This is a genomic window from Pseudidiomarina woesei, from assembly GCF_001418345.1.
Taxonomy (GTDB): Bacteria; Pseudomonadota; Gammaproteobacteria; order Enterobacterales; family Alteromonadaceae; genus Pseudidiomarina; species Pseudidiomarina woesei.
The window spans coordinates 1-92244 of record NZ_LIPW01000007.1 but is presented as its reverse complement, the minus strand read 5'-3'; the positions used below and the strand labels follow the sequence as shown (position 1 = coordinate 92244).

The following is a 92244-nucleotide window of genomic DNA, read 5'->3' as shown; positions in this document are numbered from 1 at the left end:
GAAAGTGTTTAGGGCTAATGTAGCCCGGCGTTTGACGCCGGGGACGCAAGTTCGAGCTTTTATTAAAATGGATGCTACGTCAGACGTAGCCCGGCGTTACAGACCGGGGAGCGATGCTCCAATCATGTAGAGTGGTCATCATTACCTTATACAAAGCAATCAGCCTTCATATTGTTTAACAGTTTATGCCTGGCGGCCATAGCGAAGTGGAACCACCTGATCCATTCCGAACTCAGCAGTGAAACGCTTCAGCGCCGATGGTAGTGTGGGAGTTCCCATGTGAGAGTAGGACACCGCCAGGCTTTTAATAACGATGAGACCCCGAGCTAACGCTCGGGGTTTTTTCGTTTCTGAAGCCTGGTTCGTACGCTGCGCTGTTAGTCACGCCCTCCGCCCCACTAATATCTAATATCCAACAGCTAATATCGCTTTTGCTCTTCAATACCGCTCTTGCTTATTTGATCTAAGCTATAACTAATTCGTGTATATAAATTGGGCCTAAGCCAAGTACTATGACTTATACAATCCAGAACGAATAAGAGGTGTGACATGAAACGTTCAACTTTAAGTTTAGCTTTAGCGACAGTTGTAATACCGAGTTTCTCATTAATATCTAATCAAGCCGCAGCGCAGGAAGAGAACACAGCGTCGGTGGATGAAACTATTAACGTAATCGGGTCTCGTCTATCGTTACGTACTGCAACGGATGGTACGGCGCCGGTTGATATTATTACCGAAGAAGAGCTTACTGCGGGTGGGTTTACTGAAACGGCACAGGCGTTACAGTACGCCGTACCAAGCTTTAACTTTCCACGCTCATCAATCACTGATGGGTCAGACGCAGTGCGTCCGGCTTCGTTACGAGGCCTTTCGCCTGACCATACGCTAGTACTTATTAATGGTAAACGTCGTCACAGTAGCGCCCTTGTACACCTTAATGGTACTACTGGCCGCGGTAGTTCAAATGCGGACTTGAATGCTATTCCCGTCTCCTCGATTAAGCGTATTGAAGTGTTGCGTGATGGTGCTGCTGCACTCTATGGGTCGGATGCAATTGCTGGTGTAATTAATATCGTTTTAAAAGACCAAAGTGAAGGCGGTTCGATAACGGCCAATGCGGGGCAAACGTTCGAAGGTGACGGTGAGCAGTACAAACTTCATGGCAATATCGGCTTTGGTTTAGGCGATGGCGGAAGTTTCACGTTGTCGGCTGAATATCACCATAAAAACAAAACAAATCGTGCCGGCTTGGATCCACGGCAACAATACCCGTTGGTTAACGGTGAGCCTGATCCACGCGAGGCCACGTTTAATAGATTAAATCACCACGTTGGTGACGCGTCGTTTGAGAACAAAGCAGTTTTCTTTAACGCAAGTCTACCAGTCGGCCAGAATGGTGAGCTCTATGCCTTCGGCGGAATGAGCGATCGTACTTCACAGTCTGGAGCATTTTACCGCCGTGCATTAGACAATCGGAACATTATTGAGGTTTATCCAGACGGATTTTTGCCTTTATTAAGCCCTGAGACTTCGGATGCAAGTTTGTTAGGTGGCTATAAATTTGTCTTAGGTAATTGGGATGTTGATGCGAGTGCTAGTTTTGGAAAAAGCGAGTTTCAGTACCGGTTAGAGAACTCCCTTAACGCCTCGTTTGGGCCAAGCACGCCGACAAGCTTTAATGCAGGCACGCTAACCACGGATGAACTGAATGCAAATATCGACGTTTCGCGATTTATTCCGTTCGTTAATAACTCAGACCTCGCTGTTGCCTTTGGTCTTAGCTATCGTGAAAACTCTTACCAAATAGAAGCAGGAGATCCAGCTTCGTATGAAGATGGTGGTTACGAAGGTCGTCCCGCTGGTAGCCAAGGTTTTACAGGATTTAAGCCTGAGTCGGAAGTAGACGACTCGCGTGATAACGTTGGCGTCTATGTTGAATTAGAAAACCGTTTGACGTCGCAATTCCAATGGGGTGCTGCACTGCGTTATGAAGACTATTCAGATTTTGGTGACAATACCAGCTGGAAGTTGTCAGGCCGTTATGATGTGACTGATAACTTTGCAATTCGTGCGACCGCTAATACTGGCTTCCGCGCGCCAAGTGTGCAGCAAATTTACTTCACCAATATTTCGACTTTGTTTGTAAACCGCAACGGCGAGCTAGTGCCTGAACAATCAGGAACATTTAATAACGTAAGTACGGTCGCTCGTGAACTCCAGTTAGGCGCATTGCAGCCGGAAGAATCGCAAAACTTAAGCTTGGGCTTAGTCTGGAGTGGCAATAACGGTCTGTCATTAACGGTCGATGCGTTTCAAATTAAAATTGATGATCGTGTAATTTTATCAAGCTCACTGGTTCCTAGTGACTCACAAGCTGTTGCTGATGCACTCGCAGCGGCCGGTGCCGACAATGCACGGTTTTTCATCAATGCCGTTGATACGACAACTAAAGGTTTAGATGTCGTATTAACTAAAGATTTTGCGGTCGGCGCTGGTGATCTTACAGCGCAGCTTGCTTATGGCTATAACGAAACTGAAATCGATGGTGTAAATTTGCCAACCATCATTGGTGATTTAGAAGCCAAATTGTTCGATAGTGTGGAACGTACACGGATGACCCGTTCGGTGCCACGCCATAGTGGAAACATTTCCTTTACGCACAAGCTGGATCGATTAACGAGCCGTATTGCCTTCAATTATTTCGGCGATTATGTACTTGAGAACAATGCAGGGTTGCAAACCGAATTTGGCGGCAAGTGGATAACTGATATTTCAGCTGGATATCAAGTGTCGGACAGCTTGAAAGTAAATGCCGGCGTGCAAAACCTATTTGACGAATATCCGGATAAGCAAGATCCGTCGAACCAATTTAACGGTATCTTTATTTATCCAAACACCAATGCACCATTCGGCTTCAACGGTGGTTATTACTACGCTGAATTAACGTATTCATTTTAATTGAAAGACTTTTCAATTTGACCAAAAAGTCATTAAAACCCCCATTACGGATATCCGTTATGGGGGTTTTGTTTTATAAAACACTTACAAATCAATCACAAGCGATTAGGCATGACTTTTGCATATCTACTAGACATCGAACATATAAGTTGAACAAACCAAGCGTGTGTTACTGGGAGATATATCATGAAATCAAATCGAAACTGGTTGTGGATTGTTGCCGGCCTAATTGCCGTCGTGTTTTTTGCTGATGAAATATTTGCAATTATTGGTGCGGTGTTAGGCTTAATATTTAGTGTCGGATTTACCGGGTTACTTATTCTGGCAATTGCGGCGGTCGGATTCTTTGTTGCCATGGCGATCGGGTTAAGTGTGGGGGCTGCGGTTCTTGTTAGTTTAGGGGTGCTCGTTTTTGCGCTATTCGGTTGGTTATGGCCTTATATTTTAGTTGGGGTAATCATTTATTTGTTAGTGCGAGATCGCCCAAAAACCGTGTAGACTGAACGCACAAACTCAGCTTAATGAGATTTCTTTGAGGGGATTAAAGTGCGTACCATTATTATTTTATTAATGGCAGTTTTTACATACTCGTATGGTGTTTATGCTTCCAGCGCTGTAGCTGCGGAGATTGAAGTGTCTGCAGCTTGGGTAAAAGAGTCGATACCTGGAACCAAGAATGGCGCTGGCTATTTCACGATCACAAATGTCGGTACGAATGAAATTACGCTTATTGGCGCGTCCACGAATTCGGCGCGAGCTACGGAAGTTCATCAGCATATTTTGCGTGATGGTATGATGCGAATGAAGAGGGTACCGGAATTAGCCATAGCGCCCAGTGAAACGTTAGTATTTCAGCCCGGCGGCTATCATTTGATGCTATTTGGTGTAAAAAAACCGTTTAGAGCGGGTGACCAAGTTGAATTTACGCTTAAATTCAGCGATGGTTACCAGAGAACCTTCACAGCAGAAGTTAAACCCATTCGTTAGGAATTATATTCATGAAGAAAATTGCTGTAGCGATTATCGCTCCAACGTTATTAATTGCTGGTACTGCACAAGCAGATACTATTTTAGGCGTTTATGCTGGAGGCCAAATTTGGGATACTTCAAATTCAGGTAACTTCGGTTCGGGTAATGGTAGCCAAGAATTCAGCTTTGACGATGAAAAGCAACAAAGTTTTTATGTAGCCCTTGAGCATCCCATTCCTATTTTGCCGAACATCAAAATTCGTGAAAATGAATTGACCAGCCAGGGCTTAGTGACTTTAACACAAGACTTTATATATAACGGACAGGGCTACGCCGCGGGTACAACACTGGGAAGTACCGTTGACCTAAGCCACACTGATTTTACGCTGTATTACGAAATTTTCGACAATGATTTGTTGACCGTCGACCTTGGCCTTACTGCTAAAAAAGTTGACGGTTTGCTAGCAGTACGTGATGCACAAAACGAAAATCGTTTACAAAGTGATGGCTGGATTCCAACGGGGTATGCGCAGGTTAGGGTGGGTATTCCGGCTACCGATTTAACCGTTTATGGCTTGGCCAATGCTATTACTGTTGATGACAGCAGCATTCGTGATGTGGAAGCTGGTATTGAGTACCGTATGGTTGAAAACCTAGCGATAGATTTGAATTTGCAGCTAGGTTATCGCGATGTAAAAATTGAACTTGATGACCTTGATGGAATATATTCCGACTTACAATTTAAGGGGCCATACTTAGGCTTAGAAATCCATTTCTAAGCAACGCGTTAATTTCTTAGTAAAATGATTTAACAGTGGCGGCTGTCAATCGATAGCCGACCACTGCCACATCACCTTCCACCCGTTCGACGTTTATCACGCCCTCAACCCATACCGCATCAAAGGTGTCCTCATATTTTACGCCCTGCGGAAAATCGACCAACACAATTTGGTTTGGTGGTGGCGGTGGCACATGCACACAGGCGCCATAGTATGGCACGAGTAAAAATTGTGTGACTTTATCCGCATCACCTTCAAGCTGTACCACATAACCAGGAATTCTGATTTTCTTGCCATCGAGTGACTCAACCATAGGGGCGTCAAGTTCTGGCTGGTTGGCTAACTCCGGGTTAGCTTCATAGAAAGCTTGGCTACGCACCGGCGGTGGCTTGTAACCTTCCGGAACCAGCTCTTTCCATTGTGTTTCTACATATTCGTCTGCTTGAACGGGCATGGTAACCAACATTGCACTGATAGCCCAAACAAGTGCATTAAACCATTTACTCATACGCGTATTGTTAACCCATCTGCTAAAGCATTGCGGTAAGCCCGCCATGCTGGAATAAAACTTAAAACCAATGCTGCTAGAATAATGGCAGCCAGAAATGACCACTCAGTCGTCGTCAATGGTGTTGCTCGCAGCAAAATGCCGGTATTCGCCAGCAGGGCCTCTCCGCCAACGCCGATGATAAGGTAGAGCATACCTATTCCGATGCCAACACCAACTATGGCCAAAATAAGTGCTTCACTGACGAGTAGGCCAAATATCGTGATTGGCCCAGCACCAACAGCTCGTAGGACAGCCATTTCGCGGCGTCGTTCCCTTAAGCTAGATAGCAAAGCCGTTAACATGCCAAGCAAACCGGTAGCAACAACTAAAGTCGATACGGCAAGCAACGCCTTTTCGAACAGGTTCAATGTTCGCCACAGTTCGGTCAGTGCCATGCCGGGCATAATTGCAGTTAGAGGTTCACCCTGGTAAGTATTAATATCGCGCTGCATACGCAAGGCCAATGGTCGGCTGCTTAAACCAAGTAATACCGCGCTAAGGGTGTAAACCGGCGGTTCATGGCTGTGTTCATGTGTATGGTCGTGCTCACCTTCGTGAGTGGTGTCACTAGATGACTCACCGTGCACTAGTCCTAGCCCCGATAAAGGCATGTAAACGGCTTGATCGACGGGAGTACCTGTACGCTCTAAAATACCGTTTACCGTAAATGGATGCGCATCATGATCACTAAAGCTAATACCACCACTACCATGTGAAATAGTGAATTTGTCTCCAAGTTTCAGCTGTCGTCGTTTGGCAACTTCCGCGCCTAATACGGCACTTTGAGCATCGTTAAATTTATCACCTTGGGTAAATACTAAAGCCTGTCTATCGGCATAGCGAAAGTGCTCAAAGAAATCAGTGGAGGTTGCGACAACGGGGAACTCGCCGAAGCTATCCCCGAGTGCGATTGGAATGTGCCACGCAACACCTCGAAGCGTTTGCAAATGCTGATAACTTTGCCAAGAGAGTGTATTGCTCAGCGCGCCGATGTGGAACACACTACTTAACAGTAACTGAGTATTGCCAGTGCGTGCGCCAACAATAAGGTCTGTGCCGGAAATAGTATTGGCAAAATTCTCTTGAGTTTGGTGCCGAACTCGTTCTACTCCTAGCAACAACAGTGTACTTACAGCAATAGCTAGAATGGTTAACCAAGCGCTCGCTTTGCGGTTCAATAGGCTTGCTACTGCTAAACGAATCATAATCGCCCCGATGTCGCTTGGTTGATTTCGTTTAATTCAATGCTGCGCTGAAAGTGGTGCGCCAAACTGCCATCGTGAGTCACAAACAGCAAGGTTGTATTGTATTGCTGGCACGCATTGAATAATACTTGGATAAAGTTATCTCGATGATCGGCATCTAGAGCAGAGGTAGGTTCATCAGCAATAATCAAAGCCGGAGAGCCATACAAAGCCCGCGCTGCGGCAACACGTTGCTGTTGCCCGACACTTAGTTGATGAGCCGGCCGAAACAGATCGCTTTCGTTTAGCCCAAGTTGTAAAAGTAGTTCTTTGGCGCGTTCATTGTGATTGCGCGATGTTTCATTGACTCTGCGACGACGCGCTGGTGAAAACTTTTCAGCAAGCGACACGTTTGCTACTGCAGAAAGATATGGAAGTAGATTGAACTGCTGAAAAATATATCCAATTTCGTTGGCTCGGAGTTTGTCGCGTTGACGTTGTGACAGTTTCCCCATGTCATGGCCGAGCACATGTAATTGGTTTTTTGCCGGAGCATGGATGCCAGCAATAAGGCTAAGTAAAGTGGACTTACCCGAGCCGCTGGCACCACGGAGCAACACACGTTCCCCTTGTTGAACACTAAACTGCGGAATGCTCAGCAGGGGGCGTGTGGCACCTGGCCACTGAAACTCAAGATTGTTGAGTTCAATACAGGTGCTGGTCATAGTACTTATTTCTGTTTGGCGCGTTCGAATGAAGACATGATTTCTTCTTTGGCCGCTTCGATATCACCCCAACCGTCAACTTTTACCCATTTGCCTTTCTCAAGCTCTTTATAGCGCTCAAAGAAGTGCGCGATTTGTGCTTTAAGTAACTCCGGCAAATCATCGACATTGTTAATGTGATCGTATTCTTTGGTAAGTTTGCTAACAGGAACTGCAATAACTTTTGCATCTTCACCCGCTTCGTCAGTCATTTTTAAAACGCCAACAGGACGGCATTTAATGACTGAACCGGCTTGTAATGGGTAAGGTGTTGGTACCAACACGTCCACAGGGTCGCCATCTAAAGAAAGTGTGTCGTTAACAAAACCATAGTTGCACGGATAAAACATTGGCGTTGACATAAAACGGTCAACCCACAAGGTGCCAGTGTCTTTGTCGACTTCGTATTTAATTGGGTCAGCGTTCGCTGGAATTTCAATGATAACGTTGACTTCTTCTGGCAGGTTTTTACCTGCGCTAACGTGACTTAAGCTCATGTGTATTCCTGTTAAAGACTAAGTTAAAAATATTGGCGCGTATTATACGGTCTTGTCGCCCGATTGCGAACCCTCTAGATAACGCAAGCACGCTTCTACTTCATGCTTGGCGCCAAGTATAATGCCGACGCGCTGATGAATATCAGTTGGCTGAATATCTAATATGCGTTCTTCGCCGCTGTGAGCCAAGCCGCCAGCTTGTTCAACCAACCATGCCATGGGGTTACCTTCATACATTAAGCGTAATTTATACGGTTTATTTGCTGAACGGGCATCCCATGGGTAAGCAAATAAACCACCACGGCATAAAATTCGATGCACATCGGCAACCATAGCTGCGACCCAACGCATGTTAAAGTTTTTCGCTCGAGGGCCACTGGTGCCGGCGAGCAAGTCATCCACATATAGCTGCATGCCCTCTTGCCAGTGTCGGAAATTTGACATGTTAATTGCAAATTCAGAGGTTTCGGCTTCTATCTGCAAGTCTTTTTTGGTAAGTAAGAACTCACCCACCGTTTGGTCAAGTGTGAACATACGCAAGCCATTGCCGGTAGTAAAAGCCAGCATGATAGACGGACCATAAAGAATGTAGCCAGCAGCAACTTGGTTACGGCCTGGCTGCAAAAACATATCGACATCGCCTGAATTGTTCTCAGGAACTGGCAAGACCGAGAAGATAGTCCCAACCATGCTGTTAATATCAATATTTGAACTGCCATCTAGTGGATCAAAAGCGACTAAGTACTTGCCGTTATCGTGCCCAAGTACAATACCCTCTTCTTCTTCAGAAGCGACCGCTCGTACGTGTTGGCACTCTAGCAAAATTTCTTTGATCAATTGATTTGATAGAATATCGAGTTTCTTCTGGGTTTCGCCTTGAATGTTTTCAGACAAAGTTGAACCGAGAACGCCCGCTAGCTCACCTTGGCCAACGCGGAATGAAATTTCCTTGGCGCAAATTTGTAGTGAATTGATAACGGAAATCAGAGCTTCGTCGACCTGATCGTTGCGTAAGGTCGGAATTAAGCGTTGCATGGAACCCTCGTGAAATTTGCTAGTGGTCGAATACGAGTTTTAAACGCGGCTAAGTTTACCGCAAATTTAAGCAAATTGCCTGCTCAGATTGTCGCGCAATGAAAGCTGCGTGATACACTGATGCACATTGTAATAATGTGAGTAAAACCATGCACATTCATATTCTTGGTATTTGTGGAACATTCATGGGTGGTATTGCCGCTTTGGCGAAGGGGCTTGGGCACCATGTAACAGGTAGTGACGCGCAAGTTTATCCGCCCATGAGTGACCAACTGCGAGCCATCGGTATTGAACTCATCGAGGGATATGATGCCGAGCAGCTTTCCCCGCGTCCTGACCTAGTGATTATTGGTAATGCCTTAAGCCGCGGCAATCCTGCGGTTGAAGCGGTGCTTAATCAGCGCATTCCCTACACATCGGGTGCGCAGTGGCTGCATGATGAACTGTTACAGCACAAATGGGTTCTTGCAGTAGCAGGAACGCACGGTAAAACAACAACATCGAGCATGCTCACTTGGCTACTTGAATTTGCCGGTTTGAAACCAGGATTTTTAGTCGGTGGCGTATTGGCCAACTTTCAGCAGTCAGCGCGCTTGGGCGAGAGTGACTTTTTTGTCATTGAAGCTGACGAATATGACACGGCATTTTTTGATAAACGTTCTAAGTTTGTTCATTATTGTCCAAGCACGTTAGTGCTGAACAATCTTGAGTTTGATCATGCCGATATTTTTGCCGATTTAGCAGCTATACAACGTCAATTTCATCATTTGGTGCGGGTAGTGCCAGGTTATGGGCGTATTTTTTATCCTCACCACGAAGTTGCTCTTGAACAAGTTATTCAGCAGGGGTGTTGGAGTGAAATTGTGACCACTGGGCCGCAGGGGGAATGGTCAACCCGCTTGGTAAAACAAGACGGCAGTGTATTTGATGTGTTGCACCGTGGTGAAACTAAGGGGCAAGTGCGCTGGGACCTAATTGGCGATCATAATGTAGCGAACGGCTTAATGGCGATTGCGGCAGCGCATCATGTGGGAGTTCCTGTTGATGTTAGCTGCGAGGCGCTATTGTCGTACCAGAACACCAAGCGCCGTTTAGAGTTGCGTGCCGATATTGCCGATATCGCCATTTACGATGATTTTGCGCATCATCCGACTGCGATAACAACCACGCTAAAAGGGATGCGTGCTAAGCAACCGAAAGCACGTATTGTTGCGGTGCTAGAACCGCGTTCCAATACCATGAAACTTGGCACTATGGCGGATGCGCTCGACACCGCATTGTCTGAGGCAAATGAGATTTTTATGCTACAGCCAGACGCGGTACAATGGCGAGTTACGGATAAAGTGCCACGCGCTCATGTGGGGGCGTCGGTAGATGAGCTACTTGTACTGTTAAGCCAGAAATTACAACCTGGAGATCAGGTTGTCATTATGAGTAATGGCGGATTTGGCAACATCCATAATCGCTTAATTGACGTATTACGTCGCCAGTACACAAACTAACAGTCATTCTTAGCAGACCCATACAGAGGACATAACATGACGCAGCCGAATCACATCACATTGGCGATTACCGGTGCTTCTGGCGCGCCATATGCGGTGCGGTTACTTGAATGCTTGCTAGCGCAACAGCAGCATGTGCATTTGTTACTGTCGAGTGCCGCACGAGTGGTGTTTGCCACAGAGCTTGATTGGCAATTACCAGCTGCACCGAAAGCCATGGCAGATATGCTGCGTGAGCACTTTGGTGCTGGTGAATCACAACTACAAGTTTACGGCAAAGAAGAATGGTTTTCTCCGGTCGCGTCAGGTTCTGCTGCGCCGAAAAAAATGATTATATGCCCGTGTTCTACCGGCACCTTATCAGCTATAGCTCATGGGGCGAGTGATAACTTGATTGAGCGTGCAGCAGACGTGGTGATCAAAGAGCGTGGGCAGTTAATTCTGGTGCCACGCGAAATGCCATTTTCGGCAATTCATTTAGAAAATATGCACAAATTGGCGCAACTCGGCGTGACTATTATGCCAGCTGCACCTGGGTTCTATCATAAACCACAGTCCATCGACGATTTGGTTGATTTCGTTGTTGCACGAATTCTTGACCATCTCGATTTAGACCAAACATTACAACCACGCTGGGGTTATGGCGAGGAGAAACGATAAATCATGAAAGCATTGTCTATTCGTGGCTTAAAGAAAACCTATAAGGGTGGACATGAAGCTCTTAAAGGTATTGATTTGGATGTTGAAGAAGGCGATTTCTTTGCCCTATTGGGGCCAAATGGCGCTGGTAAATCAACCACCATCGGTATTATTTCGTCATTGGTGAATAAAAGTTCAGGCACGGTTAATGTGTTTGGCTATGATTTAGATACCCAACTGGTCGACTTGAAACGCCAAATTGGTTTGGTGCCACAAGAGTTCAACTTCAATCAATTTGAAACCGTGCAACAAATTGTGGTTAACCAAGCTGGCTATTACGGCGTGCCACGTGAATTAGCCAAGCAACGTGCTGAAAAATACCTCAAGCAATTAAGTCTGTGGGATAAACGCGATAGCCCTGCACGTATGTTGTCAGGGGGCATGAAGCGCCGCCTGATGATTGCTCGCGCATTACTACACGAGCCGAAATTACTGATTTTAGATGAGCCAACCGCGGGTGTTGATATTGAACTGCGTCGCAGTATGTGGGATTACCTTGAAACCATTAACAAACAAGGTATTACCATTATTTTGACCACCCATTATTTGGAAGAAGCCGAAACTCTATGCCGCAACATTGGCATTATTGACCACGGCACCATTATCGAAAATACCTCGATTAAACGGCTGTTGGCGACATTAAATATGGAAACTTTTGTGTTCGATTTAGCCGTGAGCGAAGGGCAATCGAGCACGGCCAATTTAACCTTGGAAAGCTTCACCTGGCGTGCGTTAGATGACCACACCATAGAAGTTGATGTGGAAAAAAGCCAAGGCTTGAACCGCGTATTTGAACAGCTAAGCGCGCAACATGTAACGGTATTGTCTATGCGCAATAAAGCCAACCGTTTAGAAGAGTTATTCGTGAATTTGGTCGAGAAAGGCCGCAAACCAACAGCAGCAGAGGCTTAATACGATGTCATCCATTAGCTTTATTGCGCTAAAAACCATTTGGATAAAAGAGTGCACGCGTTTCTTGCGTATTTGGGTGCAAACCCTAGTGCCACCAGCTATCACTATGACGTTATATTTCGTGATTTTTGGTAGCATTGTTGGCGAGCGAATTGGTGATATGGGTGGTCGGCCTTATATGGAGTTTATTGTGCCGGGCCTGATTATGATGTCGATTATTACCAATTCGTATTCAAATGTCGCGTCATCGTTTTTTAGTGCCAAATTTCAGCGCAACATTGAAGAAATGCTGGTGGCGCCAGTGTCGCCGGCGGTTATTATTGGTGGTTATGTTGGCGGTGGTTTAGCGCGTGCATTAATTGTGGCCATTATTGTCACTTGTGTATCGTTCTTGTTTGTTGAAAACGTCAGTATTCATCATGCCGGCATTTTGGTTCTAACCGTTATTTTAACCTCTACGTTGTTTTCGCTTGGTGGTTTAATTAATGCCATACATGCGAAGACCTTTGATGACATTTCTATTGTGCCAACCTTTGTGCTAACGCCACTTACTTATTTGGGCGGGGTGTTTTTTAGTATTCAATTACTACCAGGTATTTGGGAGCAAGTGGCCCAAGCCAACCCCGTACTTTATATGGTGAACGCGTTTCGCTATGGCTTTTTAGGTGTGTCAGATGTCAATGTGGGGGTTGCGTTAGCCGTAATTATTGGTTTCAACCTTGTGCTATTTACTCTGGCTTTTACACTCCTTAAACGCGGCGCAGGTATTCGCTCGTGAACCATGAGTCTAGACCGGTAACGACGAACCAGCACGGTAATCATGATGATTTAACCACTGTCGTGATGCGCCATTTGCGCTCGCCATTTCGTAAGCCTATTCAGGCGCACAATCGCGAGGCTTTTGAGCAAGTACAAAAGCTTGTAGCTGACTGGCAAGGGCCAATTATTTTGGACTCTTGTTGCGGGGTTGGTGAGAGTACCGCGTGGATTGCCGAGCAGAATCCTGAGGCTTTAGTGATAGGTGTTGATAAATCTGCACATCGCTTAGCGCGCCATGCCCAATATGAAAAAGCTGAAGCCGGCCAACGCTATATTTTGGTACGCGCCGACCTTCATGACTTTTGGCGTTTAGCGGTTGAGGCGCACTGGCAACTACAGCAACATTATATTTTGTATCCCAACCCGTGGCCTAAAGCTGCACACCTTGGGCGTCGCTGGCATGGCAGCCCAGTGTGGCCTTATGTTCTGGGGTTGGGCGGTCAATTGGTGATGCGCTCAAACTGGGCTATTTATTTAACAGAAGTGGCCAGTAGCTTGGCCTTAGTAAACTGCAGTGCAACCATTTTCCCTTTGTTAGCACGCCACGAGCCAATGACCCCATTTGAGCGGAAATATCAGCGCAGTGGCCAGCAGTTATGGGAGTTGCGGGCAGATTTGCCGGAAGATGGTCGCTATTTTTCCGCGATCGAGGCAGAATAAGACATATATTTAGTCAAAGCATCACAAGGATATTTGCTTGAGCGACACAACTTTTGCTGAAGTTAGCCAAGAAGCGCTACTGAAAATTTTCACTATTCCGGAAGCGCCGGACTCAACTTTGGGTAAAATTGAAAAACACTTATCTGAAAACCTCATGGGTTTTCTGGGTGAACATATTGTCGCACGCGAAAAACCGTTGCACGAAATTGAGCAAAACTTTAGTGTCAGCGAAATTCCAGAAGAGCCGCGTTACGTCTCTGATCATACCGAGTTTCTGCTCAATAATTTAGTGGCCCACTCGGTTCATACGTCATCCCCTCGCTTTATTGGTCACATGACATCGGCGCTGCCTTATTTTTTGCTGCCGTTGGCAAAACTCATGGTGGGTTTGAATCAGAACCTGGTAAAAATTGAAACATCAAAAGCGTTTACCCCACTCGAGCGCAATGTCCTCGGTATGCTGCATCACTTGGTATATCAGCAAGATACAGCGTTCTATCAGCGTTGGATGCATAGCGCGCAGCACTCGCTTGGAGCCATGTGTTCAGGCGGTACAGTTGCCAATATTACGGCGCTATGGGTGGCACGAAACTTACTGCTGAAGCCCGATAGCGGTTTTGCAGGCATTGCTGCAGAAGGCCTTGCCGCGGGTTTAGCTCATTATGACTATAAACGGTTAACAATAATGGTCTCTGAGCGCGGTCATTATTCACTGAGTAAAGCGGCAGATGTACTTGGCATTGGTCGGCGCAATTTAATTGCAGTGCCAACCGATGACCACAATCGAATTCGAATTGATGCGCTGCGCGAAGCGTGTGCGAAAGTAGCTGATGAAGGCGGAAAAGTTCTGGCGCTAGTGGGAGTCGGTGGTACTACGGAAACCGGCCATATTGATCCACTGGATGAGATGGCTGACGTAGCCGAAGAAATAGGCGCACATTTTCATGTCGACGCGGCTTGGGGTGGCGCAACATTGCTGTCGAAGCGCTTTCGCCGTTTATTGCATGGTATTGAACGGGCAGACAGCGTGACTATTGATGCCCATAAACAAATGTACGTTCCTATGGGGGCTGGCATTGTTTTGTTCCGTGAGCCAAGTATGGTGCGTGCAATTGAGCATCATGCTGAATATATCATTCGACATGGCTCGAAAGACCTAGGTGCGCATACCATGGAAGGCTCACGGCCCGGCATGGCTATGCTGGTGTATTCAGCTATGCATGTGATGGGCCGCCGTGGTTATGAACTTTTAATCGATCAAAGTATTGAAAAAGCCCGTGAATTTGCACGTTTGATAGAAGCACAAGACGACTTTGAGTTGATAACAGAACCAGAGCTTTGTTTGCTAACGTACCGGTTTGTACCAGCGAAAGTAAAACCATTGTTGCAGCAAGCAAACGCAGAGCAAGTACGCCGCATTACGCCCCACTTAAATGCGTTAACGCGGTTTATTCAAAAACGTCAGCGTGAAACGGGGCGCTCGTTTGTGTCGCGTACTAAATTAACGCCGGCGCAATATCACCGAGAGCCAACCGTGGTGTTTCGTGTGGTGTTGGCAAATCCGTTAACCACGCGTGACATGCTCGAAGAAGTATTGCAGGAACAGCGCGAAATTGCCGCACAAGCAATGAGCTTGCGCGGTGCTTTATATACAGAGTTACGAGAGTTAGGGTTGGTGCGCGAAATAAACGGCCGTTAACGCTCAAACTGCAAGTTATCAATTAGCCGCGTTTTACCAATAAACGCGGCAACTAACACCACGAGTTCACGGTCTGACGCGGTTGCTGGCGCTAGGTCTTCACGGCGGCGCAGTTCAAGATAATCAATGCTGAACCCCGTTTTTTCAATGACTGATGCAGCAGTTTGCAGCACAGTTTCAGGCTTCATATCGGCTTTTATGTCATCAGCAATACGTTGCAATGTGCGATACAAAACCGGCGCAGCAGCTCGGTGTTCTTGGGTTAAATAACCGTTACGTGAGCTTAGCGCAAGGCCATCGTTGGCCCGTTCTGTTGGCATGCCAATCACGTCGACCGGCAAGCTCAAGTCGCGCGTCATTAAACGAATAACTTGCAACTGCTGAAAGTCTTTCTCACCAAATACGGCAACCTGAGGCTGCACCATGTTGAATAACTTGGCTACAATGGTGGCGACTCCACGAAAATGCCCAGGTCGGCTTGCACCACACAGAATTTCTGAAATGCCGGGTACTTCAATGTAAGTTTGCTGCTCTAAGCCTCGTGGATAGACATCGGCGACGGTCGGCGCAAATACCGCGTGAGCACCACGCTCGGCCAGCACAATACAATCGGCCTCAAAGGTGCGTGGGTAACTGGCTAAGTCTTCATTGGCGCCAAATTGCATGGGGTTCACAAAAATACTAACCACCACATGGTCGGCCAGCTGCTTGGCTCTATCAACCAATTTAAGGTGGCCTTCGTGCAGGTTTCCCATAGTAGGCACCAAAGCGACGGTGCCGGTCAATTGTGCTCGCCATGCGCGAAGCTCGTCTAAACTGGTCAGTTGTTGCATGCTGATAGTTCGCTACTCAAACGTATGTTCTGGGCCAGGAAAACTGCCGTCTTTTACTTGGCGAATATAAAGTTCTACAGCGCTTTGCAAGTCGTCAGCGTCGGCTAAAAAGTTCTTCACGAATTTTGGTAAGTAGTCGCTGTTTAAGCCAAACATGTCATGCATAACAAGAATCTGGCCATCGGTTTGAGCCCCAGCGCCAATACCTATAACCGGAATGTCTAATTTTTGACTAATTAACTGCCCAAGACTACTTGGCACGCATTCAAGCACCAACATTTGTGCCCCAGCTTGTTGCAGAGCAAGTGCTTGGCGTACGGTATTTTCGGCAGCACTTTGTTCACGGCCTTGAATTTTATAACCGCCCAGTACATTGACCGACTGTGGTAGCAAACCTAAATGCGCGCACACCGGCACGCTACGCTCAACCAAGGTGCGAATGGTATCTAACAACCAGTCACCGCCTTCAAGCTTAACCATATTGGCGCCTGCGCGCATTAGCTTGGCCGCCTCAACACAGGCTTGCTCCGGTGTCGCGTACGACATGAACGGCATATCAGCCATGATGAACGCATCAGGTGCACCGCGCCGCACGGCCTCGGTGTGGTAGGCTATTTGTTCCACGGTAACCGGCAAGGTACTCGATTGTCCCTGCACAACGTTGCCCAAAGAGTCGCCGACTAGCATGAAGTCGATACCGCATTGTGCAAACAATTTGGCAAATGAAGCATCATACGCTGTCACTGAGACAATTTTATCGCGCGAGGCTTTCATTTTGCTCAGTTTCGAAATAGTCATGCCCGCCATTGCGAACTCCTTTCTGTGAACGATATCAATAACCGATGGCGTTTGATTGTATCAGGTAATTTTTTGCAGGTCATGATGCGTCATTGCTTGGTAAAGGCTAGCAATATCACGACCATCAGGTAATTGGAGGTTAGGGCTTAACTCGCACAATGGCACAATCACAAAATCACGTTCGGCAAGGCCGGGGTGTGGAATGGTTAGCCGCTCTTCATGGATCACAGCTTGATCGTATAACAATATGTCCAAATCAAGCGTACGTGGGCCCCAATGCACAAGCCGTTGTCGACCAAACTGCTGCTCAATAGACTGCAGCAGATCGAGTAACTCAATGGGCGTCAATTGTGTTTCAGCGCAAGCAACGGCGTTTACGTAGTCAGGCTGTTCAACAGGCCCCATGGGCGAGCTTGCATAAAGAGAGCTGGCGCGCAGATGCGTAAGCTGGGGTAGTGCCGCTAGAGTATGCAGTGCGTCACGCAGAGTTTGCTGCGGATTCCCCAGATTCGCGCCAAGAGCAATGTAAACCAATGCCATTAGTTGATATTTCCGCTGGGTTTCGGCTTATTACTGCGACGGCGTTTGCCGCCACGTCGCCCACGGCGTTTTGGCGCGTGCTCTTTGTCCGCCACATGTGCCGGCAGTGAGGATATATCCGTCGTTTGTTGAAGCTTGGTCCAGAAATCGGCTCGTTGCTGTAATACTTTTTGTTCAAGAGGCGTGGCTGTTTTGGCACGCAATAACAAAAAGTCGTAGGCGGCCCTAAATTTAGGGTGTGTTAACAGCGTCTGCACGCGTTTGCCTTTGGCACGTTCCATGCGTTGTTGTAGCTGCCAAATTTCGCGAGCTGGAATACTAAAGCGTTTCGGTATGGCTATAGTTTGTACTTGGCGGCCAATAACATCCGCTGCAGCAATATTTAGTGCATCAACCGGCGGTAGACCACTTTCGACACTCAGTTGCTCCATGCGCGCTTGTAATGGCCACCACAAAAGAGCGGCGAACAAATACGCGGGCGTAATACGCTGGTCGTTACGCACCCGTGCATCGGTATCTGCAAAAGTTTGATGTATTAATTGATACGGGGCTTCTGTCGGTGACTTCAAATAAACTTTAAGCAATGGGAACAGCTGCTGAAACAAATGGTAATCGGCTAACATTTCGAAGTTAGCTAAGCCTTTGCCCGCGGTAAATAGCTTGAGTACTTCTTCAAACAAGCGCGCTGGTGGAATATTTTGCAGTAAAGGGGCAAGCTCACGAATTGGTTTAGCGACACTGTCGTCTAAACGCATATTTAGCTTGGTAGCAAAACGAACAGCACGAAGCATACGTACTGGATCTTCGCGGTAACGTATCTCGACATCGCCAATCATGCGTAATACGCCAGCTTCACAATCACGCACCCCATTAGCAAAGTCGACAATACTGAAGTCGGCAATGTTGTAGTACAGCGCATTTACTGTGAAATCACGGCGCTGGGCATCTTCGTCAATGGTGCCATAAACATTGTCGCGAACGAGCATGCCTTCGGCATTTTGTTTCGCCACTTTATCGGCGGTATCTTCATCATCATGGCTTTCGTGATGACCACGAAAGGTAGCAACTTCAATAATTTCTCGCCCAAATACAACATGTGCCAAACGAAAGCGGCGACCGACTAAACGGCAATTGCGGAATAACTTACGTACCTGCTCAGGCGTGGCATTGGTGGTAACGTCGAAGTCTTTTGGGTGCAAACCAAGTAACAGGTCGCGCACACAGCCGCCTACCAAATAGGCCTCATAACCGGCGTTATGTAACCGGTACAGCACCTTAAGAGCGGGTTCGGAAATATCTTTGCGCGAAATATTATGTTGATCGCGAGGAATGATCCGAGGCTTGGCAAGAATATTTTGCGGCAAGTTTTTTGCGTTTGGTGTGCGTTTTATAGCACGCTTTGCCAAGGCTTTAATGCGTTTGATAATAACGGGTTCTCCGACAATGTTTAAAACGGTTATATTGTATCCTGCTGAACGGTTTTGGGGAAGTCGCGCGTGCGCCATTGCATAACAGCATCGCTCAATAATTCAGCGGCATTGTCTGTTGGCTTCGGTTGCAGCTGTAAAAAGCGCATAGCGGCAGCTAACTGTTCAATAACCTGATCGTCGCGAAGTGCCGGTGCATGGTTCTGTTTACTAAGCTTGCGACCGCGTGAGTCAAGCGCAAGCGGGACGTGTTTGAAATGCGGTACACGCTTGGAGAAAAGTCGCCATAGGTTTATTTGCCAGCTTGTCGCGGTAAGTAAGTCCTCACCTCTAACGATATCTGTAATGCCTTGCTCAATGTCGTCAACCACCACTGCCAACTGGTATGTGAACAGCCCATCACGACGAAATAATACAAAATCTTCCGCCGCGAAGGCTGGATCAATAGCGACCTCACCTTGCAATTCATCGACAAAGCTAAGCACTGAGTGGTCGTTTCTAAAACGGATGGCCGTGTTTTCATCAACTAATTGTTTTTGACGACACACACCGGTGTAGTAGGGCCCGCGTGCTTTGATTTGTTTACGGCTACACTCACAACGATAGGTTAGCTGCTGTGCTTGCAACTGCTCCAATGCGCCTTGGTATACTTCCGTCCGCTGGCTTTGATAAATAATCTCACCGTCCCAGTGTAACTCATGCTGTTTAAGTTGCTCTAAGATGATTTTATCGGCGCCGGCTACGGCTCGAGGTTGGTCAATGTCTTCAATACGCACAAGCCATCGCCCATTATTTGCGCGGGCATCTAAATAACTCGCAAGTGCGGCAATTAATGAACCAAAATGAAGAGGCCCCGACGGGGTCGGGGCAAAGCGTCCGCAATAACCAGACGTAGCCACCATATTAGGCGCCAGTCATTTGCTTCTCTTTTATTTCAGCTAACGTTTTACAGTCTACGCAAAGGTCAGCTGTTGGGCGTGCTTCTAAGCGGCGAATACCGATCTCAATACCGCATTGATCACAAAAACCAAAATCATCCGCTTCAATTTTCTGTAGCGTTTTTTCGATTTTCTTAATCAGCTTACGCTCGCGGTCACGGGTACGTAACTCTAAGCTGAATTCTTCTTCCTGTGCAGCGCGGTCTACCGGATCGGGAAAGTTCGCTGCTTCATCTTTCATATGGTGTACGGTACGGTCAACTTCTTCGCGCAATTGCGCACGCCATACCTCTAATATTTTACGAAAATGCGCACGTTGCGCCTCATTCATATATTCTTCGTCTGGACCCAGCTCGTAAGGCTCCAAGCCAGCTTGTGCCAGAATGCCATGGGCTTTTTTCGGCGTTCCTTGAGGCATTATGGATCTCCTATATGAGACGTTGTTATTAAAAAGGTCGGTACATATACCAGAAAGCGATCAGCTGCGCAATTTTATTTCACGCAAATAATCGCGCTTGGTTTTATTTCCTCGGCCGATATTTGGCATTGAATGGCATTAAACTCAACCCCCGTTTGTTTGGCTATGTCGCATGCCTCGGCGTATTTAGCGTCGATATGCTTTGCAGCGCTAACTTGGTTAATTGCCGAATGCAAAACAATATATAACACCATGGCGCGATGACCCTCGTTTGCCATGGTTTGCAGACTCGCTAAATGCTGGCGCGCTCGTTCGCTAACGGTATCGGGGAAATACCCTTGTTGCTGTTCAGCTAAAGTAACGCTTTTTACTTCAATAAAGGTTAAGTTACCGTTAGCGTCGATGCCTTGCCAATCAATGCGGCGGTTATCATAGCCATAGTTTTGTTCTGCTGTAAGTTCTGTAAAGGGTTCTAACATACCTTGTTGCAGTAGCTCGCCAGCAATTTGGTTGGCGCGTTGGGTATTGACACAAATCATATCGCCTTCAGGTGTTTCTGCGAGCTCCCAAGTATAACGGTATTTACGTTTTGGGTTACCCGAGTCGCTAATCCATACTTTCATTCCGGGAAGCGCGCAGCCGGTCATTGCGCCGGTGTTTGGGCAATGAATGGTGATAACATCACCATTTGGTAATTGCACGTCGGCTAAAAAGCGTTTGTAGCGTTTTATTAGCACCGCTCGGCGCAAAGGGTTGAGAAACTTCATTGTAAGCCCCACATAGCTCGGATAGGATAGTCACATCAAGCCGAAAACATACTGGGAGCGTATTCGCATGTCTAGCACTGTATCTGTATTTATTGCTAATCAACCTGCTGAGCAGGCCGCTTGGAAAGCTAGTTCAGCCGCAATTATGAGCGAGCAAGGGGCGACAATTTATTTAGGCACGAACGAGGCCGATAATCTGCGCAAAGTACAAAAAGCGGGGCGGCAATTAGACACCATGGGTATTAAATCGGTGCAGCTAGCGGGCGAAGCTTGGGACTTAGAGCGCCAATGGGCGTTTTCTAATGGTTTTACTGACACGCTTACGAAAAATACCATTCACTGGGCTGACGATGCCGACAAACTAGCCCAGATGCGCGACACCGCAGCTTGGGTACGTGAACTCATCAACTTACCCCCCAATGAAATTTACCCAGAGTCACTGGCGCAGAAAGTGACTGATAAGCTAACTGCTGTGGCACCTAATGCCATCACAGTTACGCAAATTGTTGGTGATGAGCTAGTCAAGCACGGTCGTATGGGTATTCACACCGTGGGTCGCGCAAGCAAAAAGCCACCGGTAATGTTGGTGGTGGACTACAACCCTGGGCAAGATGTCAATGCCGCCGTTGATGCGGTGCTTATTGGTAAGGGAATTACCTTTGATAGCGGTGGCTATAGCATCAAGTCAAGCGAAGGTATGCTGGCCATGAAGTGTGACATGGGTGGTGCTGCGACTGTTGCCGGAGCACTGGTGCATGCAATACACCAGGGCCTCAGTAAACGCGTGCAATTAGTCTTGTGCTGCGCCGAAAACTTAATTGACGGTAGCGCTTATAAACTGGGTGACATTATTACCTACAAAAACGGGCAAACCGTTGAAATTGTGAATACCGACGCCGAAGGCCGTTTGGTATTGGCTGACGGTTTGATTTATGCCGGTGAAGTGAATGCCAAATTAATTATTGATGCGGCAACGCTCACAGGTGCGGCTCAAGTTGCAGTGGGTACTGACTACAATGCGCTATTTAGTGTTGATGATGAGCTCGCCCAAAAAACCTTGAACATTGCTCATGAGCAACGCGAATTATTGTGGCGCTTGCCGCTAAACAACTGGCATAAAGATAATTGTCCTTCGGCATTTGCCGACACCGCAAACAGTCGCCCGCAAAAAGGTGGCGGTTCGGGCGGAGCCAGTAATGCGGCTGGTTTCTTGTTACGTTTTGCACCGAATGAGGGTGCCGGCTGGTTACACTTTGATATTGCTGGGGCCTATCACGGCAGTGCCAATGCGTTATGGCCAACAGGCGCAACGGCGTTAGGTTTCCGTACCATTGCGGCAAGCCTATTAAAGTAACCCGATGACCACAGAGCAGGTGCTGCCGGTAACGGCGTTAATTGATGACGTTATTGCTTGGTTACCGCAAGCACCTGTTGTACTCGAGGCGCCGCCTGGCGCTGGCAAATCAACGGCTCTTCCGCTAGCACTGCTGCAGGCAAACATTTATGGCCAGCGCCGTATTTTGCTTTTGCAACCGCGCCGTTTGGCCGCTATTTCAATTGCGCATTACCTTGCGGAACAGTTAGGCCAGAAGGTAGGCGAAGACGTCGGCTACCACATTCGTGGCACAGCAAAGTTTCATGCCAAGACCAAACTGCTTATTCTTACCGAAGGTATGTTCACGCAATATATTCAGCGCGACCCTGAACTTGCCGATGTAGGTTTGGTTATTTTTGATGAGTTTCACGAGCGTAATTTAGCCAGTGACTTGGGGTTAGCGATGACCTTAGACGCCACAAGTTTGCGCAGTGATTTGGGCGTGTTGATTATGTCAGCAACCTTGCCAGCTCAGCAAATTGCTCAGTGGCTTGGCCATGCTAAGGTACTCACAAGCCAAGGTCGGCAGCACCCTGTTGAGGTGAGTTACCACCCTCCAAGTAGCGCCCAAACTTGGTTGCAAGAAATGCCAGGGGTTATTCGCCAAGCCATACAAAAAGCCGAGCAAGGTGTATTGGTCTTTGTACCCGGGCTACGAGAAATAAACGCGCTGATGGCGCAGTTTACGCAGTTAGATGGTTGGCAGGTAAGTGCGTTACATCGCAATGTACCCCAAGCCGAGCAGCGCGCTTTATTTACTTCCGATGCTAATTCCAACAAGCGTTTGGTGTTCGCCACGAACATTGCCGAAACCAGTGTCACAATTCCTAATATCGATGTGGTGGTTGATAGCGGCCGCGAGCGTCAAGCACAATTTTATCCCCAGCACGGTATTACGAGGCTCGTTACTCGGCGCATTACCAAAGCTTCGGCGACGCAACGGGCGGGGCGGGCTGGTCGATTAGGGCCTGGTACCTGCATGCGGGTGTGGTCACAAAACGACGACCATGGGCTGCGCGACTATCAGGTTCCAGAGCTAGAAACCGCCGATTTAACCGGCTTTTTGTTGGAGTGCCGTAAATGGGGGGCGGAGCCCCAACAAATGATGTTTTTAACGCCTCCGCAGCCCGCTCATCTGCGCGCTGCTCACGCCTTGCTGACCAAGCTCAATATTTGTCAGTCTAATGGCGTTTTGACTAGCCAAGGGCATGTTATCAGTCAGTACCCAACTGAGCCGCGATTAGCACGGATGCTGAATGCTGTTGCGAATGAATCAGCCGCGACAAAAGCGACTACGGCATGGTTAATGGCCCAAATTGAGCAACCAGCGGCAAGTGAACATTTTCCACAGCCGCTAGCGCGCTTATCGCCAGCGGCCAAACAGCGTTTTCAGTTTTGGTGCCGACAGTTAGCCGTCACTACCGCGACTATTCAACCGGAGCTAGCACCAACTTTGTTGCTCTGGGCATTTCCTGACCGTGTAGCTCAGCGTCGTGGGCAGAGTGACCGCTATTTATTAAGCTACGGCGGCGGGGCTATTTTTCATCGTGAAGACACACGGCCGCGGTGGCCTTGGTTGGTTGCGGTCGACTTAATGCTCAGTGAAACCCAAGCGGATGCTATGATTGGCGCAGCACTGCCGTTAACTGAGGCTGACCGTGAACATCCAGCGTTACACATTGAGCAGCGCACTGAAGTGCGTTGGCAGGGGCCGCAACAGCGGTTGCAAGCCGTGAATGTGACCGCGCTAGGCGCTATTCGGCTGCGCGAGACGCCCATAAGCAACGGCATCACCACCACACAGCGTTTGCACGCGCTAAGCCAGTATGTGGCAGAGCAAATCGCCACTGCTGGGCTGGCGTGGTTTACCTTGAATGAGCAAGCTAAGCAGTGGCTAGCGCGCTACCAACTGTATATAGATTGTGTACGTCCTGAAGCTTGGCCAAGCCTTGCTACCGATGAACTCGTAAATACCCTTAGTGAATGGGCACACCCCTATTGGCTGCACATCGACAATTTGCGTGAATTACAGCAATGGAACGTTGTTGAGGCGCTGCAAGGGCGATTAAGCTATGCCCAGCAACAAAGCTTAGCCCAAGCATGCCCAACACACATGGTGGCGCCTAGTGGCCGCAGTGTGGCGATTGACTACTGTGCTCAGCAGCCCACCATTGCCATTAAGCTGCAAGAGATGTTCGGCGAACCGGTATCGCCAACAATTTGCCATGGCCAAGTTATTCTTACCATAGATTTACTTTCTCCGGCCGGGCGATTATTGCAACGCACCGGAGATTTAGCTAGTTTCTGGGATAACGCGTACGAGCACGTCAAAAAGGAAATGAGAGGTCGCTACCCAAAGCACCCTTGGCCAGATGACCCGCGCCAAGCGCAGGCAACTCATAAAACAAAGAGACATTTAACATGAGTAAAAAGCAGTCGGCTAAGCAACAAAAGCCAAGTTGGTGGCGTCGCGCTATTGTTTTGAGCTTTAAACTAGCACTCATTGGGCTAATTGTTCTTGTTGGCTATGTCATTTATCTGGATGCCACCTTAACCGATCGCTTTAGCAGTAATCGCTATCAAGCACCGGCACTTATTTATGGCCGAAGTTTAGTCGTTGAGCCGCAAGCACCGCTCACCAAGACAACGCTTATCAATGAATTAAAACAGCTAAACTACGCCGCCGTGCAACGGGTGGATGACACTGGACAGTACCGAGTTACCCAATTTGGAGTTGAGTTCTATCGCCGGCCTTTCGACTTTGCAACCGGCCCACAAATGGCACAACGGGTGCAGGTTAACTTTGCCGGAGACCAAGTGCAGTCGGTGCAAAGCTTACCCGATGGTAGAGCGCTCAACCGCATTCAACTAGAACCACCTTATTTGGGCCGCCTATCGGGCGGTAGCCAAGAAGACCGATTGCTCATTGGTTTAGAGCGTGTTCCCAGCTTATTGATTGAAACGCTGATTCTGGTTGAAGATCGTGATTTTTATCATCATGCAGGCGTATCAGTTACGGCTATTGCGCGTGCGGCGCTGGCTAACCTGTCGGCCATGCGAACGGTGCAAGGGGGAAGCACCTTAACCCAGCAGCTTATTAAAAACTTGTACCTGACCCGTGATCGTTCATTGTGGCGCAAAGCTAACGAAGCTCTGATGGCTTTGGTTATTGACTACCGATTTAGTAAAAATGAAATTTTAGAAACCTATTTAAACGAAGTGTATTTTGGCCAAGATCGCGGTTCGGCTATTCATGGTGTTGGCCTTGCTAGTCGGCTCTACTTTGGTAAGCAAGTTGAAGAGTTAGAGCCGGCGGAAATTGCATTGCTAGTAGGCATTGTGAAAGGCCCTTCTTACTATGACCCACGCCGTTATCCAGAGCGCGCGCAACAGCGCCGTGACCTAATTTTGCAATTGATGTTAGCGCAGAACCTGATCAGTCAAAAGCAGTATGTGGCAGCTGTTGAAGCACCTGTTATGGGCAGCACGAGTGGGCGCCTTGTAAGCGACAACATGCCCCATTTTATGGAGTTGGTTAAATTTGAGCTTGGACAAATGCGTTTGCCTGAAAATTGGCAGCAAGACGGCTTAAGAGTGTTCACTTATTTCGACCCAGCTATGCAACGTGCAGCGGAAAGCGCCCTGACTAATGAGCTACCCAAGATTAGTAAGGATACCGAACTGCAAGCAGCCGTTGTGGTGGCCAACCATCAGCAGGCGGGCGTAACCGCTGTTATTGGTGATCGTAATCCGCGTCAAGTGGGTTTCAACCGTGCTGTTGCCGCTATGCGGCCAGTAGGTTCACTGATCAAACCACTGATCTACGCTGAAGCCTTTGAAGCAAACAACGACTATGAATTGGGCTCATTAGTTGTTGATGAACCTTTAACCGTAGAACAACCGGGACAGGCAGCGTGGCAACCACAGAATTTTGATAAAAAATACAACGGACCAATGCTAGCCTATGACGCGTTGGCACAATCGCGCAACGTTCCAGCAGTGCGTCTGGGTTTGCACGTTGGTATTGACCGCTTGGCGGCAGTGCTGCAACAAAGTGGGGTTGACACACCAATTCCAGAAGTGCCGGCAGTAACGCTTGGAGCCGTTGCATTGTCACCCGTTAATATTACCGAAATATATAGCATGCTGGCGCAACAAGGTACGTATCGACCGCTGCGTAGTATACGCGCGGTAACTAATCACCAAGGGCTAACCTTGTACCAACGTGAATTTAAATCCGATGTTGGTGTGTTTTCAAAAGGAGCGGCCTACTTAGTGAACTTCGGTTTGCGTGGTGTCATTAATGAAGGCACCGGCTCGCGCTTAGCTGACCGTTTTGGCGTCAATAAATTAGCCGGTAAAAGCGGTACGACTAATGATTATCGCGACAGTTGGTTTGTGGCTTATGACAATCAGCACGTGTTTACCGTTTGGCTTGGGCGCGACGATAATCAACCGGTACAGCTAACCGGTAGTAGCGGTGCATTGCGCGTGGTCGAACAAGTTTTGCAACGCACTCCAATTGCACCGCTGCAACTTATTGAGCCGGTGGGTATTGAGGCTGCAGGTTTTCATCCAAATAAAGGTGTACGCATTCCGGTTGACTGCCGAAATAGTCGTTTATTGCCTGCGCGCGAGAAAAAACTGCCCGAGAACCTTGGTTGCTCGGGCGATATTGAAGAGAAATCGTGGTGGCAGCGCTTATTTTAGCGCTGCAAATGCCACTTTCGCTGCAGCCAGAGTGGCGTCGATATCCGCGTCGGTGTGTGCCGCCGACATAAAACCAGCTTCAAATGCAGAAGGCGCTAAATAAATACCTTGTTTTAGCATGCTGTGGTAGAAGCTACGGAAATGCTCCATGTTGCACTGTGTGGCTTGTTGATAGCTGGTTACCGGGCCGTCGCCGGTAAAGAAAAAGCCAAACATAGAACCGGCACGGTTAGTGGTGAACGGAATACCGGCTTCATCTGCTAATGCTTGCAGGCCATCAACCAAGCGGTCAACTTTGGCATATAAATTGGGGTACAAGCCCTCGTCTTCTAACTGAGTTAAAGCAGCTAATCCAGCAGCCATGGCAACTGGGTTGCCCGACAAGGTACCCGCCTGATAAACAGGACCTACCGGCGCGATATAGTCCATAATTTCACGTTTACCGCCAAAGGCGCCTACCGGCATACCACCACCGATAACTTTACCTAAGGTGGTTAGGTCAGGAGTAACGTTAAATCGCTCTTGTGCACCGCCACGAGCCACGCGGAAGCCTGTCATCACCTCATCAAAAATGAGCACACTTCCGTATTCGTCACAGATATCGCGTAGGCCTTCTAAGAAGCCTGGAGCTGGCGGGATACAGTTCATGTTTCCAGCAACAGGTTCAACAATAATGGTGGCAATGTCGTTGCCGCACTCAGCGAATACCTGGCGCACTGAGTCGAGGTCATTAAAAGTCACTGTTAGCGTGTGTTTCGCGAAGTCTTCTGGAATACCTGGTGAATTTGGCACGCCCAAGGTCAATGCACCAGAACCGGCTTTCACTAACAACGCGTCTGCATGCCCATGGTAGCAACCTTCAAACTTCAAAATTTTGTCGCGACCGGTGTAGCCACGCGCCAAACGAATAGCTGTCATGGTTGCTTCGGTGCCAGAATTCACCATGCGTACTTTTTCAATTGAAGGTACCAGTGACTTAATTTTTTCTGCCATGGTAATTTCATTGGCGGTTGGCGTACCAAAGCTTAAACCACGATCAACCGCTTGGTGAGTGGCTTCGCGAATCACTGGATTATTATGACCAAGAATCATTGGACCCCATGAGCCGACATAGTCGATGTATCGCTGCCCATCGGCATCAAACATATAAGCGCCGTCAGCGCTTTCAATAAAAATAGGTGACCCCCCCACGCCGTTAAAAGCGCGTACAGGTGAGTTCACACCACCTGGAATACTGTGTTGTGCTTGGGCAAATAACTCGTCAGAACGTGACATGGTAATCCTCTAAAGTTTTATGCAATGAAGCAAAAAAAGGTACTAGCTTAGTAGCCAGAGGGCTTGCTGCTGTACCAATTCACATCGCATTCATATTTTTCAACTTGCTCGGCCACACCCAAAGTTAGGGCAAATAGTGCCATTCGTATTAACACGCCGTTGTCGGCTTGACGGAATATGGCCAAGTTCGGGTTTTGGTTCAAATCATTATCAAGTTCGTTGGCTTCTGCACGCGAATCGCGCGGCAACGGATGCATAATGACGGTATTGGGTTTGTAGTGCTTGGTATAAATTTCACTGTTTAAGCGGAATTTGCCACGATACAAATCAGCCTCTTGTGGCGTGGTAAAGCGCTCTTGTTGAATACGGGTTTGATACACAATGTCTGCATCAGAGCTGCCGCTTACTTGGTCAGTAATGGTGACGCGGTGCCCAGCATTCGCTAACACATCAAGCACGCTATCTGGCATGGCAAGTTCACGTGGCGAGATCAGCGTAAAGCGGATGTCTTTGTACATGGCTAATAAGCGCGACAGCGAGTGCACGGTGCGGCCAAACTTTAAGTCGCCCATCATGCAAATGTGCATGCCGTCTACACCATGGCCATGATAAGCCAGCTCTTTCTTTATGGTATACAAGTCAAGCAGGGCTTGGGTTGGATGCTCATTGGCCCCATCACCACCGTTGATAACCGGTACGCGGCTACCTTCGGCAAACTCAGCCACCGCACCCGACTTCGGGTGGCGCATGGCAATCACATCACTGTAGCTACTAAGTACGCGCGCGGTGTCGTACAACGACTCACCTTTGGCTAGTGCAGAGCTCTCCATTCCGGTGGTTTCGCGAACTTCGCCGCCGAGTAAATTAAACGCGGTACCAAAGCTCACACGAGTACGTGTTGAAGGCTCAAAAAATAAATTGCCTAAAATAGCACCGTCGAGCACTTTTGTGCGTTTTTGACGGCGAGCATAGGGTTGCATGCGATCGGCAATAGCAAATATTGTTTGAATACTGTCGATGTCGAACTGGTCGACCGAGAGAATGTTGGAACCGGTAAAATTCATCAGAAAAGGCCCTACAGTGATGGGAAACACTGGACCGATATTCTATCAGAATTTCACCATGAAAAGAATGCCGCTGCGACTAAAACGGTTTAACCACAGCTAAAATAATGATCGCAAACAACGCTAACACCGGCACTTCGTTAAACACTCGGTAAAACTTATGACTGCGTGTATTACGATTGTATTTAAAGTCCGCAAGCAGCTTGAAGCAATAGCCGTGATACACATAAAGCAAGGTCACTAGAACCAACTTTACATGCAACCAAACGCTCGCTTTAAGCCAGGCCGCACCATAAATCCACATAAGAGCTAAGCCAAATACCAATGTTAGCAGCGCAAACGGGGTTACAAAATACAGCAACCGGCGCTCCATAATCTTCAATTGCTCGCTGGTATTGTCGTCGCTAACTTGGGCGTGATAAACAAACAAGCGCGGCAAATAAAAAATACCGGCAAACCAAGCCACCATGAATATAATATGCAAAGCTTTTAACCACAGAATCATATTGCTGCCTTATTTGATTTATTGTTGCGCGCCGCGCCACGTCTGCGTAGCATGTCGCTAATTCAAGTTACGAAGTGAACCTATGACGCAGAAACAAAATATCATAATCAGCTTATTGGTACACCGTTTTGGTGGCTGGGGCCTGCTGTTACTTACGTTAATTATTGGTGTGCTCGGCGGATACTACGGCGGTCACTGGCATGTACTCAAGTTACAAGACGAGATATCACAGCAACAGGAAACTATTGAACAATTGTATCAGCGCGCTGAAACCTTCGATTACCAGCAACACATTGCTATGGTTGAGCTGGGTATTGAGCGTGCCGCTAGCAAAAACTTGCAGCAAGAACTACTTATTGCACAGGACGAAAACTTTGCGCTACGACGCGAAATAACTTTCTATCAGAAAATTATGGCGCCAGAAATGGAAGCGAGTGGCGTGGTTATCGACTCGCTTGAATTGCAGAAAAATATTACGCCGAACCATTTTCATTTTCGTTTGGCCATTGTGCAAATGGAGCGCGTGCGCAACTTAACAAAAGGCACATTGAGTATAACCTTACATGGCCGCAAAAATGATAAACCAGCAAGCTATGATTTGCTTGATTTAGCAAATATAGAAGCTAAAGATCGCCAATTCAGTATGCGTTACTTTACCGTGCAAGCAGGCGACTTTGTCTTGCCAGATGACTTTTTGCCAGAGCGACTTGATGTCGAAGTGAATATTAGTGGTTCTCGGCAGTCGCTGACGCGTAGTTTCTTTTGGAGTCAATTATTACAGCCAAGAGAAGTCGTGAACGAAGACGGCAATACTTGACCCTTTTAGTCAGGTAAGCGAAAATAGTGAATGAATTTTCAAGAGGTATTCAAATATTATGACCGACGCAGCCGCAATGCCTATTCAGTTTACTGAAGCCGCAGCCAATAAAGTGAAAAAATTGATTGCCGAGGAAGAAAATCCGGCGTTGAAACTGCGCGTGTACGTCACCGGTGGAGGCTGCTCTGGTTTTCAATATGGCTTTACGTTTGACGAAAAAGCCAACCCAGGCGACATGGAAATTGAAAAAAACGGTGTTACCCTGGTGGTTGACCCTATGAGTTTACAGTACTTAATGGGCGGCACAGTAAATTACGAAGAAGGCTTACAGGGCGCGCGTTTCTTCGTTGATAATCCAAATGCGACGACCACCTGTGGTTGTGGGTCAAGCTTCTCGATCTAAACGTGAGTTAAACCTCGCTTTCCGCTAGAATAGTTTCACATTTTCTAAGCGAGGTTTTTATGAGCGCATACGCAGATCATATCGCCACGGTGCGTGCTCGTTTCGACGCAGCACTTGCCGCTACCGGCTACGAGTCAGTTCTAATTTACGCAGGCCAGCCACGTGTGGCCTTTCTTGATGATAATCCCGCACCTTATAAAGTGAACCCGCTGTTCAAATACTGGGTTCCAGTTATTGAAAGTCCGAAAAGTGCCATCTTTTATCAACCAGGCGAAAAGCCGGTAGTATTTTTATTTCAGCCTCGTGATTTTTGGCATGCAGAAGTTAAAGTGCCCGAAGAAGAGTGGCAACAATATGTCGAGCTGGTTGTGATTGACGAGCAAGACAAAATGACCGCATGGCTAGGCGACAAAATTAAATCAGCTGCGTTTATTGGCGAAGACTTTGCTGAGCCTGTTGCAAGCTGGCCTGTTAAAGCGCGTAATCCGGCTAATTTAATCGACCATTTGCATTTTCACCGTGCCATTAAAACGGCGTGGGAAGTGGACAATATGCGTCACGCGAACCGCTTAGCGGCGAAAGCGCATTTGGCGGCGCGAGATGCCTTTATGGCCGGTGCGAGTGAGTTGGAAATTCACCATGCGTATTTGGCTGCAATAAACTTCCGTGAAAGCCAAGTTCCATATAACAGTATTGTGGCGCTTAACGAACATGGTGCCGTGCTGCATTATGATGTGTACGAAACCCAAGCGCCTGCGCAGTCGCGTTCATTTTTGATTGATGCTGGCGCGCTATATCGCGGCTATTGCGCTGATATTACCCGCACTTATGCACGTGAGTCTGGCTTTTTTGCTGAACTTATCGAGTCTATGGACCAAGCGCAGCAGGCCTTGCTTGCTGAAATTAAGCCCGGCATCAATTATTACGAACTGCACGTCAGCCAACACTTAAAAATTGCGCAGGTTTTGGCGGATTACGGCTTTGTGAAGGGCACCGCAGAAAGTATTTATGAGCAAGGCTATAGCAGCGCCTTCTTCCCGCACGGTTTAGGCCACTTTATTGGTCTGCAAGTACATGATGTAGGTGGTTTCTTGGCCAATGACCGCGGTGATACTATTGCGCGTGATCCTCGTCATCCGTTTTTACGCCTGTTGCGTGATATCGAAGTTGGCCAAGCCTTTACCATTGAGCCAGGCTTATACGTGGTTGACCAACTGCTTGAGGCGCATCAAGGCAATGCTGACTTTAATTGGGACCGCATTGCAGAACTACGCCCATACGGTGGCATTCGTATTGAAGACAGTATTGTGGTTGGTGAGAATGGCAACAATGAGAACCTTACCCGTGACGCATTTGCGACATTAGATTAGCGTTAATTAAGGTAAGAATAGCCCACCTAAAATAGTTGGCCGGCTAGCGCCGGTCACCGCTGGCAAGTTGCCTGGTTTGCGATGTATATAACTATATGCTAGCCAGGCAAACGCCATGGCCTCAACGTGTTGCGGCGCCACACCAAGTACCGATGTGGCATGCCACTGAACGTTTGGTAACGCGACTTTGAGGGCACTCATTAAAATGGGGTTATAAGCGCCGCCACCACAGACAAAAATGGTATCTGGCTGCTCTGGAAGCCATTGTTGAATTGCATCGGCGACGGTTCGCGCAGTGAAAGCGACCAGAGTTGCTTGAATATCTGCACGACTATATTTATCCAGATCACCTATCCGCTCACGCAACCAATCAAGATTAAATACATCACGGCCAGTGCTTTTAGGTGGCGGCCGGCTAAAGTATGAGTCTTCGAGGAGTTGCTCAAGCACCTCATGCTTCACTTCACCGTGAGCAGCAAACGCCCCATGGCGATCAAAGTCGTCAGCATGCTCGGGGTGGCAGGCTTTAAACCAACGGTCCATGAGTGTATTCGCGGGGCCCGTATCAAAGCCGGTAACGCCTGTTGGGTTTCCCGGTAGCCAGGTGATGTTGGCAATGCCGCCGAGGTTTAGAATAACACGAGACTCTTTTAAACTACTGAATACCGCATGGTGAAATGCGGGTACTAGCGGCGCGCCTTGCCCGCCTAGGGCGATGTCTTTACGGCGAAAATCAGCAACTACGGCAATGCCGGTAAGTGCAGCCAGAGTATTCGGGTCGCCTAGCTGTAGCGTGTAAGGGTAGTTCGCATCAGGTTGATGGCGTACGGTTTGACCATGACTGCCAATGGCGGTAATCGCCGTGGCAGACAAATTGCGTCGATTGAGGAATTCAAGTACACACTCGGCACAGAATATGGCGAACTCACGATCGAGTTCACCCCAATGGTGAAGTTCATTGGGGTGTTCATCGCACAAGGCGTGCAGTTTCTCTTGCAGAGCATCGGGAAGTTCAAACTGTTGGTGGCTAACCAACTCTGGCATGTCATCTGTAAACTCAACCAAGGCAATGTCTAGCCCGTCCATGCTGGTGCCAGACATCAGCCCGAGGTATAAGTCACGCTGTGCCATCAACGCATCGCCAAATAGAACCGTTTACTGTCATTCAATACGGCAAGACGCTGTTGAGCGGCTTCTTTGAACATGGGAAGTTCATTTTTTGCCAGTGATTCCGCTTGTGGAAACTTCACTGTGCGCGGATTGCGATGTACGCCATCCACCAAAAACTCATAGTGTAAGTGCGCACCGGTAACACGGCCAGTTGCGCCTACGCGACCAATTAGCTCGCCTTGTTTAACACGCTGGCCTTTTTTCACTAGACGCTTGCTCAAGTGCAGATATTTGGTTACGTATCTTTCGCCGTGTTGCACAAAAACGTAGTGACCATTGAGGTTGTTGTATGCGCTGGCAATAACCCGACCGGCTCCCGATGACATGACCGGTGTGCCAACACTCGCTGCATAATCAATACCGTTGTGCGGGCGTACTTGGCCGGTTACTGGGTGTAAACGTCGCGGGTTGAAGCTTGAGCTGATGTAAGTAAACTTCACTGGTGAGCGCAGGAATGACTTACGCATGGCGCGGCCTTCAGCGTTATAAAACTCACCGTTGTCGTGGAGAAAAGCCTGGTAGTGTTCACCGCGATTAACAAACTCAGCCGCTAACACACGACCAAAGCCTACAAACTCGCCGTCAGCGTATTTTTTCTCAAACATCACACTAAACTCATCACCCTCGCGAAGGTCGAGTGCAAAGTCGATATCCCAGCCGAAAATATCCGCTATGCTCATGATTTGGCCTTCGGTAAGCCCAGCATCAATGCCGGCATTCCAGAAGCTTGATTTCACGCGAGCATGGGCGGTTTCAGTGCGTACCTCAACCGCTTTGGCTTCAATTTCGCTGACATAACCGTTGTCGGTTTTACTTATAATTAGCGTTTGCGTCGGATCGAGTTGAAATGCCAATTGAATGAGCTCGTCATTCTCATCGCGAGCAAAGCGCAAGGTGTCGCCTGGGTGAATTTTACGTAGATACTTATCAGCTTGTTGGTCTTGAGTAACACGATAAAGCTGCTGAGGCGTTAACCCCATTTGGTCGAAGATACGAGCTAATGAGTCACCTGAGCGCACTTCATAGCCGCTCCAACGAATGGTTGGTTGCTGCGAAGTGCCTTGTTCGGTTGCTTCATTATGTAGACTAATGTCTAGCTCGTAACGTTGCCCGAGAATGAGTTCGGCGTTGCCGAGCTGTGGCTCGCTCACGTGCTTAGACGCAGTAGCTGGCTCTGATGGCAGCATCACAATAAGCAAAGTTGCCGCACAAACTGAGCTGAGCAGCACTTGATGTCGACGCGGTAAAGCCGCAACGAATTTTGTCATATATTTTGGAATCGACTTCATAACCTTCCGATAAGTTAGCGCAATATTATTATTCGCGTATCGTTGGATCTGATTGCAGAATAATACGAAGTGTGGCGATTTTCCAGTCAATTTACCGTTAAATGAACTTAAAAGCCTTCAAGAAATAGCATACAATGCAAGGCTTGTGGCCAAATTGATCGAATTCAGGAGACTGTTACATATGACATTATCAGCTACGGATGCGTTCGCCGAAATAGCGCGTGGTACCGAAGAAATTCTTTTAGCGCAAGAGCTTAAAGAAAAATTAGCGAGTGGCAAGCCGCTCGTGATAAAAGCTGGTTTTGATCCGACAGCACCAGATTTGCACCTTGGGCACACCGTATTGATTAATAAAATGCGGGTTTTTCAAGATTTAGGCCATGAAATTATTTTTTTAATTGGTGACTTTACCGGCATGATCGGCGACCCAACCGGTAAAAATGTCACGCGTAAGCCGCTATCGCGCGAAGACGTATTGGCCAACGCGCAGACCTATAAAGAGCAAGTATTCAAAATCCTTGATCCCGCAAAAACCAAAATTCGTTTTAACTCAGAGTGGATGAACGAGCTTGGTGCCGCTGGCATGATCAAATTAGCCGCACGTCAAACCGTTGCACGCATGCTTGAGCGTGACGATTTTAAAAAGCGCTATGGCAGTGGCCAGCCGATTGCGATTCATGAGTTTTTATACCCATTAGTGCAGGGTTGGGACTCGGTTGCATTGCAGGCAGATGTTGAATTGGGTGGTACCGATCAACGCTTTAATCTATTGATGGGGCGCGAACTGCAAAAGGACGAAGGCCAAAAACCGCAAACCGTGATCATGGTGCCATTGTTAGAAGGCCTTGATGGCGTGCAAAAAATGTCCAAGTCTTTAGGTAATTATATCGGCATTACAGAGCCTGCTAACGAGATGTTTGGTAAAGTTATGTCCATTTCTGATGACTTAATGTGGCGTTACTATGAACTGTTAAGCTTCCGGCCGCTTGAGGAAATCAACAGTTTCAAACAAGCCATTGCCGGTGGTGCTAACCCACGCGATTACAAAGTGTTGTTAGCTAAAGAAATTATTGCACGGTTTCACGATGAAGCCGCAGCAGATGCAGCAGAGCAGGATTTTATTCAGCGCTTTAGTAAGAATGCCATACCTGACGATTTGCCGGAGCTGACAATTGTCAGCGAGGGCGGTGAAATTGCTATCGGTAATTTGCTGCGAGAGGCCAATTTGGTTGCATCAACCTCTGAAGCAATGCGTATGATAAAGCAAAGCGCTGTGAAAATTGACGGTGAAAAGGTTAGCGATACGAAGTTAAGCATTGCTGCCGGAACGACTGCTGTCTTTCAAGTTGGCAAGCGAAAGTTTGCGAAAATTACTGTAAATTAAACTTTTGCGGCGACACTGCTGCGTTTGCCACTAGGGTAATGCAGCAGTGTTAGACGATTGCCCCATACACAGCCTGTATCTAAACCAATAACGTCTTCTCGGTGAGTTTTCCCCATTAGCGCGGCCCAGTGGCCAAATACTAAAGTTGTTTGGTCAATATCCCATAACTCAAACCACGGGACTAAATCAGTGTTGGCAGTTTGCTCTGTGGGTGACATCTTAGCAGAAAAATTCAAATGCCCCGCTTGATCACAATACCGCATGCGTGTGAATGCATTGATAATAAAGCGTATTCGTTCAGGTCCAGAGAGAGCATGTGACCATATAGTGGGCTCATTACCGTACATGTTTTGTAAAAACTCACCGAGAGTGTTCTGTTGCCATGCTTGTTGTATAGCTTGAGAAACCTCATTGGCATAAGTTTGAGCTTGTGCAACTGTCCACCATGGGTAAATACCCGCATGACTTATTACAACCTGGTCGTCAATTTTTCGCATTAATGGTTGTTGCACTAACCATGCAATTAGCTGCTGCTTGTCGTTCTCGGGAAGGGCGATTATGGCATCTAATTTGTCGCGTGGATCAGCTTTACGCACGTTAAGTAATACCGATATTAGATTGAGATCGTGGTTGCCTAGCACAATTTTGACAGCGTCACCTAGCCGCTGAAGAAACTGTAAAGTTGCCAATGAGTCTGGGCCGCGGCCAACTAAATCTCCAACGCACCACAGTTGGTCGAATTTAGGTTTGAAGTTAACTTTTGCCAGAAGCTGTTTTAACTCCAGTGCGCAACCTTGAATGTCACCAACTATGTAATGTGCCATTATTCACCCTGTGGTTACTTAGTGAATAATATTAGGAATAGCTAAGCGGAAAGACGGAATTTCAACATCGAAAGCGGTGCCATTGCCATCAACCATGGTGTAAAAGCCTTCCATGGTGCCAATTGGCGTCGCCAATACAGTGCCACTGGTATAACTGTAGCTTTCACCAGGCGCTATATGAGGTTGCTCACCGACCACGCCGTCGCCTGCCACACGTGTTATTTTATGGTCAGCGTCAGTAATTTTCCAAGCGCGCTTGAGTAGCTGTACTGGCGTTTCTGAACGATTAGTTATGGTAATCGTATAGGCAAATGTATATTCACCAGATGACGCATCTGAATGTGATGCAATGAAGTGTGTTTTAACCTCAATTTCAATGCTATGCATGTTCACCTTGCTGTTCGCTATACCAATCAGCGAGACGACAATAGTCGGCTACCGAAAGAGTTTCTGGGCGTGCATTTGGGTCAATACCCAAGGCTTCAATTTGTTCGTCAGACATCAGTTGCTTAAGATTATTACGAATTGTCTTGCGGCGCTGATTAAACGCAATCAAACATATTTTGTGCAAAGCCTCACGACTTTTAACAGGGTAGGGTGATTTTTTGTAAGGCACAAGTCGCACCACAGCAGAATCTACTTTTGGTGGTGGCGTAAAGGCGCCCGGCGGTACCATAAGTACGGGTTCAACTTGGCACGCCTGCTGAATTCCCACGCTAATTCGGCCATAGGCCTTGCTATTAGGCTCAGCGGCCAAGCGTTCGACCACTTCTTTTTGCAGCATAAAATGCATATCTTCAATCACCTCGAGATGCTCGAGAAGATGAAAAATAAGTGGCGTTGAAATGTTGTATGGAAGATTACCGAAAACTCGTATTGGTTGTTCTTTGGCAAACTGTCTAAAATCGGTTTTTAAAGCGTCAGCGCGAAACACCGTTAGCTTGCTGCTCAAAAACGGATGCTGCTCTAGGCGATCGGCTAAATCACGATCAAGTTCGACAACTGTTAATCGTTCTGCTCGGTCCGCAACTGGCTCGGTTAGGGCGGCAAGGCCCGGGCCTATTTCTATGAGATTTTGTCCAGGTTGTGGATTAATTGCGTCGACAATATCGTTAATGACAAATTCATCGTGAAGAAAATTCTGTCCAAAACGTTTTCGTGCGCGGTGGCCTAAGTGTGTTTTTGTCATTTATTTACCATGTCGATTGCAGTGCGTAACGCGAGTATAGCACTGCGGTCATCTACATTATTTGTTGCTGCTTTGTCTAAGGCCGTACCATGGTCAACAGAAGTGCGAATAAATGGTAAGCCCAGCGTAATGTTAATTGCGTTACCGAACCCCTTGTATTTTAACACAGGTAACCCTTGGTCGTGATACATCGCGACCACAGTGTCGGCATGTTCAAGGTAGTGCGGTTGGAAGACGGTATCAGCTGGATAAGGCCCACTGACATTAAGGCCGGCTTGCTGCAAGGCCTCAATTGCTGGAGTGATATGGTCTATCTCTTCACGACCAAGGTGCCCTTGTTCTCCGGCATGAGGGTTTAAACCGCACACCAAAATACGAGGTTGTGGAATGCCCCATTTTTGTTCAAGGTCGTGAGCGACAATTTGTAAAACACGAGTTACTCTCGCTTGAGTAATTGCTGCAGGCACTTCAGCCAAGGGTAAGTGAGTTGTTACTAACGCGACTCGCAAACCTTCCGTTGCAAGCATCATAACAACTTGTTCCGTGTTACTTATTTCGGCAAAAAATTCAGTATGACCGCTGAATTTGTGACCCGCTTCGTTAATGACACCTTTGTGCACCGGGCCTGTGACCACGCCAGCGAACTCGTGGGTTAAACAACCTTGCGCTGCACGCTGTAATGATTGCAGCACATAATCAGCATTGTTGGTGTTTAGTTGCTGCGGTACCACGCTCGCTCCAAGCGAGATCTCGCATACGGTTACTGACCCTGCTTGCTGAGCCTGTGCCGGCCGCTCGGGATGATAAGGAATAATCTCTAAAGGTAGCGAGAGCGCTTTTGCACGCTGCTGTAATAGCGCGCTGTTACCGATAACGACAAGTTCAACTGGCCAATCAAGTTGAGCAAGGCGCACAGCTAGGTCAGGACCAACACCGGCTGGTTCACCTGGGGTAAATGCTATGCGCGCTATACTCATCAGTATGACTCAGTTAATCGATGACTGTTTCAATATAAGCTTCATCACGTATTTCTTGTTGCCAATTTTCAAGTTCTTCTTGATATTTACGATTGAAAAGCAACTGATATGCGCGATTTTCTTGGCTACGTTTTGTTGCGTCCTGAACGCGGCGATCGAGCACTTGAGCAATGTGCCAACCGAACTGTGTTTTGAATGGTTGACTAATTTCACCAATTTCAGCTTTTTCTATGGTGTTTTTAAATTCAGGTGCATAAATTGATGGCTCAGCCCAACCTAATTCACCACCGTTTGCTGCAGAGCCCGTATCAGCAGAATGTTCACGAGCCGCATCGGCAAAATCAACCTCACCCGCAATAATGCTCGCTCGAATTTCTTCAAGTCGTTCTTTGGCTCGACGCTCTGACAAGATGACTGAAGGAGTCATGAGAATATGACGAGCTTTTACCTCGCTTATTTCAACTTGCTCAATTCCGCGTATTTCATTGACCTTCAGAATATGAAAACCAACGCCGCTACGTAGTGGACCAATGAGTTCGCCTTGGTTTTTGCCACGAACTGCGTCAGCGAATAATGTAGGCATGGAGTTAATATTCATCCATCCTAAATCGCCGCCATCCAGTGCACGAGAACCTGATGAGGAAGTAATCGCCGCTTTTTCAAAGTCAGCGCCATCGCGAAGCTTAGCTAAAAGTTGCTCAGCACGCTCACGAGTTTCTTGTACTTCATCAGCTGTTGCATTATCACGGAACCCCATGAGTATGTGGCCAAGTCGATACTCAACCTCTTGCTCAGTTGCTTGATTCATGGCTTCCACAAGGTTTGTTACTTCTTGCGGTGCGATATACACGCGGCGACGAACGGCTGCACGTTGTACTTCGCCAGTAATTATTTCGTTGCGAATTGACTCGCGGTAACTACTCCAGTTGTTGCCGCTTGCGTTGATGCTTGCGCGCAATTCGTCCACCGACATGTTTTGGTCGTTTGCAATACGCACCAAGGTTTGCTCAAGCTGCGCATCAGAAATGGTAATACCCATACGCTCGGCCATCTGCTTTTGTAGTTCAGTCAGAATTAGACGGTCCATTGCTTGAATGCGCAGTACCTTATCTGCAGGTAGCTCAGCGCCCGAGCGAGCTGCATTCGCCTTAACTTGTTTGAGCAATTGGTCAACTTCACTCTCAAGTACAACGCCTTCATTGACGATAACCGCAACGCGGTCGAGTACTTGCTGCCCCATAACAACGGAACTTAACAGCAGTGCCGAAATGGCGACAAAAAACTTTACGATATTACCCATGAATACTACCTAGTTGCTTAAATGGAACGGGTGGCGGTAACCAAATAAACTTTGCTCTAATAAATCGAGCAAGCCATTGTTGTCGCTTCCCAAGCCTTTTATTATAAATTGAACACTGACACCATTATCAAATTCAGGCGCACCAGCTTGCGGCACCCCTGTATTGAACTCAAGATTTCGATTAATTCGTCGATAGCCACTGATACGCATAGCCCAACAACAGTCGGTGTACTGTAACGCAATCAGCGCGTCGTTGGTACGACTGTTTGCCAAGTCATAGTACCAATTTGATGCTAGCTGCCAGCGCGGACTGATTTCTACGACACCCAACATACCAACTTGTTCCACGTTGTTTTCAAGTAAATTACTTGCCGTACGATGACTAAACTGAATGAGATTGAACTCATCTTTGCGGTACTCGAGGGTAGTTTGGCTTTTACGCGTTGTATTTTGCTCTAAGTTGTATTGTATTGAGCTATTAAAATACATGTTGTTACTAATACGAAAACGGGTTTCTAAGGCTAAGTCGGAACGGTTTTCTGACGTGGTATCCACCCCTTCAAATAATTGCGTGCGACTATTTTCAAAGTAATAAATTTGACCAAAGCTAAATCGTGCTAGCTCGCGCGCTTGTTGATCAAATAGGCTGGTAGAAGCACCGACCGTGACCTGATTGGTATCGGCTATACGGTCCAAGCCAGAAAAACGACGCGCTCTAAATAGGCCTTGATAGTCATCTTGCATTAAGGTTGAGTCGTAAATGCCAATACCCGACTGGTCTCGATAGGGGGTATACAGATATTGAATTTGCGGCTGCAATGTATGGGTATATATGCTGTCGTTTATATCAATAAGGCGTTCTAGATTAACGCGAGCGCGCCACCGGAAGCTAGGTAGCCCGCGCGTTGGGTTTTCCGCCAAATTGCGCTCGCTTGATGCATCCTGGTTATAGTGCGTGTAGGCATAACCTAATTCAGCTAGCCAATCATAACCAGGTCGCTCTAAATGGTAGGTAATTTGTGGCTGCAGGTGCAGGCGAGTTGCTTGGTCGCTACTATCGTCTTGGTTACTAAAATGGGAAAGCTCAGAAAATAATTTGAAATCCCAGTTTTCTAACGGACTAATTGAGTAGTGACTAATAATTTGCGGCGTTGTTCGATAAGGGGAACGATAGTTACCCAAAATTTCAAAATCTTCGGTTCGTAGCGTGACATTCCAGTTTTTGCTTAAGTAGTCAATTTGGGCATGGCGGTATAGCTGCGCGTCGGCGCGGCCGGCAAACTCACTACCAATATCATTTAAGTAATCATCGTCACTTATAAATGTCCCGTTAATGTAGCCGCGCCAGTTGTCGCTCCACGCATGACGCTGCTCTATTCGCCATAAAAAGCGAGAGTTGTCTGCGCTTGAGCTTTTATCGTCATTCAAATAGGCGAGGTTATATTGAGCTTGGGTAGTTTCGGTTAAAAACCGGTATTCGCCTTGCATTTGCAAACCCCGTTCAGCCATATAGCGGGGGGTAATAGTGGCATCCATGTTTGGCGCAATATTAATGTAATAGGGAACTTCAACTTCAAATCCGTTTTTTTGTGACGACCGAAATGTTGGAAATAAGAACCCCGATTTACGCTCTTCGGTGACAGGAAAATTAATGTAAGGAATATACAATACCGGCACGCCAAATAATTCGAATTTTGCATGCCATGCTTCGCCCCAAGCTTCATCTTCACTTAACGAAATTTCTTCAGCACTCATTTGCCAAGCTGGATTCTCGCTTGGGCAGGTGGTAAACGTTGAGCCTTCTAGTCGCACTTGCTGCGGCGAAATGGCGAGCATATCGGCTTTGCCATGCGCTCCTGATACAGCCAACTGATAACGTGCACCACTCAAAAAAGCTTGATTCTCGCCGGAGTTCAAACGGAAGTTTTCAGAAGCAACTTGTACATAACCATTGGTGAATCGAGTTTCACCGCTGGCATTAATATTACCTGTTAATTGATTGATTTGTGCTTGTTCGGTTCTTAATTGTTGTTCATCAAGTTGCACCTCAACCGCGCCGAAAAATGAAGCCACCTGAGTGGTTGAATCAATATCAGCACGATTAGCTCGCACGCCAATGGCGCCCGGGAGCAAATTGGGAAATGGGTTAATAGGTGCATTGAACAACGGCGCAGGTATCGGGCATACGGACATATCTGGCTGCACATTTTGTTGTGCTAAGGCCGTGTGCTGCCAAGCGCTAACGGCAAAAACACACACGGATGTCCAAAAAATTTTATGCATGAAACACGGTACCCAAGTTATCCTTCACAATGTGCAGGCTATGATAAAGCAATTTCTATTCTGCCGCCATTTGCTAAACTGGGCTTTTTTCACCAGTATGCAAACCAATAATGCCAAAAGTTAAGGTAAACAGGTTAATACGAGCAAGCCGTGAGGGCAACGTGAACGAACAACGAGAACTGCAACTACAAGCTTGGTGTGAAGCCATTACAGGTTATCGACAACAGCGCTTACATAGCGTGTCTGGTGACGCAAGCTTTCGCCGTTACTTCCGCACTAGCGATGGTCATCGCAGTCTTATTGCGGTTGATGCGCCGCCCCCGCAAGAGTCGCTGCAGCCTTTTATGGCGGTCGCTGAAGCTTATGCTGAAGCCGGCGTTAAGGTGCCGAAAATTATTGCCGCTGACGAAAAAAACGGTTTTATGTTGTTAACTGATCTTGGCTCTACTTTGTTGCTGAGCGAGCTAACCGAAAACACCATGTTGAATTGGTATCAACAGGCCTTGACTGACTTGCCGAAGCTAATGCAAGTAACAGCAACCAGCCAGGGGTCGCTTCCTGCGTATGACGAGGCTTTGTTGCGCCGCGAGTTGCACTTGTTTCACGAGTGGTTAGTTGCCAAGTATTTAAAGCTCGACATTAGTGAAGCTGAACAGGCCTTGTGGAATCAGGTTTGTGACACCTTGGTGCAGAATGCGTTAGAGCAGCCACAAGTAGGCGTTCATCGTGATTTTCATGCACGTAATATTATGGTGCTGGCTGATAGCCAACTGGCATACATAGATTTTCAAGATGCCGTCGTTGGGCCAATAACTTATGACGCGGTGAGCTTATTGAAAGACTGCTATGTACGTTGGCCGGAAGCTCAAGTTGAAGAGTTGGCGATTGGTTTTTTGAACGCTTTAAAACAGCAAAACTTGGTTTCTACACAAATCACAACTGAGCAATGGATGCGCTGGTTCGACTTAATGGGAATGCAGCGCCACACTAAAGCTGCAGGTATTTTTTCTCGTTTGTATTTGCGTGATGGGAAAGCAGGATATTTACAAGATATTCCGCGCACGCTTGGTTATTTATATGATGTTGCGGGGCGCTACCCGGAGTTCGAAGATTATCGAGTTTGGTTAGTAGAGCGCATTCAACCAGCGCTGCAGGGGCGTATGTAATGCGTGCAATGATTTTAGCCGCTGGCAGAGGTGAGCGCATGCGCCCGTTAACAGATGTGACCCCAAAGCCTCTGTTGAAGGTCAATGGCAAACCTTTGCTGCTGTACCATTTAGAAAAGCTAGCTCAACAAAAAGTATCGGAAGTTATTATTAATCACGCATGGTTAGGTGAACAAATTGAGGCAATGCTAGGTGACGGAAGTCAATTTGGATTGCGAATAAAATACTCAAGTGAACCTGCGGGTGGGCTGGAAACTGCTGGCGGCATTATCCGAGCTTTACCCTTGTTGGGGGAGGAGCCTTTTTGGGTTATCAACGGTGATATATTTACTAACTTGGACTTTTCTGATTTGCCTCAAGAACTTGCGCCGGGCAAGCTTGCACATTTGCTGATGACAGAAAATCCAGACCATAATCCAGCTGGAGACTTCGCCCTCAACAATGGTCAACTTATGCCTGCACAAAGTGGGCAAAAAACTTATACATACACAGGTATGGGGTTGTTTTCGCCTAAATTATTCTCCATGTATAAGCCAGGGCAGGAGCAATTTGTGCGTTTACGACCAATACTTGATGACGCCATTGCGCAAGAGCTAATTGCTGCGTCATTACTTACTGCTGCATGGACAGATGTTGGCACACCACAGCGCCTTCAACAATTACAGGAGCACCCATGATCTGGGGGAAAATTCTCGGTGGTTTTTTTGGCTTTTTATTCGCGCGTTTTGTCGGTCTATTTTTGGGCTTGATGATTGGCCATTGGTTTGACCGAGCACTTGGTCGTGCTATGCAGCAAGGTGCCGAGCAACCACAGCAATTTGTCAGCACGCTATTTGCGGTGCTTGGGCATTTAGCCAAGTCCAAGGGGCGCGTTACCGAACAAGACATTAATTATGTCACTCGCTTGATGGACCATTTGCGTTTAAGTGAGTCAGCGCGGGCTGAAGCACAAGAGAGTTTTCGGCAAGGCAAAGAAGCTAATTTTCCGTTGGTAGAAAAGGTACAAAAATTACGCTCCCAGCTGGCATGGCGCCGTGACTTATTGCAGTTTTTTCTTGAGCAAGTTCTTACCATTGCGCTTCATGACGGCCAAGTAGAGCAAAGCGAGTACGATGTTTTACTACGAGTAACAGAAGCGCTTGGATTTCGCCGAGCGCAACTTGATATTATGCTGCAAATGGCTCAAGCAAGTCAGCGATTTGGGGGAGGTTACTCTGCTGGCGGGCAGTCATCGGGTGGGCGACAAGCGCCACCGAGCAGAAACCAGCTTGATGACGCATACGCGGTATTGGGTGTAGCGCGTTCGGCTAGTTTTTCCGAGGTAAAAAAAGCATACCGCAAATTAATGAATAAACACCACCCAGACAAATTGGCAGCCCAAGGGCTACCGCCCGAAATGCGAGAGTCAGCTCAAGTGAAAGCTCAGCAAATTCAGGCTGCCTATGAACTGATTAAAAGTCAGCAGGGCAACTAAATGATAATGGCTGTTGGTTGATCGGCTGATTAAACGCAAGATATTCAGCATGCAGCAGTAGTCGCGGCGCCGCTGCAAAAGCAGCAGGCGACGCATAAAATTTATCGCCTAAAATAGCGCATCCGACAGCTTGCATGTGAACTCGTAGCTGATGTGAACGACCGGTGTAAGGTGTTAAAGCGACAATGGCGCCATGTTGGTGCTGTCCCGTAACCTCATACAAGGTTCGGGCTGCTTTCCCTAAGTTTAAATCCACCATTTGCCGTGGACGATTCGGCCAATCACAACGCAGCGCCAAGTTAATCTCACCCTTTGTTGATGGTGGTTGTCCCCACACATGGGCGCGATAACGTTTACCCACTAAACGCTGCTCAAATTGTCTTTGCAGTGCCGCTTGAGCTTGCTTGTGGCGGGCAAAAACCATGACCCCCGATGTCGCCATATCTAGCCGGTGCACCACCCGTAAGTCGGGTAGCACACGCTCTAATCGAGACCACGCAGAGTCTCTATGTTCGGGGGCTTTTCCCGGTACGCTTAACAAGCCGCTTTGCTTATTAATCACCACAATATCCGCGTCTGCGTAGATGATGCTAATAAAGGGCTGCAGCGGTGGTTCATAGCTTAATAGTGTCATGCTGGAATATTCACAATTAAGCGCACCGAATCTAACTGCAATAGAGGAGATTTAAACGCCTGTTGTAATTCAGCTTTACGTAATTCAATAGCATCAAGTTCGGTTTGCCGCACCATTGGGTTGCGCTGCTTCAATTTTACAAGGCGCGCGAACTGCTGATTAAGTTGTTGTTGCATTTTTTCTAGTGCTTGGTTAATTACCACTTGCTGCTGTTGTTCAGCTGAATGCCACGCTTGCTGGATAGCCTGCTGACACTCACGCCGCAGTTGCTTGACCAGTAGTCTGCCCTGTTTTTTGTCAATAAACTGCAACTGTGAATCGAGAGCGTTTGCGGCTACTTTATCGGTTAAGTCGCGACCTTGGCTATCAAGCAAAACCCGGAAGGTTTGGCGTGGATAAAATTCGTTAGCCACCAACTGTTTTGGGGCCATCACTAAGCTACTAAACGTTAATTCAATAAACCAAGCACCAGCAGGCAGCGCACGGTTTTTTAAAATACCTAGAGCGGTACAGCCGTAAGTGTCAAAACTAAGAAGTTCAAGCGCTTGTTGAACAAATGGATGATCCCAAGTTAGGTAGGCGACGTCTTCGTGAGTTAAAGCATGCTCACGAGAGAAAGTCACAGTAATACCTTCGTCAGCCAAACCTGCAACCGGTACACGCATTTGATCGGACGGCCTCAACCAACCGCTGTACTCATCAAGTCGATCGTAATCAACGCCAAATCTTGCCCAGAATGACTCCATGAAAGATTGTAACTCGTCAGCTTTTTCATTGAGTCGAATATGTTCCAACAAGGCTTCAATCTGATGTGGGCGAAATGCATTCAGCTCTTGCAGTCTATCGCGACCGGCTTCCACGCTATCTCTGAGCTCCGCCGCTGCTATTTCGGTGTCGCTAACTAACTGGGCTAATTCAAGCTCGTCAAGTTGGCCAATTTCGTTGACATCAATAAGCTCCTGCACGCGCTCGTCAAATTGCCGGAATATGCTCTCGCCAACAGCATTGGTCTGGGTAAATGCCTGCATCGCTTGATACCAAGCAAAAAGAACCTGTTCTGCGGTGTTTTCAACCACCGGAACATGGATGAAAATATCGGCTTGCTGTCCAATACGGTCTAGGCGACCAATGCGCTGCTCTAGTAAGTCAGGGTGGCGCGGCAGATCAAATAAAATAAGGTGTTGTGTAAACTGAAAATTACGGCCTTCACTACCAATTTCAGAACATAACAAAATTGGACAGCCATCTTCAGGACTCGCAAAGTAGGTCGCAGCACGGTCACGCTCTAAGAGGCTTAGCCCTTCATGAAAAACAGCCGCATGAATACCTTGTTGTACACGTAACATTTCGTGTAATGCGAGTACGGTTTCGGTATGGCGACAAATAAGCACAAATTTTTCATGTTTGTGTTGTTTGAGTAAGCCGACAAGCCACTCAAACCTGACAGTAAGAGAATCACCGGCAGGTAATACATAATCACATAAGTGGCGGGTTGGAAAACCACCTATGTGAGCTCGGCTATTTCGAAACATAACACGGCCAGTACCGTAATTATCGAGCAGTTCATCAAGCTCAGCCGTTTTTTTAGCTTGCGCTAAAGCTTCTGCTTGTGGCGCAAGTTCGCGGTAGTTGGCTTGCTCTTCAGTAAAACGTTCAAAACTATTGAAACGATCTGGGTCTAGCAACTGTAACCGAGCAAAGTGTGCAGCAACGCCCGCCTGTTCAGGTGTTGCAGTCAGCATCAGTAAACTTGAAACATGCTCGGTAAGCCGTTTCAGCACTTGAAAACGCTTGTCTTCAGGGGCAACTTGATGGGCTTCATCAATGACTAATAAATCCCATTCCACTTCGAATAACTCACCGGACCACATTGGATGTGAAAGCAGTGACTGCGGCACCAATACTAACTGTTCGCTGGCAAACACAGCACCACCATCAATTGCAGCTTGTTCGCAGCGTTCAATATCAAACAAACTAAATTGCAAATTAAATCGTCGTAACAGTTCAACCAGCCATTGATGCGCGAGGCTGTCGGGCACAACAATCAAAATGCGTTCGCTGCGACCTGTAAGTAGACGACGGTGCATAATCAAGCCCGCTTCAATGGTTTTCCCTAAACCAACTTCGTCCGCCAAAAGCACACGTGGTTGATGACGATCAGCAACCGTTGCGGCAATATAGAGTTGATGGGGTAGTAGCTCTGCCCGCGCACCCATGAGGCCTGCAGCTGGATTTCCTTGCCACGTTTGTAAATGGCGCTGCGCGCGTAACCGTAGGTTATACATATCGAGACGGTCAAGTTTACCGGCCAAAATACGAGTGAGCGGTTGATTGGTTGCAACTTGGGCTGCTAATTGTGACTCGGGTACAAGTACGTTCTCTTTATTATCCTCTCGAATTCCATGATAGGTAAGTACACCACTGTCATCGTCTACCTGAATAACTCGAAAAGACCATCCGTCACCGTGTTGACCAACTTCGTCAACCAGTAGTTGATAGCGAGCCAAAGGTGCATCACTGATAGCATATTGGCGCATTTCTCCGGTAACCGGAAATAACACCGAAACCATACGGCCTTGAAGCTGAGTAACCATACCCAGCCCTTGTTCTATTTCGGTTTCACTTAACCAGCGTTGCCCGGGAATAAATTGCATTGCGTCTACTTTCGCTACCATTCAATAAGACCTTTACAGCATAGTCGATAAAAAGGGCGCACATGGTAGCGAAAAATATTTCAATATTCACACCATTTTCATAAAAGTTGGGCTAGTCTTACTAATTAGTAGCGCGTTATCACAATCAATAAAATATCAACGTAGCTTGAGGTCCCGCATGACTGAAACCACACCGAAGTATTATTTGCTCGATACCAACATCTTACTGCACGAACCCCTCGCATTTCTAAACTTTGAAGAACACAACGTCGTTATTCCAATGGTCGTTTTAGAAGAGCTCGATAACATAAAAGATCGACACAAAGATGTTAGCCGAGAAGCTCGATTAGCTATACGTTCGTTAGAAGATGCTCTAAAAGACGCAACCCCAGAGGAAATTCTTGCCGGTGTGTCATTAGCAAAAATGCAAGGCGCGCATCATGCTCAGGGAACGTTAGCGATTTACCCCGATTATCAACTTAAGCAACAAGATGCCGTGCTAAACCTATCAGAAAACGACCACCGGATTATTCAATCGGCACTTGAAATTCAGAAGAAATATAGCGACACCAAAGTGGTGCTGGTGACCAAAGACATTAATATGCGGCTTAAGGCCAAGGGTGCCGGAGTTAAGCACGTTGAAGATTATCGTACCGATCAACTTATTGACGACATTAAATATTTGTCTAAAGGGTTTGTCGAAATTGAGGGCGACTTTTGGACTAATGTCGGTGATGTTACAAGTGCTCAAGAGGGGCGCGAAACCTATCATGAAATTGCCCGAGAGATATTACCCACCGTATTTAGAAATCAATACATAATTGATGATAGCGAGCATTTTGCCGCGAAAGTAGTGGGTTATGATCAACACCATGTACGACTGCACGATATTGGCTTTGAACGAATGATGAGCTATCGAGCGTGGGGCATTCAGCCCAAGAATATTTACCAAGCCATGGCAATGAACGCGCTACTAGACCCCGCTATAGATTTAGTTATTTTGACTGGCCCCGCCGGTAGCGGTAAGACTCTACTTGCGCTTGCAGCTGCACTTGAGTTGGTTATTGAGCAGGGTATATATGAAAAAATTATTGTTACCCGAAACACCCCCGAAATAGCAGAGTCTATTGGTTACTTACCTGGTACCGAAGAAGAGAAAATGGCACCTTGGTTAGCCGCAATTACAGATTCGCTTGAAGTGCTTCACAAACATGACGAAAGCATGGAATCGAGCCTAAATTACATTATGAACAAAGCGAACATTCAGTTTAAGTCGCTAAACTTTATGCGTGGACGCAGTATTCAAAATGCAATTGTTATTCTTGATGAGTCACAAAACCTAACAGCTTCGCAATTAAAAACGATTATTACGCGTTGTGGTACAGGCACTAAGATAATTTGTTCAGGGAACTTAGCGCAAATTGATAGTTATTACTTAACCGCTGTAACTTCAGGTTTAACTTATATTGTAGAACGCTTCAAAGACTACCCAGGTAGCGCAACGGTTAATTTGAATGGTGTAGTGAGGAGTTCGCTGGCGCAATATGCAGAGGAAAATTTATAGCTCGTATATTAGGGGGCTAGGCTTAACTCAGGCTTAATTCTGACTTAACTCTGACTTAAGTAATCTTCGACAATGAGTTGGGCGGCGGCACTATCAACTTTACCTTTTTGCAATTGCTTGTAGCCGCCGCGACTAAACAAGTCCTCTTTGGCTGCGACTGTGGTTAAACGTTCGTCTTGCAAAATGACCTGCACGCCAAATCGTCCGTGTAGCCTGTTAGCAAATTTGCGGGCTAAATTAGTAAGGGGTTGCTCAGTGCCATCCATATTTAAAGGAAGGCCAACGACAACTGTGTCAGGTTGCCATTCAGCGAATAATTTTGCGACTAAGTCCCAGTTGGGTTGGCCATCTTTTGCTTTTAAGGCTGGCAGCGGTGACGCCGTGCCGGTTAATGATTGCCCTACCGCAACACCAATGCTGTGTGTACCAAAGTCAAACCCGATGATCTGACTCATGCATGACCTACGTCTGGGCCAAGTTGCCAAGTTTGAATACCTAACTTTTTCACTGCTTTTTGCCAGCGTTCGTTGCTAGGTGTATGAAAAAGAATGTCATTGTCGGCAGGAATAGTTAACCAGCTATTTTCAGCAAGTTCACGCTCTAATTGACCAGCTTCCCAACCAGCATAACCTAAAGTTAAAAGGTAATCGTTTGGTTTATTACCTTGGCCAAGAGCCTCAAGAATATCTTTTGATGTCGTAATTGTTACGTCATCACTTAGTTTGACAGAGCTGCGCCAGGTATGATCGTTTGAATGCAAGACAAAGCCCCGGTCGCGCGCTAACGGTCCGCCAGAATACACTGGGGTATCTAAACCGCGGGTTTCGTCGGGAATAACGATTTCTAATTTTTCGAGCAAGTCTTCAACACTTAGCTCTACCGGCTGATTAATAATCAACCCCATTGCGCCTTCGTTATTATGTTCACAAATATAGGTCACGGTGCGCGCAAAATAAGGGTCGTCCATGCTTGGCATGGCGATTAGAAAATGATTTTGTAGACTACTTAATGTTTCCATCAACACAAACCCAATTGTCTTTCTACGGCTTCAAAAACTTTAGCTGCTATGTTGATATCATATGCGGCCTCTATTTCGCGCATACAAGTAGGGCTAGTAACATTAATTTCAGTAACACGGTCACCAATAACATCTAACCCGACAATAGTTAAGCCACGTCGTTTTAGTTCTGGCCCCACTTGGCGTGCTATTTCCCAATCGCTATCGCTTAGAGGTTGTGGGCGCCCACTTCCGCCCGCAGCAAGGTTACCACGAGTTTCGCCAGCAGACGGAACACGAGCTAAAGCATAAGGCATCGGTTCACCGTCAATAATTAAAATGCGTTTATCGCCGTCTTTAATTTCAGGCAGGTAACGTTGCACCATCGCGAAGCGCTGGCCATGTTCGGTTAAAGTTTCAATAATAACCCCAAGGTTGGTACCGTCTTCGCGAACACGGAATATTGAAGCGCCGCCCATACCGTCAAGTGGCTTTAAAATAATATCCTGATGTTCGGCATGAAACGCTCTAATTTGTTCAGCTCGCCGCGTCACAAGGGTCGGTGGCGTTAGGTCAGGGAACCAGGCGGTATACAGCTTTTCATTACAGTCGCGCAGACTTTGCGGCTTATTGACCACCAAAGCTCCACGCCGCTCGGCAAGCTCCAAAATATGAGTTGCGTAGACAAACTCAGTATCAAATGGCGGGTCTTTACGCATCATAATTACATCAAATGAGCCAAGCGACATCTCTGTCGGCTCGCCCAATGTATAAAAATCAGTGGCTTGGTCGACGACTTGCAGGGAACGTGCGTAAGCCATTGGCTCACTCGCCACAATAGACAAGTCATTCATGGTTAAATAGAACAGCTCATAATTACGCTCTTGCGCTTCGAGCAACAAGCGAAAACTTGTGTCTTTATAGGTTTTTACCGACTCAATCGGGTCCATAATCATGGCAAGTTTCATCGAATGTCCTTAGGCAAGGTCGCCAAATTGATATTGAATAACGCTGAGCGCAGTTAGCGCAGCGGTTTCAGTTCTTAAAATACGTGGGCCCAAACGTACCGGCAAAAACTGCTGAGTCGCAGCTGCTTGAACTTCAGCCTCGGTTAAGCCGCCTTCGGGGCCGATAAATAATGTGACGTGCTGCGGACTATCCGCTAAATCACGCAGAGGCTTTGCAGCGTAAGGGTCAAGAGTCAGTTTCAGTCCTGCTGGCGCGCTAGCAAGCCACTGTTGTAATTGCAACGGCGTATGCACCTGGGGTACTACGCTGCGACCACTTTGTTCGCACGCGGCGATGACAATTTTTTGCCATTGCTGTTGCTTTTTTAACAACCGCTCGCCTGTTAACTTAACCCCACAACGTTCCGTAAATAACGGAGTAATTTCGGTAACGCCAAGCTCAACCGACTTTTGCAATACAAAGTCCATCCGCTCACCACGTGAAATACCTTGTGCCAAATGAATGGCTAAAGGTGCTTCTGACTTGTTGGTTGCAACTTGGTCAATTTTCACTGTTACCGAACGCTTTGTTGCTTCGACAATGGTTGCTGCATAATTGTTGCCGTCGCCATTAAATAATTCGAGCTGTTGCCCAGCTGTCATACGTAGTACGCGACCAACATGATTCGTCGCATCTTCAGAAAGATGGATATTTGACCCGATCTGCCAAGGTTGACCGGCAGTTTCATAAATACGTGGAACTCGCATTTGCAGCGGATTTCCTTATGCTGTTCACCAAGAGTATGTCGCATCTTACCACCGCTAAAGTCTATTTGGCATCTGCAAAACATTTGATTTTGTCGAACATCCGTCCGATCATGAGCGACAGCAAGCTCACAAGGAGAACCTATCAATGTCCGTATTGCGAAAGCTTTTTATCAGTGTTATCGGGGTGGCCCTTTGGCTATCAACAGGCGTAGCCAAAGCAGAAGATGTGCACAGTTATGCGCGTTTAAACCAAGTTTCAACGCCCCACCTTGAGTTGACTCTTGATATCGACTTTGCCAACCGAAAATTACAAGGTCATGCAACCTACATACTGCAACGCCATGATGACAGCACGCAAGTGTATATGGACACGAGCCATTTAACGATAAAACGTACAGAACTTTGGGTTAATGAGCAATGGCAGCCGACTAAATTTACGTTAGGAGATGTACACCCGAGTTTAGGTAGTGAGTTGATTATTGATATTGGCAGTGTTGCTAAAAAAGTACGTGTTCATTATGAAACTGTGCCTAGCGCAAGTGGCTTGCAATGGCTTACGCCTGAGCAAACCGCGGGTAAAAAACATCCATTTATGTTTAGCCAATCGCAGCCCATTCACGCGCGCAGTTGGATTCCCATTCAAGACACGCCAGCCCTACGTTTGACTTATAACGCCACAGTGACAACTCCGAAGGGCCTGTTAGCAGTAATGAGCGCTGATAATAGCCTCAGCGATAATCGCGACGGCGAATATAAGTTCAGTATGCCGCAAGCTATTCCGCCATATTTAATTGCCATAGCAGCGGGTGATCTCGCAATAAAATCAATTAGTGAAAACGTTGCGGTGTTTGCTGAGCAATACATACTTGATGATGCAGCGTGGGAGTTTGCCGATACTCCGCGCATGATTGAAGTAACCGAAGCTATGTATGGTCCTTACCGCTGGGATCGTTATGACCTGCTTATTCTGCCACCTAGCTTTCCTTTTGGTGGCATGGAAAACCCTCGTTTGTCATTTATTACGCCTACCGTGGTTTCTGGCGACCGTAGCTTGATTAATCTTATTGCACATGAATTGGCGCATTCTTGGTCTGGTAACTTAGTGACGAACGCGAGCTGGCGCGACTTGTGGATCAACGAAGGTTTCACGAGCTATGTTGAAAACCGTATTATGGAAGCCTTGTTCGGTAAAGAGCGAGCGCAAATGGAATTTGCCTTAGGTTATCAAGACCTATTGGATAATTTAGAGCGCCTTGAACCTAAAGATACAGTGCTTAATATTCAGTTAGGAACGCGTCATCCCGATGATGTTTTTTCACAAGTGCCATATGTAAAAGGGCAGCTGTTCTTAGCCTATTTAGAAGACAAGTTTGGTCGTGACGTATTCGACAAATTTTTGCGTAAATACTTTGACGATTTTGCTTTTCAAAGTATCTCTACGGCTCAATTCAAGATTTACTTGCAACGTGAACTGCTGGCCCAAAAGCCAAATGTTGTGAGTATGGACAAAATTAACGAATGGTTGCACGAGCCTGGTTTACCAGCCGATGCGCCGAAGCCGACATCCGACGCCTTTGCAAAAGTTGAGCAGCAAACCCAGCGCTGGTTAAAGGGTGCTCAATTACAAACCAAACAATGGACCACTCATGAGTGGCTGCATTTTATCAATAATTTGCCGTTAGATATTTCAGCTGAAAATATGGCGCGATTAGATCGTGAGTTTGGCTTAACTGAAATTCAGAATAGCGAAATTGCACATGCCTGGTTGAAATTATCTATTGTGAAAAAATATGAACCAGCACGCGATCGGCTGCGTAACTACTTGCTAACTATTGGACGCAATAAACTAGTGAGCCCATTATATCGCGAGTTAGCGAAAACAGCGGATAATTTGAAGTGGGCTCGTGAGGTTTACGAACAAGCAAAACCTGGGTATCACCCACTGACACAAACAGTCAATGAAGCTTTGTTATATCCAGAACATTAATACTCAGAACATGAATTGCTAAGCGTGAATACAACGCATTTTTAGTTAGGTGAAAGGGGAGTACGTTATGCCAAAAGCGATAGGATATGCCGCCCAAGCAGCAGATAAACCACTGCAATATTTTGAATTTGAACGTCGTGACCCAACGGCAAGTGATGTTGAAATCGAAATTCTTTATTGCGGGGTATGCCACTCTGACTTGCACCAAGCTCGAAATGAGTGGGGTGGTACCGTCTTCCCATGCGTGCCAGGTCATGAAATTGTAGGTAAGGTGACTCGCGTAGGAAGCAACGTGAGTAAGTACAAAGTTGGCGACACCGTGGGTGTAGGTTGCATGGTTGATTCGTGCCGCACCTGTGCGAACTGTGAAGACGGATATGAGCAGTATTGCGACAATGGTTTTGTTGGAACCTACAACGGTGAAGACAAACACTCTGGTGGTGTCACTTTCGGTGGCTACTCAAATCGCATCACCGTTACTGAAGACTTTGTTCTAAAAGTGTCGGACAAGCTTGACTTAGCAGGCGTTGCGCCATTGCTCTGTGCCGGTATTACCACTTACTCGCCGCTGCGTCATTGGGGCGTGACCAACGGGCATAAAGTTGGCGTAGTAGGTCTTGGTGGCCTTGGCCATATGGCGGTGAAGTTAGCTAAAGCAATGGGCGCAGAAGTGGTGTTATTTACCACGTCGCCAAGTAAAGTAGACGATGCGAAACGTCTTGGCGCTGATCATGTTGTTATTTCGAAAGACGAAGAGCAAATGAAGGCGTGGCGCAACAGTCTCGACTTTATTTTAAACACGGTAGCGGCCCCGCATGACCTCGACGCTTACTTAAGTTTGCTGCGGTTGAATGGCACTATGACGTTAGTTGGTGTACCTGCTGAATCACACCCTTCACCAGCAGTGTATAACCTGATTGCGAAGCGTCGCAGCTTAGCTGGCTCGCTAATTGGTGGTATTGCTGAAACTCAGGAAATGCTCGACTTCTGTGCTGAGCATGGCATTACTTCTGACATTGAAATGATTGCCATGGACGACATCAATGAGGCGTACGAGCGGATGCTTAAAAGCGATGTGAAATATCGATTCGTGATTGATATGGCAACCCTAAAACAGAAATAAAGACTTTTAGACGTCTAAATGTAGAAAAGTGGGCTCAGTTTCGATAAACTACGCCCACTTTTTAGTTCTTAATTTGTACCGGCAAAAGTTTGCCCAAAACGTTTGCCCGAAATAACCAACAAGAGATTGCAGCGCATGGCAAAGCATTTATTTACTTCTGAGTCAGTTTCAGAAGGGCACCCAGATAAAATCGCCGACCAAATTTCAGATGCGGTACTTGACGCCATTTTGACGCAAGACCCTAAAGCACGTGTGGCGTGCGAAACCTTTGTGAAAACCGGAATGGTTTTAGTGGGGGGAGAAATCAACACCAACGCGTGGGTGGACATTGAAGAAATTACCCGTAATACGGTGCGTGAAATTGGCTATGTGCATTCAGACATGGGCTTTGATGCAGATTCGTGTGCCGTGCTAAATGCTATTGGTAAGCAGTCACCTGATATTAATCAGGGCGTTGACCGAGCAAGCCCAGAAGAACAAGGCGCCGGCGACCAAGGCTTGATGTTTGGTTATGCATCTAACGAAACCGACGTGCTGATGCCAGCGCCTATCACCTATGCTCATCGTTTGGTGCAGCGCCAAGCCGAAGTGCGTAAAAACGGTACTTTGCCGTGGTTGCGCCCAGATGCGAAGTCACAACTGACTTTTGTGTACGAAAACGGCAAGCCTGTTGGTATTGACGCAGTGGTGCTGTCAACTCAGCATGATCAAGACATTAGTCAGAAAGATCTCCGTGAAGCCGTTATCGAAACTATTATCAAGCCGGTACTTCCAACTGAATGGTTCCCACCAAGCCAAGAGCGTATTTTTATTAACCCAACCGGTAAATTTGTAATCGGTGGCCCTATGGGTGACTGTGGTTTAACTGGGCGTAAAATCATTGTGGATACCTACGGTGGTATGGCTCGCCATGGTGGTGGTGCGTTTTCTGGCAAAGACCCATCGAAAGTTGACCGCAGCGCAGCTTATGCGGCGCGCTATGTCGCGAAAAACTTGGTTGCCGCAGGCCTTGCTGATCGTGTGGAAATTCAGGTGTCGTATGCCATTGGTGTGGCAGAGCCAACGTCAATTAGTATTGAAACCTTTGGCACCAGTGTGCACAGCGAAGAAAAACTAATCGCTTTGGTGCGTAAGCATTTTGATTTGCGCCCATATGGCTTAATTCAAATGCTTGACCTAGAGCGTCCGATTTATCTGCCAACAGCCGCTTATGGTCATTTTGGCCGCGATGAGTTCCCGTGGGAGAAAACTGACAAGGTTGAAGCGCTTTTAGCTGATATCTAATTTGCGTCAAGGCCCCGAATTGTGGAGAATACGCGCATCTTTTATGCAATAGATTCGGGGTTTTGTTATGACGACTGCAGTAACTGAGCGAAAATATCTAGCTAACGCTATCCGCGCACTGAGCATGGATGCCGTACAACAGGCTAATTCAGGGCATCCTGGCGCACCAATGGGTATGGCTGATATTGCCGAAGTACTGTGGCGCGATTACCTCAAACATAACCCCGCGAACCCGAATTGGGCTGACCGTGACCGGTTTGTATTATCCAACGGTCACGGTTCCATGTTGATTTATTCATTGCTGCATTTAACCGGCTATGATTTAGATATCAACGAACTAAAAAACTTCCGTCAGTTGCATTCAAAAACCCCAGGTCACCCTGAATACGGCTATGCGCCAGGCATTGAAACCACCACCGGGCCGTTAGGCCAAGGTGTTACCAATGCGGTAGGCATGGCGTTAGCAGAAAAAGTTCTTGCCGCGCAGTTTAATCGTCCAGAGCACGATATTGTTGACCATTACACCTACACTTTTTTAGGTGATGGTTGCTTAATGGAAGGTATTTCGCATGAAGCCTGTTCACTGGCTGGCACCTTAGGCCTTGGCAAATTAATTGCGTTTTATGACGACAACGGCATCTCGATTGATGGCGAAGTGGATGGCTGGTTTACCGATGATACGGTGAAGCGTTTTGAAGCCTATAACTGGCACGTTGTTGCTGATGTTGATGGTCACGATGCTAGCGCCGTAAAAGCTGCTATTGAAGCTGCACGTCAGGTGACTGACAAGCCAACCTTGATCATTTGTAAAACCATTATTGGCTTCGGCGCACCAAACAAGCAAGGCACTGAAAGCTGTCATGGCGCCCCCTTGGGCGCTGACGAAATTGCAGCTGCACGCAAGCAATTAGGTTGGCAGCATGGGCCATTTGAGGTGCCAGCTGATGTTTACGCTGCTTGGTCAGCCAAAGAACGCGGCTATGCGCTTGAACAAGATTGGAATAAACGCTTTGAAGCTTATGCAACCGCTTACCCAGAGCTTGCGGGTGAGCTTAAGCGCCGTTTAAACGGTGAGCTGCCAGCTGACTTTGCGCAGCAAGCCAGCGACTACATTGCGAAATTACAGGCTGAGCCGGCAGATATTGCAAGCCGCAAAGCATCACAAAATGCCTTAAACGCTTATGGCCCGTTATTGCCAGAGTTATTAGGCGGATCGGCGGACTTGGCTGGCTCGAACTTAACCTTGTGGAGCGGTTCAAAAGGTGTCAGTAAAGACGATGCCAGCGGTAATTATATTTTCTATGGCGTTCGTGAATTCGGAATGTCAGCCATTATGAACGGTATTGCACTGCACGGTGGTTTTGCCCCTTATGGCGCAACGTTCTTAATGTTTATGGAGTATGCCCGTAATGCAGTGCGTATGGCCGCACTCATGAAGCAGCGTAGCATTTTTGTTTACACCCATGACTCTATTGGTTTGGGCGAAGACGGGCCAACGCATCAGCCGGTAGAGCAAATTGCTAGCCTACGTATGACACCAAATATGAGCACTTGGCGCCCGTGTGACCAAGTTGAATCTGCGGTAGCATGGAAATATGCGTTGCAACGTCAAGATGGACCAACGGCGTTAATTTTTAGCCGTCAAAACTTGGCACAGCAACAGCGTACTTCTCAACAAGTGGCCGACATTGAGCGTGGCGGCTATGTATTGGTTGATTGCGCGGGCACCCCAGAGCTTATTTTAATTGCCACGGGTTCAGAAGTGGCATTAGCCGTGCAAGCGGCGAACACCTTGCAGCAGCAAGGAACAAAAGTGCGTGTGGTGTCAATGCCAGCAACTGATGTGTTTGACAAGCAAGACGCCGAATACCGTGAAAGTGTACTGCCAAGCTCTGTAACCACACGTATAGCTGTTGAGGCCGGAATTGCGGATTACTGGTTCAAGTATGTTGGTCTGCAGGGGCGCATTGTCGGCATGACAACTTTCGGTGAGTCGGCACCGGCTAACGAGCTGTTTAAACACTTTGGCTTCACGGAAGAAAACATCGTGGCCATTGCGCAGGAATTGCTAAACGCATGAGCCAAGCCCCCGCACGAATCGCTATAAATGGATTTGGTCGTATAGGCCGGAACATTCTGCGGGCGCTATATGAGCGAGGTTATCGTCAACACCTTGAAGTGGTCGCTATTAATGAGCTGGCTCCGGTAGAGGCGATGACCCATTTGCTGAAGTACGATACCAGCCATGGTCGTTTTCAATACCCAGTTGCGGTTGAAAGTGCCCACCATATGCGCGTTTGTGATGACCTTATTCGCGTGTCTGCAGATAGTGAAATTCGCGACCTTGAGTGGGCTCAATTGAATGTTGATATGGTGCTTGATTGCACCGGCGTGCATGGCACCCGAGAGCATGGCCAGTCATATGAAGATATTGGCGTGCCACGCGTATTGTTCTCGCAGCCAGGCGCGCCTGATTTGGACTTTACTGCAATTTTTGGGGTGAATAGCAACGACTTGTCGGCACAGCACCGTTGGGTATCGAACGGTTCGTGCACCACCAACTGCATTGTGCCGGTTATTCAGGTACTCGACCAAGCGTTTGGCATCGACAGTGGGGCCATTACTACCATTCATGCGGCCATGCATGATCAGCAAGTAATTGATGCTTATCATAGCGATCCGCGCTTAGCGCGCGCAGCCGGGCGTTCAATTATTCCAGTAGATACCCGTTTAGCACGCGGTATTGAACGTATTTTACCGAAATTTGCTGGGCGCTTTGAGGCCATACAAGTGCGAGTGCCAACCACCAACGTCACAGCAATGGACTTAAGTGTAACCGTTAATACGCCGGTAACCGTTGAGCAGGTTAATCAAGTATTGGCCGAAGCCGCGCGTGGCCACCAGGCGCAAATTCTTGGGTTTGTAGACGAGCCCTTGGTATCCATAGATTTCAACCATGATCCACGCTCAAGTATTGTTGATGGTACGCAAACTCGCGTAGCCGACAAGCGCCTGATTAAGGTGTTGTGTTGGTGCGACAACGAGTGGGGATTTGCAAACCGAATGTTAGACACTGCGCAAGTTATGCTTGCACAGAACAATTAATCAGCGACGAGGCAAAGGTATGTCATCCGTTATTACAATGTCAGATTTAGATCTTGAAGGCTTGCGCGTATTAATTCGCGAAGACCTGAATGTGCCGATTAAACAAGGCAAGGTCGCTTCCGATGCGCGTTTGCGCGCCGCAATTCCAACCATTCAAGCAGCATTAGACGGCGGCGCAAAAGTGATGGTGATGTCGCATTTAGGCCGACCAGAAGAAGGTACTTTTGATGCCGAAGCGTCATTGCAGCCGGTTGTTGACTACTTAAACGATGCGTTAGACGTTCCTGTGCGTCTAGTGCGTGATTATTTAAATGGCGTTGAGGTGAATAGCAACGAAGTGGTGGTGTTCGAGAACGTTCGTTTTAACAAAGGCGAAAAGAAAAACGACGACGCGCTGGCACAGCAGCTAGCTGCATTGTGTGACGTGTTCGTCATGGACGCCTTTGGTACTGCGCACCGCGCCCAAGCGTCAACCCACGGTGTGGCGAAGTATGCCGATGTAGCATGTGCGGGGCCATTACTGGCAGCTGAACTTGATGCCTTAGGAAAGGCTCTGGCGAACCCAGCGCGCCCGTTGGTGGCAATTGTGGGTGGTTCGAAAGTTTCGACTAAACTCACCGTGTTAGAGTCGCTGTCAGGCGTTGTTGATCAGCTTATTGTAGGTGGTGGTATCGCCAACACCTTCATTGCAGCTGCTGGCCACAACATCGGTAAGTCGCTGTATGAAGAAGATTTAATGGATGAAGCCAAGCGTTTGGTTGCTGCCGCACAGGCCAAAGGTGGCGATATTCCGCTACCAAGTGACGTGGTTACCGGTAAAGAGTTTAGCGAATCAGCCGTAGCCGAAACCAAAGCAGTGAACACCATTGCCAATGACGATATGGTGTTTGATATCGGGCCAGATACCGCCGCAGCCTTTGCTAAAATTTTAGAGCAAGCCGGTACAATTGTATGGAATGGCCCGGTGGGTGTATTTGAATTTGACCAATTTGGCGAGGGTACGAAAGCCCTTGCTAACGCTATTGCGAATAGTAAGGCATTTTCAATCGCTGGTGGTGGTGATACCCTTGCAGCCATTGATAAGTATGGTATCGCTGATAAAATCAGTTATATCTCAACCGGTGGCGGCGCATTTTTAGAGTTTTTAGAAGGTAAAAAATTACCTGCAGTCGCGATTCTGGAAGAACGCGCATTAAATGGCTAACTAGCCAAACCCAATAGGATATTAGGAGAACCTACAGATGGCATTAATTTCATTACGTCAGTTGCTAGACCACGCAGCTGAAAACAACTACGGTGTTCCAGCATTCAATGTGAACAACCTTGAGCAAATGCGCGCCATTATGGAAGCTGCAGATGCAACAGATAGCCCAGTAATTGTGCAGGCTTCAGCTGGCGCACGTAGCTACGCTGGCGCGCCTTTTTTGCGTCACCTTATTTTGGCTGCCATTGAAGAGTGGCCGCACATTCCGGTGGTAATGCACCAAGATCACGGTACCTCACCAGCCATTTGTCAGCGTTCAATTCAATTGGGCTTCAGCTCGGTTATGATGGACGGCTCGTTAAAAGAAGACGGCAAAACGCCTGCTGACTATGATTATAACGTACGTGTCACGCGTGAAGCGGTGGCTATGGCTCATGCTTGCGGCGTGTCTGTGGAAGGCGAAATTGGCGTACTAGGGTCACTTGAAACCGGTGAAGCCGGCGAAGAAGACGGCGTGGGTGCAGAAGGTAAGTTAACGCACGATCAGTTGTTAACCGACCCAGAAGAAGCGGCAGAATTTGTTCGTGCTACCAATGTTGACGCCTTGGCTATTGCATGTGGTACATCGCACGGTGCATACAAGTTCTCGCGTCCGCCAACGGGTGACATCTTGGCAATTGACCGCATTAAAGAAATTCATAAGCGTATTCCGAATACCCATTTAGTTATGCACGGTTCGTCTTCGGTGCCACAAGAATGGTTGAAAGTTATCAACGAATTTGGCGGCGAAATTCCAGAAACCTATGGTGTTCCGGTGGAGCAAATTGCCGAGGGCATCAAGCATGGTGTGCGTAAGGTAAACATTGATACTGACTTGCGTTTAGCGTCAACGGGCGCCATTCGTCGTCACTTGGCGCAGAACACCAGTAACTTTGACCCACGCAAATATTTGAAAGCATCAACCGACGCTATGTACGAAATCTGTAAAGCGCGTTACGAAGCGTTTGGCTGTGCCGGTCAGGCTAGCAAGATTAAACCTGTATCGCTTGAAGAAATGTTTAAGCGCTACGAACGGGGCGAATTAGACGCTAAAGTGAATTAATTCGGGGTTAGTTAATAGCGCCTTATCGGTTATAATTACACTAATAAGGCGTCTTTTGGCGTTTACAAACGAAAAAGGATTAGGGGGAATCGCGTGCGCTTCAAAAATTTAGTCATTGCCGTAGCGGCAACTCTTTCGGTTTCTGCAGTAATACCTGCCTCAGCAAGTATTTTCATGTATGACGACGCGAGTGATCTAGATACCACCGAAAAGAAAGAGTGGGATGCTAGTGCGGAAGTAGGGCTATTATTCACTTCCGGTAACACTGAAACGGAAACCTTCAAGGCTAAATTGAATTTAGCCCGTGACTTCGAGAACTGGCGTCACAAAGGTGTTATTGATTATTACCGCTCGGAACAAGAAGATCAGGCGACTGGTGATACTATATTAACCGGTGACCGTACTTTCGTATCGGGTCAGAGCAACTACAAATTTAAACCTGATAGCCGTTCATCGCTGTTTATCTTTGGCTCGTATGAAGAAGACAAGTTTAGTGGTTACGAATACCAAGGCACCTTAGCTGTTGGTTATGGTGCGCGCTACCGTTACAGCGAAAACTTATATGCCGATTATGAAGTGGGCCCTGGTTACTCGGTAAATAAACCGATTGTAAACGGAATTCCGCAAGAGCAAGAAAGCAGTGTGATTGTTCGTGTTGCTGGCAACTTAGTTTGGGATATCAGCAAAAACTCAAAATTTAATGCATTAGCTTCATCTGAAGTCGGTGAAGATAATACGAAAACACGTGCAGAAGTATCAATTTCTGCAAACGTGAATTCGTCTTTGGCATTAAAGTTTTCAGTAGCAGGAAATCACAACTCGTATCTTGAAGATTCGAGCAAAGAGAAGCTTGATACTGAAACAGCAGTTACTTTGGTATATTCGTTCTAAAATTCAAGCAATAAAGCGCGAATGCAGTGCAGGCGGCGAGACTATTGCTCGTCGCCTAAACGTTTCTTCAACTGCACAGGCTGGCGCTGCTTGCGTATCTTCAAGTTTAATAACTCTACACCCAAACTAAATGCCATGGCGAAGTACACATAGCCTTTTGGCACATGAAAACCAAGCCCTTCACCCACCAATGTAAAGCCAATAAGTATTAAGAAACTAAGCGCCAGCATTTTTATGGTTGGGTGTGCGTCAACAAAATCACCAATCGCTTTGGCTGCGAACAGCATAACCAATACCGCCACCACAACTGCAATAATCATCACGCTAACGTGATCAACTAAGCCCACTGCAGTAATCACCGAGTCTAATGAAAAGACAATATCTATCACTGCTATTTGGGTGATAATTGCGCCGAAAGTAGCGGCTTTACCAGAGCTTTTTTGCGCTTCGGTGCCTTCCAAAGAATGGTGAATCTCAAGAGTACTTTTGGCCAATAAGAACATGCCACCTGCAAGTAAGATTAAATCACGGCCAGAAAAGGCATAGTCAAAAATTGAAAATAGTGGTTTGGTTAACCCCATGACCCAAACAATAGCAAGCAGTAAAGCTATCCGCATGCCCATGGCCAGCATCAAACCAACTTGGCGAGCTTTTTGGCGCTGCGATTCAGGTAGTCTACCAACCAATATTGAAATAAAAATTATATTGTCGATACCTAAGACTATTTCAAGCAGAGTTAAGGTGAGTAGGGCGAGCCACGCCTCGGGCATCATTATCCATTCAAACATGAGCTAGAATCCTTTATTTTTTCATGACAGCTATACAGTAATTAGGTTATTGTTTAACCACAATACGTAATTTAGGCTTTGCGTGAGAAATAAATCTTCGTTAGTATTCGCGCACCTGAATTCAGGTAAAAATTTACGTTAATTCCCGCAGCAACAAAGGCGAACTTTTATGTCTGCAAATTCGTTTCTTGGTATGTTTGCCAAGTCTCCAATTAAACCCATGATCGAACATATTGATCAGGTTCATGATTGCGCAATGACGCTAAAACCATTCTTTCAAGCGGTTTACAATGAAGATTGGAGTGAAGCAGAAATACACCGCAAAGAAATTGTCAAAAAAGAAAAAGCAGCTGACGATTTAAAACGCGAAATACGATTGAACCTACCTGGTGGCTTGTTTATGCCGGTTGAACGTACTGACTTATTAGAGTTAGTTTCTCAACAAGACCGCATAGCCAACAAAGCTAAAGACATTTCTGGCTTGATGACTGGCCGCGAAATGCAAATTCCTAAATCCATGATTGAAGGCTTTGACGCCTATTTGTCGCGTTGCTTAGATGCAACCGATAAAGCCAAGGAAACCATTGGTGAATTTGACGATTTGCTCGAAGTGGGCTTTAAAGGCCGCGAGCGCGACATCGTTGACCGAATGATTTCAGAATTAGACGAAATTGAACAAGACACAGATGCCTTGCAGGTGAAACTGCGTCGTCAATTGCGTGCACTTGAAAATGACATGAGCCCACTGGATGTGATGTTCTTGTATCAAATTTTAGATTGGGTTGGTGATCTTGCTGACCTAGCCGAGCGCGTGGGTGCCCGTTTCGAGCTCATGCTTGCACGTGTCTAAGTCGGAGTAGATAGAATGGATATTTTAAGCACATATAGCATGACCTTGATCGTGCTGGCTGCTGTATTTGGTTTGTTTATGGCCTGGGGTATTGGTGCCAACGATGTCGCCAATGCTATGGGTACGTCAGTTGGCTCAAAAGCTCTAACCATTAAACAAGCCATTATTGTGGCGATGATTTTCGAATTTGCCGGCGCTTATTTAGCTGGTGGCGAGGTCACATCAACTATTCGAAAAGGCATTATCGAGTCAGCTTACTTTGTCGACACACCAGAATTGTTGGTGTTTGGCATGATTGGCTCCTTGTTGGCGGCTGGAACATGGCTATTAATGGCGTCTTGGGCGGGTTGGCCGGTATCAACAACTCACTCAATTATTGGCGCAATCGTCGGTTTCTCTGCAGTTGGTGTTGGTGTTGAGGCAGTTAACTGGGGCTCGGTGCTAGGTATTATTGGTAGCTGGGTTATCACGCCGATGATTGCTGGCCTGATTGCCTATTTCGTGTTTTTAAGTGCGCAAAAACTGATATTTGATAGTGAAAAGCCGCTCGATATGGCAAAGCGTTATGTGCCGTTTTATATGGCTCTAACTGGCTTTATGATTTCCTTAGTAACGATCAAAAAAGGCCTGAAACATGTTGGTATCGAACTAACAAGTGCTGAAGGCTATTCACTAGCAATCGGTATTGCTATTGCCGTTGGTGTTTTGGGTAAAATTTTAATTATGCGATTGAAATTTGATCCTGCTGCAGACAAAAACATGCATTACACCAACGTTGAGAAGGTTTTTGCAATTTTGATGATAGTTACCGCCTGTGCCATGGCATTCGCGCACGGTTCTAACGACGTCGCGAACGCAATTGGGCCATTAGCCGCGGTAGTAAGTATTGTTGAAAGCGGTGGTGAAATATCATCTAAAGCGAAACTTGCTTGGTGGGTCTTGCCGGTTGGTGCGTTTGGTATCGTACTCGGTTTGGCAATGTTGGGCCGCCGTGTTATTGCAACCATTGGTAAAGGCATTACGCACTTAACCCCAAGCCGCGGTTTTGCTGCTGAGTTAGCTGCTGCAACGACTGTGGTTATTGCTTCGGGTACTGGCTTGCCAATTTCAACCACGCAAACCTTAGTTGGCGCGGTACTTGGTGTAGGTATGGCTCGTGGTATTGCGGCACTAAACTTAGGTGTGGTACGCAACATTGTTGTGTCGTGGGTGGTTACCCTACCAGCTGGCGCGGTCATGTCGATTATTTTCTTCTTTATTATCAAAGCGGCATTTGGCGTATAGCCAAAAACTGCAATCGAATAACAAAAAAGAGCACTTCGGTGCTCTTTTTTTTTGTGTTGGGCAAACTTTTTTGAGCCCTTGTGCGACTATAAATACAACAATTTTATGGGAATGACCTACTGTGTTCGCACCATCAGACGAGCGCTTGGTAAAACAAGCGTTGATAAATAATAAAAAAGCTTGGTTGCAGCTGATAAGTCGTTACGAACGGTTAGTTTATAACTATGCGCTGCGCATGGTTGGCAATCGTGAGGACGCCCTAGATTTAATGCAGGATGTGTTTTTGTCAGTGTTTAGAAACTTAGCAACTTGGCGTGGCGAAAGCTCTTTTAAGAACTGGCTCATGCGTATCGCTCATAATCGCTGCATTGAGCATTATCGGCGGCACAAATTTACCAGTGATGACACTTATGTGGCTGACCAGGCCAGTGACGACGACTGGCATAGCCCTGAGCAAGTGTATGCGGGTCAACAGCGAGGACAGCAACTGTTTAAAGCCATGCAAAAGCTGCCGCTGGACCAGCGCTTGGTGGTAGAGCTTAAGTTTTTTCAGCACATGCAATTAACAGACATAGCCCAGCAATTAGAGGTTCCCTTAAGTACCGTGAAGTCGCGCTTGTACGGTGCGGTAAGTAAGTTACAAGAATGGGTGGAGGTTGTATGAGTAAGCCACAAGACTTTCAACAATGGTTGGAACAAACAGCAGCAGAGTTGCGTGAGGAACCTGTTCCGCACTGGCCGCGCGAATCAACATTTCGGCCGTCGCAAACCGACAATCTGCATTGGTGGCAAAAACCATGGCTTTCGCTGAGCTCTTTAGGTGCATCGGCTATTGCTGTGATGTTGGTCATAGGGCAGGTACAAATAAACAGTAATCAACATGGTTTTTCGGTGAGTTTCGGTGGCGCTGATGAAGCAAAACTAGAAGCCATGATTGCCGAGCGACTGAGCCAGTACGGTGCGCAACAGCAGGTTATTCTGGCTAATTACGCCAATACCTTGCGCAGTGACTTTAGACAAGATTTTCGTACGGAAATGGCGCAAGCAAATCAACAACTGGCTGATTATATGCTGGCCGTAAATCGGCAAGAACGCGAAAGTGACTTAACCGAGCTTATTCGCTATGTGAATGAGCAACGCCAGAGTGATCAGTATTATTTTGCTAATCAACTGCAGCAGTACGCAGATGGTTGGGTACAACAAGTCGATTACAATGAGCAATAAAAGCCATTGTTAGGAGTTATTTATGTTACGCAAGCAAGCACTTTCTTTATCCTTTTTGGCGTTAACCGTTGCCGGTTGTGCAACCGTAGTAGCGCAAGCTCAGCAAAATAATGCCGCAACGCGCGATGCTTTGAAGCAAGAGCTTGAAGTGATGAATAGTATTTTTGCAACCAAACTAGCGCAGCAGCACGAAGGGAAACCGCAGCGGCGCAAGCTTTTTAGCGCTCAGCGACTGAGCTACGACTACTTGGCTGGGCAAGGGGTTGTTTATCGTGTGAACTTCGGTCGTCAGTTTGAGATTGATTTCGACGTTGATTTTGACTTCGACTTAGATGCACCAATGCCGCCTGGTGCGCCAATGCCGGAAGTGATCATTGAACGACACGTTATTGAAGGTGAGATTGAAGAAGTGGAAATGGCGTATCACCAAGTTGCAGAAGCAGGCCTTGAAGTGGGTGACTTGGTACGCGACATGAATGATAAACGTCGCAAAGTGCGCGACTTAGAATTTGCTTTAAATAGCGCTGAGGGTGAAGGGCGCAAAACAATAGACGAGCAACTTAGTGCTGCCAAAGAACAGTTAAACGTTGCTCGAACTCAATTAGAAGAACGCAAACAAGCGCTACGCGCAGCTAGTTCCGAAATACGCGAGAAGCAAGCGCAACGACGTGCTGAACGGGCGCAGAAACTACAGCAGCAAGTGGCGACATTCGAGCAAACGCTAGCAGAAACTTTATGTACCTATGGTACCACGCTAAAGTCACTACCTAACAATGAGCATATTAGTTTTGTGTTGCAAGGCGCTGGCAAGAATGAGGCAGAGGGACGAGACAAGATTTATATTTTCAGTAAGGCGACCCTTGTCGCGTGTCAAAAAAATAACGCCGCGAGTGATCTGTTATCACAGGCCGTGACGTACTCATTTTAACCGGTCTCCCTGATCGGTTGTCATCTCGTTTTTTGCGCGCCTACCTAGGCGCGCTTTTTTTGTCTTTCATAATGCAAGCCACAGCTTCAGTGCTTTTTTTCGACAGTTAAAAACGGTAAAGTACGCGCCAACTGAATAAGCGATGAAACTTCCATGAATGTAAAAGACTTTAGCTTTGACTTACCCGATGAATTAATTGCCCGTTACCCTCAGGCCGAGCGCAGTGCAAGCCGCTTGTTGTGCCTAAATGGCACCACTGGTGAGGTGGCGCATGAACAGTTTAAAGATATTATCGCGCATATTAATTCGGGCGATTTATTGGTGTTCAATGATACACGGGTTATTCCGGCGCGCTTGTTAGGCGAAAAAGTTTCGGGCGGCAAAGTTGAGGTACTGGTTGAACGCATTATTGACGAGCACCGTGTGTTGGCGCATCTGCGCAGTAATCGGTCGCCAAAACCCGGCGCCAAAATGATTCTTGAAGGTGCAGTAGAAGTTGAGATGGTAGGGCGCCAGGATGCACTGTTTGAATTGCAATTTAATACCGCAGAGCCGGTGCTTCAAGTACTTGAGCAATATGGTCATATGCCGTTGCCGCCGTATATTGATCGGCCTGACGAAGATAGCGACCGAGAGCGCTATCAAACCGTTTATAACAAAAAACCTGGAGCTGTTGCAGCGCCAACCGCGGGTTTACACTTTGACGACGTTATATTAAGCGAGCTACAAGCCAAAGGTGTTGAATTTGCTTACGTAACCCTGCATGTAGGGGCCGGAACCTTTCAGCCGGTGCGTGTGGACAATATTGAAGAGCACCATATGCATAGTGAATATGCAGAAGTGTCTCAAGAAACAGTTGATGCCATTGCCGCAGCGCAGGCGCGCGGTAATCGCGTTATTGCTGTGGGCACCACCTCGGTTCGTTCATTGGAGTCGGCAGCGCAAGCGGCTAAACAGCAAGGGCTGTCATTGCAACCATTCTTTGCCGACACCGATATATTCATTTACCCGGGGTACGAGTTTCAGGTGGTGGATGCCATGATCACGAATTTTCACTTACCAGAATCTACCTTAATTATGTTGGTATCGGCATTTGCTGGTCGTGACCATGTACTGAATGCTTACCAACAGGCCGTGAACGAGCGCTATCGTTTCTTTAGCTATGGCGATGCAATGTTTGTGACCCGAACTGCGCGCTAAGGTATACTAACCGCCTCGGACTGTTTTTCCGTGAATTCATAAATCGGTGAAAAAATGAAATTTGAATTATTAAAAACCTCGGGCAAAGCGCGCCGAGGTCGTATGGTCTTTGACCGTGGTGTAGTAGAAACACCAGCCTTTATGCCGGTTGGCACAGCTGGTACCGTGAAAGGCATGACTCCAGAAGAAGTTAAAGCAACCGGTGCACAAATTTGTTTGGGTAATACCTTTCACTTAATGCTGCGCCCAGGTACCTCAATTATTAAGCAGCATGGCGATTTGCATGACTTTATGAATTGGGACAAGCCAATTTTGACCGATTCAGGCGGCTTCCAGGTATTTAGCCTAGGCGAATTGCGTAAAATTACTGAAGAAGGCGTGACCTTCCGTTCACCAATTAATGGTGAAAAGATTTTACTCACTCCTGAAAAATCAATGGAAGTGCAGCGTGATCTTGGCTCCGATATTGTCATGATTTTTGACGAGTGCACACCGTACCCTGCAACCCAGGCTGAGGCTCGTACCTCTATGGAGCTTTCGTTGCGTTGGGCTGAGCGTTCAAAGGCGGCGCATGGCGACAACCCATCAGCTTTGTTCGGTATTATTCAAGGTGGCATGTACGAAGAGCTACGAACTATTTCTTTAGAAGGCCTGACCAACATTGGTTTTGACGGCTATGCTATTGGTGGTTTGTCAGTCGGTGAGCCAAAAGAAGACATGATGCGAGTATTGGATTACATTACGCCGCAAATGCCTATCGATAAACCACGCTATTTAATGGGTGTAGGTAAGCCAGAAGATTTAGTTGAAGCTGTGCGCCGTGGTGTTGATATGTTCGACTGCGTGATGCCCACCCGCAACGCGCGCAATGGCCACTTGTTTGTCAGCAATGGCGTGGTAAAAATCCGTAATGCTGTGCACCGCACAGACACTGGGCCGCTAGACCCAGAATGTGACTGCTATACCTGTCAAAATTACTCGCGTGCATATTTGCATCATTTAGATCGCTCAAACGAAATGCTCGGCGGACGTTTGAACACCATTCATAACTTGCACTTTTATCAAAAAGTCATGCAAGACTTGCGTGATGCAATTGAGAACGATCGCTTAGAAGATCACGTTGCTGAATTTTATGCGAAACGTGGTATGGAAGTACCCGCGCTTAAATAGCGCGGGCAATATCTAGAATGTAAGGCTTGATGCCGGCGAAGAAGAACTCGACGGCAATCAACATGACGATCAAACCCATCAAGCGCATCAAAATCTTACTACCGCTACGGCCAAGTTTGGCGAGTAATTGGCGGCCAGTAGCCAACACAAACGCAGTTAAAACACATACCGCAATAATTGCTGCAAACAAACTTACGGTGTTTGAGGTTGCGGGACTTTCCTGAATAAATAGAATAACCATGGTAATGGCACCCGGCCCTGCAACCATTGGAATACCAATTGGGGTTACAGCAACGTCAGAACCAAAGTCGCTTTCTGTTTCGCCATCAACGCGTTTGGGGACAGTGCGCCCGCGCAGCATTTCAAAGCCCATCACGAAAAATAAAATACCGCCAGCAACGCGCAGGCCATTTACTGAAATACTAAAAAAACTAAAAATAGCTTCACCAATTAACGCAAATACACACAGCGCAATACATGCGGTAATAGACGCGCGCATCGCAACCCAGCGCGCAGCCTTGGGTGTCATTGCTTCGGTAAGCGCTATATAAATAGGAATAGCGGCTATAGGGTTAATCATTGTGAACAATGATGTAAATTGAAACAAAAAGGTATCTAGCATCGTAAGCTCCAGTCAAAGATGCGGCGGTGAGAGGCATATAGTGTACAAATTAATCACCGAAACTGCATGATTTTTATTATTATTTTAGACCAAGCTAAAGTAAGCGACAAAAACTGTCGCAGGTCTATGGCATACTGCCGTTGTTATGTTTTCATAACGCTCTTAGAGGCGTTGTCGCACCCCATGCAAGTCCTGTTTCAGCCTGTCTTGCAGCGGCGACGCCTCTATCCCGCCCAATCGGCATACTTCCCTTATTAAAATTGATCTTGGGCTTTACATCAGGATCTGAAGCCGCTACAATTCAGCACCAATTTTAACCCAACAACCGAATTTTCATTGAGGTGAGATTTTAATGCCAGTTGTTAAAGTAAAAGAAAACGAGCCGTTTGACGTAGCTTTGCGTCGCTTTAAGCGCTCTTGCGAGAAAGCAGGTGTATTATCAGAAGTTCGTCGTCGTGAATTCTACGAGAAGCCAACTTCAGAGCGTAAGCGTAAAAAAGCAGCTGCAGTTAAACGTCACGCGAAAAAATTGTCGCGTGAAAATGCACGTCGCACTCGTCTGTATTAAGACACTGGTACCGTAGCGGCACAGCCGACAGCGGTGTCACTACAACACAGACCTCGAAGAGCCGGATTGAGTTTTCTCATTCCGGCTTTTTCTTTATAATCAGTTCATATTTACCTAATTTGCACTTTTGTGCAGCTAAGCACCAGGCAGGCCATGGCAGGTTTAATTCCGAAAAGCTTTATTCACGATTTAATTGAGCGCGCAGACGTTGTTGAAGTCGTGGATAGTCGTGTGCCATTGAAAAAAGCAGGCCGAAATTACCAAGCTTGTTGCCCATTTCATAATGAAAAATCACCTAGTTTTACCGTTGCCCCCGACAAACAGTTCTATCATTGCTTTGGTTGTGGCGAGCACGGCAACGCGCTTGATTTTTTAATGAAGTTTGACGGATTAGAGTTTCCAGAGGCGGTAGAAGAGTTGGCTCACATGCTTGGGCTTGAAGTACCCCGAGAAACTAGCGGCAACCCTGCTGCGGATGCTCGCAAGCGCGCGCAAGAAAGCAGTGATTATGAACAAATGGAACTTGCTGCGAAATTTTTTGCTCACCAGCTGCGACAACATTCAAACAGTGCAACTGTTATTGATTATTTAAAGGGCCGCGGCTTAAGCGGTGAAATTGTTAAGCAATTTCAAATTGGCTACGCGCCAGATGGCTGGGACGGTCTTTTAAGTTCATTAGGCAAGGATCAGCGTAGCAAAGATCAATTAGTCGATCTGAAGCTTGTTAACCGTAATGATCAAGGTCGCTATTATGACTTTTTCCGCGATCGAGTGATGTTTCCTATACGTGATCGCCGTGGCCGCGTGGTTGGGTTTGGCGGGCGTATACTTGAAGGCGACGGACCCAAATATTTAAACTCGCCTGAAACGCGCATCTTTCATAAAGGTCGCGAGTTATACGGGTTTTATGAGGCTCGTCAGGCCAATCGCGAGCTGCAGCAAGTGGTGATTGTGGAAGGCTATATGGACGTGGTGGCCTTGGCGCAAGCGGGCATTAGCTACGCAGTAGCTTCACTCGGAACAGCAACTACGACCGATCAACTGCACATGCTATTTCGGGCCACACGGCGGGTGGTATGCTGCTACGACGGTGATCGCGCGGGTCGTGATGCCGCTTGGCGGGCCTTAGAAAATGCTTTGCCGTTGCTGAACGATGGTATTGAGCTGAGCTTTTTGTTTTTACCGGACGGTGAAGACCCAGACACCTTGGTGCGCAAAGAAGGGGCTGCAGCTTTTACGGGGCGTTTAAACCAGGCACAAAGTTTTACTGACTACTTCTTTGCTCACCTAACTGAAACTATTGACGTACAGTCAGACGCCGGTAAATCACTTTTATTGAAGCAGGCCAAGCCACTTATAGAGCGTGTCGCCAGTGAATTCTATCGCGACACACTTATGGAGCGGTTAGCGCGCTTACTGCGCCGTGAAACCTCACAACTTGCCGGCCAAATTAAAGCGCCAACTGCCGCCAAGGCGCCGCAAGATGCGCTGAAAATGACCCCCATGCGAAGAGCTATCGGTTTATTGGTGCAGCATCCGTATTTAGGCCAGGAAATTCCGTTACATCATGAGTTACGCGGGTTAAAGCAACCTGGCATTGACTTGTTACTAAAATTACACGAACAAACCCAAGCGCAAACGTTAACCAGCGCCCAGTTGCTCGAGCTGTGGCGAGGCGAACCTGAAGAAAAGGCGCTACGGCAACTTGCGCGTTGGCAGCACCACTTAGAAACTGACCGAGTTAATCAGGAATTCTTTGATATCTTTGCGTATTTTATAGATCAGTTTGTTGAGCAACGTGCCAATGAGCTACTTGAAAAAGAACGTACAGCGCCGCTTAATCGCACAGAAAAGCAAGAGTATTTAACCTTGCTGCAATATCTAAAAGATCGTGAAAAGCGCTAATTAATAGGTTTTTGTGAAATGCGGGATACTTAAAAATTTATAAAAACACATAATAAACAACAATATACGTATTTGGCACATGGTTTGCATGGTTTGTAAGAACAAGCGAAAGCTTACATGAAATAACGAATAGAATTTCAACAGTTCTAATTTAACTAACCAAAGGAGTATCCCCATGCACTATATGAAGAGTTTAGCTGTTGCTTCGGTTGCAGTGTTATCGCTTGGCTTACAAGGTTGTGTGATTGCCGTGAATGGCGATGGCGAAAATTACTCGACCAGTAGTTATGAGCGCCAGGAAGAGGAAAACCGCAAAGCTATCGCTTCACTAACCGACGGTGTGCAATTAGCTGCTGTGCAAAAAGAGCTAGGTACTCCTAACTTTTCAGATTTGGTCACCGTAGACGGTGTTCGTTACCGTGTGCTTTATTATCGTACACACCGTAAGCATGCTGATGGAAATACCACCCGTGATGAATGCACGCCATTAGTGTTTGCAGACGGCGTGTTAATTGGTTCGGGTGAGCTTGCGTTAGAGCGCATTCCACAGAATAACTGATTAAATTCTGGCTCAAATCGACAGTATCTGCTACAATTTCCGGTCTTGAATTTTATACCTCACGCACTTATATAAAGGCTGAGTTAAAAAGTCTTTTCATTAAGTCGCCGTAAGTTTAAGACCGGTTACTTTTCTATTTAAAACAGGTGGTAGATCTGTATGCAGCAGAGTCGTCAATCACAGCTCAGGCTTCTTATTGCCAAAGGCAAGGAGCAAGGTTATCTCACTTTCTCGGAAGTGAACGATCACCTACCTTCTGAGATCGTTGATTCGGATCAAATCGAAGACATCATCAGCATGATCAATGACATGGGTATTAAGGTGTTTGAAAACGCACCTGATGCTGATGAATTGATGATGAGCGAAGATACAGCGGATGAAGACGCAGCTGAAGCCGCTGCGCAAGCGTTAGCGAGCGTAGACGGTGAGTTGGGTCGCACCACAGATCCAGTGCGTATGTACATGCGCGAAATGGGTACTGTTGAGTTGTTGACTCGCGAAGGCGAAATCGACATTGCGAAGCGTATTGAAGATGGTATTAACCAGGTTCAATGCTCGGTTGCGGAATATCCAGAAGCAATCAATTTCTTATTAGATCAGTGGGATACTTGTGAAGCCGAAGAAATGCGTCTAACCGACATCATTTCAGGCTTTATTGATCCTAACGAAGTAGACGAAGCGCCTGTTGCAGCAACGCACATCGGTTCAGAACTCAGCGAAGATCAACTTGAAGACGAAGATGATGACGTTGATGATGATGACGACGACAGTGATGATGATGCAAACGAGGGTGGTATTGATCCAGAATTTGCCCGCCAGAAATTTGGTGAGCTACGCGATCAATATGAGAAAACCCGCAAAGCAATCAGCAAGCACGGCCGTGATCATGCAAAAGCTCGCACCGAAATTGAAGCGTTAAGCGATCTGTTTAAACAGTTCCGCTTGGTGCCAAAGCAGTTTGACCGCTTGGTAAAAGACATGCGTGACATGATGCATCGTGTGCGTGTGCAAGAGCGTTTAATCATGAAAATGTGCGTAGAGCAGGCGAACATGCCGAAACGCAACTTCATGAAGCTGTTCGCTGGCAACGAAAATAGCGTGGCGTGGCTTGATCAAGCAATTGCCGATGGCGAAGCTTATTCTGAGTCACTAAGCATTTTGAAGCCAGAGCTTGAGCGTTGCATTCACAAGCTTGCGGAAGTTGAAGTAGAAACCGGCTTAACTATTGCGAAAGTTAAAGATATCAACCGTCGCATGTCTATCGGTGAAGCGAAAGCGCGCCGAGCGAAAAAAGAAATGGTTGAAGCAAACTTGCGTTTGGTTATCTCAATTGCGAAAAAATACACCAACCGTGGCCTACAATTCTTGGACTTAATCCAAGAAGGTAACATTGGTTTGATGAAAGCCGTTGATAAGTTTGAATACCGTCGTGGTTACAAGTTCTCAACCTATGCAACTTGGTGGATTCGTCAGGCTATTACGCGGTCAATTGCCGACCAGGCCCGCACCATTCGTATTCCAGTGCACATGATCGAAACGATCAACAAGTTGAACCGTATTTCGCGTCAAATGTTACAGGAAATGGGCCGTGAGCCAACGCCAGAAGAATTGTCTGAGCGTATGGTGATGCCAGAAGACAAAATTCGTAAAGTACTGAAGATTGCTAAAGAGCCTATCTCAATGGAGACACCGATTGGTGACGACGAAGATTCGCATCTTGGTGATTTCATTGAGGACACCACCCTTGACTTGCCAGTTGATTCTGCGACAGCAGAAAGCTTGCGTAATGCCGTTCGCGAGGTACTTGGTGGCTTAACTCAACGTGAAGCAAAAGTGCTACGTATGCGTTTCGGTATTGATATGAATACCGACCACACTTTGGAAGAAGTTGGTAAACAATTTGACGTTACGCGTGAGCGGATTCGTCAAATTGAAGCCAAAGCATTGCGTAAATTACGTCACCCAAGCCGTTCAGAGCAGCTCAAGTCGTTCCTCGACGAATAAGCCTGTAAATAATCTGAACGTTTGTTGGTTAAAAACGTCTTAAGAAGCTCTAGCCCTTGCGGTTAGGGCTTTTTTATTTTTAGCGCGAAATTTGTTAAAATAACGCCTAACTTCGCTGAAAAGGATGAAATATGATCGCAGTTGATCAGAACAACACCGAAAAACAGCAACCGCGTCGAATTATCGATGCCCATTTTCATATCTACAACGACTCGTTTCCGTTGATAGAGAATCAAGGCTTTCTGCCTGCACCGTTTTCCATTGAAGATTATAAGTATCGTACGCAAAACCTAAACGTCGTAGGTGGCGTGATAGTTTCTGGCTCTGTGCAGGGCTTTGACCAAAGCTATTTGAAGTCAGCATTGGCCGACATGGGCGATCAGTTTGTCGGAATAACAAACTTACCGAGTAGCGTATCAGACGAAGAAATTCTGAAGCTTCGCGATCACGGCATTCGTGGTATTCGGGTAAATCTCAAACGTGGCGTTGTGAGTGGTTTAGATAACTTGGTCGATTTTGGTCTGCGCATTTGGGACTTAGCCGGTTGGCACCTCGAAATGTATGTCGACAGTCGCGAACTGGACGAAGTGGTTCCTAAGCTGTTGAAGCTGCCGAAGGCCTCGGTTGATCACTTGGGAATGGCGCGTTCGGGCTTATCGCAAGTGCAGAAACTTGCCGAGAACGGCGTGCATATTAAAGCCAGTGGTTTTGGACGCACCGAAGTTGATGTTGCGAAAGCGGTAAAATCGCTATACGCCATTAATCCAGACTGTTTGATGTTCGGCACCGATTTACCATCAACCCGCGCGGAACGCCCATTTAATGTGCGTGACATTGAGACCGTGTGCGAAGCCTTAGTCGATGATAAAGCTATCGACAAAGTATTCGCCGGCAATGCCGCCGACTTCTATCACATAAACCTATAAAAAACCCCGTTTGGGGTCATGACAAGCGGGCCGAAATTTCATATACTTGCGCCCGCTTTGTTAATCCGAGGGGATTAACCACCTTCCTGAATGGCCCCTTAGCTCAGTGGTTAGAGCAGCCGACTCATAATCGGTTGGTCCCCAGTTCAAATCTGGGAGGGGCCACCATTAAAACCGTATCGCTTGGAGATAGTGAGCGCTAACACATATCCTTTGGTCTAGCTTTCGGGTCAAGTAACGGGTCAAGTAGTGATAGGTAAGAGTTCGTATCAAGAGTCATGATACATTCCGGAGTTTATCCACTCTCTATTTCATCTGCTAGTTTCTCGTAACATTTTTCAACACACATTAGCATAAGCTCAATTAATTTTGGCCAGTCTTGATCTGGGATATTTAGTAAATCCTTCTCATCGAATTGATGAACAAGCTGGTTCCGAATTCTGTAAATTTTTCTAGCAATTGATTCAATTGCCTTCGTACGATCGATGGCTGTTTTGAAAGATAGCTCTAAGTCGCTGAAGGTGTCGAGTTGACTAATATCAAATGTGTTAGTGAATGAGTCATCTGGAAGCAAACTTAACATGCTCATGAGTGAAGTCACCTCAACTCTTTTCCAGCCCAATTCAGTTCTAGCTATTTTCGCCAATTCAGACGCTTTACAATCAAGTTTCAAGGACATTTTCAATCGGATGGCGGCTGGAATTGAGAAAAGTCCTTCTAAACATCGATAGGCCTCAATAAATGAGTGCTTCCAATGTGTTGAAGAAAGGGAAAGGAACAGATTTTCGTTAACCTGCGGGGGAGATTTGGCGATTAAATCGCGATAAGTCTCTAGAAGGCCTTGGTCATTTAACTGAGTGAACTCTGTGTAGAATGATAATATGAATAATACGAGATTGTCTTTATGCTGCGTAACACTTTCACCTTTTGAAACTCTGAATAACGTGAAGTCTTCAAAATATTCTCTAAGCTCCTCCCAGTCATGACCTTGGTACGCTTCGTCTTCGTGTTGAGACCATAGTTCGTTCTCTAGCTGTTTTTGGGAACGAGTTTGTATTTGCAAGTTTAAGGCCGGTGCGAGAGCTAAAAATATGCCTTGATTTATTTCCGACTGGTAGATATTGCATTTTTCAAGTGCAATTAGAACTTCATCTAGAGGCGGCTTAATCTTAAGAGCAATGAAGATGTCATCATCGACTTCGTAAACAGCATTGTTTACAAGTCTTGGTATTCTGTTGTTCCTTGTGTACCCACTCCTAAAAAGCCTATACGATCTGACATCCTCAAGGCATAACGATTCAGGCGACCGACGCAGAAGTTTAAATTTTTTGTACTCTGTACTAGCTCTATCCAAGTGCCCAAAGACTTGCTCAAACAGGTAGTCAGTATATTTACCCTTATCTGCCATTAGTAATACGCTTCCCAACACGGTGACATATTAGGTAGGTGATTCCCTTCAGTAATCAGTTCTGAAAATGCTGTTTGAAAGAACTCTCGTTCGAAAGCACCAACTTTACTTGTTTTTCTGCTGAGTTTTTCATTCAGTGTGTCTAGATCTAGAAAGTCACGAACGTCTTCAGGGCTCATTTGGGTGAGTCTTGTAACCAAACCATCAACGTTGTCTACAATTACCTCAAGATTTCTCTTTGTAATGTCGTCATCAAGGTGGTAGCCCGGCTTACCATAAATCTTTGTCGCTGCTGCCGCAAAAAAACCTAGCCCTGCTGGGAAGCTTTTGAATACGTCTTTACCTGATTTAATTCTTGAATCCGACAGCTCTTCTTTCGTGTTGTTGGCTCTAGAAAAAGCATGATCAAGGTTAACTAAGAGTTGTACACAAATGATAAAATCTCTTAAAAAACGAGAAGATGAGGTTGCTTCTGTGGCATCCATTCTAGCGAAATCTTCTGCAACTTTTTCCTTTAGGTCGATTGCAGTTTTTCTGGACGTGAATGATAAAAAAAACTCAATTAGTTTATCGCCCTGAAATTGTCCCCCTTGTGTTCGACGTTGACCTTGTTCCAGGCCGAGAACATTGATGTCATCAACCGAAGCTCTAATTTCCTTCAGAATCGACTTATAAATAGTTTGAAGTTGTCGCTTCATATCCCAAGGTACTTGACCTGTATTGAGCACAAGCATGCGGTATATTAAGCTATTTACAGACTCTGCGACCCAGAGCTCTACTCGAATTTTTCTTGTCCTTATATCAGTTACTTTGTCTGTAAATTCATCTTGAGCTAGTTTTAAAGCCTCTTTTAACGCCGTCGTTCTCTGCATTCCATCAATAATTGATATGTCTTCTAGCTGGTGAAGTAGATCTATGCCGTCAGCGTCAGAATCTATTTTACGAGCGAGGCCAACTTGATCTGGCGTTAAAGTGGCGCCTAATACGAGTGGAGGTAAAACTGCACCTTCAATTATATCCAAGACCATTCGCTTCCGGATGCGCTGCCCAGTTTTTGTCTTTAGTGGTGCTCGTTGCCCTTCTACTCCTCCAGAATCTTTGTATGCTTGATCCACAAGAGCAAGGTAATCATCGATATTCATCGTGAACATAATTGAAAAGCTGTTTTTATTTGTGTCTTCAAGTACGTGTAGTGCACTCATGGTCATTTCCTTTTTAATCGGATTATCGACTGAGACTATAAAAAAAAATTAACAAATTCAAGAGGGCTAGAGATGGTATTGCCATATTTAAGTTATTGATTTGATGTAACTAACCTTAAATGCCGTAAACGTTAATCTTTAACGTACACTAATAATTTCTAGTGAATGAGTCGCAAATCGAAAAATGTAAATACGACGTCAATGAATGTAGAGTGATGACTAAACTCACATTCCAAAGGAGCGTCATATGCCTCTTGAAGCATCAAACCGTAGGAATCGTGAGACAAAATGTGACTCTTGAGCTTCTCAATTGATACTGGAGTCAAATAGGTCGAAGGATTTCTTCCAACACTACTCGCCCACACTTCAACACAAATACTGATCTGTTCATCATTAATTAATTCAAATAATTTAGCCATAATCCCTCCAAGATACGCAATCAAAGTATCAAAAATAGCCTTGATGTTCTGTAATCCGAAGGCTGAATTTTCTGTAAGATAACATCACCACTTCAAATGTTTTGATACCTGTACTTTTTAAAACTAAATCAAGTTTCCCCAATCATTACTTCTGATTTTGGATTGCGGCGCTCTGAATGCGTTCGCGAATATTGGTTTCATACGACAGCGGGTACTTGTTGCTCCAGTAAATTAGCGTTGACGCCGCGATACCTGTAGCCTTGGCTAGATTCACAAATGATGAAAATTTCTTGCCGTTGTACTCAATTGTTCGAGCACTCAATTCAGCTGCTTTCTCGGCGCGTGTTATCCATCTGTAATTGCGTGGTCCGAAAGGTGTTTTATTATCAATACGGCAGAACAATTTGTCGGGATAAGGGGAGCTGTAGTCATCAGGAGCTCCTATGTCAGCACTGAAGCGATTAAATGACTGCCAACGGCTGCAAAGTAACCCTTTATTAAATTTGGCTTTCCAGATGCGGTAGAGTGGCTTTCCCGCGTAAGGCTTAGGGGAGTGGTGCCGTTGTTTGCATAAGATCTGTTGACCAGCTCTGAGACGTGAGATTGCAACATAAGATTTAACCCCACCGTTGGTCAGGTTTTCCACGTAGTTACCAAACTCGACTTGTGAGCTGAATGTCTGGCCGTCGAATTCGACGGGCTCCGAAATCAGGTTTCCAATCTGACCACCGGAGCATGCATTCAGTCCATTCGGCCACTGAGTTTGCTCTCTACGTATGTATTGTCGCTCTAAGTTGGCTAACCGCTTTATGGGAATATCTTCTTTCACTACCTCAACGCTAAATGATGCAGCACCGTTTTCTCTGATGGCATAGTGAAGGGGGAGTGAACTGCCTTTTCGAGCTAGATTACAGTGCTGATTCCAACGGCGACGCAGCCTTTGTCGCGTAAGGCCATAATATTTCATGCCCGATTCAATGTGCGTGATTCTGTAAAGTAGTCCTTTCTTCTCCTGGTGCGCTAGAGAGCTATTTTGGACTGCTTCGATCAATTCGTCTAAGGAGAGATCGGCGGTCTTCCTTTTTGCCTTAACCTTTGGATAATGGTGCTCTAGACCAACTTCACACATGAAACTCTTGATGCTGGGGAAAGTCTTTCCGATTTGGTCTGGAAAAAGACACTCATCGTATGTAAAACTAATTGCGCGTCCCGACCCACTAAACTTTTGGTAGTCTCCGATGGGAGTTCGGATAGCACGTTCCAAGCGTTGGTAATCTAGTGCAACATGTTGGTCCCGTTTTGACCTTACTCGGTCCCTGAAGACTTGATAGGGTACCTCCTTAATTTTGGCCTTTTCGTAATAATCAGATAAAACAACCTTAGTGCTATTGATATAAACAATTGTTTGGCGTGGCTTAGTAGGCATGGGGTCATTCCTCGTTACTCAAAGTGCCGAATAACTAGAAGGTAACCCTTTGAAAATAAGTAATAAATACGATTTGTGTTGTATTTATAGATTGGTTCTGGCACTGTGTGATCCACTGTGCACAATAGGTGGTACCTCAGCGCTGAGATACTTAGCGAAAAGATGTGAGAAGTCCTCGCCTATATAGGATTATGCTGACGCAGCCTTTCCCAATTTTTCTGCGGCCAACCTCGTTTTCACATTTTCAGAGGATACGTGAGAGAACGCTGAGCCGGGTAGTTATTTACTTTGTAACTAATCTTGATTAAAACCGAGCTTATCACTAGAATACACAGCAGCTCATCTACCAGCCTTCGTGCGTAAGCGTGGAAGGAGTTACGGCCCCGTCCTTACTCAGGGCGCGGCCAGCCTTTTATTTCCTCAACTATTCTTTTTCCAGCGCTTAGTGAATTTAGTTCGCTGATGTTTGTGCTCGACGTAAAAAGCAGTCCAGGGCAAAATATAATCCCTACGCTTAGCAAGCACGACGAGATAGCCTTCGGCTTCAAACCAGATATGAATGCGATCCTCGCCTTTGCGTTTTTCGGACCAAATTTTTAGGTTGGGGTCGGTATCATTTTCAATGACTGGGCGTGGCCACCGAATCCGTTCACAGCGGCGGAAATCTGGCTCTCTGTCAGCTTCACTATCGCCTGAGCTAGTTAGATGCCAAAAAGTAGCTTCCTTGCCATGTACGACTGGGTGACGTTTAAGCGCCAGCCTTCTACCTTGAAAGGTCGGGCTGGAGTGAACAAAGTCGTTACAGAAGATTTCGTAAATGGCGGCCAAGTATTTTGGCCAATCGCCATTATAGTCTTCTAAATATTCAAGCTCTGGAAGCCAATCAGGAGTTACGACCAAACCCTACCTCCGGGACTCCAAATCAAAAGATTAAACTTTTCTTCTCGCATCATTGTATTGAGCGTCAACTGGTAACCGCTGCGATGCTTTATTCGCTCTATTAGTGCCTCTTTGGCTTTACTACCTGACAATTCACGATGAAGGTATGACAGTGCACCAATTAATAGGTCTGCTAGCTGTAATTGCTCGACCTCATGAGACTGAACGCGTTTTATGTCTGCGATCATTTTCCTTGAAAAATCATAGGCGTTGCGACAAAGTACCTCTTGAAGGTTGCTCACTTTTTCGTGACCAAGCGTATCCTTGATATCGATATACACGTTGTATCGTGAGTTTGGATCGAAGATAGTTTTCAGCATTGTGAAGTACATTTTGTAGTACCAATCATCATGATCTTGGTTGTGTTTTTCGTGTTCTAATATACTTTTATCAGGAATGACCAACCCGCGAAAATGTAAGTCATCATCATCAAAGAAGTAGTCGATGATATCTTTATAAAAGCCGACTTTTGAGGGACTTACTTTGGTCCACTTGACTTCAAAGTCCCTCGTAAAACCATGCTTTTGTTTGATCTCTCGTAGTCTTTCCGCAATTTCCAGCCGCTTATCCCTTGGACACCAAACCGCACCAAGAACCATTGCTTTTTGCTTGTCATTCTCAAGGTGACACGACTCGTCACAGTAGACATTGTACTCTATGGCCATAAGCGAAACTCCTACCTGTTGCGCCTCTTAATTTCGGTTGAGCGCTTGTGTGATCTGGGTTCTAACTTCCATCGGGTCGCCCTTTTCCATGGTAGCCATAACGAAGACAGCTTTGCCATTTGAAGCTTTAGCCCACTGTTCGCCAATAAGCTTTTTCTCGCGGGAATCTCGGCTTTCGTCTGCAGCTCTATCTTTTCCCTTATACTCGACCACTAGCAGCCGGCCATCATCCATCACGGCAACAAAGTCGGGATAAAACTTATCGGTTGATGTCGGTAGTGAAAATGAATTTCGGTGGCGTGCCACATTGCGAGTCCAGTACTTAAGGCCCGGCAAAGCATCAAGCGCTAGAGCGCATTTGTGCTCTTCACCTCCATCCTTGCTATCGAAACTGGGAACCTCATCTGGTCCCATGAAGTGTTTTTTGTATTTGAACTGGCCGCCGCGATACTTAGGAACGTCGTAGTACATATCGTCAAAGAAGCGGTAACCATCATCGAACGATACTTCGACACGAGCCGCTAGTCCGAAAAGGTTTGTCTGATAAACTCTGTCGCGCTCAAGTTGACGAAAGTCTTGGATTTTATTCTTGAGCTTGCGAGCCAAAATGAACTTACAGCGCATCAGCTGTGATAACGGTATCTCGCGTTCCTGGGTTAAGTGCTCAACAATATCACTAAGCCATGATAATAGTTCGGCTTGCCCAATCCACGGGTCGCGAATACGGCTGTCGAGCCAGCGCACAAGGCTATTGACGGTCCAGTCTTCCACATCAATATCGAAAGCTAACTGCGAGGTTGCATCGGATACTGAAACAGTTAGTCGGTTACCGTCTAAATCAATTTCAAATGCATTGGTGGTTTCCACAATATCAAATTCGTCTGGCTTCAGGCGGGCAGGGTAGTCAGCAAGTGACCAGTCATGATACTCCATAAGAATATCTGTATCGCCAAATACCAGTTCACCTTGAACATTCGCCATCAAGCGAGGAACAATAAATTCCTCACCAAGGTGAGCGGGGGCTAACTCCCCCGGGTTTTGCTCTTTAAATTCCTTGAGTTTAGTTTGCAGTATTTCATGCATGTACTTGGGAGCTGTTTCAATTAAAGCCTGCTCTTCTCTTGGTTTAGGTACGCCGTAGAACTCAATTTTTGCATTTCCGTCTTCGCCCGAGGAAACTTTAATTTTGCCGGGCGCAACCTTTTGGAGTTCTCGTTGCTCTTCAGGCGTCGCCTTTACTTCAACGGTCATCGTTGGGCGACGTCGCTCAGGCTTGCCAAATAAACCGTCATCAAACCCTGGTTGTTCAGCTTCAATATTGTCTTCCGCTTCGCTTTCTTCAAAGCCCATATCAACGAGTTTGTCTTTCAGCGTCATGGCAGCTTCGGAGAAGTGCTTTGACACGAGTTTTGCGTAAGACTTATTGAGCGCTGCTTCTTTGCGTTTAGTCGCGTAGGGCATGCGTAGCACTCGTCCCAGCAGCTGCTCAGCATCTGTTGAGCTGCGTATGTTGGCAAGAGAACAGAAAACGTAGGCGAAGGAACAGTCCCATCCCTCTTTCAGGGCTTCGATTGTAATCACATATTCAATCGGACAATCAGGATCGAATAAATCAATTCCGTCTAGCTCACGCTGTGAGCCAGTGGCAACAGCAATTTTATTCTCGTCAATATTCTCGTTATCGATCAAGTGCTGCTTAAGAACCTCAACGGTAACTTCTTCATTCTTTTTTTGGGCCTGAAAAAGTACAATTGGGCGAATATAGCCATCACGATCTCTATCTGCGTGCTCTTGTAACTCTGCGCGCTTTAGGATGGCCGAATTAACCGCACCTTGCCAAGTTTCTGCCTCATCTAATACGACCGGCATCTTGATCATTTCTTCGTCTTTCAGTTCTTGAGCCGATACCGTATGAAGGATGTTGTTAAAACCCTTAGGCGTTGCGGTAAATTCGATACATGCAGATGGGTTTATGCGCTCATAGACTTCTTGACTTAAATCTGACCCGGCTTTGTGAGCCTCATCCATAATGACTAGCGGTTGGTGCATGTGCATTAGGTTGGCAAAGCTATAGCGCACACCGCTGTTTTGCGAATCATCAATAGGCTGTAAGCCCGGCGTATTTGCCGGTACTGCTGAAAAATGAGACTCCAGATTTTCATTGTGGGCGTAAACCTTGCGTCCGTCGGTATTCGTAACGCGGAGAGTTTGAATCGTACCAACTACAACACAAAGGTTTGAGCGCAAATCTTGCGGTGTGATCTGTGTGAAATCACCAATATCAAATACTCTCACACGGCCTTCGAACGCCTCATCGAGCACTTGGCGATAAGGATGACGAGGATTCTTCAAGGCCTCAGCGGTTTGCATGCGAATAGTGTTAGTCGGCACCAGCCAAAGCACCATCGGATAATCTTTCTCAATCCAGGCTTCCTTAGCGACTGTAATAGAGTGCGATGCCAATATTGTTTTGCCACCACCTGTAGGCAAGCGCAGGCAGACGTAGGGTACATCTGGAAGTGCTTTAATAGGTTTGTATTTCGAAGCAAATCCTTTCAATCGTTTGGCTAAATCGGGCTCCGAAGTCAGCGATTTATATGCTTCTGCTGGCCCGATGATACGAGCTTCTTCAAGGTACCGTCGTAACGTCGTTAAGGAGGCATTTTGATATTGTTTTAGCTTCATTTTCGCGCCTTGACATCGTATGGAGTTTGTTTGAATTCAATTTTTTCCGCTTTTAAAGTCGTCTCTGAGAGTGCGGTTCGTTCGCCATAAACAACGACCGGACCTTGGAAGCTACCCTGAGCCGCTCGAATCATCGACAGCGTTTTGCGGGTTAGGACGTTGCCACCTGAGATCGATTTATCGCCCAATATGCCGTTGTATAGCAGTGCATATCCACGGCCATCAAATTCACCAAGATACGGTTCTAATTTCTCAGGTTGGTGCCATGGTTGACCTGTTTCAGCAAACCAGATGTGTGCCGCTAACACAGGGAAGCGTATATCTGGTTGTATTTGCCCTTTGTCTGTAAATACTGGCGGGCCTAAGCGGTAAAAGCGGAAACCACCGCCGCCTTTCCAGTTTTGGGTCTCAGATATACCTCCTTGCTCGCCCTCAATGACCCTTTTTAGTCGCGGTACACAGTGAGTTTCAGCATGCTCCCCCATCTCTATGCCGATATATCGCCGCTTCATCTTGTGAGCGACAGCAGCTGTTGTCCCTGAGCCAAGAAACGAATCCAAAACGAAATCGTGAGGATCAGTTGTCATAGTAAGAATTCGCTCTATCAATTGCTCTGGCTTTACTGTGTCGAAAGGTGGGAGTTCTGGAAGTAGATTTCTCTGGTGCGATTTAGCCTGCCTCGACGTCTTTACATCGAGTAAAATAGTTTCATTCGGTCGAGTTGGAGTATCTGGCGCGAACTCCCTACTATAAGGTACCCAAACAGACTTTCCGGATTTTGAGCGTTTCTTCCAAATTAATCTGTTTTCTTCACGTAATTTTTCAATGCCAGCCCTGCTAAATGCCCAACGAGCTTCCTTACCATCATCATGAATCGGATATACATCGGTTCCATCAGGTGCTGTAATCGGAAACCACATTGATGGCCGATCAGACCGTAAACTGGCCTTGCCGTTTTTTTTGATTAATCTATCTCTGCAAGGTCTTCCGCTGGCTTCATCTGTTTGACTATAGGCACCTAGAATTGAGTTGTCGGGCTTTTGTTTGAATAAGGCCTGGTCTCGATTTTTACAGTAACACAAGACGTACTCATGGTTTGGCGTGATGGGGACCTTATTATCATTAGGACTATCAACTTTTTGCCACACGAAACTTGTAACAAACGAATTACGGCCAAATATTTCATCCATAATCACTTTGAGGTAGTGGCCTTCTCTATCATCGATGCTTACCCAAATTGAGCCGCTCTCCGACAGCAACTCTCTTAATAACTGTAATCGGGGCCACATCATAGCCAGCCACCTAGAGTGCTCTAAATTGTCATCATAATGTTCAAACGCTGACTTAGTATTGTAAGGAGGATCGATATATATACATTTCACTTGCCCAGCGTAATAAGGGAGCAGTGCCTTCAGTGCGTCGAGGTTATCTCCTTGAATGAGCATATTGTCTCCGTCATCGGCGCGATAACTCAACTCCGGAACTTCTTCAATCAGACGGTAAGGCACGCGCTCGGTAGCACGAATATCCTCATCTCTTGTTAACCACTTCAAAATCGGCATTTTTAACTATCTTCCTTAACAGAAACTTTCAACGTTTGTCGGCCCATTGCCAAACCACTGAGTGCTTTAGCGATCTGCTCCAGTTCGTTGGCTGCTTTTTTGTCCCAGTTATTATCAGACTCGTCTGTGCCATCAAATGACTTGATATCTACCAAACATTCATTTGTTAATTTTTTACTGCCGGGAAAACCTATCCTGTCACGCGAATACTTGCATTTAATCAACACAGGCTCATCGGCCAAAGCTTGAAATAGCCCACCGTATTGCCCCCATGTGATTATACGTTTTGCGTTGGGGCCTAGCGATGGAATTCCCGAGACCAGAGGGCCGTGGCTCATATTATTCGGTTTTGGCGCATCTTCAAATCCGAATGCGCGTTCTGGAAAGTAATCCGGTAAAGTGAATTTCACCCTCTTCGCCAAGCCGGGACCTATATTTTCAATAACCAAGTTAATTATTGACGGACGCCTGTCATCTGGCGTCGCATACACGATTACTTCGGGGTCTTTTTGGGTTCTTAGAAGTAAATAATTAAACAGTGTTGCTGTGACCGTAACTAGCGCCAGTATGACGCTAGTCCAAAAAATTCCAATTTCGGTCCACGATGCTTGGGAATAAAGCTCAAGACTTTCAGAGATCACGATAGCTCCTTGTGCTGCTTGAATGTCTGTGATGTAGCCTAAGATACAATTTTTGTGCGTTAAACACACTATTGATTATTTTCCACGTAATACGTTTTCAATATCTAGCCTTTGCACACATTTCGCCCACATTTCGCACACAAGAATTTAGTTTAATAATTGTACTTATATAGCCGTTTTAAAGGGGTGCAGAAGGGAGGGGTATGATTTACTGTATAAGAATTACCCCCCGTGTTTGCACACATGGCTACCTTAAAAATCAATGTCCAAATGGGCTAAATAAAATCTGTTAACTGAGACTTTAACAATTGAATTCAGTTTCTCGTCAGCAAAATGCGGCTACGAGCCCCTACAATACTCTGTATTGAAGCGTTTCTAGTTTTTGGTAACAACGCTAGTTTCTTTATTTAAATAGCGCCAGCAGTATTACAGGGCGCTTCAGGCGGATAAGAGCTTCAGTTCCACAAAGTTTACAAACTATTTAAGTAGTCACTAAGACTACAGGTGCATTCTAGTCACTTGAAGGCTTTGTGGGTACCAAGGTAACCTCAATCGAATCCCCAACCGACAAACCCATTGATGCGAGGAAGTCCTCGTCCAATGGAATGAATACGTTTTCATCATCATATTCAAGAATCGTACTTGTGAAAGAATGTTCCATATCAACTCCTTGTGACCGGTGAAGTTTATATTAGATGGTACGGTCGGTAAGTCAATCGTTGAAAGGGTATAAGATTTGAAGGTTGATGAGGACATTTTTTGTGAGGCACCGGGATGCGGTGCCCCAAGGTTTCCTAGGACTTTGCGATTAGGCTACTTTTGACAGCACTCGAGGGTTGGTCATCATCACTATGAGCTGCTGATATAGCGGATCTTCCTCTATAAGGTGGCTTACGAGTTCTTCCGGCTCAAGTATCATTAGCACGCTGTTGATGTGCTTTGCGCAAATCGAAAGTATCTCATGTCGAGCTTTGTTAAACGCTGCATAATCAACATCTGAGCTTCGGCCGGGGTTGATGGTAACTATCGATGAGACGATGTCTCCGGCCCCCAGGCGTTTGCCGAGATCTTTACTGATATAGTCAGCAAAGCCGCATGTGACTTCTGTGCGATACTTAACCGTTGATTTACCCCATTCAGCATTGTTTACTCTACATTCATACTGACTCATCAGTCTCTCTCTTGATGGGTAATCTTTAACAAGAACTGAATTGCTAGCTGAGCCGGCGATTTGTCTTAACTTTACTTTCAGCCCTTCAACCTTGTTCACCGGCAGGAGAATAAGCCCGTGCAAGTGATATGTGCCATCAGCAGAGCACTCAAACGAGAACACAGCATACTTTTTCGTTTCGCCCAACAGCTCAGCTAAAACACGTCTCAGAGAGTTCTTTATTCTTGTTCGAACTCTCTTAGTAAAGCTATCACCCCACACCTTCCGTGGGAACGTTACTGTTGGGGCCACCAAAACCTCTCCAAGGCCTCTAGATAGCCCTTTTAGCTGCAAATAAAGTGACCGGTACACCGGGTTGTAGTTGTAGCCGTCAGGAGCCGCATAGGAGCTTCTACGACTTTGATATTTTGCTTTTACGAGCTCAAGATTAGTGGTTAACACTCGAAGTAAACTTCCACGTAAATAATGCAAATAATCAAAGCCGGCTGAGGGCTTTCGGCCACGAACTGGATTTACAAAAGTATCTGGATACTCACAGTTAAGTTCGAGAAAAATCCGAGCGAGAGTAGCCGTGTTAGCAACAAGTAGCTTTCGCTTAACCCTCTTGGGATCATCTAAAAACTCAAGAACCAAGTTGTAAGCGTTTTGCTCGGCATCCTCGCGAATGGAATTCAGCTTTTGCGAGATATCACCGTCAATAGTGATGTCTTCTTCACCGGTTAGGTCTCGCCAAAAAGCTGTTTCCTGCTCTCTTCTTTTTGCGGCTTTGATTTTGTAATCCGCTAGTATTTTTAAGACAGTCATTTGATTTACACTGAAGTAGGTTTTTGCCTACTTTTCCTTACTACTAACACTACATACTAAACAACTACTGGTTAAGACCGAATTTAGAGCTAAATCAGCTTTGAATGAGAGCCCACGGCGCGTGGGCTGTAGCTGAATTTGTATGTCAGTGCTGAGATACCAAAAAAGATAAATTTTTGAATGCGTCGAAATTTGTTCAACAAGCTGTTGGTAATTCTTGTAGCCACTTGTTTATGTCATCGACTAACCAACCAACGCAGCGTTTGTGGATCTGTTTTGGCTTGGGGAAAGTTGGCTCTTTTCGCATGCGAAATAGAGTCGATTCGCTAACGGATAATAGTTTTGCGAGATCTGATTGTTTCAGGATTTTTGGCATGAAAGCCCTCCGTTTTATTTAGTTAACAGGTTTAAAAATTACCTTTAAAGTCTAAATAATCACGAAGAGCTTTTGAGAATTACCCTCGGTCAAGATGTGACCAGATGTAATGTTTTTTTCTTGTCCGATTGTACTGATGAGCAATTATTTGATTGTTTGGTGAGTTTCGAAACAGTTCGTTATCAATCTGTAAATGTTCCCTTCTCGGTATCGCTTGGCTAACTCCTGAATAGTTTCATCTTGATTCCATTTAATTTTTCTCGACGCTAATTCTTGTTTTCCTGAGGCTTTGTATTGCTCATGGCTATAGTTTAGCAATCGGACGTTACGTTTTTCTTCAATGGACTGTTTAGCCAAGTCTAGTAACTCTTGGTTGGTAACCAACCGGTTAAGTTTTACTGAATGCGATATCACATCTAGCAGAAATAAGTCAGGACCGGAATCTTCCGGAAGCATTGAGTAGTAGAGGGCACAAATTTTGATTTTTTGTATTGCGTTATATTGACCAATGAGCAGATCCTCGATTCCAGCAAGTCTTTGAGACAGGTTATATTTAGTCGGGATGATCGATTTAATCTTTCCTTTCGGAACTTGATTACGTCTCATGTGGAAGACACGGTCTCGGATTACAAACTGATAGAGCTGGCGTAAAAATGGCAACACTAAGCTGAGAATCTGAGTTTTAGAGCCGAACGTTAAATGCTTCCACTGAATAACAAGCGGAGCACTCAATTCAACGCTGAGAAGGTGTTCAAACTGTCGGTCATCGTCATTTAGAACCAGTTCGTTCAATTCAACTGACTCGGTCATCACGAGGTTTGCTAATTGCCCCCTCGAGAGGTAAATCTCGGCGGAGCGGTTTTTTGAAGGATTTACGTACCATTCATTCCGCTTAACTTGCGGGTAGATTTTTGAGAATTCCCATGACTTGACCTCTAAATCATTTTTGTGAAAATACTCAACCTCAAAAGTTTCATCAGCATCACCTATCGGGGCAATGCCATTGTAATCCCCCCATTTTAAGCAGCAGTTATTCGTAGAATTAATGAACCGCTTGCGTTAATTGTTTGGGCGGAATGCCTCCGATGGCCGTGTTAGGGCGTTCGTTGTTATAAAGCCAAAGCCACTGAGTGGCAAGTTCTTGTGCATGTTCGACGCTTTCAAACAGGTGTAAATCGAGCCATTCATGCCGTACTGTTCGATTAAATCGCTCAACATAAGCATTCTGAGTCGGTTTACCTGGTTGAATGTAGAGCATCGTAATTTGATGCTTTTCAGCCCAGTTAATCAGCTCGCTTGACAAATATTCTGGACCATTGTCGCAGCGAATAGCAG

The 92244-nt window shown here is 46.5% G+C and carries 84 protein-coding genes, 1 tRNA gene and 1 rRNA gene; 43 read left to right on the top strand and 43 right to left on the bottom strand.

All coding sequences use genetic code 11. From position 1 onward, the window contains the following. Positions 1-188: 188 nt before the first annotated feature. The 5 genes from rrf to ASC40_RS10060 all read left to right on the top strand — a co-directional run bounded on the left by rrf (position 189) and on the right by ASC40_RS10060 (position 4706). A 5S ribosomal RNA gene (rrf, locus tag ASC40_RS10080) occupies positions 189-302 on the top strand. Positions 303-549: 247 nt separating this feature from the next. Further along, entirely contained in the window at positions 550-2958 is a 2409-nt protein-coding gene (locus ASC40_RS10075) for a TonB-dependent receptor plug domain-containing protein (RefSeq protein ID WP_055439684.1), read from the top strand. Positions 2959-3144: 186 nt separating this feature from the next. Then, positions 3145-3456: a hypothetical protein gene (locus ASC40_RS10070; protein ID WP_055439683.1), complete on the top strand. Its 312-nt coding sequence runs from the start codon at positions 3145-3147 to the stop codon at positions 3454-3456. 48 nt (positions 3457-3504) lie between these two features. Then, positions 3505-3945, top strand: a complete 441-nt coding sequence (locus tag ASC40_RS10065; RefSeq protein WP_055439682.1) for a copper chaperone PCu(A)C — start codon at positions 3505-3507, stop codon at positions 3943-3945. An 11-nt stretch (positions 3946-3956) separates the two neighbouring features. Next, positions 3957-4706 (top strand): TIGR04219 family outer membrane beta-barrel protein, encoded by a 750-nt coding sequence (locus ASC40_RS10060; RefSeq protein ID WP_055439681.1) that lies wholly within the window; start codon positions 3957-3959, stop codon positions 4704-4706. 16 nt (positions 4707-4722) lie between these two features. On the opposite strand, the gene ASC40_RS10055 is transcribed toward ASC40_RS10060, so the two are convergent. From ASC40_RS10055 to ASC40_RS10035, 5 genes are read right to left on the bottom strand one after another with little or no spacing between them, the layout of a single operon-like run. After that, positions 4723-5214, bottom strand: a complete 492-nt coding sequence (locus tag ASC40_RS10055; RefSeq protein WP_055439680.1) for a DUF3299 domain-containing protein — start codon at positions 5212-5214, stop codon at positions 4723-4725. Beyond that, on the bottom strand, positions 5211-6461 hold the full coding sequence (locus ASC40_RS10050) for an ABC transporter permease (protein WP_055439679.1): 1251 nt from the start codon (positions 6459-6461) through the stop codon (positions 5211-5213). Before ASC40_RS10050 ends, ASC40_RS10055 begins: the two co-directional genes overlap by 4 nt. After that, a complete protein-coding gene (locus ASC40_RS10045; protein WP_055439678.1) occupies positions 6458-7165 on the bottom strand; it encodes an ABC transporter ATP-binding protein in 708 nt (235 codons plus the stop codon). Before ASC40_RS10045 ends, ASC40_RS10050 begins: the two co-directional genes overlap by 4 nt. 5 nt (positions 7166-7170) lie before the next feature. Beyond that, positions 7171-7701 (bottom strand): inorganic diphosphatase, encoded by a 531-nt coding sequence (ppa, locus tag ASC40_RS10040; RefSeq protein WP_055439677.1) that lies wholly within the window; start codon positions 7699-7701, stop codon positions 7171-7173. 42 nt (positions 7702-7743) lie between these two features. Next, positions 7744-8736 (bottom strand): class 1 fructose-bisphosphatase, encoded by a 993-nt coding sequence (locus ASC40_RS10035; RefSeq protein WP_055439676.1) that lies wholly within the window; start codon positions 8734-8736, stop codon positions 7744-7746. A gap of 149 nt (positions 8737-8885) precedes the next feature. Between ASC40_RS10035 and mpl the strand changes: the two genes are divergently transcribed. The 6 genes from mpl to panP are packed head-to-tail and all read left to right on the top strand — an operon-like array spanning position 8886 to position 15027. Continuing rightward, positions 8886-10238 carry a UDP-N-acetylmuramate:L-alanyl-gamma-D-glutamyl-meso-diaminopimelate ligase gene (gene mpl, locus ASC40_RS10030; protein ID WP_055439675.1) on the top strand — a complete coding sequence of 451 codons (1353 nt, stop codon included), beginning with the start codon at positions 8886-8888 and terminating at the stop codon, positions 10236-10238. A 36-nt stretch (positions 10239-10274) separates the two neighbouring features. Beyond that, a complete protein-coding gene (locus ASC40_RS10025) occupies positions 10275-10898 on the top strand; it encodes a flavin prenyltransferase UbiX (RefSeq protein ID WP_055439674.1) in 624 nt (207 codons plus the stop codon). Between the two features lie 3 nt (positions 10899-10901). After that, on the top strand, positions 10902-11849 hold the full coding sequence (locus tag ASC40_RS10020) for an ABC transporter ATP-binding protein (protein WP_055439673.1): 948 nt from the start codon (positions 10902-10904) through the stop codon (positions 11847-11849). A gap of 4 nt (positions 11850-11853) precedes the next feature. After that, positions 11854-12627: an ABC transporter permease gene (locus ASC40_RS10015; RefSeq protein WP_055439672.1), complete on the top strand. Its 774-nt coding sequence runs from the start codon at positions 11854-11856 to the stop codon at positions 12625-12627. Further along, on the top strand, positions 12624-13328 hold the full coding sequence (gene trmB / locus ASC40_RS10010; RefSeq protein ID WP_055439671.1) for a tRNA (guanine(46)-N(7))-methyltransferase TrmB: 705 nt from the start codon (positions 12624-12626) through the stop codon (positions 13326-13328). The genes ASC40_RS10015 and trmB overlap by 4 nt, the downstream gene beginning before the upstream one ends. Before the next feature lie 37 nt (positions 13329-13365). Beyond that, positions 13366-15027: a pyridoxal-dependent aspartate 1-decarboxylase PanP gene (gene panP, locus ASC40_RS10005; RefSeq protein WP_055439670.1), complete on the top strand. Its 1662-nt coding sequence runs from the start codon at positions 13366-13368 to the stop codon at positions 15025-15027. Here panP and panC read toward each other — a convergent pair. The 7 genes from panC to sfsA form a co-directional block, all read right to left on the bottom strand. Next, positions 15024-15860: a pantoate--beta-alanine ligase gene (gene panC / locus ASC40_RS10000; protein ID WP_055439669.1), complete on the bottom strand. Its 837-nt coding sequence runs from the start codon at positions 15858-15860 to the stop codon at positions 15024-15026. The two genes, panP and panC, sit on opposite strands and share 4 nt — an antisense overlap. Before the next feature lie 12 nt (positions 15861-15872). Continuing rightward, positions 15873-16667: a 3-methyl-2-oxobutanoate hydroxymethyltransferase gene (panB, locus tag ASC40_RS09995; RefSeq protein WP_055439668.1), complete on the bottom strand. Its 795-nt coding sequence runs from the start codon at positions 16665-16667 to the stop codon at positions 15873-15875. A 51-nt stretch (positions 16668-16718) separates the two neighbouring features. Beyond that, positions 16719-17198, bottom strand: a complete 480-nt coding sequence (folK, locus tag ASC40_RS09990; RefSeq protein ID WP_055439667.1) for a 2-amino-4-hydroxy-6-hydroxymethyldihydropteridine diphosphokinase — start codon at positions 17196-17198, stop codon at positions 16719-16721. Then, positions 17198-18604: a polynucleotide adenylyltransferase PcnB gene (gene pcnB, locus ASC40_RS09985; RefSeq protein ID WP_425415079.1), complete on the bottom strand. Its 1407-nt coding sequence runs from the start codon at positions 18602-18604 to the stop codon at positions 17198-17200. The genes folK and pcnB overlap by 1 nt, the downstream gene beginning before the upstream one ends. Positions 18605-18654: 50 nt before the next feature. Beyond that, positions 18655-19527 (bottom strand): tRNA glutamyl-Q(34) synthetase GluQRS, encoded by an 873-nt coding sequence (gluQRS, locus tag ASC40_RS09980; protein WP_055439666.1) that lies wholly within the window; start codon positions 19525-19527, stop codon positions 18655-18657. Between the two features lies 1 nt (position 19528). Continuing rightward, on the bottom strand, positions 19529-19981 hold the full coding sequence (gene dksA, locus ASC40_RS09975; RefSeq protein WP_055439665.1) for an RNA polymerase-binding protein DksA: 453 nt from the start codon (positions 19979-19981) through the stop codon (positions 19529-19531). Between the two features lie 74 nt (positions 19982-20055). After that, positions 20056-20748, bottom strand: a complete 693-nt coding sequence (gene sfsA, locus ASC40_RS09970; RefSeq protein ID WP_055439664.1) for a DNA/RNA nuclease SfsA — start codon at positions 20746-20748, stop codon at positions 20056-20058. A gap of 67 nt (positions 20749-20815) precedes the next feature. On the opposite strand from sfsA, the gene pepB reads away from it, so the two are divergent. Genes pepB through mrcB form a run of 3 tightly spaced genes read left to right on the top strand, consistent with a single transcriptional unit; the run spans position 20816 to position 26833 of the window. Beyond that, positions 20816-22102, top strand: coding sequence for an aminopeptidase PepB (gene pepB, locus ASC40_RS09965; protein ID WP_055439663.1), 1287 nt, complete (start codon positions 20816-20818; stop codon positions 22100-22102). Positions 22103-22106: 4 nt separating this feature from the next. Continuing rightward, positions 22107-24548 carry an ATP-dependent helicase HrpB gene (gene hrpB / locus ASC40_RS09960; RefSeq protein WP_055439662.1) on the top strand — a complete coding sequence of 814 codons (2442 nt, stop codon included), beginning with the start codon at positions 22107-22109 and terminating at the stop codon, positions 24546-24548. Beyond that, complete coding sequence (gene mrcB, locus ASC40_RS09955; protein ID WP_082432545.1) at positions 24545-26833, top strand: penicillin-binding protein 1B; 2289 nt, start codon at positions 24545-24547, stop codon at positions 26831-26833. The genes hrpB and mrcB overlap by 4 nt, the downstream gene beginning before the upstream one ends. Here the strand turns inward: mrcB and hemL are convergent. The 3 genes from hemL to hemJ form a co-directional block, all read right to left on the bottom strand. Further along, complete coding sequence (gene hemL / locus ASC40_RS09950; RefSeq protein ID WP_055439661.1) at positions 26825-28108, bottom strand: glutamate-1-semialdehyde 2,1-aminomutase; 1284 nt, start codon at positions 28106-28108, stop codon at positions 26825-26827. The two genes, mrcB and hemL, sit on opposite strands and share 9 nt — an antisense overlap. Before the next feature lie 47 nt (positions 28109-28155). Beyond that, entirely contained in the window at positions 28156-29172 is a 1017-nt protein-coding gene (locus tag ASC40_RS09945) for an aspartate carbamoyltransferase (protein ID WP_055439660.1), read from the bottom strand. 79 nt (positions 29173-29251) lie between these two features. Beyond that, positions 29252-29677 (bottom strand): protoporphyrinogen oxidase HemJ, encoded by a 426-nt coding sequence (hemJ, locus tag ASC40_RS09940; protein ID WP_055439659.1) that lies wholly within the window; start codon positions 29675-29677, stop codon positions 29252-29254. Between the two features lie 82 nt (positions 29678-29759). On the opposite strand from hemJ, the gene ASC40_RS09935 reads away from it, so the two are divergent. Genes ASC40_RS09935 through pepQ form a run of 3 tightly spaced genes read left to right on the top strand, consistent with a single transcriptional unit; the run spans position 29760 to position 32267 of the window. Next, on the top strand, positions 29760-30494 hold the full coding sequence (locus ASC40_RS09935; RefSeq protein WP_055439658.1) for a DUF6776 family protein: 735 nt from the start codon (positions 29760-29762) through the stop codon (positions 30492-30494). Positions 30495-30552: 58 nt separating this feature from the next. Continuing rightward, positions 30553-30897: an iron-sulfur cluster insertion protein ErpA gene (gene erpA, locus ASC40_RS09930; RefSeq protein ID WP_055439657.1), complete on the top strand. Its 345-nt coding sequence runs from the start codon at positions 30553-30555 to the stop codon at positions 30895-30897. Positions 30898-30956: 59 nt separating this feature from the next. Continuing rightward, entirely contained in the window at positions 30957-32267 is a 1311-nt protein-coding gene (pepQ, locus tag ASC40_RS09925; protein WP_055439656.1) for a Xaa-Pro dipeptidase, read from the top strand. A gap of 6 nt (positions 32268-32273) precedes the next feature. Here the strand turns inward: pepQ and ASC40_RS09920 are convergent, their stop codons facing one another. Together ASC40_RS09920 and ASC40_RS09915 are read right to left on the bottom strand one after the other, a co-directional pair. Continuing rightward, a complete protein-coding gene (locus ASC40_RS09920) occupies positions 32274-33398 on the bottom strand; it encodes an anhydro-N-acetylmuramic acid kinase (RefSeq protein ID WP_055439655.1) in 1125 nt (374 codons plus the stop codon). Continuing rightward, entirely contained in the window at positions 33398-34726 is a 1329-nt protein-coding gene (locus ASC40_RS09915; RefSeq protein WP_141656141.1) for a peptidoglycan DD-metalloendopeptidase family protein, read from the bottom strand. Before ASC40_RS09915 ends, ASC40_RS09920 begins: the two co-directional genes overlap by 1 nt. 181 nt (positions 34727-34907) lie before the next feature. On the opposite strand from ASC40_RS09915, the gene tyrS reads away from it, so the two are divergent. After that, positions 34908-36110, top strand: a complete 1203-nt coding sequence (gene tyrS, locus ASC40_RS09910; protein ID WP_055439654.1) for a tyrosine--tRNA ligase — start codon at positions 34908-34910, stop codon at positions 36108-36110. Here the strand turns inward: tyrS and ASC40_RS09905 are convergent. The 6 genes from ASC40_RS09905 to ASC40_RS09880 are packed head-to-tail and all read right to left on the bottom strand — an operon-like array spanning position 36107 to position 42683. Beyond that, positions 36107-36934: a symmetrical bis(5'-nucleosyl)-tetraphosphatase gene (locus ASC40_RS09905; protein ID WP_055439653.1), complete on the bottom strand. Its 828-nt coding sequence runs from the start codon at positions 36932-36934 to the stop codon at positions 36107-36109. The two genes, tyrS and ASC40_RS09905, sit on opposite strands and share 4 nt — an antisense overlap. A gap of 18 nt (positions 36935-36952) precedes the next feature. After that, complete coding sequence (gene apaG, locus ASC40_RS09900; protein WP_072243440.1) at positions 36953-37321, bottom strand: Co2+/Mg2+ efflux protein ApaG; 369 nt, start codon at positions 37319-37321, stop codon at positions 36953-36955. After that, positions 37314-38123 carry a 16S rRNA (adenine(1518)-N(6)/adenine(1519)-N(6))-dimethyltransferase RsmA gene (gene rsmA, locus ASC40_RS09895; protein WP_055439651.1) on the bottom strand — a complete coding sequence of 270 codons (810 nt, stop codon included), beginning with the start codon at positions 38121-38123 and terminating at the stop codon, positions 37314-37316. The genes apaG and rsmA overlap by 8 nt, the downstream gene beginning before the upstream one ends. After that, a complete protein-coding gene (gene pdxA, locus ASC40_RS09890) occupies positions 38120-39100 on the bottom strand; it encodes a 4-hydroxythreonine-4-phosphate dehydrogenase PdxA (RefSeq protein ID WP_055439650.1) in 981 nt (326 codons plus the stop codon). Before pdxA ends, rsmA begins: the two co-directional genes overlap by 4 nt. Before the next feature lie 13 nt (positions 39101-39113). Then, positions 39114-40400, bottom strand: coding sequence for a peptidylprolyl isomerase SurA (surA, locus tag ASC40_RS09885; protein ID WP_055439649.1), 1287 nt, complete (start codon positions 40398-40400; stop codon positions 39114-39116). Between the two features lie 9 nt (positions 40401-40409). After that, entirely contained in the window at positions 40410-42683 is a 2274-nt protein-coding gene (locus ASC40_RS09880) for an LPS-assembly protein LptD (protein WP_055439648.1), read from the bottom strand. 110 nt (positions 42684-42793) lie between these two features. Here ASC40_RS09880 and ASC40_RS09875 point away from each other — a divergent pair, with 110 nt between their 5' ends. The 3 genes from ASC40_RS09875 to djlA are packed head-to-tail and all read left to right on the top strand — an operon-like array spanning position 42794 to position 45323. After that, positions 42794-43849: an aminoglycoside phosphotransferase family protein gene (locus ASC40_RS09875; RefSeq protein WP_072243439.1), complete on the top strand. Its 1056-nt coding sequence runs from the start codon at positions 42794-42796 to the stop codon at positions 43847-43849. After that, positions 43849-44526 (top strand): N-acetylmuramate alpha-1-phosphate uridylyltransferase MurU, encoded by a 678-nt coding sequence (murU, locus tag ASC40_RS09870; protein WP_055439647.1) that lies wholly within the window; start codon positions 43849-43851, stop codon positions 44524-44526. Before ASC40_RS09875 ends, murU begins: the two co-directional genes overlap by 1 nt. Continuing rightward, entirely contained in the window at positions 44523-45323 is an 801-nt protein-coding gene (gene djlA, locus ASC40_RS09865) for a co-chaperone DjlA (RefSeq protein WP_055439646.1), read from the top strand. Before murU ends, djlA begins: the two co-directional genes overlap by 4 nt. Here the strand turns inward: djlA and ASC40_RS09860 are convergent. Both ASC40_RS09860 and ASC40_RS09855 read right to left on the bottom strand, forming a co-directional pair. Beyond that, positions 45301-45957 (bottom strand): pseudouridine synthase, encoded by a 657-nt coding sequence (locus ASC40_RS09860; protein WP_055439645.1) that lies wholly within the window; start codon positions 45955-45957, stop codon positions 45301-45303. The genes djlA and ASC40_RS09860 overlap by 23 nt on opposite strands. Then, a complete protein-coding gene (locus tag ASC40_RS09855; RefSeq protein ID WP_245622260.1) occupies positions 45954-48632 on the bottom strand; it encodes an SNF2-related protein in 2679 nt (892 codons plus the stop codon). The genes ASC40_RS09860 and ASC40_RS09855 overlap by 4 nt, the downstream gene beginning before the upstream one ends. A gap of 157 nt (positions 48633-48789) precedes the next feature. Here ASC40_RS09855 and ASC40_RS09850 point away from each other — a divergent pair, with 157 nt between their 5' ends. After that, the gene (locus tag ASC40_RS09850; protein ID WP_055439644.1) at positions 48790-50175 is read left to right on the top strand and encodes a PhoH family protein; all 1386 of its coding nucleotides are present in this window, start codon (positions 48790-48792) and stop codon (positions 50173-50175) included. Positions 50176-50219: 44 nt separating this feature from the next. On the opposite strand, the gene ruvX is transcribed toward ASC40_RS09850, so the two are convergent. The 4 genes from ruvX to ASC40_RS09830 are packed head-to-tail and all read right to left on the bottom strand — an operon-like array spanning position 50220 to position 52887. Further along, positions 50220-50630, bottom strand: coding sequence for a Holliday junction resolvase RuvX (gene ruvX, locus ASC40_RS09845; protein WP_055439643.1), 411 nt, complete (start codon positions 50628-50630; stop codon positions 50220-50222). Beyond that, on the bottom strand, positions 50627-51193 hold the full coding sequence (locus tag ASC40_RS09840; protein ID WP_055439642.1) for a YqgE/AlgH family protein: 567 nt from the start codon (positions 51191-51193) through the stop codon (positions 50627-50629). Before ASC40_RS09840 ends, ruvX begins: the two co-directional genes overlap by 4 nt. Next, positions 51193-52140, bottom strand: a complete 948-nt coding sequence (gene gshB / locus ASC40_RS09835) for a glutathione synthase (protein ID WP_055439641.1) — start codon at positions 52138-52140, stop codon at positions 51193-51195. The genes ASC40_RS09840 and gshB overlap by 1 nt, the downstream gene beginning before the upstream one ends. A gap of 9 nt (positions 52141-52149) precedes the next feature. Then, a complete protein-coding gene (locus tag ASC40_RS09830) occupies positions 52150-52887 on the bottom strand; it encodes a 16S rRNA (uracil(1498)-N(3))-methyltransferase (RefSeq protein ID WP_055439640.1) in 738 nt (245 codons plus the stop codon). 145 nt (positions 52888-53032) lie between these two features. Between ASC40_RS09830 and ASC40_RS09825 the strand changes: the two genes are divergently transcribed. The 8 genes from ASC40_RS09825 (at position 53033) to ASC40_RS09790 (ending at position 63583) form a co-directional block, all read left to right on the top strand. Next, positions 53033-54874 carry a M1 family metallopeptidase gene (locus tag ASC40_RS09825; protein WP_055439639.1) on the top strand — a complete coding sequence of 614 codons (1842 nt, stop codon included), beginning with the start codon at positions 53033-53035 and terminating at the stop codon, positions 54872-54874. A 67-nt stretch (positions 54875-54941) separates the two neighbouring features. Beyond that, complete coding sequence (locus tag ASC40_RS09820; protein ID WP_055439638.1) at positions 54942-55997, top strand: NAD(P)-dependent alcohol dehydrogenase; 1056 nt, start codon at positions 54942-54944, stop codon at positions 55995-55997. A 135-nt stretch (positions 55998-56132) separates the two neighbouring features. Further along, entirely contained in the window at positions 56133-57281 is a 1149-nt protein-coding gene (gene metK, locus ASC40_RS09815) for a methionine adenosyltransferase (protein ID WP_055439637.1), read from the top strand. A 67-nt stretch (positions 57282-57348) separates the two neighbouring features. After that, positions 57349-59361, top strand: coding sequence for a transketolase (gene tkt / locus ASC40_RS09810; protein WP_055439636.1), 2013 nt, complete (start codon positions 57349-57351; stop codon positions 59359-59361). Then, entirely contained in the window at positions 59358-60386 is a 1029-nt protein-coding gene (gene epd / locus ASC40_RS09805; RefSeq protein ID WP_055439635.1) for an erythrose-4-phosphate dehydrogenase, read from the top strand. Before tkt ends, epd begins: the two co-directional genes overlap by 4 nt. A gap of 19 nt (positions 60387-60405) precedes the next feature. Continuing rightward, the gene (locus ASC40_RS09800; protein ID WP_055439634.1) at positions 60406-61590 is read left to right on the top strand and encodes a phosphoglycerate kinase; all 1185 of its coding nucleotides are present in this window, start codon (positions 60406-60408) and stop codon (positions 61588-61590) included. A 37-nt stretch (positions 61591-61627) separates the two neighbouring features. Further along, the gene (gene fba / locus ASC40_RS09795; protein WP_055439633.1) at positions 61628-62692 is read left to right on the top strand and encodes a class II fructose-bisphosphate aldolase; all 1065 of its coding nucleotides are present in this window, start codon (positions 61628-61630) and stop codon (positions 62690-62692) included. A gap of 93 nt (positions 62693-62785) precedes the next feature. Next, positions 62786-63583: a DUF481 domain-containing protein gene (locus ASC40_RS09790; protein ID WP_245622259.1), complete on the top strand. Its 798-nt coding sequence runs from the start codon at positions 62786-62788 to the stop codon at positions 63581-63583. 41 nt (positions 63584-63624) lie between these two features. On the opposite strand, the gene ASC40_RS09785 is transcribed toward ASC40_RS09790, so the two are convergent. After that, complete coding sequence (locus tag ASC40_RS09785; protein WP_055439632.1) at positions 63625-64371, bottom strand: TerC family protein; 747 nt, start codon at positions 64369-64371, stop codon at positions 63625-63627. 169 nt (positions 64372-64540) lie between these two features. Between ASC40_RS09785 and ASC40_RS09780 the strand changes: the two genes are divergently transcribed. From ASC40_RS09780 to tgt, 7 genes are all read left to right on the top strand, one after another. Next, entirely contained in the window at positions 64541-65221 is a 681-nt protein-coding gene (locus tag ASC40_RS09780; RefSeq protein ID WP_055439631.1) for a TIGR00153 family protein, read from the top strand. A 15-nt stretch (positions 65222-65236) separates the two neighbouring features. Continuing rightward, on the top strand, positions 65237-66505 hold the full coding sequence (locus ASC40_RS09775; RefSeq protein WP_055439630.1) for an inorganic phosphate transporter: 1269 nt from the start codon (positions 65237-65239) through the stop codon (positions 66503-66505). A gap of 121 nt (positions 66506-66626) precedes the next feature. Further along, a complete protein-coding gene (locus ASC40_RS09770) occupies positions 66627-67169 on the top strand; it encodes an RNA polymerase sigma factor (protein ID WP_055439629.1) in 543 nt (180 codons plus the stop codon). After that, positions 67166-67729 (top strand): hypothetical protein, encoded by a 564-nt coding sequence (locus ASC40_RS09765; RefSeq protein ID WP_055439628.1) that lies wholly within the window; start codon positions 67166-67168, stop codon positions 67727-67729. Before ASC40_RS09770 ends, ASC40_RS09765 begins: the two co-directional genes overlap by 4 nt. A 22-nt stretch (positions 67730-67751) precedes the next feature. Next, positions 67752-68657 carry a hypothetical protein gene (locus ASC40_RS09760; RefSeq protein WP_055439627.1) on the top strand — a complete coding sequence of 302 codons (906 nt, stop codon included), beginning with the start codon at positions 67752-67754 and terminating at the stop codon, positions 68655-68657. Positions 68658-68810: 153 nt separating this feature from the next. Next, positions 68811-69857, top strand: coding sequence for a tRNA preQ1(34) S-adenosylmethionine ribosyltransferase-isomerase QueA (queA, locus tag ASC40_RS09755; protein ID WP_055439626.1), 1047 nt, complete (start codon positions 68811-68813; stop codon positions 69855-69857). A 54-nt stretch (positions 69858-69911) separates the two neighbouring features. Then, complete coding sequence (tgt, locus tag ASC40_RS09750) at positions 69912-71027, top strand: tRNA guanosine(34) transglycosylase Tgt (protein WP_055439625.1); 1116 nt, start codon at positions 69912-69914, stop codon at positions 71025-71027. Here the strand turns inward: tgt and ASC40_RS09745 are convergent. After that, positions 71020-71649, bottom strand: coding sequence for a MarC family protein (locus tag ASC40_RS09745; RefSeq protein WP_055439624.1), 630 nt, complete (start codon positions 71647-71649; stop codon positions 71020-71022). The genes tgt and ASC40_RS09745 overlap by 8 nt on opposite strands. A gap of 352 nt (positions 71650-72001) precedes the next feature. Between ASC40_RS09745 and rpsU the strand changes: the two genes are divergently transcribed. The 6 genes from rpsU to ASC40_RS09715 all read left to right on the top strand — a co-directional run bounded on the left by rpsU (position 72002) and on the right by ASC40_RS09715 (position 77779). Beyond that, the gene (rpsU, locus tag ASC40_RS09740; protein ID WP_034733010.1) at positions 72002-72217 is read left to right on the top strand and encodes a 30S ribosomal protein S21; all 216 of its coding nucleotides are present in this window, start codon (positions 72002-72004) and stop codon (positions 72215-72217) included. A 153-nt stretch (positions 72218-72370) separates the two neighbouring features. Next, entirely contained in the window at positions 72371-74122 is a 1752-nt protein-coding gene (gene dnaG / locus ASC40_RS09735; RefSeq protein WP_055439623.1) for a DNA primase, read from the top strand. A 175-nt stretch (positions 74123-74297) separates the two neighbouring features. Beyond that, entirely contained in the window at positions 74298-74681 is a 384-nt protein-coding gene (locus ASC40_RS09730) for a DUF3192 domain-containing protein (protein WP_245622258.1), read from the top strand. 159 nt (positions 74682-74840) lie between these two features. Continuing rightward, on the top strand, positions 74841-76685 hold the full coding sequence (rpoD, locus tag ASC40_RS09725; RefSeq protein ID WP_055439622.1) for an RNA polymerase sigma factor RpoD: 1845 nt from the start codon (positions 74841-74843) through the stop codon (positions 76683-76685). A gap of 131 nt (positions 76686-76816) precedes the next feature. Then, complete coding sequence (locus ASC40_RS09720) at positions 76817-77611, top strand: amidohydrolase family protein (protein ID WP_055439621.1); 795 nt, start codon at positions 76817-76819, stop codon at positions 77609-77611. Positions 77612-77703: 92 nt separating this feature from the next. Then, a tRNA-Ile gene (locus ASC40_RS09715) sits at positions 77704-77779 on the top strand. A gap of 127 nt (positions 77780-77906) precedes the next feature. On the opposite strand, the gene ASC40_RS09710 is transcribed toward ASC40_RS09715, so the two are convergent. The 12 genes from ASC40_RS09710 to ASC40_RS09650 form a co-directional block, all read right to left on the bottom strand. Next, entirely contained in the window at positions 77907-79019 is a 1113-nt protein-coding gene (locus ASC40_RS09710; RefSeq protein WP_055439620.1) for a hypothetical protein, read from the bottom strand. Next, a complete protein-coding gene (locus tag ASC40_RS09705) occupies positions 79019-80221 on the bottom strand; it encodes a hypothetical protein (protein WP_055439619.1) in 1203 nt (400 codons plus the stop codon). Before ASC40_RS09705 ends, ASC40_RS09710 begins: the two co-directional genes overlap by 1 nt. A 564-nt stretch (positions 80222-80785) precedes the next feature. Then, positions 80786-82066, bottom strand: coding sequence for a GIY-YIG nuclease family protein (locus tag ASC40_RS09695; RefSeq protein ID WP_055439617.1), 1281 nt, complete (start codon positions 82064-82066; stop codon positions 80786-80788). Between the two features lie 420 nt (positions 82067-82486). After that, complete coding sequence (locus ASC40_RS09690) at positions 82487-82966, bottom strand: hypothetical protein (protein ID WP_055439616.1); 480 nt, start codon at positions 82964-82966, stop codon at positions 82487-82489. Next, entirely contained in the window at positions 82957-83670 is a 714-nt protein-coding gene (locus tag ASC40_RS09685) for a DUF3800 domain-containing protein (RefSeq protein ID WP_055439615.1), read from the bottom strand. The genes ASC40_RS09690 and ASC40_RS09685 overlap by 10 nt, the downstream gene beginning before the upstream one ends. Positions 83671-83697: 27 nt before the next feature. Then, positions 83698-86355 (bottom strand): DEAD/DEAH box helicase, encoded by a 2658-nt coding sequence (locus ASC40_RS09680; RefSeq protein WP_055439614.1) that lies wholly within the window; start codon positions 86353-86355, stop codon positions 83698-83700. Further along, positions 86352-87917: a site-specific DNA-methyltransferase gene (locus ASC40_RS09675; protein ID WP_055439613.1), complete on the bottom strand. Its 1566-nt coding sequence runs from the start codon at positions 87915-87917 to the stop codon at positions 86352-86354. The genes ASC40_RS09680 and ASC40_RS09675 overlap by 4 nt, the downstream gene beginning before the upstream one ends. 2 nt (positions 87918-87919) lie before the next feature. Continuing rightward, on the bottom strand, positions 87920-88558 hold the full coding sequence (locus ASC40_RS09670; RefSeq protein ID WP_055439612.1) for a hypothetical protein: 639 nt from the start codon (positions 88556-88558) through the stop codon (positions 87920-87922). An 808-nt stretch (positions 88559-89366) separates the two neighbouring features. Next, positions 89367-90533 (bottom strand): hypothetical protein, encoded by a 1167-nt coding sequence (locus ASC40_RS09665; protein WP_055439611.1) that lies wholly within the window; start codon positions 90531-90533, stop codon positions 89367-89369. Between the two features lie 196 nt (positions 90534-90729). After that, positions 90730-90909, bottom strand: a complete 180-nt coding sequence (locus ASC40_RS12110) for a helix-turn-helix transcriptional regulator (RefSeq protein WP_055439610.1) — start codon at positions 90907-90909, stop codon at positions 90730-90732. 144 nt (positions 90910-91053) lie between these two features. Then, on the bottom strand, positions 91054-91719 hold the full coding sequence (locus ASC40_RS09655; RefSeq protein ID WP_055439609.1) for a hypothetical protein: 666 nt from the start codon (positions 91717-91719) through the stop codon (positions 91054-91056). A 232-nt stretch (positions 91720-91951) separates the two neighbouring features. Then, on the bottom strand, positions 91952-92244 hold a 293-nt coding region (locus ASC40_RS09650), incomplete at its 5' end, for an integrase core domain-containing protein (RefSeq protein WP_141656140.1).

What these genes read in the sequence shown, in the direction of transcription:
- ASC40_RS10075 (WP_055439684.1), top strand. Translation starts at nt 550, where the DNA reads ATGAAACGTTCAACTTTAAGTTTAGCTTTAGCGACAGTTGTAATACCG.
- ASC40_RS10070 (WP_055439683.1), top strand. Translation starts at nt 3,145, where the DNA reads ATGAAATCAAATCGAAACTGGTTGTGGATTGTTGCCGGCCTAATTGCC.
- ASC40_RS10060 (WP_055439681.1), top strand. Translation starts at nt 3,957, where the DNA reads ATGAAGAAAATTGCTGTAGCGATTATCGCTCCAACGTTATTAATTGCT.
- ASC40_RS10055 (WP_055439680.1), bottom strand. Translation starts at nt 5,214, where the DNA reads ATGAGTAAATGGTTTAATGCACTTGTTTGGGCTATCAGTGCAATGTTG.
- ASC40_RS10050 (WP_055439679.1), bottom strand. Translation starts at nt 6,461, where the DNA reads ATGATTCGTTTAGCAGTAGCAAGCCTATTGAACCGCAAAGCGAGCGCT.
- ASC40_RS10045 (WP_055439678.1), bottom strand. Translation starts at nt 7,165, where the DNA reads ATGACCAGCACCTGTATTGAACTCAACAATCTTGAGTTTCAGTGGCCA.
- ppa (WP_055439677.1), bottom strand. Translation starts at nt 7,701, where the DNA reads ATGAGCTTAAGTCACGTTAGCGCAGGTAAAAACCTGCCAGAAGAAGTC.
- ASC40_RS10035 (WP_055439676.1), bottom strand. Translation starts at nt 8,736, where the DNA reads ATGCAACGCTTAATTCCGACCTTACGCAACGATCAGGTCGACGAAGCT.
- mpl (WP_055439675.1), top strand. Translation starts at nt 8,886, where the DNA reads ATGCACATTCATATTCTTGGTATTTGTGGAACATTCATGGGTGGTATT.
- ASC40_RS10025 (WP_055439674.1), top strand. Translation starts at nt 10,275, where the DNA reads ATGACGCAGCCGAATCACATCACATTGGCGATTACCGGTGCTTCTGGC.
- ASC40_RS10020 (WP_055439673.1), top strand. Translation starts at nt 10,902, where the DNA reads ATGAAAGCATTGTCTATTCGTGGCTTAAAGAAAACCTATAAGGGTGGA.
- ASC40_RS10015 (WP_055439672.1), top strand. Translation starts at nt 11,854, where the DNA reads ATGTCATCCATTAGCTTTATTGCGCTAAAAACCATTTGGATAAAAGAG.
- panC (WP_055439669.1), bottom strand. Translation starts at nt 15,860, where the DNA reads ATGCAACAACTGACCAGTTTAGACGAGCTTCGCGCATGGCGAGCACAA.
- panB (WP_055439668.1), bottom strand. Translation starts at nt 16,667, where the DNA reads ATGGCGGGCATGACTATTTCGAAACTGAGCAAAATGAAAGCCTCGCGC.
- folK (WP_055439667.1), bottom strand. Translation starts at nt 17,198, where the DNA reads ATGGCATTGGTTTACATTGCTCTTGGCGCGAATCTGGGGAATCCGCAG.
- gluQRS (WP_055439666.1), bottom strand. Translation starts at nt 19,527, where the DNA reads ATGGTGGCTACGTCTGGTTATTGCGGACGCTTTGCCCCGACCCCGTCG.
- dksA (WP_055439665.1), bottom strand. Translation starts at nt 19,981, where the DNA reads ATGCCTCAAGGAACGCCGAAAAAAGCCCATGGCATTCTGGCACAAGCT.
- sfsA (WP_055439664.1), bottom strand. Translation starts at nt 20,748, where the DNA reads ATGAAGTTTCTCAACCCTTTGCGCCGAGCGGTGCTAATAAAACGCTAC.
- pepB (WP_055439663.1), top strand. Translation starts at nt 20,816, where the DNA reads ATGTCTAGCACTGTATCTGTATTTATTGCTAATCAACCTGCTGAGCAG.
- hrpB (WP_055439662.1), top strand. Translation starts at nt 22,107, where the DNA reads ATGACCACAGAGCAGGTGCTGCCGGTAACGGCGTTAATTGATGACGTT.
- mrcB (WP_082432545.1), top strand. Translation starts at nt 24,545, where the DNA reads ATGAGTAAAAAGCAGTCGGCTAAGCAACAAAAGCCAAGTTGGTGGCGT.
- hemL (WP_055439661.1), bottom strand. Translation starts at nt 28,108, where the DNA reads ATGTCACGTTCTGACGAGTTATTTGCCCAAGCACAACACAGTATTCCA.
- ASC40_RS09945 (WP_055439660.1), bottom strand. Translation starts at nt 29,172, where the DNA reads ATGAATTTTACCGGTTCCAACATTCTCTCGGTCGACCAGTTCGACATC.
- hemJ (WP_055439659.1), bottom strand. Translation starts at nt 29,677, where the DNA reads ATGATTCTGTGGTTAAAAGCTTTGCATATTATATTCATGGTGGCTTGG.
- ASC40_RS09935 (WP_055439658.1), top strand. Translation starts at nt 29,760, where the DNA reads ATGACGCAGAAACAAAATATCATAATCAGCTTATTGGTACACCGTTTT.
- erpA (WP_055439657.1), top strand. Translation starts at nt 30,553, where the DNA reads ATGACCGACGCAGCCGCAATGCCTATTCAGTTTACTGAAGCCGCAGCC.
- pepQ (WP_055439656.1), top strand. Translation starts at nt 30,957, where the DNA reads ATGAGCGCATACGCAGATCATATCGCCACGGTGCGTGCTCGTTTCGAC.
- ASC40_RS09920 (WP_055439655.1), bottom strand. Translation starts at nt 33,398, where the DNA reads ATGGCACAGCGTGACTTATACCTCGGGCTGATGTCTGGCACCAGCATG.
- ASC40_RS09915 (WP_141656141.1), bottom strand. Translation starts at nt 34,726, where the DNA reads ATGAAGTCGATTCCAAAATATATGACAAAATTCGTTGCGGCTTTACCG.
- tyrS (WP_055439654.1), top strand. Translation starts at nt 34,908, where the DNA reads ATGACATTATCAGCTACGGATGCGTTCGCCGAAATAGCGCGTGGTACC.
- ASC40_RS09905 (WP_055439653.1), bottom strand. Translation starts at nt 36,934, where the DNA reads ATGGCACATTACATAGTTGGTGACATTCAAGGTTGCGCACTGGAGTTA.
- apaG (WP_072243440.1), bottom strand. Translation starts at nt 37,321, where the DNA reads ATGCATAGCATTGAAATTGAGGTTAAAACACACTTCATTGCATCACAT.
- rsmA (WP_055439651.1), bottom strand. Translation starts at nt 38,123, where the DNA reads ATGACAAAAACACACTTAGGCCACCGCGCACGAAAACGTTTTGGACAG.
- pdxA (WP_055439650.1), bottom strand. Translation starts at nt 39,100, where the DNA reads ATGAGTATAGCGCGCATAGCATTTACCCCAGGTGAACCAGCCGGTGTT.
- surA (WP_055439649.1), bottom strand. Translation starts at nt 40,400, where the DNA reads ATGGGTAATATCGTAAAGTTTTTTGTCGCCATTTCGGCACTGCTGTTA.
- ASC40_RS09880 (WP_055439648.1), bottom strand. Translation starts at nt 42,683, where the DNA reads ATGCATAAAATTTTTTGGACATCCGTGTGTGTTTTTGCCGTTAGCGCT.
- ASC40_RS09875 (WP_072243439.1), top strand. Translation starts at nt 42,794, where the DNA reads ATGCCAAAAGTTAAGGTAAACAGGTTAATACGAGCAAGCCGTGAGGGC.
- murU (WP_055439647.1), top strand. Translation starts at nt 43,849, where the DNA reads ATGCGTGCAATGATTTTAGCCGCTGGCAGAGGTGAGCGCATGCGCCCG.
- djlA (WP_055439646.1), top strand. Translation starts at nt 44,523, where the DNA reads ATGATCTGGGGGAAAATTCTCGGTGGTTTTTTTGGCTTTTTATTCGCG.
- ASC40_RS09860 (WP_055439645.1), bottom strand. Translation starts at nt 45,957, where the DNA reads ATGACACTATTAAGCTATGAACCACCGCTGCAGCCCTTTATTAGCATC.
- ASC40_RS09855 (WP_245622260.1), bottom strand. Translation starts at nt 48,632, where the DNA reads ATGGTAGCGAAAGTAGACGCAATGCAATTTATTCCCGGGCAACGCTGG.
- ASC40_RS09850 (WP_055439644.1), top strand. Translation starts at nt 48,790, where the DNA reads ATGACTGAAACCACACCGAAGTATTATTTGCTCGATACCAACATCTTA.
- ruvX (WP_055439643.1), bottom strand. Translation starts at nt 50,630, where the DNA reads ATGAGTCAGATCATCGGGTTTGACTTTGGTACACACAGCATTGGTGTT.
- ASC40_RS09840 (WP_055439642.1), bottom strand. Translation starts at nt 51,193, where the DNA reads ATGGAAACATTAAGTAGTCTACAAAATCATTTTCTAATCGCCATGCCA.
- gshB (WP_055439641.1), bottom strand. Translation starts at nt 52,140, where the DNA reads ATGAAACTTGCCATGATTATGGACCCGATTGAGTCGGTAAAAACCTAT.
- ASC40_RS09830 (WP_055439640.1), bottom strand. Translation starts at nt 52,887, where the DNA reads ATGCGAGTTCCACGTATTTATGAAACTGCCGGTCAACCTTGGCAGATC.
- ASC40_RS09825 (WP_055439639.1), top strand. Translation starts at nt 53,033, where the DNA reads ATGTCCGTATTGCGAAAGCTTTTTATCAGTGTTATCGGGGTGGCCCTT.
- ASC40_RS09820 (WP_055439638.1), top strand. Translation starts at nt 54,942, where the DNA reads ATGCCAAAAGCGATAGGATATGCCGCCCAAGCAGCAGATAAACCACTG.
- metK (WP_055439637.1), top strand. Translation starts at nt 56,133, where the DNA reads ATGGCAAAGCATTTATTTACTTCTGAGTCAGTTTCAGAAGGGCACCCA.
- tkt (WP_055439636.1), top strand. Translation starts at nt 57,349, where the DNA reads ATGACGACTGCAGTAACTGAGCGAAAATATCTAGCTAACGCTATCCGC.
- epd (WP_055439635.1), top strand. Translation starts at nt 59,358, where the DNA reads ATGAGCCAAGCCCCCGCACGAATCGCTATAAATGGATTTGGTCGTATA.
- ASC40_RS09800 (WP_055439634.1), top strand. Translation starts at nt 60,406, where the DNA reads ATGTCATCCGTTATTACAATGTCAGATTTAGATCTTGAAGGCTTGCGC.
- fba (WP_055439633.1), top strand. Translation starts at nt 61,628, where the DNA reads ATGGCATTAATTTCATTACGTCAGTTGCTAGACCACGCAGCTGAAAAC.
- ASC40_RS09785 (WP_055439632.1), bottom strand. Translation starts at nt 64,371, where the DNA reads ATGTTTGAATGGATAATGATGCCCGAGGCGTGGCTCGCCCTACTCACC.
- ASC40_RS09780 (WP_055439631.1), top strand. Translation starts at nt 64,541, where the DNA reads ATGTCTGCAAATTCGTTTCTTGGTATGTTTGCCAAGTCTCCAATTAAA.
- ASC40_RS09775 (WP_055439630.1), top strand. Translation starts at nt 65,237, where the DNA reads ATGGATATTTTAAGCACATATAGCATGACCTTGATCGTGCTGGCTGCT.
- ASC40_RS09765 (WP_055439628.1), top strand. Translation starts at nt 67,166, where the DNA reads ATGAGTAAGCCACAAGACTTTCAACAATGGTTGGAACAAACAGCAGCA.
- ASC40_RS09760 (WP_055439627.1), top strand. Translation starts at nt 67,752, where the DNA reads ATGTTACGCAAGCAAGCACTTTCTTTATCCTTTTTGGCGTTAACCGTT.
- queA (WP_055439626.1), top strand. Translation starts at nt 68,811, where the DNA reads ATGAATGTAAAAGACTTTAGCTTTGACTTACCCGATGAATTAATTGCC.
- tgt (WP_055439625.1), top strand. Translation starts at nt 69,912, where the DNA reads ATGAAATTTGAATTATTAAAAACCTCGGGCAAAGCGCGCCGAGGTCGT.
- ASC40_RS09745 (WP_055439624.1), bottom strand. Translation starts at nt 71,649, where the DNA reads ATGCTAGATACCTTTTTGTTTCAATTTACATCATTGTTCACAATGATT.
- rpsU (WP_034733010.1), top strand. Translation starts at nt 72,002, where the DNA reads ATGCCAGTTGTTAAAGTAAAAGAAAACGAGCCGTTTGACGTAGCTTTG.
- dnaG (WP_055439623.1), top strand. Translation starts at nt 72,371, where the DNA reads ATGGCAGGTTTAATTCCGAAAAGCTTTATTCACGATTTAATTGAGCGC.
- ASC40_RS09730 (WP_245622258.1), top strand. Translation starts at nt 74,298, where the DNA reads ATGCACTATATGAAGAGTTTAGCTGTTGCTTCGGTTGCAGTGTTATCG.
- rpoD (WP_055439622.1), top strand. Translation starts at nt 74,841, where the DNA reads ATGCAGCAGAGTCGTCAATCACAGCTCAGGCTTCTTATTGCCAAAGGC.
- ASC40_RS09720 (WP_055439621.1), top strand. Translation starts at nt 76,817, where the DNA reads ATGATCGCAGTTGATCAGAACAACACCGAAAAACAGCAACCGCGTCGA.
- ASC40_RS09710 (WP_055439620.1), bottom strand. Translation starts at nt 79,019, where the DNA reads ATGGCAGATAAGGGTAAATATACTGACTACCTGTTTGAGCAAGTCTTT.
- ASC40_RS09705 (WP_055439619.1), bottom strand. Translation starts at nt 80,221, where the DNA reads ATGAGTGCACTACACGTACTTGAAGACACAAATAAAAACAGCTTTTCA.
- ASC40_RS09695 (WP_055439617.1), bottom strand. Translation starts at nt 82,066, where the DNA reads ATGCCTACTAAGCCACGCCAAACAATTGTTTATATCAATAGCACTAAG.
- ASC40_RS09685 (WP_055439615.1), bottom strand. Translation starts at nt 83,670, where the DNA reads ATGGCCATAGAGTACAATGTCTACTGTGACGAGTCGTGTCACCTTGAG.
- ASC40_RS09680 (WP_055439614.1), bottom strand. Translation starts at nt 86,355, where the DNA reads ATGAAGCTAAAACAATATCAAAATGCCTCCTTAACGACGTTACGACGG.
- ASC40_RS09675 (WP_055439613.1), bottom strand. Translation starts at nt 87,917, where the DNA reads ATGCCGATTTTGAAGTGGTTAACAAGAGATGAGGATATTCGTGCTACC.
- ASC40_RS09665 (WP_055439611.1), bottom strand. Translation starts at nt 90,533, where the DNA reads ATGACTGTCTTAAAAATACTAGCGGATTACAAAATCAAAGCCGCAAAA.
- ASC40_RS12110 (WP_055439610.1), bottom strand. Translation starts at nt 90,909, where the DNA reads ATGCCAAAAATCCTGAAACAATCAGATCTCGCAAAACTATTATCCGTT.
- ASC40_RS09655 (WP_055439609.1), bottom strand. Translation starts at nt 91,719, where the DNA reads ATGACCGAGTCAGTTGAATTGAACGAACTGGTTCTAAATGACGATGAC.